Source organism: Legionella stuttgartensis, assembly GCF_977063405.2.
This window is the reverse complement of sequence record NZ_CDRUHA020000044.1, coordinates 57672-173014: the sequence shown is the minus strand read 5'-3', so window position 1 is coordinate 173014 and position 115343 is coordinate 57672. Positions and strand designations below refer to the sequence as shown.

The following is a 115343-nucleotide window of genomic DNA, read 5'->3' as shown; positions in this document are numbered from 1 at the left end:
GGTTCAATTCCTGCACTGATGACAATTACTGTGAGTAAAACCCACCATTTATGAGGAATGGTTGTAAATAAATAAATCCACATGGCAACCATAAACATGATTGCCAGTTGCGTAAACCGCGCATAATCAAGTTTTCTTTTCAGTTTTGCCGCAGAAAGCATAATTTATTCCAATGGATAAACGCTTGTTGTAAACAACGTGCAATATGATGCTGTAATTTCGTTTGAGGTTCTATAGGAAGCGAAGGTGTTCCACAGGATGTATATGTTTTCATATTTTGTCTAAGCCAAAAGAGATTATTCTTTACACCGTACCAAAATACCTCGTTCTTTGTTTCATAATATAAATTGTCTAATGCATGTTGAATATTTCGTATGTTTATTGAAACACGATAACTTTGCATTAAATATTTTTTAGGAAGCATTCGTCGGTAATTCCGCACCATCCCCAAATGCAGAATTTCTTCACCTATAGGACTTTTTTGATTCTGGTTTAGAGCTGCATCAATATCTTTCTCGAGGTATTGAATGAATTTCTGCAAGCCTTTGTTCCATACAATCAAATACATATTAGGGAAGCATCTTAAACTGATCAGTGCAAAAGTCATTGATAATAGCGTTGATGAAATAAAACCATAAGCGACCTCAAGGTTGGCTGATGGTTCAACGCTTAGAACAACGGCACCAGTAGCTATAAGCAGCATGGTTAAATTTTTTAAAGCATAGAAATATTTTAAAACGTAAAAATAGGTTACTGCTAAGACAAATACCGAGAAAAAGAAAAAAACACCACGAAATGGATAGACAAGATAATAGGATACACTGATGAGAATGACTGCAACAGTGATAAATATCAACAAGTTTTCTTTCTCTTTAAAAGTAGAGAGAACAGGGGCCTCATAAAGAGCGACCAAGAAAAAAGGCGAGAAAAAAGCAAGGAAACTAACCGGCTGAAACAACCAATAAACATACACTTCTATAGTCGCAACAAAGAGACATTTATAAAGAGTAATACGTTGTAACGCATAGGGATCTACTTCATCAAGCCATTGCTTAAACTTTGATATAGACATAAGCACTTGTTCCGAGTCGGAGTGGGTAATGAGGGTCAGGATCGGTGATGCGAATAATGACAGGGAGTCTTTGAGGTAATAAGATCCATTGATTTTCATTGATTACGTTTTGTAACTGAGTCCGATTGTCCACTAATTGCCGATTAGCCGCCCAATAATCTGAATCAATTACTCCATGAAACATTTTTCTTCCCAGATACATTCTGGGGAATATCAATACTTCTGCGCCTTTACGTACTTGCCCCAAATCTGTTTCATTAAAGTTTGCTTGAATGTAGGTATTTTCAGCATCCACTAAGGAAAACAGGGGTTGATTAATATTCACAGGAGTTCCAACACTAAAAAATAAATTTTGGATGATTCCATCAGTTTGAGCATAAACCTCTGTTTGCTCCAAATTTACCTGAGCATTTTTTAATCGTGCGTGCAGGGATTTAATTTCATTTTCTTGGGCTTTTATTTGATGTTGATCGATTTCCAATTGTTTTAACGAGGCGTCCCATTTATCTTTTGCTGCTTTTGTTTCTTGTTGTGAATTTTGCAAAGTGATGAGAGAGACAGATTTTAATAAATAACCTTTACTGTATTTTTGATTATCCTGCTTAAATCTAATGTAATTTTTTTGCTCAGTTTCACTGAGTTTGAGATCGCGTTCGTAAGTAGTTTTCAAGGCGGCTAATTTGGCCTTGGCACTGCCTAAATCGGCTTGAAGTTGTTCCACTGCATAGATATAGGGTTTTTGAAACACAGTAAAAAGCTTTTGCCCTTTTTTGACCACATCGCCATTATGTACATAAAGATTTGTAATATAGCCATTGGCAAGTGCTGCAACAGGACGTACGTTATTGACGACAAATGCGTTATCAGTAAAAGGGAATAAAAAAGAAAAAATATAAATAATGGTGGTGAGAATGCCAATAAAAATGATGACATTCGCCATGGTGATCCAACGTTTTAGTCGGACAAATCCATTTCTCATACGTTCACGATATCTGACTAAATTTATCATAAAATCCAAGTTACCATTAAAATTAGATATATAGCCTGAAGGTGGCACCAGCAACCATGGATCGATATCCACCTTGGGTGTTGCCATGCGGGCTACATGAGTTCCTATAGCTATTTATTGTAAGCATATCCGCCTGCTAAGTCTTGATACAAAATCACCAATGACATCGCAAGTTCCAACTTGACTTGATTTGTTGAAAGCGCCAAGTTATCTAAATAGATTTTGCTTTGTAATAATTCTTTATAAGAAATTAATCCTGTTTTGAGCAATCCTTGTTGTAATTTGTATTTACGACGGTAATCCTTTTCTGCGTGTAAATACGCTATGAATTTTTCATTCATACGTTTATTGGCAGAAAAATCGCTATCAACTTCCTTTAAAATACGTCGGACTGTTTTATTAAATTCAGCAATTTTTGCATTGTAGGCCCCTTTACGTGCTGCAATTTTGCCTAGAGAACTTGGCGTCAGTGTCCAGTTGACATAGGCATCCGTTGTTTCAGCAAAATTACTGCTAGGCAAATCCACTTCGCCTAGAAAGGCATCCAACTGCAATCCCGGGAAAAAATCACTGTAGGCGACATTAATGGCTGCTCGCGAAGCGTTTAACGCATATTGAGCCATTTTTAAATCGGGACGATTGTTTAATACTGTAGCGGGTAAGCTACCCGGCTTAAAATGTGAAAAGTCTATTTTGGCAAAATTATTTTTATTTTTTATACTACCGGGATTTTCATTGATCAAATAACGAAGTGCATTCTCGCTGTACACAATATTATGCAAAATAGGTTTAATTTGAGCCGCAATCAATTGCTCATCAGATTCTAATTGAGCCAAAATAATTTCATTATCCAAACCAATTTTGATGTCTCCTTTGCCCAATTTAATTAGGGATTTTAAGTCCTGGTCTAATTGCTTCAATAATCTTAATTGTTCTAATTGAGCGATTAAAGTGAAATAAGCCGACGCTACTTGACCAATTAATGCCAGACGCATTCCTTCAATGGCTGCGAGACGATATTGAACATTATAGGTGGCCTCTTTTTGTTGAGTATAAAGTTTCATAATGTTCAGGAAATAGTAAGGCCACACCCCATAAAATGCACCGGGTGCTCCAAGTGCGGGGTTCGTGGAGTAGCCTGCAAACATTTGTACGAGAGGGATCCAACTGAGCTTGATTTGCTGCAATTCGCCTTGTGCTTGTTTTAAGTTTCCTATGGCAATATGGATGTCCATGTTATTGTTCAAGCCAGCCTCAATCAATTGATTCAATTCTACATCATGAAATTGTTGCCACCAAGCAATGTAAGGTAAATTATCTACAGGTTTATAATCCTTTGTGCTGGACGGAAATTTTTTAGGTGGTACAGAGATTTGCCGTTCAATATTTTTATTGCAGCTTAACAATCCTACTACTAATACCATCAAGAACAGTATTTTCTTTAACATGAATCGGTCATCGTATGGGCTGGGAGAATTTTTATCATTGTAATTTAATTGCTATTTTTATCATTAGATATTAATACCTTATATTCCTTGAAATGATGCGTGTTCGTCAACCATTGTGAGCTTGTCTTTTATTGACATGCAAAAAGGTTTTCCTTATATTCTTTTTTATCCACGCAAGTTGATGATTACATCTATTCTCGATTCCTCCCGATTTGTAATGTTTTATTCAACTTGTAGGGCGAGGGATACTTTAATTACTTTTGTTAAGGTATCTCTATGCTCAATGACTCTCAAATTTTAAGACATCAACCTATTTCAATTAATCTGGATAGTTTTCCCGGAGGAGTAGCGGTGTGGGGCGCTTTACCTGCTGTGTTTGATTGTCATAATAATAAATTCGATCGTGGTGTGCATATTCATGCAAGAATGACTCATTCTGGTAAAAAAATAATTGACCAATCGTACCCCGAAGTTGAACTGATTTGGCAAGAAAAAAGGATAATAATCACCGAAGCGAGTGCTTTAAGTTTCACCATGAGCTCGATTTTTGATTTTGATATCGTTAGTTTGGATTGCAGTCATTGTGGGAAGGTGCTGCTTGATAAGAACTTGGCTTCCGTTCGTCCTTCTTTTGAACATTATTGTAGTTTTTGTGGTAATTTAACCTGGACCAATACACGTTGTGTTGTGAATCCGGTTATTCGATTCAAAGAGATGCTCGATGATCAATTAGTAAAAAGACCATCAATAATGCCGCAACGAAAAATAAATTTAGATAAGACAAAATATCCAGGTGGATTCCAGATCTGGGGCTCAAATCCCTCGATTATTTGGACGGCAAAACGTTTGGAAGAAAGTGCAATTCATGTTCATGCATACAACAGTGAAAATAAGCGAGTAATTGATAACACCTATAGTGAGGTTTGGATAAATGGGGTTCTTCTGGATATTGAAATGGTGCGCGTATTGCAAATACAAAAAGCAATTCATGAACTTCGATTCCATTTAACCAGCATCAATTGTCCTCGTTGTTCCCATCCTCATTTTGATAAAGAGCTACTCGCCGTAGTTCCTCACCAACAACACCAATGTGAACAATGCGATGCCGTATTTAATTCGCCTAAGAGTATTATTAGTAATCCATCTACAACCATTTTAAATCAATTAACGTGTTTTACAGACGGGATATTAGAAAATGAATCAATTAGTGAAAACAATCTTTAAAGCAGGTGCATTAATTTTTGATGCGCAGCATCGAGTATTGGCAGTACATAAACGCGGAAAACCACGCGATGAATATATCGTACCCGGAGGTAAGATTGAGCCTGGAGAAACTGATGAGGAGGCACTAAGGAGGGAATTATTAGAAGAGTTAAATGTCACCGTTCTGTCGGTTAGACCTTATGAGGAATTCCTAGCAAAGGCCGTGTATGAAGATGCATTGTTAGTGATGCGCACTTATTTTGTCAGTATCGAAAGGACTCCTATTCCAGGGAGTGAGATTGATTATTTCGTGTGGTTAGATGCTCACTACAAGACGAGCGGATACCAATTTGCTTCCATTTTAGGGCAACAGATTTTACCGCGATTGTTGGCTGAGGGACATTTGGGTTGTGTTTATGCTCATGATTCATCCCAAGTTGAATCACTTAAATGCTCATCCATTGCCTTGTCTGGAGCGCATTCTTTAGAGAAATAACCATCATTGCGATTAAGGTAAAAATTTTTATAATAATCAAGAGCATTTTTTTTCGCGATATTATCGGGTACTCCAAGTAGTTTTGCAGTGCGATAATTTCTTTGAACGGCCTCACATTCAGTTTTTGCCTCATTGTATTCACCGCGCGCATGCATGCTTTCATGAGTTAAGATATCCAGGCTGATCAGTTCATCCAGGGTTGCACGTTGAGGATGCTTCACATAACTCATCAATAAGGAGCATTTTGGGTATTGGATGACGATGTATCCGGTTTTAGGATCAGCATGGCCGTAAACTCTTGGTTCTTCATCAAAAAGCGTATCAAATAAGGTATTACAATGGACTTTTGCAGGATGTCCCTCAGCTAGTTGATTGGCTACTTTAGTTAAAAAACGCTCGAAGTGCCAGTGATGAAAGGGGGGCCATGCAAATAACAAAGCCAAGATCAGCGACACGGTGAGATAACCTTTGGATATAGGTAAGTGACCGGTGAGTTCGCGGAATACCATCCAGAAAAAAAATAGAGAAATCAGAGCCCAGAGCATGATGATCCTTATTTTTTGCGCTTTGCTAATGCCTCTTTTTTTAATATATTTTTCATAGCCTTATAACCATTTTTCTTGTGCTGCTCTATGGTTTCCCTTGAAAAATCAGAATCCCATGCACACGGATCATTTTTGCCTACTTCTCGTATTATTCTGGTGATGGATTGTATTCCTGGATCACCCATTGTTTGAATATAAGTGGGGAATTGTCGTATCTCTTCAGCTATATTAGGCTCACAATAGTTCAAAATTTGTTCGATTAGTTTTTTGTAGTTATTGATAAGATCCGTTGTGTGGATGTCTTTTCTTATTTTTTCTGAGAATAAAATCTCATCTTTTCTTGAAAGAACCTCGATCATATTTTTAGGAAGCGAGCGATTTCGTGAATAAAGTTCGACAATATAGATTTTCTTGTTGGATTGGCCACAGACTTCAAGCGTTGAATCAATTGGGGTATTGGTAATAATCCCACCATCCCAGTAGTGTTTATTATTAATAGTTGTCCACGGGAATCCAGGAGGCAAGCTTCCGCTAGCAAGAATATGATCGGGGGTAATGTCATCTGTATAACTATCAAAGGTTTCAAATTCAGATGTTTCAACGTTAACTGCCATTACCAGCAAGCGAACAGGGCTGTCTTTTAATTTTTCAAAATCGACGTATTTACGTAAAAGATCCTTAACGTATGAGGTCTCGTAAAAACTTGTCCAGTGAATTGGTAATTGATCGACGCTGAAAATCGGCATAGACCATCTTGGAAGGAAGAAGTTGGGCGATCCCCAAATGATCGTATGCCAGGAAGAGAGAATACGTCGTGCTTGTTCATCAGAAACACTGAACATATCCTGAGCGAGATCATTCCAAAAGCCTTCCAAGGCTTCGGTTGCATGTTTGGGGTTTCCGGCGATAATTGCAGAATTAAATGCACCAATAGAAATTCCAGAAACAATATCTGGGTAAATTCCATGTTCCTCCATAGCTTTAACCACGCCGCATTCAAAAGCACCAAGAGCACCGCCACCTTGTAGGGTAAGAATGGTTTGAATTGCAATTTGTTCCAAGGAGAAGTTAATATCAAAAAGCTTTTTCTTATGAGGCTCTATATTAACTCGATTGATAATCAGTGATTCTGCTGCTTTAATTTCTTCTATAGGGCGTCCGGAAAAAAAGGCCCCTTGCAATAATCCATCTTTTAGATAAAACAAAGCACAGTTTTTTTCTTTAATTGAACCTCTTACTATTCGTTCGGTAGCATCAACCGTATCACCAATTATCACAATGTAATTATCAAATGCGTGGAGATTGAAATAAGAGGCACTATTGTAACTTTTTCTCATTCCCATCATATTTAATGCGGCAATTTTTCCCTGCTTGATTGCGTTATCTACCCCTCCATTTCGGTGACATCTTCTAAATACAGGATCAAAGAAATTAGCAACATCACCGGCAGCGTAGATTCCATCTTTATTAGTTTGCAGGTATTGATCCACAACAATGCCATCCTCGATCTCAATACCACTTCCTTGAAGAAAATCGACAACAGGAACGTATTTATCGGTAATAAGTACAAAGTCACATGCTAAAATTTTCCCGGAATTGGTTTCTATTGACTGTACATGTTTTTTACCATTAAATTGTTTGATCGCTTCATGAAGAAGTACTTCAACGCCATTGTTGGTTATAAAAGCAGCAATTTCAGCAGAAGAACTGACATTAAATAAATGGAACTCTTCTGCGATGATGGTTACTTCTACATTTTTTTTAACCAATAAAGATGCGATCTCAAGGCCAATAAAGCTTCCTCCCACAATAACGACTTTTTTGGCATGTTTTATTTCATGGATAAGTGGCTGGGCATCATGGAGGGTTTTAAGATAATAGATTTTATCGAGTGTGCTTCCTGGTAAGTCAACTCTTTTAGGATTGCAACCTGTGGCAATAAGCAATTTCCTAAAATTAAAAGTTCCAGCATGGTCTGTTCTCACCGTTTTGTTTTTGGGATCAACAAACAAAGCTTTTGTATTGAGCAATACATCAATATCATTTTTTATATAGTAGCTTTCATTGAATATAATAAATTGTTCTTTTTTTCGAGTTCCAGTCAAAAAACCTCTGGCAAGCTGAGGACGAAGATAGGGAAGAAAAGGCTCTTCCGATAGAATGGTGATGCTACCTGTAGCCCCTTCTTTTCTCAATGTGTCGGCAGTAAATGCAGAGGAAAGACCGCCGCCAAGAAGTAAATAGTCGACTGTTTTTGTCATCTTTGCTTCCTTTTAATGACAAGTATACGGTTTATAACAGCGAAAATGCCTGCTACCTGCAATTTTTATAAATATACTTAGTGAGGCTTAATTAAGTATTACCTCAAATTATATACCTTGGGAATATGAGGAAGGGGAATTCTGAGAAAATTTTTATTTTCAATCGGTTAAGGAATAAATTCAATCACATTATTAAGAGAAGAAAATAAATACTGTCTTTATCTGGGCATTAGCGCCTGTCTCAAAGACAGTATTTATGATCCTTTTATGCGTGTACCGTAAGACTTAAAAACAATCCTTGGAACGAAAAATTATTAGTTTCATTACCCGCAATACGTTGGGGCCCTAAATTTGCTACACCAGTAGGACCTGCAGTGATACCAGTAAACCCTCTAAGGGTATCCATTGCGCTTAAATACTCATTAATTTGATATCCGATTGCAGCAGTCCAAGTTGCTGTATTCGTCAATACGTGGGTATAGTCTAAGCCAATCTTTCCGGTAATGTTGTTCACAACACGATTACGTTTAGGCCAGTTGAAACTAAAGTTGGTACCTAGAAAAACTTCTGAGAACGACTGCATGGAACCTGCCATTAAGGCGTAGTCAAAATAACCAAGCAAACCAAACCCATAACCCAGGTCGTAATGACCGTCAAGACTGAATAAAGGACCAGCACCGCTGAATTTGCTCGTTACATGACCTGGAGCAGCAAAAGATAAGTTATGTCTTATTTGTGCATACCGAACCCCAAGAGAGGGACGTATTTTAAATACACCAGAGGTATCGCTGTATTTTCTTCCAGCACGAACATCTGCTTGATCTACCCTGTAAGTTAAATAAGCATCACTCACTAAATCAGGAAGAAAATCTCTAGGAATAAAAGCATCAGGGAATAAAATACTTCCAAATAAAGTGGAACCATTAGCAAAAGTATTTACAGCATGTGTTTTATTTTTTAAATAAAGGTAGTTTACTTCAATATTATTTGCCGACATTGGAATATCATAACCAACCGCTACACTGCCCGCCCATTGATAATCAGGATCAAATGGTTTGCTTTCAGCTTGAGTTCCTCCAGGAACATTAAATAACCAGCTATCAGTGACTAAGCCTATACCTGTTTCGCTTGGTTGTACGTAATAACCTGTACCGCTTACATACAGCCCACCAGGATTTTTAAATGCACAAAGCATACTGGTACAAACTGGTCCATCTTTATCAATGTATTTGGGAGGAGGGGCTGAAGAGACAGTATTTACTAGACAACATCCAGCTAAAACAAAAGGTAAAAACTTCAATGTCATAATGTACTCCTATTAATTGACGCAATACCTTACTTTTTTTATTGTTTAAATTCAATAAGTAAATCAATAGAAAGTCATTTGCCAGAATAAAGGATATACATCTCTAATCCAGGTGATCTAAGGGAAGTGTAGTCGTTTCACAAATGGTTCTTAATATAAAGCTTGATTGTACGCTAGTCACCCCATTGATACGCGTCAGTTTATCTAATAGGAACGATTGGTAAGCATTTAGATCGGGCACGATTACTTTTAAGACGTAATCTGCAGATTGACCGGTAATTAAATAACACTGAACGACCTCAGGGAGAAAACGAACAGCCTCTTCAAATTGACTCATTGCTGCGGGCTGATGACTATTTAATCCAACCAAAACAATCACGGATAACTTTAAACCTAGTTTTTCGGGTTCAAGTAGAGCAACCTTTTTCTTAATATAACCATTATCCTCCAACAATTTGACCCGACGAAGGCAGGGAGAAGGGGATAACGCGACCATATCTGCAAGTTCTTGATTGTTAATTTGACAATTTGACTGAAGGATATCTAATATTTTTTTGTCTGTACGATCCATAATTCTTAAAAAATAACATGAATATTTTAAATATTAGCATTTTTATCTAATAAATGATAATTAATTAAAATTAATATCTAAATAATCGAAATATACGCTTATATTTGCAATAAAATTTCACAACAAATGGATTAAAATATTTTCTAATGCATAGGTAATAACCAATGTGCGTGTATTAGCTGCTTGTTTTTTTGAGGATTTTTATGTCTACATCTCGAGTTGTTGCCTGGTTTGTATGGTTTATTGCGTCAATATTTTACGCATATCAATATGTTCTTAGAGTGATGCCCAATATTATGATGGATGATATTACTTCGCAATTTCATATTGATGCGACAGTATTTGGGCAATTTTCTGGTGTTTATTATCTTGGTTACTCGTTAATGCATTTGCCTATTGGGATCATGTTGGATCGTTTTGGCCCAAGAAAAGTAATGACTTTATGCATTTTACTTCCTGTTCTTGGCTTGTTGCCACTGATTTTTGCTGATCATTGGATGTACCCGCTTATAGGAAGAGCGCTTATTGGTATTGGATCCTCAGCTGCAATTTTGGGAACATTTAAAATAATACGCATGACATTTAAAGAGCAACACTTTTCGCGAATGCTTAGTTTTTCAGTGATGATAGGACTTATTGGTGCTGTTTATGGTGGCGGTCCTGTAAGTTATATGTGTCATGCCGTGGGTTATAAAATAGTCGTCGAAGTATTTATTGCTATTGGCCTCGTGCTTGCTTGTGTGACTTATTTTATTGTCCCCGATGAGAAACCCACTTATCACACATCAGTCCTTGCCAATATCAAAACGGTTTTTACCAATAAAAAAGTCATTTTGATGTGTTGTTTTGCGGGGCTTATGCTAGGCCCTCTTGAAGGCTTTTCTGATGTCTGGGGGTCTGGCTTTTTAAAACAGGTATATGGTTTGGATACATCAACAGCAAACTATTTACCTTCAATGATTTTTATTGGCATGTGTTTTGGCTCTCCAATTTTAAGTTTGATAGCCGAAAAATCAGGATATTACCTGGGAACAATCATTGCAGCAGGAATAACTATGTGTGTGGTGTTTGCTGCACTTGTTGCGGGTATGTTAACCGTATCTAGTATTACAATGTCTTTCATATTGGTCGGAATGTGTTGTGCTTATCAGATCCTGGCTATTTATAAAGTTTCTACTTATGTGCCCGAGCATCTTGCTGGCCTCACTACAGCAATTGCCAATATGATTATCATGATTTTTGGTTATGCATTCCATACTATTATAGGTTTTGTAGTCAATATAAACGGGGGAATTCGAGAAGCAGGGGCTTTTGTTTATGGAGTAGGGGTTATCCCTGTGACTCTGGCAATGGGGGTTATCGGTTTTCTAATTCTCGCATACCGTGAAAAATATACGGTCCGGACATTCTATCCTGTAGAGTCTCCGAGTTAAGGCTTTATGAACCAGGTCCCGCGATGTGTTCGCGGGAGCCACTAAGGTTACACTATACAAATCAGATAAGACTTTGATATTCGTAATAATTTGTCGAGTAGTTGGAAATTTTATCGATATCAGCTAATATTTTAACAGTTAACAAGATATGAATGTTAACTGCATCCTTTACAAATCCTTTTAAAGTGGGCCGTTAGCTCAGCTGGTAGAGCAGGAGACTCTTAATCTCTTGGTCATAGGTTCGAACCCTATACGGCCTATCAATTTCAACTAAATTATCAATAAATTCATCTCGTAATTACCATGCATCCTAGAAATTTGTCCTATAGTATTAACCAAAGGATTCAAAAAACATGAGTATAAGAGGACTATGTTTACTAAAAACTTAATTCACTCTAAAAACAAAAATATTCCACATAAACCAGCACTTATATTTGAGGATAAGAGTGTCACTTATGAGGACCTGGAGAGGACTGCAAATCGTTTCGCCAACTTTTTATTTCAAGAAGGATTAAAAGGTGAGCGTATTGCATTTATGCTTCCAAATAGCGTTGAAATAATTTCCATTTATCTAGGCTGCTTTAAGACGGGCTGTATTGCAATGCCTATAAATCGCCGTTATGCGTCGCCTGAGTTGGAGCGAGTGCTTCAAGACGCCGAACCCTATTATTTGATTATTGAGGAGGAAAAACTATCGCTTTTAGAGTCTATTGATTTAACTGCAACAAATATTAGGAAGGTATTTGTTGTTGGAGAAGGGTTGTCAAACGGATATCCTTCGTTTTCCAACATCATGAATAACCCGATTGAGTTTACGGTATCAAATCTTTCTTACAGCAGTCCTGCAGTAATTTTTTATACTTCAGGCTCCACTGGACAGCCCAAAGGGGTAGTTCATACGCTTGGCTCGATTGAGGCAATATTGGATTCAACTTCGGAGGCTTTAGGTACAATTACTGCTCAAGATAAAATAATTGTTTGTGAACCCCAATGCCATATCAGTGGTTTTATGGAAACCTTTTCTACTTTATCACGAGGAGGTTCTGTTCTCGTCTATGATGGTTTTCACCTGCAAAATTATTTAGATGGATTATTGAAACACCGACCTACTTTAGCTGTTCCGCACATTGATACACTTATGAAAATTTTAGATTCAGGTCGTTGTACTTCAGATACGTTTGCTTCGCTACGTGGTGTTTATACAGGGGGCGATGTATTGCCTGAAGCGGTTCAAAAACGATTTACGGCTTGCGCTGGAAAGCCAATTCATGTGGGTTATGGTATGACTGAGGCTATTTGGTTAACAGTCAATCGCGATGAAAATCCCCCAAAAGGTTGCATTGGTAAAGCCGTTCATGGAGTAACACTCCGTTTAGTGGATCAATCAGGAAAAGAGGTTCCACAAGGGGAGGAGGGAGAAATCCTGATAAAGGGAAATATGGTGATGCTGAATTATTGGAATAATCCAAGCGAGTCGAGAAAAGCATTTATAGATGGATGGTTTAAAACGGGTGATAGTGCGAAACAAGACAGCAAAGGAAATTATTATTTTACTGGGCGGGTTAAGGATATAATTATTCGGAATACTTCAAACATAATGCCTGGTGAAGTTGAAGCTGCGATTTATCAACATCCTGCCATTAAAACGGCTGCAGTAATTGGAATCCCAGATTCCCATGAAGGCGCGGTTCCTATAGCATTTGTAGTACTCAAAGACGGGAAACAGTTGACGGAATCGGAACTTAAAAACTTTCTAACTCAATATATTGCACAATATAAGATTCCAGTAAAAGTATATTTCATTAACGCGATTCCATTAACCAATAGTGGAAAAATAAACCATAAAAAACTCTATGATTATCTACCCTAATTAAATCGTTTTTTGAAATTACAATACTGTTTTACATAATGTAACTACTTATTTTATCTGTTACTTGGTTATTTTCATCCAGCCAACCCATTGATTGCATGATTTCCTTACTGCGTTTGCCGTTACCATGTTTTGAACGTCCTTGAGCATGCTCTACTAATTCATCCAAGCTCAAATCCTTATTGACATAACTTTTAGCAAAAAAAGAATAAATACCACACCAAGCGCTTTTGTCCTGGAACAATTTTTGTTCGTAGTGTTGCAAAAAATCGTTCTTTAATAATTCAGACTCCTTGTGGCGTTTTTCAGCTTCTTTCACTTTTGCTGCTTCTCGATCGGGTTTTTCTTGGGCAAGAAGAATATTTCTTTCGGCCTCTCTATTGGCTTTTTCTTGAACAAGATGAATATGCAGATAGTCAATGATAGGTTGAACCTTATATATTTGAGCGATAGAGATAATGTTGTCGACATCTTCTTGTGGCATATCAGCCGGATTTTCCAATACTTGAAACGCCCGTAAGAATAAATCAAATTCGCCTATTGAAATAACAGAGTGCATTAATATAACAAAGGCCTCATTATCTATTTTATTATGTTCAGCTTCGTTTAATAGGTTAGTAATGAATTTCGAGGCTAATTTTCTCGCATGGGCTAGAGCTTCATTGAGAATATCATCTTCGTTTAGAGCGGCGAGCAGATCTGCTGCTAAAGAATCCACACTGATGGTTTCCATTTTTGGGGGGCACATTTCAAGCAAGGGAGAAGCAATCTGATAAGTAAGGTCGATTAATCCTTGAAGAGGGTTTTTAGAAAAGGTACATGGCTTTTCTCCCATTGAGCCCTGCTTTAACTCTTTTAATGTGGGGACTATGGGAATATCAGCTCCATAAAAATCTGATACGACATCCCAAAAAATATACCGGGCTACAGGAGGTTCTGTAGCGTCCTTGGGTAATTCAAAACAGAAATGCTCACTGTCATCAACAGGGTGTAGGATACTTATGGGTAATGAAAATGTGAACGCAACTGCATATTCGGTTATAATTTTTTTAAGCATTTTTTGAGCAAACTGTTTCTCTTTGAATTGCTCTTTCATCGTAATGAACTGAGGAGGACTACCAATGACTTTTTGTTCTCCTTTTCTGTTATAAATCACAATAGACTCTTCTTTGCATAGGCTATTAAAATCTTTTGTAACCAGAACATTAAGGGAATAAGTAGCCTTTCCTGGATCTTCAATTTTTAGGGGTAAGATTTCAAAACGTTGAGTTTTTAAGCCTAATGCACTGATTTGATCGAGTAAAGATTGCTCCTTTTGAATTTTACTGTTCCAAAAATCTTCACTGGATATTATTTTTCCTTCATAAATGATCTCTTTATCAAATTTATTAGGAATAAAAAAGCATTGATTTGTTCCTTTAATTTGGTACACATTTTTTTCAGAGCCACCACCCAGCCATTGACAATCTGATTTTCTAAAGGTTTTGCCATTTAAGGTGAGGAGGATTCCGTCCTTTTGGGCAAAAAAAAGTTTTAGCCAGTCTTTCATAGAAACAGCCCGAATGAAGAGGTGGGGGGTGTTATATTATCACTATGGCTAAAATTACTCCATTAAAATAACAAGAAGATGATTTAATTCGTTTTCTGCTATCCAGGTGATAGAACATGTTTTTTTTCTTTGTCTTTCATCTTTTCATTATTTGGTTGTTGATGATCCGACTCTATGTTCCTCCTGTGTGTTAATAGTTCATGATGTGCTTTTTCCTGTCTTCTCAGATTGAAATCAATCCGCTTTTGCTTGGCTTCTACCAAAGAATTAAAAATTGTTAGCTTTTTTATATTCATTTTCTCATCTGAATCAAGCCACTTTTTTTTATGTAAGGTCTCACGTACTTTCGAACTGCTATACCATAGACCACGATAAAAAGAATATTTTTTATTATTTTGTGAAGGACCAAAAAGTGTGCCGGTATAATAATTAATGTACGCATCAAACAACACCAAGTTTTTGTGGAATTGTTGTGCTATAGCCTGCTGATTTCCCTGATTATTACAAAAATAAAGCTTTATATTTTTGACTTTAGAATGTACGAAAACAAAATCAGAGTTAAAACGCTCTGCTATTTTATCAATACTAAGGAAGTTCGTTTGGCTGGTAATAGGATAAGTGCTGGTCAAGTGATAATGTTCTAATAAATGATTCACCCCATGTGCGAGTATATAGATGGTGAGATGTTCCATTTTCATTAATTTATAATCAATTGGAGTACCATATTGTAAGATGAGTATATTTTGATTTTTAAGCGTTTCTTTCCAATGGATTGCCTTGGCAATGAGATCATTATGTTCATGGAATGGGATATATAGGATTATCATGTTTTTCTCATCTTGGAAAAGAATTATGAGCAGTAACTATTGGTCATTCAAAGTTTCTAAGAAATGGTGATTGCAGCATTTTGAGAATGAATTGTTCACAACGATGTAATTGTTCAAGCGCAACGAATTCATTAGCCCGATGTGCGTGCTCAATACTACCTGGACCACAAACAATAGTAGGTATTTCTGCTTGTTGGAATAACCCCGCCTCCGTGGCATAAGCGACTTTTAATTGTTCTTGATTCTGACAAATTGCTTGGGCAGCACGCACAATGGGTTCTGATAATGGTGTATCTAATCCTGGTGCTTTAGCGAGTGTTTCCAAGACCACGTTCGTATTCAATTGTTCTTTGCGCAGAGATGGAATTAGTTGGGCGTTGAGGTAATCCATGATTTGTTGATGGAGTTGTACTGGATTATCTGCCACTAAGTTTCTAATTTCAAAAACAAACTCACATAAACTGGGAATTGTATTATAAGCGTTTCCGCCCTGAATGAGGTTGGTGGAAATTGTAGTATAGGGTACATCGTAAGAGGTATCATGATGTCCTTGTGATTTAAATTGTTGCGCCATATCGCGAAGATAAGTAATAAATGATGCGGCATGTTCTATCGCATTACACCCTTGAGGGGTTAGTGATGAGTGCGCAGCTACCCCGTGAATTTTACAGCGATAGCATTGTATTCCTTTATGCCCGATCACCGGCTGCATTGAGGTTGGTTCACCTACAATACATGCTTTGGGTTTATAATTTAAGTGAGTCATTTTCTCAATAAGGCTTGGTGCACCAAGGCAACCAATTTCTTCATCGTAAGAAAAAGCAAAATGTATTGGGAAATTGAGATTAAGTGCTTTCAATTGTGGGATTAGGCTCATAACTACAGCAATGAAGCCTTTCATATCACAAGCTCCTCTACCATATATTTTCTCGTCTTTAACCGTTGCTTGAAATGGATTGCTGTCCCATGCTTGTCCATCAACGGGCACTACATCCGTATGACCCGACAAGATAAGCCCACCATTGAATTGACCATGACGATCAGGGAGGGATGCAAGTAAATTTGCTTTTAAGCCTTTATTGTCATGGATTAAAATGGGATTAATATGAAAATCATTTAATGCATTAGCTAGTGTTTCTATTAGTGATAGATTGGAATTGCGCGAGGTGGTATCAAAAGCGATAAGTTTTGTTAGCCAATCCAGAGTATTCATGATAATCCTGTAATCTAAGTTAAGCTGTTGTGATCAAAGAATTATAATCGTTCTCAATGTTTAAAAACACCCAAAATCTTCGCCCTAGTTTTCTTCACATGCTGAAAATAATCACCCTGAGTATGATTAGGAAACTTATTCACCGTGAAATTCTGCATGGATTGTCTACAATCAGGATAGTGAGGTTTTTAAATAGCTGATTTTAGATTATGCATAATCTCCATCTATTGTTGACTTACATAAGGATATGAGCAATGAAAACGATGAAGGCAGTACAAGTGAATCAATCAGGAGAATGGGAAACTGTTGAAAAAGACTTAGTGATGCCGGGGGCAAATCAAGTACGTATTAAAGTTGAAGCCTGCGGCGTATGTCATTCCGATGTATTTGTGAAAGAAAATTTATGGCCCAATCTTCAATTTCCAAGAATTCCAGGTCATGAAATAGCTGGAATAATCGATGAGGTTGGGGCCAATAGTACTAAATGGAAACAAGGTCAACGTGTTGGAGTTGGTTGGGCAGGAGTTCGTTGCGGACAATGTCTTCCTTGTCGACATGGTGATTTTATTTTATGTGAAAACCATCAAATTACAGGATTACATTTTGATGGAGGATATGCACAATATATGATAGCACCAGTTGAAGCACTTGCTGCGATTCCTGATGAACTTTCTTTTGCGGAAGCGGCACCACTAATGTGTGCGGGTATAACAACTTTTAATGCACTACGACATAGCGCGGCCCGTGCGGGTGATTTAGTGGCAATACAGGGGGTAGGAGGGCTGGGGCATCTTGCAATTCAATTTGCTAATAAAATGGGCTTTAAAACGGTTGCACTTTCTTCAGGATCTGATAAAGAATCACTTGCTAAACAGTTAGGTGCCCATATTTACTTAAACTCTGATGACCACGATGTCGTTCTTGAATTACAAAAATTAGGTGGTGCCCGAGTTATTCTGGCAACAGCACCTAGTGGAAAATCAATTACTCCTTTAATTAATGCTTTAGGAAATAAAGGCGAACTTCTTATTGTGGGGGCCTCTAATGATCCAATTGAAGTTGTCTCCACTCAGCTTATTGGGGGTAATCGATCAATAAAAGGTTGGCCGTCTGGAAGTGCAATTGATATAGAGGAAACATTACAGTTTTGTGCATTGACAGGTATTCGTCCTATGATTCAACAGTATCCACTTGCCCAAGCGGAAAAAGCCTTTGAAGATATGATGTCCAACAAAGCGCGATTTCGCTCGGTGCTCGTAATGCAATGAAATTAAGTGAATATTGTTGTTCTATAATTAATTAGAGTCGATAAAATTATTTCAAGGAGTGAAATTATTATGAAAAAATTATTATTAATTATTTTTTCGTTTACGATGATCAATGCAGCTTCCTATGCTAGCAAAATTGTAATTACTGGAACTCCTATTATTTTGGAAAAGCAAGGTGATGTTTATTATGTGCCTAGTGATTATAAATCGACTAAATCGTATTATTATGTAAATTTAAATGGAGCCCGTCAGGTATGTTATATGGACAAGCAACCTGAGTTATCTGCTCTGAATACTACAACACTTGAAGTGAATTATAACGGCTCGAGTTTGACTTGGATTTGTTATCCATTAGATACCAATTATTTTGAAACTCGATAAACATCCTGGCCTGAATTTTGTTATATTCTCTGCCCTTAGGTTACGATATCTTGTTTATCTTTCACAGATTGTCTGATCTCGCAGGCAAGCTCTGAGAGAATGAACGTTCTACGTCCGCGCTTTATGTGCGGTACGTAGGTTTAAATTTCGTAGGTAAGAGCCATTAACTTAGACTAGTGACCTGAAGTTAAACTCATGACTCCAATATCAAGCTAACCCGAGTTTCGCTGCGCATCACCCAGGCTACAATGGAAGATTCAACCAAAATTATTTTTCTTGTTTTGAAGATTCTAAATTGAGTCCATTCACTATTTCTTGGAGCATTTTTAAATGAATGGGTTTGGTTAATATTTTATTCATTTCTGCACGCAAAGGATTATCTCCTGTTTCACCTGAGGTATTGGTAGTTAGGCCAATAATCGGTAAAGGAGTTTTATGACGTCGTTGTTCCATATCGCGGATACACTGAACGAGGTTTTTATCTGAAATACCAGATATACCTACATCAGTAATGATTAAGTCAAAATCATTAGTTTCTAACAATTCTAAGGCATGTTCACCATCGATCGCCGAATAAAATTCATACCCTGCTTGTTCTACAACATTTTCAATCATATGCAGAGAGATGATGTTATCTTCTACGAGAAGCATAAGCGGCCCATGAGATACTGCTTCTTTCTTCGGTGCTTTTGTTTCATTATAGGTAAGTGTGTTGTTCTCGTTATACCCAATTTTCATTGTGAGGGTAAAATAAAAAGATGAGCCTTTTCCTACTTCACTTTCTAAATTTATTTCTCCACCGAGTAGGCTTAAGTATTTTTGTGCAACATGAAGGCCTACACCATAACCACCGTGCTGGCTTTTATAAGAAGGCGTAGCCCGGAAGAAGCGGTCAAAGATTTTATCTTTTAATTCTGGGGGTATGCCAATTCCTGTATCAATCACACTGAATCGGAGTTGAGCATAGCTATTTTCATGAGAAAGTGTTTCCACTTTAATTGTAACAATGCCCGTATCAGTGAATCTAATTGCATTTCCTACTAAATTTAATAAAACTCGATGTAGTTTTGTACCATCAGTAATAAAACTATTTGGTGCCGTATCATCAATTTCGATATTAAGCTGAATTTTTTTCATTTCCAGAGTAGGTTGAACAAGATGTGCGATATCTTTAATGTTTTTGCGTAGTTCGAATAATTCTTCGTGGACATCTCGTTCTTTGAGATTATCTGCGGCAACGATTTCCATTACACCATTTAATAAATCCAATAATTGTTCACCACTTTCATGAATCCAGCGTGCATATTGTTTTCTTTCAGGATCTTCTGCTTTTGCTTCTAGAAGTCGTGACATTCCAACAATACCGCTTAATGGGGTATGAATATCATGACTCATGTTTTCAATAAATTCAGTTTTTGCCTGGTTTGCAACCTCAGCATTTTCTTTGGCACGACGCAGAGCAACTTCCATTTTTTTGCGTTCGGTGATGTCTAGAGAAATACCCAAAACACCAATCGTCTCATTCTTTTGATTGCGTAAGGGAACTTTTTGGGAATAATAAATGCCCATTCCATTCGCCATGACTGCATATTCTTCTGCAGTATGTGGTATGCCGGTTTCCATAACCAATTTATTGAGTTTATTCAATTCTTCTGCCTGATCTTTCCATGGCATATCGTAATTGGTTTTCCCAACAATCTCTTTCCTTGACTGTAAGCGAGCACTTTTTGCTTGTAGATCGTTGCAACCTAAAAAAACATTATTCTTATCAAGCCAGTAAACATGTCCTGGCATTAAAGCAATTATATTTTCATAATAATCATGAACTGCTTGTAATTCATTTTTAAATTTTAGTTTTTCTTCTTCTAGAGATTGAGTTAATTGCTGAATCTCTTCGTTCTTTTGATTAATAATTTCGTGTAATTCTTTTATTTTTTCAGAATCCATTTTCCACCATATAAAATGACTTAGATAACCGAGGTATGTGCATTAATTAAGTAAAAATATTGTTGATTGACAGTATGTTAATGAACTCACTCGTAAAAAGTATAGTAAATCAGCTAAAATAATCTGTCTCTAATAAATAAATAGTGAGGATATTATAAACTATTTATAAAAAAATTGGTTATTTTTTTTTCAAAATGAATTATACTATGTCTATATTTTTCAATTGAAAATTGAATGTGGTTTGGTTCTCCAAACCAAAAGATATTAATTTAAGTACGTAACACCATGATTTAAAGGGTTTTTAGGTAGTAGAGTGAATTGCTAGCGTACAGAAGTAATAGAAATAACGCTAAGGAAATATTAGATGCCAAAAATTAAAGGTCCAAGAGACGGCAAAATTATTACCGCAAGTTTTGATTCAAAAGACAACAGTAAAAGTCGGTTCCCTTCTTTGAAAACTACAAAAGATCTAGTTCTTTTAAGCATTAAAGGAAATGAGTATTGTGCCGGTGAATTTTTGGGAGCCATTGTGCAACAAGCGGTTGCAATGCATCAAACTGGTTCTGAATATACTGGCATTCATGGCAAAGCAACATTTTTGATTGCTGATGAAATTTATTGGCATAATCTGGAAGCTTCCTTCTCTGGTGATGATGTAGATGCTCTTAAAAGGAAGGCCATAGAGTTAGGTGACTTATATTTAAAAGCTAATCTTGCTGCGTTCTTAGCACCTTTAGGGCTAAATCCAGAAAGTTTTAATAATAGTTATCCTTGCCTGACAATGGATGAAAAAATTCAGATTATCAATAAATTAGCAGCAGAGAAAGGAAAAAATTTTGAAATAGTGCGTTGGCGTGATTGGGTGAGCCAAAATAATTTCAATGAAAAATTAGAACAAATAATGCCACTTTATAGCACTGTAGAAGGTCTTAAGACAACGATTGACAAAACAAGTGCTGAGTTTGTGAGCCGTCATACCCTCGAAGCAGATGATCCCAAAATATGGCTTCATCGTTCTCAGGATTACCTTACCGAAGAAAGTCCTTCCATTATGTTGTTAGGAGCCGATTTAGGTTATAATTTTATCATCTATCCAGGGAGTATCTTACTTCCGTTTCAAGCAACAAAAGAATACTTTGTGGTTGAAAAGCATGTTGCTCGCATTGAGAAAGGTGTGAATATTAAAACAGAATGTAATCATGATAAATTTTGTATTCATGTGGAGGATCCATCTCGGTATGTCAACTGGTTAGAAGTTAACTTTAAAAAAAGTCATGAAAACCTACCTAAAAACGAAGCAATAGCTGCTAGTAAGATTACTTTTTTTAGTCCTACAAAAATACGTACACCAAAACTACCACTTAGACTATTATCTTCTACTGCAAAAGAGGAAGAGGACTCTACGGAGCTTGTGGCTCAAAAAGAAGTTGATTCTTACTCAATAATGAAGGGAATTCATCAGGCTCTTGAGAAAGAACTCCTTTCTAAGCAGAAATTAAACTCAAATCAATCGTCAACTCCATTGGCTCAAATATTTGAAGGTATAACCCAAGGACTTTTAACAGCAGATATGCCTATGTCAGAAAAGATGGGTATGTTAGCCGAGCTTATAGATAACTATATTAACCGTCCTAGTCCAGGATATACCAGCTGTCAAAAGCTCTCTATTGCGTAAAAATAGTTAGCCCCATATCGACTTGATAGGGGGCTTTTTAAAGTAATCCGTCCGAAATTATTTCAACATATCGGGATTAAATGGCTGACCATTAACAATCAGCTTTTGATTTTCTAATTTAAACGTCAATACATAATCGTTACCCTCAATCTTTAAAAAGCCTTTGCTGACAAGATCTTGTAATATTTTGTCGGCTTTGTTTGCTGCGTCATTATCAGTATTAGATAAGATTTGTGTTGGGGTAGTCGATCCAGGTGAGGTTACTTGGGTCTCTGGAGTGGTTTGAGTATTGTTAGAACTGTTGGTGTTATTAGCTAGATCACTTTTAATAGATGCGGTCATCAGTTCTTTTACTGTTGTTCTAGGTGCCTTAAAGTAACCTTCACCTTGCATTTTTTGCATTACTTGAGAGAGGTCATTTCCTTCGCCTTTGGGTACTGATAGTTTAAAGTTCCCTATAATTTCTCCACCAGGTAGGTTCAGCTTCATTTCAGAAATCTCTAATATCGCCCCTTTGGCAACGAGTTTGGGTAATTCCGTTGCGAATGCCAGTGTAACGAAGTTAGGGTCGCTATTATTTTGAATCATATTGAATTCTTGTTGATTGATTTTGGCTACAATGGCTGGATCCAGATTTCTAAAATTCAAGTGTAAAATACCTGGCCCATAATTCTGATTATTAGTAAATAAGTTTTGTAATGACAGTTTAAAGTCGATGTTCAGTGCATCATCATTAACATCAGAGCTAGCCGAGAAATCGAATCCAGTAAGCTCGAAATTTTTTGCACCAGCTAGATTGACTGCAACAGAAGGAATTTTAAAGCGTGTTTGTCCAAGCCATAACCATTCTTGGTGTCTTTTAAATTTATAATCATAGGCGACTTCGCCAACTTTGAAGACCACATTACTTTGAGTATTCGCAGGATTGTTGGCTTTTCCGTTTAATCCTAATAATCTTAAATTACCATCGATATAATCAAGATTAGAAGAAACACAGAGCAAAGAAGTTAAACCTTGCCAATCGAACTGAAAATCGCCTTCATTTTGTCCAATCTTACCTTCCATGGAAAAAGAAGGAAGCGTGTATCTGAAAACAGTTTTATTCAGATAATTTATAAAGGCTTCGTAATGAGTTGCAGGTTGTGTAGTAATGAGACCTAATCCAAAACGGATGCCATTGGGTGTCGTTAAAAAAGGTCCATGTTTGATGAGAATAGGTATATCCATATTCAAATCAACCGGCGGTTCTGTTTTAGTGACTCCATCTTTATCAGTTGTGCTTTGAGCGGGAATATACATCTTTAGTGTTAATACCGCTTTAGATGAAAACCAACCACGGTGGTATTTATCAAGATGAACACTAAATGCGGAAGTTTTAGGTATTGAGTCTATATTTTTATTTAGAGTGCTTTTGATTGTTAAACCAATGAAATAGTAGGCTATGAGGATAAGCACTACCAAAGATATGAGAAATCCAGACCATTTTTTCATAAGTACCCAAATTAAAATCCCTTTGTTTATATTATTTAGACTAAAAATTTTATTTTGTAAATTAAATAGATATTGTTCTGGGTTAGAACTGGAGTTGCATAAACCTATTTAAGGATTTCTCTTCAATAATACTCTGTGGCCTAAAGACCAGAATGCTCTGGTCTCTATGATTTTTAATGATTAAAGCTTAATAAATTACTAATGGTCTCAGGAATTGATTTAGGAATTGGTGCAAAAAATGACTGATACATTGTCTTACGAATATAATTCTGATAACCAATTGATTCGGAGATATTTTTTTGAAAATCTTTCAAATTCATCAGTTTTAACTGATAACCTTCTTCCAACATATTATTGAATTGGACATCATCTGTGCTGGAATAAAATCCCCCCAGTTCTCCCCATACTTTTTGAGTAACCTCTGTTTTTATTGATTGCCAGATGGGTAATAAATTGTTTTCAAGAAGTGAAAATAACTGCATTAACTTCCTATAGTCTTGTGCTGTCTGAGGATTGGTGAAGGGTTCTAGATATTTCATTGCTACTTGTTCAATAATTTTATCCCTACGTGTGGAGATAGCAAAGCTCAATGCTTTTTCAAGTGGAACAAATTCATCAATGCTCGATTCATAAACAAGAACCTCACCTGTTTCGAATTCATAGAACCAACCATGAAGAGTGAGTTCTTTACGTTTCAATTTTTCAGCAATTAATGGATATGATTTTAAATGCTCCATCTGAGCTAAAATGTTTAATTTAGTAGCCTGAAGTACTTTTAAATTGAAATCATCGGGAAGAGATTCTTTAGAGTCATTCATTTGTTTTAAGACAGAATGTGAATGAGTAAGCCATGAGGCTACTTCAGGTAGACGCTCCTTGAGGTTGGGAGTTAATAAACCTTTCATAGCACCGCAGTGTGAATGGCCACAAATAATAATATCTTTAATGCTATGAAGCTCGCTTAAAGCAAACATAAGGCCAGCAGCTTCACTTGATGGAACATGAGAAGGTGGAATGATATTGCCTACATTACGAATGACAAATATATCACCAGGTTTTGCTTGTATTAAAAGATTTGATAAACGTGAATCAGAACATGTAATGAATAAAATTTCAGGGCTTTGACCTACACTTAATTGTTTGAACAGGTCTTCCATTTGTTTAAAAGATCCATCTTGAAACTGACGAACCCCAAGCATCAATTTAATTAACATAGGTGCTCCTTTTTTAGTAGAGAATCGGTTGATATATGCGCAGGAAGAGTGGATATCCCTTTTTTAAATATTCAAGGTAAGACATTATTTCATAATCGTCAATTTATATAACAAAATTGTAAAGTTGTCTTTAGGGTATTCTGGATATTCCATAAATAAATACTATTATTTTAATAGCTGCAGAAATCTTAAGAAGGATTTTTAATGGACTTTCCCGGTGTTACGAGCGCTCAAATAGAAAATAAGCTTATAACCGAGTCATATAAAAAATTTTATGTTCTAGTGATTGCGGATTTTTTTGCAACCATCATTTATGCCTTAATCATATGGCCCCAAGTAAATGACAAACATTTAGTAGTATCTTGGGTACTGTTGATGTTTGTTTTCAATCAATTATTAAGAGGACTATTCTTATTTCGGTATCATCAGCAAAAAAAGCAAGAGGTCTTATTTCGCGCTTCTTTTTGGAAAAAATATTTTATAATAAATAACTTACAATCAGGTATTTTATGGGCTTTAGGTGGATTGCTGTTTCTTTATATAGACAATCCGCTTGCTCGGATGGCCATTTTTGTCTATCTGATTGGACTGCTTGGAGCTCCTGCAGCTAAATTGCTAACCATTCACAGTGCTTTTGTAGCATTCATGACTCCAATATGGTTACTCCTGATTTTTTTATCAGTATCAATTACGCCTTCATTATCGTTAATATTATTTATGGCCACGGTGCTTTATACGCTTATTGTGCTTTATGGTACCACAACAGTTAATCAATTTTTAATGAAGTCAATTTATCTGGAAATATATAGTTCGAATCTTTTATCCGATTTAAGACGCAGTGAAGAGAGTTTTCGTAATACTATTGAAAATGCACCTATTGGGATGGCCATTGTTACACCTGAAGGAAAATTCATCCATACGAATCGGACATTGCAAGAAATTTTAGGGTATAGCAGTGAGGAATTACATAGTAAAAATATGCTGGATATCACTTATGTCGATGATGTGCCTATGACTCAAGATGCCTTGAATAAACTTCTGAAGAGCGAGTTACGTATCTCCCATATGGAAAAACGTTATATTCGAAAAGATGGCAGCATTATCTGGGCGATGGTTAGTGCAACACTCATTCGTGATGAACAGGGAGAACCGATTAATTTTATTATGCAAATGAAAGATGTCAGTGATCGTATTCAAAATGAAGAAAAAATGCGAGAACTAAATGAAAAAACGATGGAAACTTTAAATGAATTGAAGTTGTTGGAGCATGATGAAAGCTTATTAAATAAATTAAATCGTTCATTGCAAATTTGTATTACAACCGAAGAGGCTTATCCACGAATCAATTTAATTGCTCAAGATTTATTTCCTGATTTAAGCGGTGGCTTATCCATTTACAATAAAGGGGTAAATCAAATGGAAACTGTAGTTCAATGGGGAAAAGAACAACTACTCCCAAAGACTTTCTTTCCCATGGATTGTTTTTCCATTCGTGAAGCGACTACCAATGTGATTGATGATCCGAATAAATCAGTTCCTTGTGCCCATTATAAGACTCCTCCTCAAGGAGGATATATGGCATTACCGCTCATGGTTCAAAATGAATTAATAGGTGTTATCCATCTACTTGCTCCAAAAGGTAAAAAGTTAACTCAACACCAACAAGACATGGCAAATTCATTTGGTAATATTGTGAAGCTTGCCATTGCTAATATTAATCTGCGCGTATCATTGAGTGAGTTATCATTACATGATCCATTAACTAATCTTTATAATCGCCGGTATTTAAATGATATTTTATCGCGGGAATTAATTCGAATTGCTCGGGAGAAAAATACATTGTGTGTGGCGATGCTGGATATCGATAATTTCAAGAAATTTAATGATACCTACAGTCATTTAGCGGGGGATGAGGTACTTAAATTGATTGGGAAATTATTGAAGGAAAGTTTCCGTGAAAGTGATATTTCTTTCCGCTTCGGAGGCGAAGAATTTGTCGTTATGTTGTTAAATGCCTCATTGGATAATGCGGTGGGTAAAATGGAGCGACTTCGCGAAAAGATACGCACAGCACCCATATTTTTTAAAGGTAATCCTTTGAATAATATTACCATCTCCATTGGCGTAGCAGAAGCACCAAAACACGGTGCTACTATTGACGAGATAATAAAGGCTGCTGACCATGCTCTTTACGCAGCGAAACAATCAGGTAAAGATAAAGTAAAAGCCTATCATTCATAATACATTCATATTTTGAAGCAAAACTCCAAAATATGAACGTGGCAGAAAGCCGCTAAAAATTTACTACCGATTTTGAGCGTGCTAAATTCTTAAGCTCTTCCTCAAAAGTGTTCTTCAATGTTTCTCCGATTTCAGGGCTTGGACTAACGGTAATGGCGCCTTTAGAGAGTTGGTCGCTAATAAAACAGGCTAATTCATCTATTGTTATCCGAACTTTAGCAGGCTGATTCATTAATAGGCTTTCTAACTGCACTGTTAACTCTTCGAGTGCCTTGTTAAAATAATCTTTTGCTTCTGAAATGCTAACAGTTATAGTGGGTATGGGACTCTGAGGGCCATTACTAAATAATCGATACGAGCCAATCAATTTTGTGTGTTGATTGTCTATGTTTTTCAATTTTTCACTGGCTCTGTGATGCTTGGGATCTATTTTAGATATTAATCGATATAGATCATGAGACAACACAATTGCATTTTGTTTTTGAATGTAACGCGCTTTATTTGTATCGAAGAAGTCTGCTATTAGACAGAGTAAATTAGCTAAAAATCTTGGATTCGCTGAGTGCGTAGTTATTCTTTCCAAAGCCAGTTGAAACGCTCTACAGTGGGGGAGATCATCTTCTGATGGCACTTGAGACGAGGGGCTAAAAAATGCTTGTTTTGGCATTTGATCAAAACCATTGGAACTAAATGACGGACTCACTAAAGGGCTTTGTGACATGAGCTGAATCGGAGACATGTTATTGGTTGAAGATGAGGGCAATGTACTAACCTCACTGTTTTCACCGTCAAAACGGTGAAGGTCCCACAACATATCGACAGGACAAGCTCTTGTATCGAGCTCATGCAATGGAATGGATTGGAGCGCTTCCGGAATATCTTCTAGTAAGTCCGAGGACAAGATATCCTCCATAATTTCTGGCGCATCATTTTCTATTTCTCCCTGCTCTTCTTTCTCGTCCTCCTGAGGTGCTAGTTTAAGTAAATTTTGAAGGTCTTCAAGGATAGGGTTGTCTCGCTCATCTTCCGGGACTAAATCATAAAGCGCTTTACATTCAGCAGTAAGTTCATGAATATCTTGCTCATTAAAAAGTGCCACTCTTGCGACATAGCTTAGTAGCTCTAGTTTACGCAAAGGTGATTTAATGTTCTTTTCTAAAAGCTTATGTGTGCTAAGGTACTCAGACATTACTCGAAGATGAGTTCCATCTTGGGTGGTTTTATACGTGCGCTCAAGTAAATTTAAATATCCTAGACTGCTCGAAAGCTTAGGAGTTCCTTCTGTTTTTATTTGAAAGTCAATGGCTCGCTTCATCCACTCAATGGATTGTGCCAGTAATTCGAGATTCCCTTCTTCATCCTCTTCAAATTGATCCACTAACTCGTCGCTCACCTCTTCGCAAACTGTTGCGAATAATTTACTGACTCGTGTAATTACATTTTCTTTATTGCTAAAAGCGTTTCTGGATTTTTCAAGATGGGTTTTGTGAGTTAGCATCATCTCATGTAACAAACCGGGAATATCTCGCCAATAGTTTATAACGGTAGCAAAATTTGAATTCAGAGCTTCCCGTTCAATTATTAACAGTTTAGTACTTATGATCTCAGAGAGTACATAAACTAAAGCATCATAAAAATCAGCATGTCGGGTCATTTGAGTAGCAGCATGAAGTTGCAATGTTTTTAGTGCTTCTGAATAATGTACAAGTGCATCCTCATAGCGTTTCTCATTGTATGCTTTATCGCCATCTAGTTGTCTGTATGTATTAAAGTAAAATCCCATGATTATTATCCAGAAAAAATTGATATTGTAGCTAAGCAATTTTTTTAATCAATAAGGAAATATATAATTTCAATTGTTCATAATTGGAAAGAAAAATTATATATAACTAAGAGGCGATTTTGGCTAGTAGTTACAACTATCTGCGAGTATTCTCTTTGTAATGGATAAAAATCATTATATTTATAGTCAAGGAAAATCGGGATGTTTTTTACCAATATACTTAATAAAGAAAATGATTTAAATGTACAGGGACGAATCTATTACCGATCGGATAAGCGCCCACCCGAATTGATTTTTAAAGAAGGATTTTCCCCGAGAATTACAGAGTTTGAGGCAGCTTGGTGGAAAGAAGCAATCAAATATAGAGGATATATTAATGACCGAGGAATTGATGATCGGGCTGTGGATGCTGATCCCGCGGTCTGTGTGTGTATGAGTACCAAATTTGAGAGTGCTGCGTATTTTCCTCTCAATGATGAAGATACTTATATTTATGCTATTGCACTTCCTGATTTTACACAAATTGAATACATCAACTCAACGGGAGAAGTCAGGTTATCACGAACAAAGAATTGTCCCGCTGACAATAAAGAAATTGTTGTTGATTTAAATGGATTGCAAACAGTTCAGACAAGAAATATTAATGAGTTTTTTAACGCTTCAATGTCTCTTAGTGCAGGTTGGCCTTTATATGCTTATGAAGCACTGTCATATCGTGTATGGCCTCGCTCTGTTATCTGTGCCATTAAATGCACTAGAAAAGATGTAGAGGAAGAACAAAATCAAAATAATACAGAACATGGAAAAATGTCTTTAGATAAAAAAATTACCCTTACCGGGCCGATAATGAACAATTTAAATTTTTGTGAGGCACACTTAATGCGAATTGGTTCAGCGGATCAAATATCGCTTGCAGTGATGGACTATGGTCCGCAAAAAATTCAGGCAATCCAACACATGTCGGAAATGAAACAGAAAAATGATTTGCGAACACCTAATATTTATTACGGATTAGGAGGGAAAACCTTTTAATACCTATAAAGGAAGTAATGCTCAAATTTATGAAGTACTTACGGGGAACTAAGTCATTAAATTTTTTACTATCGCCCCCACTTGCTAATTTGTTCAAATATAAATCATAGCGATAAAAAAGTTGACTTTTCCGTAATAATTGCATTAAAATATGCTCACATTGATTAAATAAGTATCATTTTAGGAGCGAATTTATTATGCAGTCCAAAAGTTCCGCATTTTTTAAGAAAGAAAGTATGCCAAAAACCAGTCAAGAAGCTTTTGATATTTTAGATTCTTCTGCGGATCTAGATGATATAAAAAGAATCGTATTTCATTTTAAACAGCTAGTTAATACTAAACGAAGCATTTTAAATTCTCATGCGCTTCTTAACGGAAGAATAAGTGATAATAAAGAATTCATTTATGGCCTAGAAGAGCGTTTAAATAAATTACAACAAGCTGTAGATAATAATGCACCTTATCCGTCTTTATATGGTGATGTTTGTCGACTTAAAGGGGATCTACAGGTAATTCTTGGATATTATCAAGCTCAGATAAAAAGAAATCAGCCCATTGTGAGAGATTATTTAAAAGCGACTCAACATCCAGAAAGCAATCTTGCGATCTTAGCATCTTCTATTGCAGCTCACGATACTACATCACTTGATAAACAAGCTTCAAAAGCATTCATTAAGTATACAATTAATTATTGTGCACCTTCTATTATGAAAGAAGATATAGAAAAGATTGGTGAAATTGTTCAAAAGCCATTTTTGGCTGATCATCACGATGAGCCAGGGTTTTCCTACATATAATCGATCGGTATTTCTTACAACGCTTGTCTACTAAGAGTCCTTTATATACTAAATCCCGCGGGCAAGCCGCGGGAGCCAGGGAGTGAGCGGAATTTAACTTTTAAAAAGGATTAGATAGTTGGCAACCTAATCCAAAGCATCCCATACTACTCGGAGGCGGATTTTTACAAGCTACTGCTCCAAATGTAATCGAAGCGGGTGACGCAGTAACATCTACAGCTGTAATGGTACAGGATTGAGTACTGGTCGTCGAAGAAACAGTAATTTTAGCCCCTTTATAAATTAAAAATTGTGGCCATGGTGTCACTGCGCTGATCTCAGGAGCTGAACCCGAATTAGCAGGTATCGTCACGTTAATCATTGGATGTTGATTTGATGGATAAGTAATTTGCACTTTAAATGATGCCTGGGTTGGTGGGGTAGTACCAAATATCGTTAATAATGTGCCGCTGGTATATCCTTGGCATCCTTTTGCGGACACTATCGCATTGTTAGGAACAAATCCAGCTCCTTTTTGAACACAATTTGAATTAAAAAGACCGTAATTTTGTTCTGCTGTAGGACCACCTTTTGCTGGTTCATCATACGCTTCGAATGCAAGAACTCCTATATTGTATCCAGAGGTTTTTACAAAATTACTTGTATTCAATTGATAAAGGGTTTTTAAGTACGCAGTCGCATTTGCTACTGATGGTTCACATGGCCCTGGAGAGTTACATGCATATCCTGTGGTGGTTCCCGCTGTTGCCCAACCTGTTTCTGCTGCCATTAAGACTCGCCCAGGTGTATAAAATGGTTTTGGGCTCGCTTTGGGTAATGCAGGAGGTGTTGTCGAACCTACAACCTGGATGTAATCCCATGCGAGTGAATTAGTATGCTGAACCTTTGAACTTAATGGAGGCGTCCATACTGCTGTAGTTGCGGGTAATACTCCAAATTGAAAAGGATAGGGATCAAAAGCTAAGGGGGCGGTAGGCGAGTAGGAGTCAATTAGTGTTTTCATATCTGCAGAAATTGCAGGACTTGGAGTGACAAAATTTCCACTGACGACCGCTGAACCTACCGGAGTGGTTAAACTATGGGTCGCTAATGTTGTTTTCAGAGCAGAAACAGCACTTGTTAAATAATTAATATTTGAGGTTCCGGTACACGGAGGAACTCTATCTCCTGCATTACAATAATTTTCGTGTCCTGCAAAAACAAGAATGACGGTTTTATTAAATACTGCAGGGGTAACGGCATCAATCACCGAATTTAATGTGTCTTGTGCACATGGAATATAATCTTGAGCGCCAAATGGACAGGTTGGGTAAATGGTGTCACTTGGCAGTTGAGGAATATCAGCTTCATAAATAACTTTCATTCCTAAAATGTTGGCTTGTTTAATAATATCTATCCAACTATACGGTTCGGTTTGATAAGAGCGAACGGTTGTAAATCCTGCATTTTGCAATTGTTGGAGTTCTGCATAGACATTGGTAGCTGTCGCGTTATTGGGTGTTCCTGTATAAAAAACATCGTGAAAATTGAAGGGATAGTTATTGGTATAATGATTCGGATTATAATCAACACCAATAAGCTTATTGAATGAAAAGGTTTGTACTGTGGTAGAGGTAGTAAGTTTATTAGAACTCAGATGACCAATTAACTCAGCAGCTAGAGTAAACGTACCATTCGCAGGTGAGGTGAATGTACCTGCAATATTGCATTGTTCGCCGCTTGCTAATGTTCCGGTTGTTCCCGATGGGACACAGCTGTTGCTCGTGATTGAGAAATTCGGATGAAGTGGATTATTATTTTGAGTGATGTTTTGGGTAAAACTGGCTGTTGAAGCATCATGGTTTGTGAACGTAAACGTAACTGTGTAATTGGAATTTGTAAATGCTTGGCTCGGTAAGGGGTGCGCTAAAGGAAAATCCACGGTACCAAGAAGACCTGCTGGAGTATTGGTCGCAATTGTTGTTAACGCGGGTTGAACATGAACGACGTTATTATCATATCCATTGTAAGCCACCAAAATAGTTTTTCGACCAATGCTATTAGGGGTTAGGGTAATGCTATAGCTGCAGCTTTCTTTAGGTTGTAGTTTTTTACCAGAACATCGATCGTTGTATTTAAACTCTTCTTCGGTAGCAGTGCATGCTTGATTAGGGGTTGGGCACAATATTGGTATTACTCGGAATGGTTTTTTAAAAGCAAAGGGAAGATTATTGGTAAAAATATATGTAGAAGTAACACTTCCTCCTAATGTGGTGCTCTTTTTTGGAAATGGTTGATCTAAAGAATGAAGGACAGGATTACTTGCAAAGACCGGACTCATCATTAAAAACAAAGTGCTTGCTAATTGGAATTGATTCATTTTCACTCTAATGTTCCCTTTTAGTAGTAATAACTCAACAATAAGAAATGCCATTCAGAAAATAGGTTGAGTTGCTTAATTGCTACGGCAATTATGCAACAGCTTCCATTCTATTTCATGCAATGGGTTCCTAATTTATTTTAATTTAAAGCAGGACACCATACTAAATAATGCAATACAAATTTGCTACATCTAATTATTTAAATCCTTAATAGAATGCAAATTTCACTTCGAATATTTATGGCAAAGAAAATGACTCTGAACTAATCGGGTCTCACATAAAAAAAACTTAGTGATTTTAAAATGAGCGATATGTTAGTATTTGCCATTTTTATTAAGGGGTGGTGTATCTATGGGACAGGAAAAGAAAGAGAAAAAAACACTTTGGGATGCTTATGCTTTTAGTGTGACTTATACTGGAATTACAACTTTTGTAGGGCAACCAGCAGAACGACTTAAGGTTGCAATTCAAACCAATCTTGTACAAAGTTCTTATTCTGTTACCAAACAATTTATCGGGGCAAATTTACAGCATTTTTCTACTGGATTTTTGTCGTGCTTTTTACGTCAACAAGGTAAAGTTGCATACAGACCCTTATTGATTACTCATATGCCGAAAGAAGTTGATAAATTAGAGCTTCCTCTGATCATTGGCGGACCATTCAAAGCAGCGATCTCCGCTACTTTTGATACTTTAGTGCTCAGTCCCCTTGAGAACATTAAAACAGTACAAATGAGAGCTATAGCAAGCCAGACTAAGCCTATAAAACCTATTCAGGCCATGCAAACGATTTATCAGCAAAAAGGAGTGCCAGGTTTTTTTGCTGGGAGTAATGCAACTCTTGGAAAATCATTTCCTAGTTGGCTCTATTTGTACACAACTTATCATGCAATTAAAACGAAACGAGAAAAGCAAAGTTTCTTATCTACAATTCTATGGGCAACCACAGCCTCAATCCCTATCACTTTAACGACAACCCCACTTGATGTAATAAAGAGTCAACAACAGGCGTGTTTGGATGCATCCAAGCCCACAATAAAAGACATTGCATCAGAAATTTATAAAAACCATGGCATCAGTGCATTTTTTAAAGGATTTAATTGCCGATTAATGCATAAATCATTATCTACAGCAGGTGCTTATGTGATTTTAGATATTGGAAGTAAAATGTAATTTCGTAGTATACGATAAAGTTGAGGACAGATTGGTCTGTCCTCAGAATGTTTCTTGCACGAAATTTTATTTTCAGACATCATTAAAATTAAAAGATAGAAATCAATCTTATCTTTTATTATTTCTTAATAAATAAATCTAAAAAAGTCGATAAATTATGAATAAAATGACACATAATGAAAAAGATGCGTATCACATTGTGGAGCAATTTAATCATTTAAATGCTTCACGAGCACCTATATCAGATTTTTTACCTATCGTTGATCCAGAAAATTTAATTATTACCCTACGTGGTAGCGATATTGTATTTAAGGGAATCGCTGGTTTTGCGGATCATCAAATAGGTAAATTAATATATTTCGATCAAAAGTTTGACTGTGAATTGGTTAAGAGCGAAACGCAAGACGATCAAATTACGCTGAGTACCAAAGGGGCATGGTATGCACGAATGTGGCAATCTCCCGCAGCTTACAGTCAACAACTGATTGCCGATTTAAGTCATACTTGGATTTTAAAAAAAACCAAACAATCAAAATATATTATTGTCATTCATATTTGTGAACATTTTAAATATAGAGAGGGATTTTCTCCTGGTGATATGGTTGAAGACTTTCATCTTACTTTAAAATAATTTGAGTGCTTCTTCAGGACAAAGCTACGTTGCATTACTAGGAGAGTAAAATGAGTTTTGCAGCGATTAGAGTGGTTTATTGATCTTAAGAAACTTTTATGTTTAGATGCTTTCCAACAATCACTGCAACTCAGGGAAGTCTGAAAATAGATGCGTGTCAGCTGAGCGGTTAAGAAAAATAATTAACGGATTAATCATGAGCCGCTCTTCAAGTAACTCACCGATTATTCATAATTTCGACTACATAACTTTGATATTCGATAACTTTTTTGCAAGGAGCATTAATTGAAAAGATATCCTCTATTTTTCATTTTATTCTCAAGTTTTCTAAACCACAATGTTTTCGCAGACTCTCACTTTAGTACGGCACCAGCCCCTAATCCTTTATGGACCTTTATCCCCGATGTAAAATTTCCACCTAAGGTAACTGTGAGTCCCACAGGAACTGCTACTGTAAAATATATCGTAACCAATCAATCAAAAAAACCAAAGATTTTGATTATGAGCCCTATTATCGGAATCAATCAAGTGACTTCCGGGACGGGCAACTGTAGCAATCCTTTTTCATTAGGATATAAACAATCCTGTACTTTAACCTTAGAAGTGATTGGCTCTGAATTAGTAAGGAACATATCAGGTGGCCCTGTGGTTTGCAATCAAGGCAATCGCTTGCAATGTTATCAACCTGGCTCTACCAACAGCTTGAATATTACTAAAGGTGATGCGACGATATTTTATGTCAATGGCAGTAAGCCTGTAAACGGTAATGGAAGTAGTTGGACCAATGCATTTAATAATTTACAGTCCGCACTGGAAGCTGCAGATGTTGATCCTGGTTCGGTTGAAATCTGGGTAGCTCAAGGAGTTTATAAACCCACTCGAGTCTATGCGCCACAAGGAGTGGTTGGAGGAGCATATGGAGTTAACACCCCTAAATTAAGAACGTTTAATCTACCGAGTGATACAGCGATATATGGTGGATTTTCCGGGAAAGAAACGAGTCGTGGGCAAAGAAATGGACAGCGTTATCCCACTATTTTATGTGGTGACATGACCTCAACTTGTCTTAGTCCCTATGTAGTACATAGTAGCAACAATAGGGTATGGCATGTGCTTATGGCTGGAAGCGATGTTCCCCCAGGAGAAGGTGTTAAAAATGTTAAGCTCGATAGCCTCATTGTCAGAGGAGGTTATGCGGTAGGCCCAGATAGTGGGGTTTTAGGAGCCGCACGGGTACTTGTGAGTTTGGATTATGAACATGCTGCCGGCGGAGGTCTCTTGGCTCGCTATGGTTCAACGATTGAACTAAGTAATATGCTTTTTGAGCAAAATATAAGTGATGGTTCCAATGCCACAGTGACGGAAATTCTCAACGGAGAGTTCCTCGCATTAGCTTCAGGTGGGGGAGCTATTGCAGCAATAGATACTGATACTTCAATTACTATAAAACAGTCCAAATTTATTAATAATCTAGCTGTTTTTCCAGGTGGTAGTGGTGGTGCTTTAGAAAATTTGATTGATGCTGCGTATACGGTTACTTCAAGTCAATTTGAACAAAATATTGCTTTTCGTAATGGGGGAGCGATTCGTGGTAAAGATGGTGGAGATATCACCATTGCGTCAAGTAATTTCAAGGGCAATGCTTTAAAGGGCCCAGTCCCAGATGCAAGTGGTGGTGCTGTTGGAGTGATTAATACGAATTTATCAGTATCCAATTCAACGTTTACGCAAAATCAAACGACGCGTACCGGTTTTGGTGGTGGTGCGATTTTTTTCCACATACCTTTTAATGATGGCACTCCTCATTTTTTAACTGTTGTAAACTCTAAATTTACAGATAATGTTGCAGCCGCATTTGGAGGCGGTGGTGTTAATGTTTTTGGAATACTTCCCAATCCAGGTTCGCGAGCCAAGATCATGAATTCTGAATTTACTAACAACTCTGGTGGTGTTGGTGGGGCAATTTACATAGATTCAATAGTGACAACAGTAACACAATCTATGTTCTCGAAGAATAAAGCAGAATTGGAAGGGGGGGGGATTTTTGCTTCTAACTATGGGAATGCTCTACTTGCATCTCCTTTAAAACCATTGGCACAAATCTCAAATAATAAGTTTTTATATAATACAATCGAGGGAGTGCCTTCTGGGGTTCTTTCACCGCTAATTTTCTTTAATGGTATAGCCAATTTCTTTAGTGGAGGTAGTTCTTCAGTAACTACTATGGCACCAGGAGGCGGTGCCATAGCTGTTGAGTTTTCTGGAAATGCCAGGATTATTGATAATATTTTTGAAAAAAATACCGCACTGAAAAAACCATTGGAAGAGGATAATAGAGGAGGCGCAATACTAGTAGGAGGCTCATCAGGAACTCCATTAGCCATGAATTTGGCGCATGCGTGTGTCTCTTCGAATAAATTTTTCGGCAACCAAGCGAATATAGATAATAATATCGCGCTATATAATCCAGGAAACATCCCTGGAGGTGTAACAATTGATGCATGCGTTCTCCCGATAAAAAAATAGTAGGAGTTCTATAACTCGGATGAGACTCAGTTCTAATCCGGGTTTATAAATTTGATAGGGTTATACCTATAGTTCAATTCATTTTTATAAGATTTTTGAGTTCATTCTATGAATAAATTAGGATGGTTTGTTTGTTAACTTGTCTCATGTAAGGAGTTTTGATGAGGAAACACTGCTATTTAGTATTACTGATGAACATTTTAAGTGGTAGCGCAATGGCTGGTACCATGGGGGACTCTGTCTCACCTTTTAATTATGTTGCGGCATTAAGCATTGGTCCTGTATGGGAAAGTGGGGGTGCTGCTCAAACCTTTTTTTTGGCTCCTGGGATTGAAAAAACTTATACGGCGGATAAATCGACACATACACTTGCGGATTTTGAAGTGTTTTTGGGCCTGCAAAAAGCATTAACTCCAACATTCTGGGGGCAGTTAGGGGTGGCGGTAGCTGCAACGACCAATGCCAGTCTTTCTGGAGACATTTGGGATGATGCAGATCCTGAATTTGATAATTTTACCTACAGCTACAAAATTCAGCACACTCATGTTGCCGCAAAAGGGAAATTATTGGCTGATATGGGACTTATAGTGATGCCTTGGGTGAGTGGAAGCATTGGTGTAGGTTTTAATGAGGCACGTTCTTTTAGAAATACCCCGAAGATTTTTGAAGCGATACCTAATCCGAATTTTGCCTCCCATACTCAAACGGCCTTTACCTATACGGTGGGCGCAGGAATACAGAAGGCATTGAGTCAGAATTGGCAAGTTGGGGTAGGTTATGAATTTGCCGATTGGGGTAAAAGTCAACTTGGTCGCGCCTCAGGCCAAACAATAGGAGAAGGTTTGGAATTGAATCACTTCTATACAAATGGGGTTTTATTCAACATTACTTATGTTGCCTAAACACACCGGTACTTAAGGAACATTAAATCACGAGTTTCCTAAATAGTGTGAGCAAAATGATGCATCAAGCTCATCCTGGTGGGATGAGCTTGATTTGCAGGTTAAGGTTTAAAAGTTCTTTTTGATAAGACGTCCAAACTGTGGAGATCTTTTGTTTTGGTAGCGTTCGCCGCTGCAAAATCGGCACCAATACCAAACTCATCTCGTGACAGGATTTTTTGTTGGCTGGTATCAAAAGCAGGTAATACCCAAAATGGGTCATCAAAAGCTCGAATTTTGGCCCCAAGTAATTTCGCCAATTTTTTACCAAAGGCATTGCTGACAACATCCGAACAAGAATATAACCAGATTTCAGCGTTTGGAGCCCATGCTTTCTTGAGTTTAGCTTGTAATGCTTTAGTCGCAGCTTTTTTACTAATGGCGGTTATCAACGCTGAATCCAAGCCCGCTGATTTAATATCATTGCCCAATACGGCATCCCATTTTCCCGTAGTGCTTAAGGTACCTTTAAATCCTACATCTGCACTTTCTGCATATAAGAAAAGATTAAGTCGTACCACTGTAGATGGGTGAGTTGTTCCAAAGCCAGGTACCTTTGGTGCAAAATAGATTACTGTATTAATTAAATCTTCTACAGAAGTCATCACTTGACCAAAAGGTTTAGTACCTTGATTATTGGCGCTCGTTGCAGCAGGACTAATGCTGTCAAAATCCTCTTCGGAGGGCAGCCATTTATCATTCGCTAAACCTTGAACTTCGTCGGCTTCGGTGGCCCATGGTTTGGGAAAACTTGCATAGAAAGCCAGTTCAAATTGAATCACTGAAGATGTAGTAGTACCGGAGCCACCACCACCTCCTTTGTCGGAGTAACTGGCAGGGATAATAGAGGCACCTGATTGTCCTAAACTTCCCCAGTTCATTTTGGAAAGTACTTCATCTGCTCGACTATTACCTCCAAATAGACTTCTAACTTCATTGGGTACTCCAGGCATAGTGGGTTCACTTGTTCCTCCTGAGCCTCCTCCTGAAGAACCGTCACCTCCTGAATCTGTTGAAGAAGGAGCAGTCCTTGGAGAGCGCTTATCCATTTCTGTGGCCGTATTCAATAAAGCACCACCTTCAGAAATATTTTTACTGGCGCCTGCATTTGCTGAAGGTAATCCCATTGCAGCCATGGCCAGTTGCGCAGCAATTCTTTTTTCTTCAATGTCTTTTTGAGCGGCAACTGCTAAATTGGCCGCGGCTTGTTTGCCTGCCTCAATACCTGCGCTGGTTGAATTACTTCCTAACGCTTGAGCTAATGCAGCAGTGGATGCAAGTCCTGCCATATCGCGGAACATGCTACCGTTTTGCACTGCATTTAATATCGCTCCGATACCAGTTGGATCAGGAAGTGATGTAGGATTCATAATATTTAAAATTGGGGCTCCCAATTGACCAGGGGTAACATCAATTGACTGAGCTCGAGATTCCATTTGAATCGCTGCAATTTCAGGAGGTTGTAAAGGTATTGGTGAATCTTGCCAATTCCAAAAGCGCGTGGCATCGAGACGTTCGGCACAATTAGAGCGACCCAATACTGCTTCAGCAAAAACCCCTCCAGTTGGAATGGGAATAAGTTGTTCGGCCGCTGCATTAGCACCTAATATCAACCCTCGATCTTTTAGCCAACCACGCCAGCTTTTATGAGCTGCATCCTCCGTATTGGATTCAGTATCTTCAATGCCCACTGCTTTGATAAAGCTTGGCATGCGAAATACTAAATAATTGCTTGCTACCATAACTGGATTGGGATCAATCAAATCACCTATGGGTTTACCTTCAAAGGTAAATGCTGATAAAAGCAAAGCAATTTGTGACGGATCCAGGGCTCGCCAAACGACTTGACTGTAATACAGTCGATTTTGCTCAAGGTGCATTTTTAATTCAGCTTCATCGCTTTGGTTGACTGAAAAACGGCAAAGTTGTAATTCTACTGCATTAGGACTCACTTCAACGGGTAAACTAATAGGGAATTTTGCACTGTTGTAAGTGAGCTGCAGAGTTAATCTTCCAGTTAAGTAACTCGTATTCGCTGAGGTAATTCTAATTGCCGCTAACTCTTGAATTGGAATTGATTCAGTAGTAATCCAGGTAATGGGACTGATGCTATTTAATTTAACTATATTACCAGATTGCAAGTCTACGTTTACTGAGGTAATGGAGAAGGATGAACGATTTTGAGCAGTCAAATCAAGTGAAATTCCGCAAAATTCTGTTTCACCTGGTAAAGAGACATTGGTTGTACCGGGCTTTGTTATGCTTGCTAAAGTAATACGAGATGCTCTTATTAATTCATCATTGAGCCAATATGGTCCGCTTGGTGTTGGGGTTGGCGTTGGATTTGTAGGTTCTGCTGCTGGCGGGGGTGTATTTGCTCCATCCTCCGAGGTGTTCGTGGTGTTTGTAGCGGCTCGCATCGAAACATTGAGTGGGATCCGATCAATCGCCGCTACATGATCAAATACGGAGCGTGTTGGGCGAAGAGGGAGGGTAGGTTGAATAATTACGGAACCAAATTCCCGGCTTAATAGCTCCTTGGCACGCTGACTTATCGCCGCATTGGCGAGTATTCCTTGATAGCGTTTAATCGTTGCATGCTCAAATTGAATTAATTTCATCGGCACAAAAAGACAGCGCTCCACTTGTTGTAATTGTACATTGACCCTATAAATTTCAATGACCTCATAATATTGTATCGTTAAGGCATGCATATGGTTGTAGTTGGCGATGATTCGAGTCGATACGGATTGATGCTCTTCTTCTGAAACCTCTTTAACAATTGAGGCACGGCGATTTCGCACTGAGGAGGCAGCTTGTTGTGTCGCATCTGAAACCCGTTGATTCATCGTTGCAGAAAGATTGCGGGTTCCAGATGAAGTTGAGAAGCTTTCTGCATTGGAACTTGATGTCGCGGAGGATCCGCTTCCTCCTAATGTTAAGGGGCCTAAACTTAAACCCAAACCGCCGCCGCCTGCTGAAGTTGTTGAACTGCCACTCGTTTTTGAAAAGCCAGTTTGTACTTCTGAGGCAACCGCATCTTGTACTTCACTTATCGCGCGATTATGAGTGGAGGTATTGGTTAGATTTTCTGATTCAGCAATGGTTTCTTGCCCTGATGCTTTGACTTGTCGGGACCAGTCCATGACAGCAATACGCGTACTTTCCCCGGGTGCAAGGGCGACACTATGGAGTAAATTACCTAAAGTTACTCCTTGAGCAAACCAAGATTGGGCAAAAGTAAGCATTGCCCCGACTGCTGGTTTTTTAAAGCCAAAATCAGATGAAACTGTGGGGGAGATATCAATTGGACCTGCGTTATTTAAATCCGTTGTTTCCTGAGGTGAGACCTGATCAATCACAACGGAACGATAATAATGCCGCTCAGTGGGATATTCTCCTAGTTTAGGAACTAATTCACTACCTTTTTCTTCTTCCTCTTGGTTTAAATCTGGAATTCCAACATCCAATATGACTTGGGCGGCACAAAATGGCGGCCATCTACCTAAATCACCGATGGTTTCAACTTGCAAGTTATTCTTTATTTCGTTAGCAAGGCTTGTACTAATGTCTCTAAAGACATCAATTCCCACCCCTACTAAAGCGTCAGGAGTTTGTGGGGCATCTGAATCAAGAAAACTCGATGAAATTTTTCCGGAGCGTGCAACAATGGAATTACCTTCTCCATTTGCTGCAGCAGCAATATCCTGAGCAACTTGGAATAAAGCACAGGTCGCTAAATCATATACCGTTTTAATTCCCAGTTTATTTAAGGTTTGTTCGGTTTGATTTGAGATTCCCAACAACGAAGAAACGGGTTGACTCAACGCGTGTAAAGCATCCATTTTGGTAAATTGGAATTTTAATCCGTCGCGGTATCCCATTTTGAACTCCATTTCAAATACGGTGTTAAAATTATACACTAAGTACAAAAATATACCAGTTTATTGTGTGTTATCTTTATGTGCTATTGTGAAAAAAAACATCATGATTGACCGGGATAAAATGTGTTGATACCTGGGTTTGGTCTGAGATTCCGCATGGATTTTATAGGGTTTAAAACTTTAGAGCTACTCTAGTTATTCATAGGATGAAGGTTTTTTTCTTAATACCTTTATCTCACTTTGTCTGGATTTTTCATCTAAAATCTTTTGTTTTGCTCGCCTGGAACGTCTTTTCTTTTGGCGTTTTAATTGTTCAATTTTTTGTTGTTCTTTTGTTTTTTCATCACTTACTATCGAATGTAATTTGCCACAAAGTCGTATTCGTGCAAAATAGCGATTGTCTTCGCGGCTTCTGGACTCTTGGCATTTTATTTCCAAACCGGAAGGTATATGTTTCAAATAAACCGTGGAAGCTGTTTTATGCAGCTTCTGGCCTCCTTTGCCACTCCCTACGATAAATTTCTCAATGAGATCGGCTTCACTTATATGAAGTTGAATCATTAAATCGTTTAATTTATCCCATTTCTCTTTATTAATCATGATTATCTATTTTCTTGTGAACATTTATGCGCATCGTCAGTCGTTGTGAAGATTTCTAACTTACACGTAAAATTGATTACTTTGATATTAAGTTGAAAAACATTATGGAATCCAGAATAAAATCATCCTTTACGTTAAAATGCCATAATTAATACTTTTTGATTTGATAATGATTTAAAAGCATTGCGTATATCATTTTGATCGTATAGATTGCAAGTTAGGCGAAATAAAAACTAAAGGATTAATGTTATGTCAAACTGTTTCGTTCCAACCAGAAAAAAAGATAATTTGCCAAATCCAAATACTAATTTGTACATAGTTCAGTCATTTATCAATAAAAAAGAGAGCTTTTAGGTTTACTGCTTCTCGTTCATTTAACGATACGTACATTTTTATTCATTTACCCAATCATAAAAAATCTTATGAAGGTGTAGTTCTCGCTGCCATATAAGTTTTTTATAAGAGAACGTGAAGGAAAATAAAAATAAAAAAGGAGTCGATATGTTTCTTGTAGAAAATAGTGGTAAAGGCAACTGTATGTACTTCGCTTATAGCATTTCTTTAATGTACTATTTACGGGCTAAGAACGCTCCGGATAGTACTGAAGATATTTTCAATAAGTTAAAACTTAAAGAAGATGATAAAATTCAATTGCGTAAATTATTATCTAAGAGTTCAAATTATCAATTTACATCACGTGAGATCAAAACCATTATAGAACCTATTCTCGGCAGGGCAACCAGGAACTTAGCAGCAGAACATACAAAACGAGAATTTAAATCATCTCCACATGATAGTCCCTTGTTTACTTCGGCGAAATACGGATTAGAATTTTGTTTCAAACAATCATTGCGGGCAAATAATTCAGAATTATCCGTATTAATAGATCATGAATTTACAGACCCGGATTTTATTGAGGCTGAAATTTACAAAGTAAGCTGTACCGATATCGCAATGACGGAATATTCACTCTTAAGAATAGCGCATGTTATAGAGGAATTTAATCGTCTATGGTTAATTGAAGAAGATAAATTAAAAAAAGAAGAGAAACCGCCCACAGAACGCGAGATTCAAATTCTGAAAGAGAAACTCTTGGATAATATACTGAGAGATGAAACAGTGAATTTATTTTTATTAGACGATGAGAAATACCTAAACCTTTACATAGACCATCTGCAAAAAGAATGTGTATGGGGTTCAGAAGAAACTCTTTTGGTTTTACATCGTGCGATACAGGGGGAGCGCATAGTACGTAATCCAAAGGGAACTTTTGATACGTTTTATGATACTGAAATAGTGATGCATCTCCATACAGAGGGACAGACTCCTTTTTATCAGTCTAGTAATCCGGAGATTATTTTGAATAATCAAAAGAATTTTCATTGGACCTCGATAATTCCTGAGTCAATATTTACAACGAAATTAACCGACAAAGAGCAAATGCTTTTTGAACTCCTTGATGAAATGCGCACGATGACTCCTAAGATACCTATTTTATTCGCAGAGGATAGAGTCGAGCATGATTGGCTATCCATTTTAACGAATCAGATGGATATTATTTCTACCAATCCTGCTTATGGAATTAAAGAAAAAGCAATAGAATCCGTCTTTCAGCTTATAGGTAAAGTGATGCCCAGATTGGGATTAGAATCTTCGTGGAGGCCATTACTGAGCAATTTTCTTTTAGCATTGGTCGATTGTACGCCAATATTTTTAGCGAATAAGTCAGACCCAACGATTGCCCAAACTGAAGAAAGCAAAGAATTAACTGGTCCTAAACGAGCTCAGACAGGAGAACCAAGTAAATTTTCGCAACATACTTTGTTTAAATCGGGAGCGATCCAAAAATCATATCCTCAAGAAATTGCTCATTATATTTCTGAAGGCAAACAGTCGGGTCCAAGAGTGGCAAAAGCTCTTAGACAAATGCATCAAAAGGGGGCTTATTCTCCAGAACAATGTAGAGACGTAGCGCTTCAATATATGAGTTATGTAAAATATAAAAAGCGTCATTTTGTTCTGACAGATGTGAATCACTTTATAAAAGAAATGAATGAAATGATAAAAACCAACCATGAGCGGGATTTGGCGTTTTTAGAGGTCAGTGATAAAAGCACAGTTCGGGATGTTTTAACAATATAAAGAATTTAGCATAAGGTTCAATGGTTGGGGAATTCCCCAACCATTGAGGAGTGTTATTGAGCAGGTTGATCTGCTATATAATCATCATCAGAATCGTCTGAGTCATCTGGGCTTGCTAAAAACTTATCTTCATAATCAATCACAAAGCCGGCAAAAATACGAATGATGCGATCATCAATCTTTTCAGGATAGTGTACAGAGACACTCCAGGTTTTGTCGCTTATGTTGCGGTTTAATTCAGCGATTGGGTGAGGATTGTTGGTTGATGTTAAAATAACAAATCGGTCAAAGCTTGGATTAGCGTAAGCAAAGCCAATTTCAGTTGATTTTCCTGACTCATCATAATCATAAATAGTGAACTTTGCTGATTCGAGTGTTGCTAAATTTCCATCAATAAAACCAATTTGCACCCCACGGGTATCATAAATATCAATTTCTTTAGCCCATGCATAAAGAGAACCTAAAGAAATGATTCGTGTAATTCCTGTTGCTTGCCATCCATCTTTATCGGATAAATCATAGTTTGTACGGATACGGAATGCGCTCTTTTTTATTGAGCCAGGATATGTTTCTTTTAGAGGTGATTTAATCTGATAAATTTCAGAAAATTTATAAATATCTTTTGTAACTACAAAATCATAAGGATGGTCTTCATGAACACCATAACTATTAGCAAGAGTTGCATAGGATATTGTAATCAGGAAAAACAAATACGACACCAATGATTTACGCATATATGGACCCCTTAGATTATAAATAATTTGAAAATACCAAGTTGCAACAAAGAAAAATAAATAAAAAATATAAATAATTCAATGTATTCATTACCTCGTGAGAGGTTGGGGTATAGTAAAGCAAATTGATTAAGGAATAAATTGTTTCTAGTGGTTCGATGCTTTTTTTAACATAAACTGAACAAATAAATGATTATATGGTTAAATAATGCCTATCTCTTGAGGTTTAAACTATAATTAAACTAAGTCTCATTCTATAAAAAGGAATTTTACAATGAACTTACTTCTATTAATTGTCTTAATTATTCTTTTATTAGCAGTACTTCCTAGATGGCCTTATAGCAGCGGTTGGGGATATTATCCCAGTGGTGGAGTAGGTTTAATTCTTATTATTGTGATACTGGTATTATTGTTACGTTGAGGTCCTTCGTGACATAGGACCCCAAAAGCCTGGGTGCTGTGCTGCACTTAGGCTTTTTTTATTGAACTTCTACAGTACTAAAGCCTACTTTGGGCCATCAAGGTTTGTGGATTGCACTGTTTGATCCTCCACTATTTCTTGCTTTTCTACTGCAGAATTTGAAAATAAAAAAGTAGGGGCTGCAATCTTGTCTTTATCACAATCAAAAATGCTAAATTGGGTAAGATTCGAATTACCAGATTTCTTTCCAAGAGGATTTTTTGCCAACTTTACTCCATTTTCTGAAAGAGATATTAGATTGATTTCTTCCTGTATTCTTCGATGTCCAAGATTCACCATAGATATTTGAGAATTTAATTCAGCAATCTTGGGAGCGAGCGCATTTAACTCTTCTTTTAATTGCTTTTGTTGCTGACTTAATTCTTTCTTCTCTTTGCGCTTCATTGAAGAGTCTTGCTTTTGTTGCTCGATAACCTCTATCTTGTGCTTTAGTATGGATGCTTGCAACATCAAACTTCTCATAGGAATGGTTACTGATTTTTTGGAAGATTCTTTCATATGTTCCAGTTGTTCCCGTATAGAATGCCTTGTGTTTTCTAAATGCTCCAATTTATCAGCATGGCGTTCTTTGAACTCATCATCCCATTTTTTATCTGTGATGTAATTTTCTAATATAGGGGTTAATCGACTTATAAATCCACTTAAACCCAAAAAGTCTGTTGCTGGGAATAGATCTAAATCTTGGGTCAAACGCGGAGCCATAATAATCGCAAGATTCGTGTATGTCATGCGATTGGTCTCTTGAAATCTACCGACTTGGTGCATTAAGTAGCAGTAATGATCAAGAATCTCTCCGGCGCGTTGATGATCTACTCTCTTCGAAAGAAGGAGATCACAAATAAAATCATCGAATAATTGAGCTGCCATACCAAGATTTTTTTCAGGTTGTGAGTCTAATAGAGCGCTTAATTTTTTAGAGAAGGTGATTAGTAATTTGTCACCTGAATCTAATAACTGGGTCTCTTTAAAAAGGGTGGGAATCATTCCTAAAATGTTATGGAGATGCTCACTATTTACTTTATCTTTTTCCATTACATAGTGACTTAAAATTTTCACGTTAAATTGTTCACGGATAAGCCACTCAAGTAATTTTTCGGTCTCCTCTTTAGAGCCAGCAACTCGAAAAGCCCCAGAGATTTTTAATAACTCGGGATTTTGGGATACTAGTTGAACAATGCTTCGAAATACATTCACTATTACATGGGTATTGTAGGGGCCAGGCATTTAAATTCTCCAGATAAGAATACAATAAACGACAAGGTTTCGATTTTTAATAGGTCAAAAACAGATAAGGCACAATAACTTTAATGTTATTGAATTTAGATTAGACATCAACAACCATATTAAACCCCCCATAAATCAATCGCTTGCCATCAAAAGGCATTGGATTGTTATCGGGTTTTAATCGGGGATCGTCCATGGCTTTTTTCATTCCTTCATCACGAACTTGCTTGGATGGCCAAAGAATCCACGAAAAAACAACGATTTCATCTTCTTTGCACTTCACAGCCATAGGAAAAGACGTAATTTTTCCCTCAGGTACATCATCTCCCCAACATTCGATTAGTCTTAAGGCACCATGTTCTTTAAATACTCTGCCTGCCTTAGTTGCTTGTGCAATATATTGTTCTTTATTTGCTTTTGGCACGGCAACAACAAATCCATCTACATAATTCATAAACAATCTCCCTTTAATTTATGAAATATAACCGATTATTAATATGGCACATTTAATTCGATTATTCCAAGTATCGCATGATGATTTCTTTTTTCCTAGAAAAACAATAACTTGTACATACGGAGAAAAATAAATCTCCTAAAATCATGTAACATTCTATAATTAAGATAAGGAAGAACAAATTAGAGAAAAAACTATGTTTAAAAGAATTGTTTTATTTCTTGCTACGAACTTAGCCATACTCTTAGTCATTTCTTTTATACTAAGTTTATTCAATATTAGCCCATACCTGACGCAATATGGTTTAAATTATAAAGTTCTATTAATCTATGCTGCGATTGTGGGCTTCACAGGATCATTGATTTCACTTTTTATTTCTAAATGGATGGCGATTCGTGCGTTTAATGTCCAATTAATTGAGAGACCAAAGACTGAAGCAGAATCTTGGCTAATAAATCAAGTACAAGAGTTAGCCAAAAAAAGAAACATTGGGATGCCAGATGTCGGAATCTACGATAGCCCCGAACCGAATGCGTTTGCAACCGGATGGAATAAAAACAATGCTCTTGTTGCTGTTTCAACAGGATTACTCAATGCGATGCAGGAAGATGAAGTACAAGCCGTATTAGGGCATGAAATGTCTCATGTTGCGAATGGTGATATGGTAACGCTCTCTTTGATTCAAGGTGTAGTCAACACTTTTGTAATCTTTTTTGCCCGTATTGCTGCATTTTTCGTGATGCAGTTTTTTAGAAGAGACAGTGATGAAGAGGTACAAGGTGGTTTTGTTTATTATGGAGTAGCTCTTATTTTTGAATTACTGTTTGGAATTTTAGCCTCCATGATCGTCATGTGGTTCTCTCGCTATCGCGAATTTCGAGCTGATAGAGGTTCAGCGCAATATGTTGGTAGAGACAAGATGATTAAGGCGTTACAACGTTTGCAACAACTCATGAATCAAACACCAACCGATGATCGTGCACCAGCTTTTAATGCGATGAAAATATCGAGCCGCGGAAGTTGGCTTGCTCTTTTCTCAAGCCATCCTCCGCTTGAAAAACGAATTGAAGCATTGCAAAAATATAGATAATTGTTTATTAAGAGACAGACTAAACTTTATAACCATTTTTTCTTTTTAAAATACCTAAAGGGTAACCATGCAGAAATTATCATCATGAGTATCGCAATAGGGTAGCCTATATGCCAACGTAACTCAGGCATATCATGAAAATTCATTCCATAGACGCTTGCTATGAGGGTTGGTGGAAGGAAAATAACAGCGGCAACTGAGAAAATTTTAATTGTATTATTCTGCTCTATATTAATCATGCCTAAAGTAGCATCAAGTAAAAAGCTGAATTTGGTAGACAGGAAGCTTGCATGTTCTCGAAGCGCATTAATATCTTTTTGGATTATGACGAGATGGGTCATTATCTCTTTGGCGATATCAGAGCTATATACTTGTTCCAAGTATGAGATTAAGCGAGTAAATGATATTAAACTTTCACTGGCTTTAGTGCTTAAGTCACCGTTTGCACCTATATATTGCAATATATGTTTATAATTAGTTTCAGGTGTCTGATTATTTTGTTTGGGATGAAAAATAATTTTTGATATTTCATCAAACTTATCGCTAATTTTTTCTAAAATATCAGCAAGCCTATCTACTGCAGCATCTAATAATCCTATTAGTAGAGCATGTGTATCGTACTCTTTAGTTTTAGAGCGTAATAATTTTTTAATAAATAATTTAAATGGATGCAACTCGACATAACGCAAGGTAATTAAGCATTTTTCAGTAAGTATAAAAGTGACCACATCCGTCTTAACTTCAGGTAAATCGGATAAAGCGACCATTGTTGCTGTCATATATAAGACATTATTTTCACTATACAATCTACTGGAGGGTTCGATTTCTTCAACTTCTTCTTTAGTCGGTATTTCAATGTTCAATTGTGCTTCGACTATTTGTTCTTCTTCTTTTGTCGGACACAGTAAATCAATCCAAAGTGCCTCTTGGAGTAGATCTTTAGACTCATCATTAAGAATTTTAGACTGTATGCGAGAATCAGTTTGGTAATAAATGACTACCATGTGATTTATCCTTTTCAGTGTAAAAAGGTTGTAGCCTTGTTTTTATCCTATCTTATCTTGTTTTAGGGGAAATAAGTAGCGTCATTCTTAGGTTGTTTCATAAATAATTTCGACCTCTAAATAAACAGCAAGGCATAGATTTTTTTCGTTTTTTTATTACTGTGTTTGACAACTTAACTCAATGCTTAATATTTAGTTAAGTTGTATTGTGTAAAATATAAATATCCAGGATATACATTACTTTAAATAGTGAGTTTAATGATGTTGTCTAAACTAGCCCCTAGTGCAACTAAATATTTTAAATCAAAAGCCAAGAAAACTATAAATTTAGGTGGCAACACACATGTTGTTCGTTATTATTCTCAACACAATTGGAAGAAATATAATGAAGGATCTTGTGATATTGAGGGGGTGCTCCAATCAGGTAAAGAAGCATTTCCTGATATTTTCAAAGATAAAACAGTTGAATTTACTGCAGTAAAAAATTCGATACAAAAGGCAGAAGAATTAAAGTTAATGCTAAGAAGTTTTGGACACTACAAAGGGCATAGTGGTACATCCATGGGCGATTTAATTCTGTATGAAAGCGAGCGACGCTCATTACAAATAACAGGAGCTTTAATTCCTTTATTAGTCAAAACACCACCTCAAAATTTGGAGTTTGGTCGGTTTGTCCGTGATTTCCACTCAAAACATATTGTTCCTGTGATTCCTCAAATAAACATGGCCTCTGAGCGAGTGAAATATCTTGATTGGGTATATAAGATGTTACATGATGCAGGTACGGAGCAACAACATCCGCAGATTCATAAGCATTATCGTAACTTGAAAGCAGAACTCATAAAACGAAGAAAAGAGGGAATTATTGATGCATCGGATCTTGGGATTAGTGAATTGGCGATAATTCGAGTAGCAGATGAATTACTTAAAAAGGAAGTTGATGAACAAATATATACTGTTTCAGAGTCCGTAATTGAGTTACTTCTTAAACAATGCAAATATGAGGCTTTACCTTTAGTCTCAGCAATACAGGCAAATACATTTATTGGTGTTCCAGAAAAAGCACCTACACATTATCCTGACCGGTTCACCGTTTTGATGGCTGGAGGACCTGGTAGCGGTAAATCAATTACAACAGAGGGTTTTGCTGTACAATTGCAACAGCAAACAGGATATGCATTAGATGAACTTGCTCTACTTACTGTTGATAGAAAACGAACCATTTTTTATGCAGATGAATGTGTCCAAGCTGCTCACAAAAAGTATATTGGTGCATTGACGCATACAGAAGCCGTTGTGACTTATAATATGAGCGGTGAATTTCTAACGCGTCGTATGGATAAAAATAAGAAAGTACCAAATGTATTCAAAGAAATGTGTAATATCTGGCCTAAGTGGCTTGATATAGGCTTAAAAAAAGATGGAACTTATTTGATAACCGTTTCGACAAGAAAGCCAGAGAATGCAGTGGATGGTGTAATTCAAAGAGGTATGGCGAATAATGATTTTATTACTCCTCCTGAATATGTATTAAATTCTTATCGTAGTGTCAGTGAACGTTTTCCATTAGTAGTTCAAGAAAATCAGTCTAAAAAAGTAATTATTAGTGTTGTAAATAATGAAATGGCAATTGAGAAAAAATTCAATCGCAAGCAAGATCAAGAGTCTGATTCAGAAGATAACAAGCCAGCTGTGGTCGTCGATTGTGAGACAAACACAATCTATGTAATAAATCTTCCACAATATATGGATTTTATCAATCAAAGTCAGCTTAATTGTAAAGCAACATCCGCACAAGAACTTTATGAAAATGCAGATATTTCAATTGCTGCTGGCATAGCAAGAGTAATCGATCCAACTAAATTTGGATCGGCTAAAATTGCATTTGTGCGTCAGGACATTGGTTCAACTTCGATTAATAACCTTGAAAAAAATATAGTTGCAACTGTTCAAGATGGTGTACTCAGTGTTCCAGATGAAGAGGAGTTTGCTGCGTTAAAATCTAGTGCTCCAGAGCATTTTGAAGAGTTAGAGAGTTTAATCTATCAATGCCCACTGATAATAAAATAAATTGGATTAAAGAAAAATTAGTGAAGCCAGGGAGGATTATTCCACCCTGGACTTGAGAGTCTAATTTAGCTTGTGAACACCTGGTTCTATTCGTCGGCTTACTTTATCTTTGGAACGGGCCCTTGAGCATCAATGGACGAGGAGTTTTCTATCTCATCCACAATTACCTTAGTAGATTCATTTAATTTTGTCTTAGTTCCTTTTTCCTTAAGTACGGTCCAATTTATTTCTTTAAAAAAACTGCTGGGAGCAGCGCTGTTCTTTAGTGCTTTCTGAGGAGCAGAAGTAGCAAATCTTTTAAAAAACATCATCATCTATAAAATCCTTTTTTAATAAAACATGCTTTAACTATGATAGATTTTTATAAAAAATATGCAAGTTTTATTTTTTTTACCAAATAACACGAGGTAAGTTATTGTTTTTTTGTTGGATTTAGCTCATTTTTATCTGGCAATGGATTCTTATCTAACTCTTGGGCAATCGTTCGGGTATTTTTATTCAGGGAATTTATTTGTTTTTTATCCGAAGTAACAGTCCAGTCAATCGATTTTCCAAAATTTTTTGGAATTTTTTTAGACATTCTGGCTCTCTCCTAAATTATCAATCTACTTTATGTATATATTAGCAAAATTTCCTACACTAATCAGTTTAAATGTAGACACATTCTGTTTGTGCTTTATAGTTGGCATGAATCCAACAATTTTTTACAATGTGTTACTAATCATAGCGATGATTTTTGCCATTATCTATTTAGTTATCAGAGATAGAAATACATCATTATGATGTGCTCAAAAGAGTGGTTGTTCAATTTGAATATACACAGAACTAAAGGAAGAGACATGTTTTCAAAAATTGATCAAATAAGAGAAAAAAATAAGAAAAAAGTGATAAAAGCAATATCTGAACTCGATGATGTAACTTATGAAACCGTTTCAATCTCTTTACCTAAACAACTTGCAGAGGGCTCATTAGCATTAGAACATAGCGTTTATGTGCCTTTTGATCCCAGCACAGCGAAGCCAAATGGTGTTGGGCGCTATCTTATTTATGATCATTCCGATGAAAAAAATCCTTTTTCCATTTGGGCATTTGCATTTGCGAAAAGACAGCAAACCACAATTCATGACCATAAATATAAGGGCACTGTAACGGTTCTGGAAGGGCCAATATCTGAGAAATACTATCGACCCACAAGTGAACTGACCGCGGCTTTAGAGGATCGTATTGACCGTTATCAGTTCCACTGCAACCGTGATGATTTAACTGGAGTTTTTGTTCATCAGCTCAAGCGAAGAAAAGGTTTGGGAGAAGGGATTAGTGTGACGTTACATATATATAACATGCCGGCTTATTTGGTAAGTTTAGAAGGGGGGAAAGTAGAGCGAAGAAACTTGGAAACAATCTATTCTAAAGATAAAACGATTGATCAAGAGAATATCCCGGCTTATACAGAAGTGCACCCCACGTTAAAGTTTGGCTAAACAAATAATTTAATCTCTATCAAAGAATTTTGAGACAGCCAATTCCATTTTTTGTCTAGAACATAAGTCGATGAGCCAGCGTATCACCTGGCTCACATATATATTATTTTATAAATTTAAAAATAGAAGTAGGGCTTTTTGTACGTGCATCCTGTTTTCACTTTGAGTGAAAATTATCGAAGCAGGGCTGTCTGGCAAAGTCTCGGATACTTCTTTTCCTCGTTCCATGGGCATACAATGCATAAATACTGCCTCAGGCTTCGCAAAAGACATTAAGGATTCATTTACTTGAAATCCTTGAAAGGCTTGATCATTTTCTTGACCCTCAAACCCCATACTGGTCCAAACGTCTGTATAAACTGCATCGGCATTTTTTACCGCTTCTTCCGGCTTAGAAAAAGCATGAATCATTCCTTTCCTAATGTTTTGTGCTTGTTTGACAATGGAATCATTCGGTTGGTGCGTTTTAGGACAGCAGTAATTAATTGTTATTCCTAATTGAGGTGCAAGGAGCATTAAACTATGGAGAATGTTATTCCCATCACCAATATAAGCTACCGTTAGTCCATCAAAGGAGCCGAATTGCTCCCATAGGCTTAATAAATCGGCAAGAATCTGGCAGGGGTGATGCAATGCCGAAAGACCATTAATTACAGGTACTTTTGCATAGGTAGCCATTTCTTGTAACTGTTCATCCGCATGAGTTCTTACCATAATAAAATCAGCGTAACCGTTTAGAACTCTTGCCATATCTGCAGGAGTTTCTTGTTTTCTGGTATTACCCACGCTTTCAATGGCTATTCCCCCCATACTTTGAATTGCCATTGCAAAACTTAATCGGGTTCGAAAAGAAGGCTTCTCAAAAATCATAGCAAGGCTTTTACTGGCTAGAGCCTGATGGTAAAAGGAGGGGGATTGTTTAAGCGCTTTAGCGTTCTCCAAAATCTGCATTAATTCCTTTGTACTTAATTCAGTTCCTGTCAGCAGATGCTTGGGTTTTTTAGAGGCAGTTGAATTGGTTAAGTCTGCTGATTCAGATGTTGGATAGTTACTTGACTCAAGATCAAATATTGCTTGTTGTAGATTAATAACAAACGTATTCGTTGTTACTTCACTAATCGACTGAGAAGAGTTTTCTGCACTCTGATTGTGATTTTCTGGGATAGTAAGGGACATGTTAGCCTCCATTAATTCATTCATAATGAGTCCTTTAACCATATATTTTCCAGCTTTTGAATTTCTCCATTTTCTTTAAGCTTTTGTAATGCTTTGTTAATTTTTATCGTTAAAGGTGAGCCCTTTTTGACGACTAATGCATATCCATGATCTGCTTTGGCAATGACAGAATGAGAGAGAGCCGTATGTTTTTTACAGTAGATCTTGCCCTGGGTTCCATCCATTAAAACGACATCAACTAGACCTGAAATTAATGCTTCAACAGCTTGGTTGTTATTATCAAGGACAGTTAGTTCGGCTTGAGGATAATTTTCACGCATCCAAATCTCCATAACACTTCCGAGTTGTACTGCTACTTTCTTTCCTTTGAGTTGGTTGGGTATTGTAACGGGCTGGTTGGAATGATACACCGCAGCCATACCTTCAAAGTAGTACGGTTCAGAGAAATCAAAATTGATTTTTCTAGGTTCAGTAATTGAGATTGTAGCTATGGCAATATCATCTTGCCCAGAGCTTATAGCTGGGAGAACCGCGCTGAATTGCATATTGTCAAAAACAGCGTTTTTGCCAAGTTCCTTAGCGATTAGTTTTGCTAAATCAATATCAAATCCTTTTATATTACCGTGATCGCTATATTCAAATGGTGGATACTCTGCTGTGGTGGCGAAATGAAGGGAACTCTCTTTTTCTTTTGTATTACATGAAGATAAGAGAATGGTTATTACGAGTATTACGAGCTTTAAAAATTGACCCATATGAATCTGAATCCGATATTTATTCATTAAATGAATATATAGATCATTTATTTTATTGTCAACAAGAAATGAATATAATTTCAATTTATAGAATATGCGTTCAATTAAAATAACCTTGGCAAGCCAATTACAAGTATTGGTTATTTTTTATAAATGCATTTGTTGCATATCAAGTAAAATCTAATTGCCGCCACGCTTCATATAAAATGACCGAAACCGCATTTGAAAGATTTAAACTTCGATTATTCTCGCGCATCGGAATAGAGAGGGAGGTGTATTGCTGTAAAACTTCTTTAGGTAAGCCATTGGATTCTGGTCCGAATAAAAACATATCTTCTGGGGTATATTGTATTTTCGAGTAACACTTCTGAGCTCGAGCACTGAAGGTATAAATTGTTCTTTGCTGATGTTGTTGAATAAACTCTTCCCAATTTTCATATTGGGCAATGGAAGCCCATTCGTGATAGTCAAGTCCCGCACGTCTTAATGCTTTTTCTTGTAATGAAAACCCAAGAGGGTGAATTAAATGCAATTTAGCTCCAGTATTTGCACACAGGCGAATGATGTTTCCTGTATTTGGAGGAATTTCAGGTTGGTATAAGGCAATATGAAACATAAGTTTTATAGAATAATAAATGTAATAGTTATTAAGGTGTATAACAATCCATCTTCACTTGGGTGTAGCGGATAATGAATTGTTCATACAGATTAGAAGATAGTAAATGCTTGTAAAATATAGTCAACCTCAAACTCGCTTTAGTTAGGGTTTGTTTATAATTTCAAGAGAGCGAACTCATTTTGTAATGCTTCATTATTTTGTTTATCGACCTTTTGAATATATTTAAAAAATGAAAACATACTCCTATCTTGCCATACGATGAGCGCAGTACTTTGAGTTTGAATTTGGGGTAGAACTTCTTCAGCATCATAGTCAACATCTGTTTCTTCATCTGGGAAAACAACGAATGGAGTTATTTGTGCCACACTCTGCTCTGTATCCTCAGAATCAAAAATTTCTGTAATATTTACAGTACCCGCAGCTATTATTTCTTTAAAGGTGGGTAATGCTCGAGCTTTTGATTGTAGGGAATCACTAGCATTTGAGGAGCCTTGCTGCATCAAGGCATCGCTAATTTTTAGAGCATGCTTATGCTCATGAGCATAACCAATTTTACTCACTGTGTTCTGGTAGAATTGCGCCATTTTTTTTGTTTCGTAGTCAACTCCATTTAATGATATTAAAGCAGGTATATAGACTACTGCTGAGTAATAGTTAATGGTTGTGCCTTTATAATGCTCACCTAAGCCTTGCGCAAAATAAACGGCTAATTGTTTATTGGTATTATTCTCATCGCAAATAAATAAATTAATTGCTTCTACATTCTGAGCTAATTTAGATGTAAGGCCGCATTGTTTTAAGCGCCAGGCTACTGAATGGATGGATAATTCATAAGGTTCTTGCGAAAGATATTGATAATAGGCTTGATTGATATTAACCACATGCTCAGGATCCCCAGTACCATCAGCAAGAATATAAATTTTTGCTTGATCTCCCAAATTTTCCTTAGTAAAAGTAAATTGCGCTTGATCAAAATATTCGTAATCTTCTTTTTTTTCATCGTGATGTCGATACATCACAATACCGGGAATTTTATCACTTTTTCCATCTGAATTTCTTAAACTATATCTCCAGTCCAAGGCTCTCATATATAGAGAAAAATTATTTTCACTCGCAGTAAAGGGAATAAATAGGAGATTATTTTGTTTAGATAAGTTCGAGTCAAGTTTTTTTAACATGGGAAAACTTCAGAAGGTAATGAATTTAGCGAATTATATAGATCTCAAATTAAGAGATTATTAAATAGGACATTTATTTTTTATAGGAGGGTCGTCTCATAAGGAATTGTGTTTGTAATTATCTATACGTAAAGAATAAAGCGTTTCTACATGCGGTTGGGTAGATAAAAACTGAATACTCCACAATGAAAGTTTCCCCTCGTAATCTAAAAACCGACCATCTGTGAGTACGAGCGGTTTAGTATTGACTATAATTAAAAAATTATCAGTAAACCATTTGAAAATAGTAAAATCCCTAAATAAAGAAGAGGAATTTTTGACATAATCGGGCAACTTTTGCGATAAGAAAAAAGGGTAACTTTTTACAAAGGGAGCCTTTGACTCTTTAAATAGTGGGGTTTCCGCATTAATAATATATAAGCGATTTGAAGTTAGAGCAATTCCTCTCCATGAAGTTGAACTCATTAATTGAGGAAATACCCGTACTTTCTGTGTATTTATCCGCATCTTGGCAAGTTCATCCTGAACTGCTGTCATTGCTCGATAATGTTGAAATCCATTAAATAACATAAATATGCTTACAAATATTAAAGCAAAAATGACAGGCTTTCTTTTATTAAAAACAACAGTACAAACAACCCCTAAACATAAGGGGATCGTTACAAAGGGATCTATAATGGAAACAATATCCCAACTTACTCGGGTTGTAGAAAAAGGCCAAAATAAGACGGTTCCATAATTGGTACATGCATCGAGCAAACCATGGGTTGCATAACCAATCAATGCAGCTAAAAAAGTAAGTTTCCAATTGGTTCGGAAGCGTTTAAAAACTAACAACGCTAAGGTAACAATCAAAGCACCTAGGGGAATAAAAAGCAAAGAGTGTGAGAAGTGACGATGATAAAGAAAAAAGAGCATAGGGTTGTCTGATTGCTGAATTAATACGTCTAAATCAGGTGCCATTGCTGCCAGACCACCAACAATCCAGGCATTATTTTTGTCTTTCTTGTATAAAATTGACTGAGAACAGGCAGCTCCCAAAACCGCGTGCGTGACTGGATCCATTTTTTATCCCGGTGATATTTTGTTGCTCATATTTTAATCCAGTTTACAGTGAATCAAAGAGAGCATCATAGATTGTATAATAATCCTTAAAATAAAGAGAGCTCTCTTTGTTATTTTTTTTGAAACTGCCCCTCCTAAAAAGTGGGCGGGGTTGTGCGAAATTTAATATTCAACGCTCCTCTTTAAATTTTGGGGCACATGCCAACTCAGTGAAAGAATGGAGGTATTGAAGTATTCATGATTGTTCCATGAGATGACTCATATTGAGTCATAAGAAGTTCTTTGATTTTCTCGGGTGTCGGTCTATTCTCAGGACTTGGCGATATCATAGGTAAAAGATGATGAGTGATGGTATCTTTTTCTACTTCATCAAGAAAAATAAGATCGTTATCAAATGTACCTTTCTGATTTAAATGGTATATTTCTTTTAATCCCCATCTCGGGGGAGGTGTGATTCTTTGTCCTCCAAAAAGTTCTCCAAGAATATGTCCCAAAGCAAATACATCACTTGCTGTGCTGGTGCCTTCTCCTACAAATCGTTCCGGAGCCATATATAAAGGAGTACCTCTTATATTTGGACCTGCATCATTTTTATATATTTTCTTAGCAAATGCATAATCAATAAATGTGACAATTGGTTTCTTGGGGTTAGAAACATCAATCATTATATTTTTAAGTGAAATATCATTATGTACCAATTCCCTGTTTTCCACTTGTTCTATATAAGCGTCAAGAATGGCAATAGAGATTGTTTTACGAGTTGCGTTATCGAGTTCTATTTTAGAGTTGCCATATAAAATATCATGTAGTGTGGTGCCCGGAGCTTTTCTAATGAATATATAGGCACAAAGTTTTTCCGAGTTGTCTCTAAAAAACACAGGTTTTCTTACATTTAAATGTCCTGCTTGCTTTGTTCGTTTGTATTCTTTTTCAATACTCTCACGCCATTGTGCTTCTTCTTTATCTTGTTTAAAGAACATGAATTTCCTCACCCGCTCTTTGTGAGGTTTTATATGGGCAGGTACAAACTCAAGTGCTTCACTAAAAGAAATTAACTTTCCTTCGATGTTGTCTACTGTAGCGTATTTTCCGATACCTGCGCGGCTATTTTTCATCACCTCAAAACAATCACTGATATCATCTTTCCCTAGACGCCAATTCAACTCATGCGTTAATTTAAAATGCACTTCTTTATGTATATAAATATTATCCGGTAAAAATACTTCGGGTTGATTATCCCCCTCTAAGAATTCTTTTAGGAATATGCTCTGTTCTTTAGTTAAGGCTGTCGGGTTAATAAGTGTAATTGATTCGTTAGCATCGTCTGTCGAAATTTTAGTCATTGAAAATATTTAAAATAGTAAAATGAACACAATTGTACATTTTAATTATTAACGGAACATTATATAGAAAAATTGGAAAGACAAGCGGTTTTGATCGGATGCTTTTCTTGGACGAGAGTTAAGGTAAAAGAACATTTCCAGAATCAGAAGATGTTTATAATATTTTAAATGACCAAGAAATGCCCTATAATGTCAAATTAAGATCTCATAGAGGTAATTTATGACACTTGAGAATACTGTTGATTCACAAATTGATCAATCAATTAAGGTTGATACAGAAAGTGAATTTTTTATAGCTATTGCGAAACACGATGTTCATAGCTTTATAATGTTAGGTGTCGTGGTGGATGGCAAACCTAAGCTCTTAGCGAAGGTAGGCAAGGGAAATATTATTGATAAAAGCTTTGGAACTAGCTGTGTTCAGCATTGCACCTTGTTTGGAAAAATGCTTGGAAGTCATTCAGATGCTGTATTACTTGATGAGGGGCTTGAGAGTACTATCTATTTTTCAGAAATTAGTTATCAAGCTTATGCGATTTCCTTTAATCAATATTTGGAATTTTTAGAGATAACACGAGATATTCATAAGGAGCAATTGGAATTCTATAAACATAGAGCAGATCCAGTTGGGGATTATAAAAATCTGTCCTTTCCAGAACGGGGAGTGTACAAACTCAGAAAGGGGATACATTGTTATATTCCTGAGGAAGAAAAGGCTCCTGGAGCAATCACATTCAATTATCAAGAGATTGGGACTTATAAAAAGGAAAGTACTCACGATGATAAGCGAGTTCGCCAAAATATAATTGATGAGTCAAAGGAAATTCATAGCTCTAATACCTGTCGTACAACAGCACGTTCTCTCCTTAATTATACCTTGCATTATCCTGCCAATGTTTCTAGATTATTTACCATTGGATTGGATTACAAAACAATACTATTAAATGGAAACACCTTAAGCCCAAATACATTTTATATTTTGCCCAAGCCACCAAATTGTTTTCAGGTCAATTCTACTCAAACGAAAGTACTAGATGAATTATATAAAAAGCTTGAAGATCTACCTAAAAAAGAGCCTGAATCAGACGTAACACGCCGAAAATTTAAGAAATTGAAAAAATTATATCTAGAGGTAAGCGGTGGGCCTGAATTATCTTTGAACCAACTCTTAGGGAAAATTATGGTTCATCGTGCAAAAAATACAAAATTATTCGATACGCGCAGAGGTCAAAGTATGTTTAGCAGTTTGGCTGAAATGCTTGGGTTTAAATTTAAAACAGGAACTCAGCAAGCCTATGACCGAATGGAGCAGACCCTAAATAAAGAAATCGAACGAGCAAAAAAGATTGAGGCTGAAGGTGAAGAAGTTGAAGATGATCAAGTCTGCCGACTGAGTACAAATTATCCTGGATCTTGATAGTTCGTATAATTAATCTTTAAGTCCATTTCCATTTGTAAAAGCTCAATACACGGGGTTAGAAAACCCCGCTGATCTTTGTCTTACCTGGGAGGTGCAGCAATCCCTATGAATACCACCATCCCATCACCACCAGGATTAAAGTAATTATTACTATAAGGAAGAGGTTTCCAATTATTTGCAGCCCAAATGTTTCCTGCTTGATCTGAAATTGCATGGGTAAGACGCATTAAAGGATTAAAACTGGGAGGTCCGCCCGCGCCATTAAGCGGGGTCCCGTCTGCCAGCAATACTTGGCTCCCGGCACTAGGTAAGGTATATCCAGTAGAGGGAGATATTGCGTCCCCTGTATTTAGACCCACCGGACACTTGGCTGTGTTAACACCGCAAAGCTTAGAAATTGAATATTTTGGAGGTAAGCCATTGCCCTCAAAATTAGCGACCCAAATATTATTATCACCATCAACAGTAACTCCCCATGGGCCAGATATACCTCCTCGATTATTATAGGCAACAACATTTTTATTCGGAGCAATTTTATAGATTGTGGAGTCTCCTGTAGAGGCCACCCATGCATTACCGTGTGAGTCCAGAGAAATTTCTCGTGTCGAGCTACCAGCCGGTAACTCAACTTCCAATGTTTTGATGAGTTTTGTTCCAGAAATCACATATTTATTAATTATGGAACCTGTATGGCCAGTTGTGGTTTTACTGTTACTCACCCACGCAGATCCATCTTTAGCAATGGCTATATCAAAAGGTCCACTATTTGCAGGTTCTTGATAATAAATTGCAGAATTTGGATCTCCGTTTAAGTAAACGACAATCCTATCATTGCCATAACTGGCCATCCAAATATTGTTATCTGGATCGGAAATGGTACCTTGAGTCCTATATAAAGATGAAATGTAGCCAAGAGGACCTGAAATCGGAATTCCCGTTGGCGAAAACTGAGAAACACTACCTTCACCTCCTGGAGGCAAACATGTATCGCAACTTCCCCATCCAAAATTTCCTGTCCATATCGATCCTCTAGTATCAATAGTAATCCCAAAAGCATTACCTAAAAGACCGCCGCCAAATAGGGGAGATGTTGGGGTGCCATTCGCTCCATCCGCAGGTTGACCATTCGGCTTTAAAACGATAAGCCAATTCGATGAGTTGGGAGTACCTTGAATCACATTATTAGTGATCCAAGCATAACCGTTCTTATCAAAAACGGTTTTAGCGGGTCCACCAAAAAGAGCGGTTAAACTGCCTGAATTATTAAACTTTACAGCTAAAGTCCAAGCATCGGGTTTATTTTTTAGAGAAGGCTGATAAAGCGAAAATTTATTCGATTGGATGTAAATACCTAAGACATTATTCGCTGGATTATGCGCGATATTTAACAACGCATCCAAGGTATTAGTGGGTGCAAAACCATTGATTGTTGTTAATGTAAAAAGAGAAGTACAAGCACCTTGGGAATTGCGTACACAAGAGGCAATTAAATTAGATAAATTATTAAGGGACCGCATTGTATTCGTTTGATTCGCATTTGGTGATGTTGTAATCACATTTGATAAGGTACCTTGAACTGGTGAAACTAAATTATCATTCATGCCTGAAGCAATTTTTAAACCTAATGACGTACCCTTAATTTGTCCATTGTAAAAAAACTGCGCCATCGAAAAAGCTGCACCTACGGTCGTCAATTCGTTAATCGTAATCACTGGAAGAAGCCGTTCGCCTATTATTGTCACAAGTTTTGTATTGTTTCCCTGGCGCGCGACTGCATAAAATGAGGCTGCTTTAGGTATTTGTTCAGGAGGAATGTACATATAAAATTGTCCAGAATTATTGGTTGTTGCGTTACCAATAGGTATGGAGGAGGTCGAGTTAGCTCTGTATATTGTAACACTTGCATTCACGAGGGGCGTTGCAGAAACATTGCCAGATTGCACTACACCTTTTACTGTAGGTTTTAATGCCTTTACATTCAAGGGTTCATTTGTTCCCGCACAGGCTGGAACATTTGGACTACAAACAAAAAGATGATGATGAGGATCCGGATCCTGTGGATTAACAGCCCCAGAAACAGTAAGTTCTAATGTGCAGCTAGCACCGGGTAATAAAGTAAATTTTGCGCCACATAAATCAGGATAATTTGCATCCGCTGGTACTTGGCTCACGTTAGGTGGCAAATATTTAACAAATCCAGCGGGAAGAGTACGGCGAGTATTATTAGTTACTGTGTACAATGCTGTTGCTGTAGTTCCTAAAACCAGTTGAGTAGGTAATATAGTACCCGCTTTGGGTACGACATTATAGGCAACTCCATAGCTCATAGTGCTTAACGAAGTGGCACTAATAAATAGAAATAAAGAGGACATCCATTTGTTTTTTTTCATGTTCCTAGTTCCTAAATTAAATAGCTTATTTGTACTATACCCTCTTGCATATAAAGATGGGGTAGCGTTAAAGTCTGAGTGAACGTCATCCCATCAAGTATTCCATCACCCAAGTTCGCTTCACCTAAGCCGACATAACGATACCCCAGTCCTAAGCGCCAGTTTTTACATAGGTCTAAATCGATGCCTAGGCCAAGACTATAAGCAAAGTTCGTTGTTTTATGATCCTCAAATTCTGGGGTGAAGGTTAAAAAAGGTGGGACACTTGTTTGATAATTTGAAGTCTTATTGAAAGCCGCTCCAAGGCCTAGAGATACATAGGGATGAAAAATATTTTTAACAGAGCGCAGTAACTTCCCTTCAAAAAAAAGTTGACTGCTTTTTATTTTATAATGATATGTGAACTCATCAGCTGATTGCTCATCAACACCTTGTATTAAGATACCGCTGCCTGAAAAATTATTAGGTCTATAAAAGCTTATACCAAGCTGCAAAGCCCATTGTGGATCAACAAGAACCTCACTTCCAATTGTTCCCCCCCATAACATCCTATTTGAATGTGAATGTCTAGACGTATATTGGTATGTTGTGAAATCACCGTCCCTATTTATGGTTTGAGAATGTCCTGTCTTGGCTTCGGCTACGCCACCTGAGAGGGTTAAAAAGGGATGAAACCCATTTGAGTATTGTTGCTTCGCTTGGTGACTTATTGCAGCAGATTCTGTATGGCCTGCATTCGAAGTTATCATCACTGAACTAAAAATTATAAAAAAAGAACGTATGGAAAAAAATGGTGAAAAAAAATCCGTAATTTTTTGTTTAAGCATAAATATTCCCTCCTCGCTCCCCATAAATGGGGTATTGAAATCCTTTGCAAATGAGTCAACTAAGTTATCACTTTCAAATTTAGGTTTCTGTGTGACAGTAGATTCATTTCTATTATTTGTTCACCAAGATAGCTGATTCTGTTTTTTTTCACAATGAACATCGAATGCTTATGAATCTATTGGAAATTTTAAATGAAGATAAGCCATAAGAAACTGATCTAGTGTTGCAGACAAAAAAGGTCAGAAGCTCCTGAAATGAAAAAAATTAAAAATTATCTCGTCAAGACTGTTTTTAAATTATTTTTTTAGATATGATAGTCGACCATCTTTCTAGATGTATCTCAATGTTTCCCTTGTGGATATCTTTCAACCTACTCACTTTATACGCTACCTATAGCAGGTGTAATTTTTGAATGATCCTTATCTAATAAGACTTCTAGGGTTTATATTGTTTCATTGCTCAATAACTTATCCCCATTTTCTGTGGATAAGTCTGTGCATACCCACTGGAATTCATTAAAATCCAGCAGTAGCTAAGGTAATTGTTTCGAGTGGGCATTCAACGTAAGTTTTTTAATCATCGTAGGCTTCGGAGCTCTGTCATGACTATTATTCCGGATCCTGAAGGGGATTGTTAAGCGGATATTTTGGCCAAGTAAAATAAAACGTTGTCCCTTTTCCAAGGGTTGATTGCACCACAATCGTTCCTCTTTGTGATTCCACAATTTTTTTTACGATACTCAAACCAATTCCGGACGATTCTAATTCATTGTTTGATTTTAACGTTTGAAACATCTGAAAAATTTTATCAAAATAAATGGACTCTATACCAGGGCCATCATCTGCAACGTAAAATTTATAAAAATGAAGTTCAGTTTCTTGCACACCTATTTCTATATTTCCTGTCGCCTGATTATGATGTTTTATGCTGTTACTAATTAAATTGGATAAAACCTGGCTTAGAGAAAGACGGGGAGTATAAAAAGTAGGGAAATCGCCATTTAAAATGATTTTAAATTGATTATCTGGCTGAAGACTATCGAGGATTTCTTCCAATAAAATTTTAGTATCAACTAAACTGGTAGATAGGTCGGTGTGACCCGTTCGTGAATAGAGCAATATGCCATCAATTAGATTTTTCATACGTGCAATACGTTTTCGCAATAAAGCAAAATTTAGTTTTGACTGGGCATCGAATTTACGATTATTGTCTTCCTCAATCCAAATTGAAAGTTTTTCAATCGCTCGTAATGGTGCTTTTAAGTCATGAGAAGCAATGTAGGCAAAGGATTCCAGTTCCTGATTTTTTTTTTTAACTCATCTTCCCTACGTTCCAATTGACGAATGCGAGCACTCAGTTGTTTATTGATTTTTTTCTGTGAGGCTAATGCTTCCCGCAAGCTCTGATAGTTATTGTCCATTTCCCATATTTAAAGATCCTATTTCTTTAATTATAGACGTAAATAAACGGGTTTTCTTTCTCAACCCGGAAAAGTTCATTTTTTTGTAAAAAAAACATTTTGTTACTATATTTATCATATTATCTCTTAAATGGAATTAAGAATGTCGCGGCAAAAAGAAAGGCAAGAAGTTGAGATGAATGAACGACCGTTCGATCTTCCCAAAAGTAAGACCTTAATGGAGAGTCGATTGCGCGATATTCTCGAGGCGATTGAGTCTGTGAGACGAGGTGATTTGTCCAAGCGACTAAAAAAAGATCAATATGATATTTTTGGGGAAATAGCTGATTCTTATAATAGTATGATGGAAGGATTAAGTAGCTTTACTTCAGAAGTGACTCGTGTTGCCCGTGAAGTCGGTACCGAGGGCAAATTAGGTGGTCAAGCGCAGGTTCCTGGTGTTACAGGTACCTGGAAAGAATTAACCGATAACGTCAATGCGATGGCTGCAAATTTAACCAGCCAAGTGCGTAATATCGCACAAGTAACTACTGCGGTTGCCAGCGGGGACCTCAATCAAAAGATCACGGTTGAAGTAAAAGGCGAAGTGTTGGAGTTGAAAAATACGATCAACAAAATGGTCGATAATTTGAGATCATTCTCTGGTGAAGTAACTCGGGTTGCGAAAGAGGTGGGTACTGAAGGTAAATTAGGTGGTCAAGCACAGGTTCCTGGTCTTACAGGCACCTGGAAAGAGTTAACCGATAATGTCAACGCGATGGCTGCTAATTTAACGAACCAAGTGCGCAATATTGCCCAGGTTGCGACTGCTGTTGCGAAAGGTGATCTTAATCAAAAGATAACGGTGGAAGTTCAAGGAGAAATGCTGCAGCTTAAAGAAACACTTAATAAAATGGTGGATAGTCTAACCATCTTTGCTTCAGAAGTAACACGGGTGGCGAAGGAAGTGGGTACGGAAGGAAAACTTGGTGGTCAAGCACAAGTGCCAGGTGTTACAGGTACCTGGAAAGAATTAACGGATAACGTTAATGCGATGGCGGCTAATTTAACAAGTCAAGTACGTAATATTGCCCAAGTTGCTACAGCAGTTGCAAAAGGTGATTTGAATCAGAAGATTACTGTAGAAGTCCAAGGAGAGGTATTGCAGCTCAAAGAAACCATTAACAAGATGGTCGATAGCTTAACGATATTTGCCTCAGAAGTAACCCGTGTTGCAAAAGAAGTAGGTACCGAAGGAAAATTAGGTGGTCAGGCGCAAGTGCCTAATGTGACAGGTACATGGAAAGAATTAACCGATAATGTGAATGCAATGGCTGCAAATTTAACGAGCCAAGTGCGCAATATTGCCCAAGTTACGACAGCTGTAGCAAGCGGCAATCTTAATCAAAAAATTACCGTTGAAGTAAAAGGTGAAGTATCAGAGTTAAAAAATACCATTAACGACATGGTGGATAACTTACGATCCTTTTCAGGCGAGGTGACACGAGTCGCGAAAGAAGTGGGTACTGAAGGTAAATTAGGTGGACAGGCACAGGTTCCGGGGGTGACTGGAACATGGAAAGAATTAACCGATAACGTGAATGCAATGGCAGCAAATTTAACAAGCCAAGTGCGTAATATTGCTCAAGTCGCAACGGCAGTTGCTGATGGAGATCTTAATCAAAAAATCACTGTTGAGGTAAGCGGCGAAATTCTTCAGCTTAAAGAAACACTGAACAAGATGGTTGATAACTTAAATCTTTTTGCCGCTGAAGTAACCCGAGTTGCTAAAGAAGTGGGTACCGAAGGAAAATTAGGTGGTCAGGCATCAGTTCCAGAAGTAGGGGGAACGTGGAAAGAGTTAACCGCGAACGTTAATGCGATGGCATCTAACCTAACTGATCAAGTGCGTAATATTTCAAAAGTTGCTATTGCAATTAGCGCAGGGGATTTGACGCAAAAAATTACTGTTGAAGCCAAAGGGGAAGTATTACTTCTAAAAGAAACCATTAATAAAATGGTGGATGACCTCAATCGCTTAGCAAGCGAAGTATCTCGTGTTGCTCAAGTAGCGGGTAAAGAAGGCCGATTAAATGAGCGCGCGAATGTTGAGGGTGTGGGAGGCAGTTGGAAAGATATCGTAGATAAATTAAATAACCTTCTTAATTCAATTGCTACACCGGTGCAAGAGGTTATTCGTCTTGCGGTGGCACTTTCCATGGGAGATGTGTCGCAACGAGTCAGTATTGAAACTCAAGGTGATATTAGAACCTTATCCGATGCACTGAATAAGTCTTTTGATGATTTAGGTGCGTTGATTCGTTTTGCTATGGACAGCTCTACCAAAGTTTCAAGCGCGTCAGTACAGTTAGCGGATATTTCCAAGCAAGTCAGTACGACTTTACAACAAGCGGCGAGCACCACACAACAAATAGCTGTTGGGGCGAAAGAACAGGCGAAAAAACTAGAATCGAGTACGCGAATCGTAACGGAACTTTCTAAATCCATTCAACAAGGGGCTACCAATTCACGTACTGCAGCGGAAGTAACCCAAGAAGCAGCAAAACTTGCAAGCAGGGGAACCGATGCAGGAAAACAGGCGGCTACAAGGCTGAAGTCCATTGATGATATTGTGAAATCGAATACCGATACGGTAAAAGATCTAGATAAACGTGCCAAAGAAATTGGGGTTATCGTCGGTACGACAAAAGGTATTGCCGATCAAACGAACCTTCTCGCATTAAATGCGGCAATAGAAGCGGCGCGTGCAGGGGAAGCGGGTCGAGGATTTGCTGTTGTGGCTGATGAAATTAGAAAACTTGCGGAAGGTACTAAAAAAGCTGCGGTCCAAATTGAGGGAATGGTTAATACCATTCTTGAATCAACGACACAGGTGGTTGAAGGCATGACCACTGGTACACAAAAAGTTACGGAATCAATCGATATCGTCAATGAAGCATTAAGGATTCTTAGCCAAATCAGTTCAGGTACTCAAGAAATCACAGTTAAAGCGCAAGAAATTTCTACGGCTACATCAGAACAGGCCAAGGCAGCCCTAGCGGTTGCAAAAACAACAGAAGAAATATCGGCAACTTCAGAACAAGCTGCAGTTGGTGCAGAGCAGATGTCCTCGTCAATTCAGCAACAAACAGCCAGTATGCAACAAATGTCTGTGTCCGCTTCGAATTTATCAGTTCTTTCTGATGAGTTAAGAACAGCTTTGAAACGATTCAAAGTAGCATATATGGCTTCTGAAGCACTACTCAGGAGTGAATAATGCCGAATAAATCACCATTAATACTTCAATCAAAAGAACAGCAGGTAGTGCAACTTATAGTATTCCGAGCCGGGAATGAAGAATTTTGTATACCAATCAGTGACGCACAAGAAATTATTAAGGTGGTCCCTATCACTCCTCTTCCTGACTCTCCTTATTTTATGCGCGGTTTGATCAATGTACGTGGTGATATTGTCGCTATTATTGATATTAAAACACTTTTTTCTCTTCCCAGTCTCAATAACGAAAATCCGAAGCATATTATTATAACAAAACAAAAAAGTGGAATTTTTGGTCTCATTGTTGATGAAGTGGTAGAGGTTTTGCGGGTAAATAGTGCAGATATTAATCAAAATCCATCCAGTATTGTAAATATTCATGAAAAATATGTGGGTGGAATTGTTGTTTATGAAAATCGTTTAATCATTTTATTAAATTTATCTGGCATTTTAGCTCAAGAGGAACTTGTAAAGTTATCAGTCATAGAACGTGGTTAAAAGAATGGTTTCCCGGAAACTAAGAACGAGATGGGTAGATCTCTGTTGAGGAGAAAATAATGGGGAAGATGGTGATGATTGTAGATGATTCCAATTTCATGCGAATAATTTTAAAAGATATTTTAAATGGTAATTTCACTGACCTCGAAATCATAGAGGCTGATGGCAAACAAGCCGCTTTACTTCATCTCAAACAAAAATCCCCCGACCTCGTGTTATTAGACATAGTTATGAATGCAAGTGAAATAGAAGGAATAAAACTCTTAGAAAGTATCCATCATAAATATCCCCATTTGAACGTATTAATGATTACATCAGTTGGTCACGCATCGATTAAGGAGCAGTGTAAAACCTTAGGAGCAAAAGGATATATTCAAAAACCTTTTGAGATTGAACAAATTAAAAATGAACTTAAGAAATATTTATAACTCTCTATAGGTGTTGTAAATGAATGAAGACATAAATAAATATATGGAAGCTTTTCTTAGTGAAGCAAATGCTCATATTAAAAATATGAATTTGGCTCTTATTAATTGGGAAAAACATCCAGACAATAAGAAAAATCTACAAGATATTTTTCGCAATGCTCATACATTCAAAAGTATTTCTGCCACAATGGGATTTCAAAAAATAGCAAATTTAAATCATGCTATTGAAGATTTGTTAGATGCGATTCGCACGAAAAAAATTCCACTTAAAAAGTGTATTAATCTTTTATTTAATTGCTTTGATTTTTTAAAAGAAAACCTGAAAGAAATCTCTGGGGGACAGCCAGAGCTTGATACAGAAACAATAATTAAAAAAATTAGTTTGGTATTAACGAATAATGAGAAGCAAGCAGCGGATCTCTCTGCGATCGAATCATTTAGTAGTATGGAATCAATCACCAGCATCGAAGTGAACGTTGACCGTCTCGATAAATTGCTCAATTTAACGAAAGAATTACTTATTAACAAAATGAGGTTGGAAAGTTTAAGCGAAACCATTCAATCCTCTGAATTAACTGCCACCGTGGGTATTCTGAATCAAACACTCAATGAGTTACAGTATTACGTCATGCAAATACGACTAGTCCCTATAGGATTTGTTTTCGATCGATTTTCTCGTATGGTCAGAGATCTCGCTAAACAACAAAAAAAACAGGTGGCGTTTCACACGGAAGGCAGAGAAATCGAGGTGGACCGTTCATTAATCGACGGGATAAGTGAATCTCTTGCCCACTTAATCAAAAATGCGATTGATCATGGCTTAGAAGCTACCGATATTAGAAAGACGAAAAAAAAATCGGAAGAGGGAATTATCACGTTAAGAGCTAAACGCCAGAAAGAATCAGTAGTAATTGAAGTAAGTGATGATGGGGCTGGACTTGATCTGGAAGCGATTAAAAATATTGCTGTCCGCCACAATTTATTATCCACAACAGCTGCAAAAGCAGAAGTCACCAATGCAATCTTTTATGGGATTTCCACTGCGGAAAAAGTGACAGATATTTCAGGTAGAGGGCTAGGCTTATCTATTGTTAAGCAGACAATCGAATCCATTAATGGGTCGATAGAAGTTGCGACCGAAAAGGGAAAGGGGACTCAATTTTCGATAAAAATTCCTTTAACCTTAACAGTTATTCTTGTTTTATTGGTACGGCAAGGCAATCAGACTTATGCACTCCCCTTAAATGGTATAGAACGTTTAATAACGATACCATTTCATGAGACAGCACGTCTTTTGCACCAAGAAGCTTTTGTGTATGATGAAATGAATATTCCTCTTTTACGTTTGTCTGTTCTTTTTAAGGAAAAAAGAGCAGTAGAAGAAGAACGGCAATTTATAATTGTTTTAAGAAAAGAAGAAGAACTATTGGGTTTAATTGTAGATACACTGCTGACCACGGAAGAAATTATTACCCAACCCATCAATCCAAGTATTCGAGGTAGTAAATTATTTTCTGGCACAGCATTATTAGGCTCAGGTGAGACGATTTTAATTATAGATGTCGACGAACTTTTTCTAAGTTTAAAATCTAAACATGCGGGATGAACTATTATGAAGATAGGGAAACGATTTAATGAATTAATGAGCTTTGCAGCCTCAGAAGCAACCTTTGCACTTTCAGGGTTATTAGATCAACAGATGACGCTAGCTCATGTGGATGTGAGCGTTAAAGTATGTGAGGTGCAGAGCAGTATAAAAGATAATATCAAAGAAGAGGTAGCTCAAATTAATCCTAAAATGGGAGGCGCGATTATTATGACTACTCCCTTGATCGGTACTTTAGAGGGCATTGGTTCATTTATTTTACCAGTAACATCCGCTTTAAGATTATGTGATGTTCTTTTGCGGAGGAAGCTTGGATCGACAACGCAACTGGGAAGTCTTGAAGAATCTGCATTATTAGAGTCGGGAAACATAATTGTCAGCTGTTTTTTAAATGCATTAGGTTATATATCAGTACTTGATAACATTTTGCATAAAAAAATGACCCTTGTGGTTAGCACTAATAGTATGACTCCTGATTTAAGTTATATCGGTTCTCGTGGTGAATATATAGTTCGTACTAGTTTTTATATGAAACATATTGTTCAGGATGAGGATCAGCGTATAGATATTGATGGAATTTGTGTTTTCTTCTTTGAAAGTGCAAAAGTTACTGCATTGCTAAATATGCCCCATAATCCCGAAAAAAGCTGTTGAAAAGGTAGTAGTTTCAATAGTTTTTTCGAGATTTCGAGTTTCGTTAATTGATTAATCAACACCAACAATGCCTCATCTATTGTTCTTGTAAAATATTCGCTATCTTTTCTGCGATCAAATATGCCGTCGCCATAGTAGTACCATCTATTGGAACAGGAACAATTGAATTATCCGCTACAATAAGATTTTGTACTCCGTACACATGCCCGGTACCGTCAACAACACCTCCTTGGTTTAAGGGGGCCATTCGGCAATGACTTTGGAAAACCATGTTACTTCCCAATCCTTGCTTTATAAAATCTGTTAATTGAGGAACATCGTCAAGCACCGAGGGGTCGGGGTAAATCATTTGATAGGTAGGATCAATAATTTGTAATTGTGTATTGATATTTTTAATGTAATTTTGAAATGCATTAATATAAAGAGTGAGATCCGATTGTGCTTGAAACTCGCCTAAGTCCATGCTGGGCTCTACAAAAGGATTACTGCTGTTAATCACAATTGAACCGCGGCTTGCTGGTTGCACCAGATCCAATAAGACCACTGTGATGCCTGGAATCGGATTTATTGAGGCAAATCGTATAGAACGTACTCCAGGATTAGTTCCATTCGGATTCGGCAACATTGCAATTTGCGAAAATACACCATTGGGTGCATTTACCCGAGAGCCAATATATTTAATAAATTGTTGTCCAATAGGTGTATTTGCTAAAGCAGACATAATGTTGCCCGCAATCTGAAGCACTAGTGATGAAGGGGTGTCATTAGGATTAGAAGTATAGATCAGTATGACATGAGGTTGATCCGCCAATCCTTTTCCTACGTTGGGGTTATCATAGACTACAGGAATCTTAAGCGACCGTAATACAGCGGCTGGTCCTACTCCAGAGCGCATTAAAAACGAGCTGCTCTTAATTCCAGCACTTACAATAACTCCTTTTGCGGCATATAGTTTTTTGGGTGTGCCATTATGATAATAAGTCACTCCTACAGCCTTGTTGCCACTCCAAATCACATTATTTGCAGTAGCATGAAATAATACACGCAATTGACGTCCATTAACGCCATTGCCATCCTTATCCATTACCGTATTGTTTAAAAAAACCCGCGAACTACTGGCTCGTAACGCGCCATCTGTCCCCATTTGTGTGTATTGAAATTGAGATGAAGCTCCAATAGGGGTCATGGGATCATTATAATCAAGAACAAAACCTACATGAGTAGCATTCATGATTGCTTTCGTAAATTTAGTAGATACTAAAGTAGGGGTTTTTTCTTGTCTAATTGGGAGTGGACCGTTAAATCCTCGGCTGGCAGGATTTGTAGTTTTGCCCATGTATTTTTCTAATTCAACATAGGTATTCTGAATATTTGCCAAAGACCAGTTCGGTCCTGCTACTGCTTCCCATTGAGCGTAAACTTGATTTGTACCGCGACACCAAGCCCCCACATTTATCGATGATGCTCCACCCAGAGGTACTGCATAGACCCAGTTTAACATTCGATTTGCATCTAATTGTTGTGGAATCGTATTAGTGAGCACATATAACGGAGGACCAACTAATCCTGATAATAACGTAATCAGGGCATTTTTTGAGAGACTGATCAGGGGATCGTGATCCAAATTCGATCCGTTATGCAAGGCAATAACTGAAGTATTAAAGTCGTCGCTTAATTTTTTAGCGAGAAGAGCACCTGCGGTACCTGCACCAATAATAATGTAATCAGGAACTTTAATTTGAATAATGGCAGGTGAGGAGTTACTCACTGAAAACATACAAAATCCATTGCTTAAGGGAGTGCAACCTGCTGCTATTGAATAATAAGGAGAGTTAATCTTGATTCCAGCGAAGGGATAGGTATGGTTTGGCACAGTAGTTAGTAAGCTTAAATTGACAGTGGAAACATTATAATCTTGACAGCTCGCAGGTCCTTTTGCATTGGGACATAAGGTAACGTTAATATCCACAGGAGCTCCGTTACCTGTAATTTTAAAAATACGTCCAGGGGCTGCCCAAACCGCTTGATGGATGACAACAAGAAAAACAACGCCCCATATCTTTTTCGTCATTAGGCTTTTAATCATATAGAGTCCTGATTGAGTCAATTAGTTATATAGTTACCGCGCACACAAGTGCATTAGCATAGGTGTCACCAGTAGTTAAGTTATCAATGTATTGATCATTTACCCTATTTAAATGCCCTTTTCCTAAATAGAAGAAACGATAGCCACATTCAAATGGTATTGGGGCAATAATATTGTTTAAACGGATTCCTGCCCCGACCGTCGCAGTAAAAGTTGTTGTGGAAGTTCCTTTAAATGCATTATCAGGTATAGCAAAGTCAACTAATGGCATTTCATGATAGCCAGAGGTCCTCATAAAATTAGGACCTATTCCTGCATCGACAGTAATATTGTAAATGGGGTTATTTGTGTATATAAGCGCTTTAGCTGCCGCATAGAGGGGTACATTTTGAATGCTGTATTTATATGAAAGATTGGTGAATATATCCTCCTGAATAATGTCTCCTTGCACTTTAGTTTGACCTAAATAAAAGACATCAACCCCATAGGACAGCTGAAACCAATTATAAGAAGGACCGTTAAAATATAAGCCCGCACCAACAAGCCCACTAATTTGGGAATTGTTGTCCACGGTATATTGGTTACCTATTAAACTCTCAATATCAACATGCTGACTTTTACCTTGAGAGGCTCCAAAAAAGCCTCCTTGAATCGGGACAGACCAGATCTTAGAAGGATTTACATTACCCATCGTTCCTGCGGAACAAACAAGCGGTAATATAAGACCAGTAAAGAGTATTTTAGGTGAGCGCATAATTATCCTTAACTGTCCAATCGATTACATCATGTAACAAGCATACGCTATTATAAATCAATACAAACGTCAATTAATCCAAACCCTGCTTGGGATCACGGCGCTTTCCAGTAAAAGGAGTACTATTTAATAAATATCCAACTGTTTTATGAAAAGGCGGCTATCTCGTCTGAGACGGCCGCTATTTTTTACGAAGAATTATGCTACAAATTTAGGCTCAATTTAAATAATTAAAACTTTAGTCCCGGGGTTGGCTTTTACCCAATTAGCCACATACTCGATATAGTTATTTTTGCCAACTGCAATGCATCCACGGGTTGAACCAGGTAAGTTGCTGAACCAACTAAGCCGAGTAGATGACTGAGTTGGTCCATGGATTCCGACATCTCTCCCTGTATATCCTGCTGCTGCTTGCTTTGAAGTGGGATAGAGAATTGGGATAAAGACTTTAAATTGACTGGATTTTCTTGGATGTGCTAACCCATACAAACCAATTGGAGTTTTATTATCTCCTGCGTGTTTTTTACCCACGCCTTTATATCCAAGAGCTACTTTAAAGGTCTTAATTACAGTGCCGTGTTTACAAATATTTAAAGTTCGCTTTTTGGTATGAACATTGATCCCATTTGCTAAAGGACAAGTCCCAGTACTCGCGAATAAAGCGACAGGAAAAAAGATAGACGCCATTAAAATAAGTGCTTTTAATTTCATATAAGTATACTAATATTGTTGAGGTTGGCCAATAATTATTCCATAGTATTTCATTTATTCATAGGGGGGGCAGGTTAAATCGTTTACCTACTTTCATAGTGAGAATCTCTAATTGGAGCTAACTTTTTGATTTAAAAAGGCTCTCTAAGGAGCTCGTTTTACTTGATACCTCAGCTTGAAGACAGTGATATTTAGAGATATGCCAAAGTAAAGTCCTATAGGAGATGTTGTGCCATTAACTGAATTCATAATTTCTTTATCTGAACCTACCCCGGAGGAAATTGTTCGAACAGAAAACCCCACATTTAACAGGACGAGATGGGCTTCACCCCCGTAAGTGTGGGTGCCTTGGCTTGACCTAAAATGCGGTTGCCTCATCGCTTTCGATCTGTTTATAAATTACACATGCTATAATTATCAATGAGACATATACGCACGATATATTCTTACTAATTTTTCTTGTTAATAGAGTGCCGACCCATGACTCATATGTTGTTAATGAGCTTTGATGATAGTAATTTCATAACCCTAAATCGTACCCTCAATCGATTTATGGAGTATGCGTTCGGTTTAATTAAAAAGTCGGATATTCATTTTTGTTATATTGGCACTGCTGGTAACGATAGATTGATCGAACGCGTTTTCTTTTCTCGATTTGTACGTGCAAAATTTGGAAAAAGTGTCATTACCTCAGAATTAGTCCTAACAAAATCCCAGTCAACAAAGGAACAGCTTGAAAACTATCTTACGCAACAAGATATACTTTTTATTGGTGGTGGCAATACAGAAAAAATGTTGGAAATATGGGAAAAATCGGGATTTAGTTTTGTCTTAAATAAATTGAAATCCGAAAATCGATTACCGCTTTTAGCAGGTGTCAGTGCTGGTGGAATGTATCCCTTTCATTCAGGATTAAGTGATTCTATACCAGGACAATATAATGCAATGTCCTGCTTAGGTTGGTTTAAAGAAAGTTTTTGCCCTCATGCTAATTCGAAAAGAAAGTCCCTTTGTGTTTATAGTAATAATCAATATTTGGAGCGTATGGATGCTTACATCAACGCAGTGAGACAGGGATTATTACCATCGGGTTTTGCTGTGCCAGATGATTGTATGCTCCATTTCGAGAATTTCAATTTAGTGCATGTTATTTCATCATTAAAAGAGAATAAATGTTACTATGTCACTCATGCAACAGTTACTGATTTAGAAACAGTTTGCACAGTGAATGCGAGTGATCCAAATATTCGTCTAGAATGTTGGAGTACGTTATTCAAGTATATCGATTATTTCAAACAATACGCAGCAAAATTACAAATGAAGAATCAATAATCAAAACATCATTTCTTCGCAATGTCATATTGAACATGAGGCAAGTATTTCTAATAAATTGGAACCAATAACACCGCGAAATTCAGATCGTAAATTACCCGATATTATGAGATATGATTTACCATGGGCATCTCGATCAAACCAAATATTGAGTACATTTTTTTCAACCAGCTTATCACCGTGGTACGCTTTAACTGGCTTTTGCCTAAACCCAAACAATTTTGTTTCCGAGTTATCATAAATAAAATGATTCATGATGTTGATATTAACAAAAAAACTATGTTTTTTGCGTGCCAAAAATACTCGGCCAAACATCAGTAAAATTTTATAATTTAATTTATATTTATAAAAAATACGGGCATATATTTGAGCGAAAAGTTTTATAAAAAAGTTGCTCAGTTTTTTATTTTTCCAATCTTTTTGCAAAAGAAAAGCAAGTTTTATTATAGCGGGACATGATTGATAGTAAAAACTTTCAATTCGTGAATTCTGTACTTGCTTTGCTAATTTGAGTAACGTAGACGGTTGATTTAAGTCAATTTTAATCACATCATTTCGAACAAAAAGTCCTACCGCATTATCATACGTATCACTTTCACGAATGGATTTAACAAAATTAATGACCGCTATTTTGTTTTTTTCATTTAGGTATGGAGCCAAAATACAGCCAATTGCTGCTATCAAAGTATCTCCAATACCGATTCGATGTGTTTGGCAAAAGCGATGTAAGCCGTCCAAGGTTTTATTGGGGATCTCAAAATATGTAGTACATGACGAAGTAATGCTATTTAAAATTTGATTTTGGGGAAAAACCAATAAGGGAATATTTTTTAAATAATTATCCCAGAAATCGATTTTTTTTGATAAGTTTTTACAAAGATCTCTTTGTTCATGTTGAATGTAATCGAAAAAAACTAATTCTTGTTTTTTCCTGAAGGGCTCAGGCTGAACATATGCATTAGAGAGCTCATTCAGCACAATTTCCGCAGATAATTCATCACTGATAAAATGAGATAATGCGATTTGTATTTCACAAGAATTATTTCCGAGTCGAAATAATTTAAACGTGATCAATGGTAATCTATTTTTCCATCTTTGATTTTCTAATTCATCTAACGATACATGTAATTCGTGTTCTTGTTCTTCCAATTTCAAATCGCTAAGGTCCTTTTCAATTACTTTGAGTTGACGAATATTTTTTTGTGGACATTGCAAAGGCGAGAATCTTGCGATGCTGTAGCATAATATCGGATGATTTATACATAATAATTCAAAGACAGTGTCTAATTTTTTTTTATCCAAATTTCCTGTGATTCGTTTTCTAGTCACGATATTGGATATGTTCGACTTAGGATAAAATAATCTCATCAACCAGAATAAAAATTGCAATTCATTTAATGGCATTGCTTTTAAAAGCTGAGGATGCTCATTTCCATCTTCTTCATCTTCGGAAATATAGGCAGTATTATTGATAACATCAGCAAGGTGAGCAATCGTTTCTGTATTATAAATATCCTGTAATAAAATATTTTTATGAGTGATGTGTCGAATCTTGGTGAGCAATCGCGCTGCTGATAATGAATTTCCACCTAAATCAAAAAAATTATCTTCAATACTAATGTGTTTTAAATTTAATATTTCTAACCAAATTTTTTTCAGTATGATTTCAGTTTCGTTTCGTGGTTTTATAACTTGGTTCAATTCTTTAGTTTGCGGTTCAGGCAATTTGTGGAAATCTAATTTGCCACTTGCGGACAGGGGGAGCTCATCTATAATCACAAAAAATGCGGGTACCATGTAATTGGGCAATTGATTTTTTAGATAATCGCGCAATTCATTTATATCTAATTTTACGGATTGTTTTGGAATACAATAGGCAACCAATTGTTTCTCTTCAAGTGTCCCAGGTTCTGCTCTTGCTCGAATAATAACATTTTGAATACCCGTATATGATGTTAAACATTTCTCAATTTCACCAATTTCAACTCGAAAGCCTCTAATTTTAATTTGATGATCGGTTCTTTCGACAAAATCAATAGTCCCATCTTCTAAATAACGACATAAATCTCCGGTTCGATACAATCTACCTGAACTAAAAGGATTTTTAATAAATTTCTCCTCAGTTAATTTTTTTTTATTTAAGTATCCCTTAGCAATACCATCACCACCAATATATAATTCTCCCAAAACGCCAACAGAAACGGGGTGCATATTTTTATCTAATATAAACAACTTCGTATTTAAAGCGGGTTTTCCTATTGGAATTCGATGTGTATATTGATGGATATTATTTTTATCAATGATTATCCACGATGACGCAACGGTGGCTTCCGTGGGACCATATTCACAAAAGAGTTTGTGATTTGGAAATTTTTTTAACCAATCCTTAATATCTCCTGCTAACAAAGTTTCACCACCAAAGACAATGTATTTCAAATCCAGCATTTTATTCTCGTCCAATACAATGCCATTGATTTGTCTGAAGTGACTAGGTGTGATTTTAATAATAGAAACACGGGTATCTTGCAAATGCTTTAAATATAAATAGGGATCTCTTTTATCCTTTTCAGGACAAATTGCTATTTGTATTCCTTTTAATAAGGGGAATAAAGTACATGACACTGAAAAATCGAATGAGATAGAAGATGAAAAATCAAAAATATCTGCCGATGAAACTGAAATGGCTTTACCAAACCAATGCACAAAATGATTAACGTTACGATGGGTTATCATTACGCCTTTAGGTGTTCCTGTGGAGCCGGAAGAGTAGATTATATAAGCTAGGTCATTCGTTTTGTTAATATGTTTAGGATTGGTGGTAGGATAGGTGGCTAGCTTTGATTCGATTGAGTCCCAACAGATCACTTGCGATGTTGTCATTTCTTCAAATTGATGCGCTAGTTGCGAATGAGTTATTAGAATTTTTGCACATGAATCAAATAATATAGTTTTTTGGCGTTCAGCAGGGTTATTGGGATCCAATGGAATATAAGCACCTCCCGATTTTAAAATTCCCAAGATACCGATTAATAATTCAAAACATGGCTCCATGCAAATTGCGACCAAGGTATTTTGTTTAATTCCTATTTCTCTTAAATAATGGGCCAATTGATTGGCTCGATTATTAAAATCCCTGTAAGTAAGTGTATTTGATTGATAGATCAATCCTACCTGATCGAATATCTGCTCGATTTTTCCTTCGAACAATTCGGGTATGATTTTCTCATAAGGATATTTAGAGTTAGTTTGATTCCATTCTTCTAAAATTTTATGTTGTTCCTCAAAGCTCATATCCGTTGATGATGAGGTCATGCATAAGCTCCATAGTGATAGCTAATGTCTTAATTGTTAATTTTAGCACAAGAGTATGGCTCACTTGGAATAGGGAAAACATGTACTAAAAGACGGCCGCTCTGCATATGCGTCTCGGGGTAAACTTATTAAAAATCGTTGTATTCCAATATTCCGTAACTGAAAATTCAAATATATGTGCCTTTTTGATCAAGTATTGGCCTGGATTTGCTGGAATTAGATAAAAATAATACACATCCGGCTTATTTTAAGGTATTTTTATTTCAATAAAATATTTATTATTCGGTACTAATCAATGATCATCTATTTTTTGTTTGGGAAAACTGGTTCAGGAAAAAGTTATATAGGGAAGCTGCTCGAGAAGTTAAATATCATCCATATCGATGGCGATAAACACATTACCCCGAGGATGCTAGATTGTTTAATCGAAGATGAACAAATGACTCCCGAGATGATTGATGAATATGTTAATGTTTTGATTGATGTAATCAAAACTCAAAAAGAAAAAAATCCAGAGCAGGGATTTGTTGTCTCACAAGCGATGTATCTGGACAAATACCGACTTAAGTTATTACATGCCATACCAGAGCTGAAATTTGTATTGATTGATGTGGCACCAACGGTTCGAGCGCATTTCCTAACCAGAAGATTTCAAAATAAAGAAAGCAAAGTAAGTCCGAGGTACGCCAATGAGATGGATAAGTTTTTTGAGAATCCTTCTCATCAAATAATACCATTTGAAAATAATCAAGCAGCAGATGACGTTCTTATTGAGCAAATTCATGAAAAAATGCCAGCTCTTTTCAACATGGTAGCAAAAGAGGAAGAGTTTAACACCATTGATACAAATGCAATTTATTTAAATCCAGTTTTATAAGAAGGGTTGAGTAGGGAGCATTTTATGTAATTGCCGCAAATTTCTTTATTCTCTCCTCTTGCGCCTCAAGCTCAGTTCTTTTAATAGTCGCGGGTATATATGTCTTTGGGATAGAAAAAAAACTGGGCAATTTAAATGGTTTTTCTGTAGGTCGATTCCAGTTAAATATTTTTTGTTGGTCGCTATCATAATTAATATTATTAAATATTATGGTTGCCATTTTATTCAATGCGCTTCTAGCACACCAACTGGGGGTCATATAACCAATAATAGTAAACATAAGCTCGGGAGGTAACGCTAATAAACTCGCCTCCTGACCTCTTCCCTGAGCCAAAACACTCAAGGTTAGTGCTAGTTTGCTAATTTTCGCTTTATAATTTGCAGCTGTTTTTTGATCAAGACGTTTACGTGTAATGAACGTAAAAGCATTGCCTTGTACGTTTATAGCATCCAAGTCGTTATTTTCAATAAAGGCTTTTATTCCATTATCAGAAATATGATTGTGGCTTACATTTAATTCACTGACCCGAAGCGCTTTTGCCAGCAAGTAAGCTCCTTCATCGCCGAATAAATTATTTGCGAGATTTAATCGTACTAAATGGGTATTAGAAACCAGAGCCTCTAATAACATTTTTATATCAGCCCCAGTGAGTTGCTGATTACTCAGGTCTAAGGTGCTTAAGTTGCTCGCATTGCGAGTCAGATTTTGCAATATTTCATGATTAATGGGCATGCCAATCCTTTTTTCAAAATAGTAATAAACGGGTCAGATTATACAATATTTGCTCATAAGTTCTATAATTATCTATTATGTATTAAATGTGAAAATAATATGTTTAAGAAGCTATTCCAAAAGCCACCCCAAAAGGTCTCCCCAAAAAATACCAATCAGGATGTAGTGATTAAGCCTACTCTTATACAACAAAAAGAACTAATGGGTCAAAACTTACCCTTACTTAATGACATTCAAATCCAGATGATTATAAAAAATATAAAACAATGTTCCAGTCCACCACCCTTTTGCTTAAAAAGTACAGACGATGTGCCATTCAGAACATTATATGATGGTGCCAATATATATGTTTTATCGGAAATTGTTTTGGGTGAGGGCGGGGAAGGAGTCATGATGGCTGGGTTACAGATTGACGAAAAAGGTATGTCCAATTGGCTTGCCATTAAAGAATGTTTTCCTGGCCGCGATCTGCGGGACATGATTATACTATTTGTCACTGACGATGATAAGTTTTTGGAAAATTATGAACATATGATGCGTATTATGTATCTTGAAAAATATCCGGACGCAGATTACGACGAACTAAATCAAGATGAATTAGTTGAGTTTTTTAAAAAACGATTAGCAACAGAGATAATTCCTCAAACCAAAGAGCGCTCCTTACAAGATGCTTTGAAGAACCAAGCCATACTTGAACATTTGGGCATTCCGGCAACAGCTTTTGCTACGGATTTGTTAGTTTATTCCACTATGCCATTGCTGCGTGGTTCGGATTTAGTGATGCTCACTGGGGCAAAAGAGTCAAATCCAACTGCAATTTTTGAAGAAATTAAGAATTCGGTTGAGACAAATCCGGATGCTCCTCTCCAATGGGGATCTTTTGTAGCGGGTTATGCGCAGGTCATCGATAACATCATGGAGCAAGTAGCAGAACTCCATAGGAAAAATTATCTCCACCGCGACATTAAGCCACAAAATTTTATGCTTACGGATACTGCGAAGGTACAATTAATAGACTTTGGTTCGGCAGTTAAGATGCATGAAGGCGTCTACACTGCTAATGATGCAAAGTTTGGTACACCCGGCTATATTTCTCCTCAACAAGCAGAGGTTGTAGAATTCCATCCTACCGATGATTATAATTTTACTCGAGCAGATGATATTTACAGTCTAGGGGTCACCCTCCACGAATTGCATGCCCAACATCTGGTTGAAGCGATTTCGAACTTGTATCCAGATCTAAAGGAAAGGGTGGTTGGTATACAACACGCTCTAGCAGACTTAAAGGCACATGAACCTGAAACTCGCCTGCATGCAATGAGCTATTTAAATGAGCACTTCAAGCATCTTGTACAAGCCCTCGAAGTGAAACAAGGGTTGGTATTACAACATGATGATAATTATGAACGGTTAGTAGCGCACATTGACCGTTACCGGATCGCTTGTTATGAAAGTAACTGTCCAACGGATGATGTAAGTCTAATTATTGATGGTATAGAATTTTCGTCTAAGTTTGCCTATGATTTGTTAAGCGAGGATGTTAGCAGTGAAGATATTGCAAGTAATTTATTAACTATAAAACAAGAATGCCAAGCGAAGCCTGAAATTACGGTCACTGATGTTATCGCATCCATTACTCATCATAACCTAACCACATGATTTTAAAAGAACTATATTGAGCGAAGAGGTTTTCCCAATACCTTGGGTCGGAGCACAATTAGTCTAATTTAATACAATGATCATCATCCCAGAATACCTAGCCCAAACCCATTTGAGTAAGTGTTATAAATCTAATGTCTTTTAAACGTCAAACTCTGAAATTTAGTTTTGACTTAAGAGAAACTCAAAGAGGAAATACTTTCTGAACCATCTGATGATGAACAACGTAAAGAGTTTAATAAATCTATATAAAACGACATTAAAGTGTTCAGATCCGATTTAAAAAATTAAAAAAAGTTCATTTTCTTATTGTTAAATTATTCTTATTGTGCAATACTTCAACAAATTGTTCTCAAAAATGTTTTTTCTACATGAGTATTTTATTTTTTCAGGCTTTAAATCCAGCTTTTAACAACTTAGGAGTTAGTAGTGCTAATTCTGAGTTAGTTATTAGTAAAAAGCCACAAATTAAAACTCCAAATAGAAAAAATTATGAGCAGAACATAGATAACAGCATTATTCTTTCTTCTCGAGTAAGTCATTTATTTCAATTTCCATCTTCGGATGTTATTGATATTGTTAGAATAGCTACAACTCCTCCCGACCCACACACCTTCAAGTCTTTTCTCTAGTCTGAGATTAGTTGTTCTCAACTGGAATATATTCTGTTGAGAGTAACGTACATCACCTAAGACAGCATAGCTAGTGATCATTTTAAAGAGGTCGCTGTTTCTGCAAAGTCTCCGGCGTGTAACGTTCTCTCATATTGAAGATAAAAATAACAACTGTATCCATATCGTAGTAACAAGATTTAAATATACAGTAAGTTAGGTTGATAAGATGAAGATGCAATGTAATGTAAAAGGCGAACGATACCGTTATATGGGTCTCAATATTTTTTTAATATTCGATTAGTAATTCTTATTTATGCACCAAGCAATCAGAATTTTAACAAGTTCATTTGTTTGTAAACAGATTATTAACGGGTATTCATATGAAAGATAAAGAACAGAGAAATAAATTATTAAAGAAATGTATTGAGATTAAAAATTCAATTAATCAAAAAATTCCTTTGGCAGCGAATCGATATGAAGAGTTTGAACAGATTGATCGCAGCAAAATAAAAGCCTATGAACAGGACATAAGGGCAAGAACTCCTGAGGATCAGCAATTAGAATCATGTATGTACGAAATGGAATATCTTGAGGCTCATGATAAGAAGTACGAAGCGTATGAACGCTATGTAGAACAAAAGGAAATTGAGTGCCATATTTTTGAATTTATTAATGCGCGCTTCAGGGAGTTTTGTCTCGATGAGCAGGTAAAATCGCCGCACAATCTAAATAATAGTCAGAAGCAAAGTTTAAAACAAATTATCCTCAAACAATCTACGATTTTGTGTGAAAAAATTGCACGATCCCAAAAACTGCTTGGAAGAGGAAGCAGCACTGTTAACGTCACAGAAATGGATGACTACCTTGAACAACATGCTGATCAGTTCATCGAGATTTTATGCCAGGGCGAAGAATTAACGATTACCGATAAAGAATTAGCTTATCGGTTTAAAAAAATTGATGAACTTGTTGAACATCGAGATGCCTTTCAAAAGCAATTTAGACGGGAAAATGCTGTGCTTTTGCAAAAGGGGGGGGATAAAAAGGTAAGAGAAACAATTCAAAAATCAAAAATATTTGCAGAGGGTCAATATTTCGATAAACCGGGAATCAGTACGGGGTTTTGTGATGAACATACTTGCATTGCCCTTAAAAGATTATATGATGAATATTTAATTGATAGCGATACCATCGTTGAGAAAATTTCTATTTATTACTTTGATGATGATGGTAACCCTGCCGATGGCCACACGTTTTTGGTCATTGACCGAAATCCCGATAGTTCTCTCAATGACATCAGCCAATGGGGGGGGATCCTTTTAGACCCATGGAATGGACTAGCCTGTCTTACAGAGGATTATTCTTCCTTACCTTATTTTTATATTTCTTACCCAGAAGGGGCTACATGGGAGTCTATCCCTTTTACGGTTGAAGATTATCATCTGAGCTCTACGATCCATGATGCGAACAAATATTATCAGATGACAGGGAACGAAGACCTAGAAAAACGTAAACCACTGATGATGGAAGAACATCAATTGCATTCGTTGGATGAAGTTGGATTCGAAGAAACCAAAGCATTTCTTACTGAACTGATTAATAAATTACGTCCCCAGAATTTCGAAGATCCACTTGAAATTTTTATTACAACAACAGGCGATAAATTGGTAAATTCGCTGGCCGGATTTACTAAGCCCGCGATTGTCATTCACAGCGATTTTCTTAAGCAAATGCAAGATGGCGTTTATACTGTTGAAGAATTAGAGTTCGCTTTAGCCAACGAGTTACTTTACATTAAACATGAAGGTGTTGGAGTTTATTATGAGATTTCAGCCGATGAACAATTCAAACTCGATAAATTAACGATTGACCAATGCCATAATGTACAAGCAGCTATTAGTTACTTAAGAAAAAGCATTAACTTTCAGGAACAACATAAATGGGATGTGAGTGATGTCACACCTTTCTATTTGATTCATGATTATCGAGAAGTGGTATTAGCGGATTATCATCAACGTATTAAAAATTTGTTAACTTGGTTGGCTATCAAAGAAAATGAGCGCGATGAAAAAAAACAAACGTCTTTACCAGCTACCCTTTTAAATGCTGTTGCTCCGATTAGCCGAGATATTTTTTATAAAAAAGAATGTGATGCATGTGAAGATACCGTAGCAAAACTCAAATTTTTAAAGTCAAAATTAGCAGAGCTAACGGTTGAATTATTACCTTATGAGCTAACGTCTAAAATTGGAATTAAGGTCAGGGATTTCTGTTCGATTCTGTATGCGATGAATATTAATTTGAACGATGCAGAAGTGGAGAAAGCAGCGAACGAATTAATTGAACGGGCTTTTGAATTGCGAATCCCATCCTTTGAACGTGTTTATCTGGCTCTTGTTCATCAACATTTTACGAGTCGAACTTATTTAGCTGAGCACGTCCGGGTACCTCCATTTGGACTTTTTAAGGCCATAAACAATGCAATTGATGCGTTTGTCAAAGCAAAAAGTTTTAAAGAAGCAAAAGAGACGGCCGAGACCTTAAAAGCGTTACAAGAAAAATACATAGGTCATTTTAACCTGTCGCGTGGCCGGGCAAGAGCTCATACCTATCAATTTGAGCAAGTGCATCAGCGCATGCCTGTCGGAAATGAGCGATTTTTTGGTTCAATTATCGGCGAGCACATTAACTGGAATACTTTTGCACCACAGGATGATGTAACTGAGGTACCTTGGTCGAGTCATCTTGAATGGGCACAAAAAGATGAAAGCTCTATTATTGCTGAGACATTATGGCGCCTTGGTGTGACTAGCGATCAAAACTTATGGTCTTTATTACCTGAAAAAAAACTATTGTCTTTCGTCATTAATTATTCTGATTACAAACCAATGACTAAATTACCTCTACAGTATGCTGCATATGGTAGTAATGATTATTTTGAAACTGTATTGGAGTTTTTATCTGAGAATGTAATCCAGAAATTTAACGTCAACTTCGAAATGTTTTTTAGTGAAGAGTCTTTTGAAAATAAATTTAAGCAGTATTATGATTTGAATTGGCCTGTATTAATCAAACCTTCAGAATATCAGGCTCGCAATATTGACAACCTAGCCATTCAATTTTTGCTTTCTGAGTTTACCAATATAGCCATGACTGGGACACCAGAAGAGAAAGCCGTTGTGAAAAGCTTTTTCCTAGGACGAGAAGATAAGCGAGATCTGGAGCACCTACAACTGATTTCAAATGAAGTAAAATCAACGTTACATTATAACACTCCCTATGTTCAATTTTTTATTAATCAGCAATTTCAGGACAAAAAATTTGATTTATTTGCCACAGAAGAACAACTGAAATTACTGGATACCATCTCAATGTATCTTTATGAAATTCCGCCTCAGGCGTATATTCATATTTTTCGCTTGCCTTTTGATACACTTAGTCTTGATTGTTTGGAACAGCTACTCACTTTAGTTAAAGATCAAGAACGGCTCCTGTCCCATTCTATTGCAGTCGGCTTTTTTAAGGAACATCTAAAGCAATACGGAAATTATGAGGTGTTGACCAAAGAGACAATAACCTTACTAAAACTTGCTGGCCAGTTTATGCATAATCCTGTGGACCGTGCCGACCTATTTAAATCATTTCTCTGGAGTTTACCTCAAGAAGCCAGTGGAACAAGCCATTTAACACCTAATGATTTAATCCTTATCTATCGTACGTTTGATTCACAACTGATATTTCCCTCCCCCGAAGTACAAGAACATTTTTCTCGGCTGGTTATCGAGCGGATCAAAGGAATTTCAGAACGCGATGAGCGTATCCAAGCATTGGAAGAGCTTCTCTTCGTGGAGAATTCAATCAGTCTTCCGATTAGTGATATTACTTTGCGTAATGAAGCCATTGCACAGTTAGTTCAAGATCTAAGAGATAAATATGGACAGGATGACCAATCTCAGGAATATAAAGAAAAGATACTAGCCGTGATTAATCGTCTGTATAAAAATATGGCAAAACGAGATGTCACATTAATGCTTTCGAGATTGGCTAATGCCATTGAATCACAGTGGGAAGTGACTGAGCATTTAGGGATTTTGTTAGAGCCAGATAAATATTTATCGACGAATCAACAGGAAAAAATCGACTTTTCTATTAGTAGCCTGGCCGCAGCCTCTCGGAAACTAAGTGAAGACAAGAACGACATAAGGGAATTTTTGGAATTTATTTCTTCTCCGATTAGTCGTCAAACAACCGATAAATTTTCCAGTTATTTATTAACCCATCATAAAATAAACGGTCTGGCAAAACGGTTAGGCTACAGTGACAATTTAGCAGAAATTGAGAAGGACAAGCCAGGAACTATTGCGTTAATGTTAAGAACTCTTTACGCGCAGTTCTGGGATGTAAGTCTGGAAGAGCGAGCGGTTATTGTGGATCACTTGCTTATTCCTGCCAATAAAGTAAAAACTGCAGATGAGATGGAAGACGCATACGAAGAAGCCTTTTCCTACGTTGTTCATAAATTGTTCCCGCATGCCGAAACAGATAAAGAGGAAAATTTTGCTTACGCTTTGCTGAAAGCTTACCTAGAGACGGCGGATAAATACATTCGCAGCCATTTATTAGCAGGCATGTTAGTAGCCACCAACCAGTCGACTGGGACTGGGCAATCATCTAGCGCGGGTAAAAAGTTGGCCATGTTATGTGAACATATGGGTCCTGCCTATGTCAAACTGGCTCAGGCAGTTCATAGTCATCCGAATACCCCTGAACATATCCGCCGCGATCTGGATCACTTGAAGGGACGAGCGAATCCACCTCACCGTTGGCAATTATGGCGGCTCTTGCGCGAAGTGGTGTCTCGTGACGATCGCAAAATGATTAAACGTGTTGGAGCTCTTTTAGGCTCGGCCTCCTATAACTTAGCTCTGGAAGTAGAGCTAGAAGATGGACAGGACGTGGTGCTATTGATGTTGCGTGAGCATGCAGCAAAAAATGCGCAAGAAGGTTTTAGGCATTTGCAAAAGACCATTGAGGCTTGCTCGCACGCTGATATGAAACCTATTCGCGAGAGTATTTTATCGATCATCAGTGAGGCCCAAGAACTGTCGAAAATTGAAATGGACAGAAAGTTAAGTGAGCAGCAAAATCAAATTGCAGCCAAACTTTACGCTCGTTCCATCACTGTGAACGTTGATGATAAACCCTATACTTTTACCCTAAATCCGGCTCATTTGATTAAAAGTGGTGAAGGCTATCGATTCATTCAACGTGTTTATGGAACCGAATTTAATGAACTTCCTAACCAGACACCGGAAGACAAGGCAATTCGCCGAGCCATTGCTAAAGCAGTCATCACAGTAGAGCTCATTAACATTCTTCAGGGGGGGTGTTTTGATTCCGACCGACATGGTAATCAATTGCGCCATCAGAACCATCAGCTGGGGTTGTATGATTTTGGTGAAATGTCTTTGCAACCGCCAAGTGACGTGGAGTTAAAACAATTAGCGAACGTTCTATCGGATATTCCCAAAGCGGCTATAAAAAATAGGCTGTTTAATACCAACTTTGATCTGTTGTTAACAGAGCATATTCGAAAAGCGCTTAAAGCGGGTGAACCAACCAGTTATTTAATGCGAGTACGTAAAGGACTTTTGGCATTACGAGACTTCCAAAAAGAATTATCGTCTCAAGAACTAATGGATGTGTTAAAACAGGTTAATACCAGTGAAGCCATTCATAAAAAAATCAAATCACAGGTGGCCAATACCATTCGCATAGCTGGATACATGGAAGATATTAGTCAGACTTATCAGCATTTTGTTAACAAGGCAGTTTTTTTCAAGAGAAAGGTTGATTCAATATTTCACGGGTGTTCCTCTCATCAAGTGGCGCCTAAAGATAGAGGATCATCTGGCAATGATAATCAAAGTTTTTTTTGCCTTGGCAATTCAAAATAGAAACCGACTCCTTGAGGTGGAATGCAGAAATTCTACCTCAGCAATTCAATTCTTAAGGAGAATACCGCTGTGTATGCTACTCAAACTGTACGTGACATTTATTTAACTGCATTATCCAATAATGATACTAGCACTGTAGCTCATTGCTTAACTGTTAAGAGAGTTTCCCCTAATATCCGAGATAAAGATCTGAATACAGGCTTACATTATGCCGTAAAGGTGCAAAATAAAGATTTACTAAAATTATTATTAAAATATAACGCTGATGTTAGTCTTAAAAATAAAAAGGGCTTAACTGCTATCCAGGTAGCGGCATTTAATGAAAGTTACGAATGTTTATCCATAATTGCTGATTTTTGTTTGGTAAATAACAATCTGAAATTAGAGACCGCTGATAAGAATTTATTAGAAGCGTTCCGTTCTTCTCAAAACGAATCGGTGACACATCCATTCATCGAGGCTGTGAAGAGGGGGGAGCTTACCCAAGTAAGAAAATGTCTTGAATCAGGTACCTCTATCGACATGATCATTGATAGTGAGTCGAGCACCGCACTGCATCAGGCGGTAAAACAACAAGATAAAAAATTAATTGCGTTACTACTACAATATGGACCTAATCTAAATCTTGCTGATAAAAAGCAGAGAATACCACTTCAATTGGCAGCAGAAATAGAGGCTTGGGAGTGTTATCAACTCATTGCGGATTATGGGAGCAAGCAGGAAGTAGCTAATAACAACGTAATGGAGATAGATAAACCCGAGATCTCGAAAAAAGTATCTCCAAGAGGGGCATATCAACAGGCGGTTCAGCAGGGTAATATTGTGGAAATTGCTCAACTATTAGCGGCTAATGTATCTGTTAATACAGTCGTTGATGCCCAATTTAATACTCTCCTGCATGTTGGCGTAAAAACCCAAAATTTAGAATTAATTCTGCTTGCCCTGCAAAATGGAGCTGCTTTAAATCGTAAAAATAAGCAAGGTAAAACCCCTTTAGATTTGGCCTTGGAGAATAGAGCCTGGAGCTGTATTAAAACAATTGTCGAAAATTCTCCTGTACATAGTGCACCTCTTGATGCTGCGCTACTTGCTGCCTTACGTTTCCATCAGGTTGAGGTGGTTCAGGTTTTGGTGAATGCTGGTGCCTCAATGAGATATTTTACTACCCTTGTAGGTAAACTTTATTTTGAAAAACTTGTGGCCAACAAGCAGGATGAAATGCTCGCCGCTTTATCCGTATCTCCCGTGATTCAAGAATTAATGTACTTAGTTGCAATCAGTAATAACGACATTTTCGTTGTTGCAGGTGCTTTATCACGAAATGAATTTTCCGTGGATGCTTTATTGGGTCCCAATAAGGAGACCGGATTGCATATTGCCATTACTAAGAAAAGGGAGGATATGGTTAGATTATTTTTAGATAACCATATTCAGCTTAATACTCGAGACATTAATCAATTAACAGCCATTGAGTTAGCCTTGAAGTTACAATCCTGGGATCTTATTAAAATTATTTTGGAAAAACGACCACTTGATAAAAGTAACATGGCTCAATATCAATTAGTTCTTATGCACGCTTTAAAAACTAATCAACCAGTTATAGTGATGCTATTACTTCAACAAGGCATGGAAGTACTTCCCAGCTATTTTAATACCGATGAAGGCGTCCAAGATTACCAACGAATGGTTGTGAATCAATGGAATGACATGATTCAGGTTTTATTAATAGGGAGTAAAGAATTTCGAATGAAATATGGTGTTTTACCTAATCAGGTGAAAGACTATTTTGAAGAAATTATTATGGGTGAAGAGCTAACAAACCCCGTCATCACCCAGCAAGGAACCACCTATAACGCCCAAGATATTCAAAAGCTAGCTCATGATCCAATTACCAGAGCACCATTGCAGCAGGGTGAATTGGTTCCGAATCGAATCGTCTATGAGTTGTTGGCTTATTATAAACATCCTAATGTTAATTTAAGGGAAGTACCCCCTTGTTTAATATGCCCCGAAACCAAGGAGGTTTATAAAGAACCCGTTGTTACTGGGGATGGATTTACGTACGAAAAAGCATGGATTATTGATTATTTGCAAAAAAACAATAATAAAACTCCTGGTGGTTATCCCCAGTTTAATAGGCCTTTATATAAGAATCGCCTTGTTAAACAGTTAGTTGAGGAAAAGTATTCCCTTGAGAAAATGATGGAAGAAAAAAATAGGGAAAATTACAAAAAAGCATTTGCAGAGAGAAATTTAAAAGCAATGGAAGAATCTTTAAAGGCAAGAGTTTCTCCAAATACTCCCCTTGATGCCAATGCTAATACAGGATTACATAAAGCGGTGGAAGAGGGGAATATGGAGTTAATCCAACTTCTGCTCGATTATGGAGCCAGTTTGACGATGTTGAATAAATCGGGTTTGTCACCCATGAAATTGGCAGTTACTTGTAAAGCCTGGAACTGTATTAAGACAATTGCAGTTCTTCATCCCAATGATAAAACCATGCTTTCTCAATATGATATTCCCTTGATCCATGCATTACAGGCTGAGCAAATTGAAGTAGCTCGAGCTCTGTTAAAAGCTGGCGCGCCGATGTCTTATTTTACACTTGAAGAGGGGCAGGAGTATTTCAAAAAACTAATTGAGACGGAGCAAAAGGAAATTCTTACCCTTTTAATCACCGAAGGAAGACAGGACGTTATTAATCTTTTGCTATTTAAATGTGGTAAGTTGGCTTCTGAAGTTGAAGAACTGTTTGAAGACTCAATATCACTTACCTCCATTGAAGAGCCTATTATTGTTCCTACGGGTATTACTTACGATATACAAACAGCAACTACCTTAAAAATGGACCCTTTATCACGACTGCCATTAACAAAGGAAGATTTAATTCCCAATCTATTGGTGAAGGATTTATTAATCCATTACAAACGGCCGGGGGTGATTGTTTCTCAACTACCCCCATGTTTGATTTGTAAACAAACGAATGAACTATTTAAAAACCCTGTTGTTGCGGTGGATGGTATAACATATGAAGAGGAATGGATTAAAAAATATTTAGCTGATCATGATGGAATGACACCACCAGCAGAGGGGGCACCTATGGGGCTTAAACAAACAAAAAATCTTTACTCCAATATTTTAGTCAAAAAGTTGATTGAAGAGAATTATGAAAATGATATTCAAAAATCATCAGTAAAAAAGATGAGCTTCTCAGGAAAGTCTAATCTGGTCTTATTTGGTAATAGAGAAGAGAAAAAAGAGCCACCCCAATTAGATAATTATATGGAATATAATAATGGATTTTGATTAGTGCCCCGAAAATGGAGAAGAGCCAGAAAGTACCAGCTAATTATTTGATTTTAAAATGATAATTATGAAGCGCTCGGAGGGGGCTCCCTCTCCGAACACCTTGGTTCGAAGCCTGATGCTTCTTTTATAAATATCAATAAAATCAATATTAGTTGCATAAGACACGGGATTTCAGAAGAGCTTAAATCAACTCTATTGATGCTACTCCTAATAAGTTTGACGTAGACAATTAAATTGTTACAATTTAGTTCCGCCTGTGCTGTCTCTTAGCTGGGTTGATTAACTCATTCTAATAACTCCTTAATCAGTGCTGTATCTCTTTCTTTATTAGAGTTTTCTGATTTACAGAAAAGGGATAATACAAATGGCTCTATCCTACAAAAAAGCATTTCAATTATTTAGTGATTATTTTACCAAATCAGATCAAAAATTAGCAGCATGGCTTCTGCTTGGAGGCATTGTTTTTTCTATAATTACTCTTGTTGCATTGGCTGGCTGTATGCCCTGGGGATTTTTAGGATTTTGGACAGCACTAACAGCAAAAGAGCTCACCGGCTTACTTTTTTATAGTGGCATGATCGCTCTAGTTAGTGCAGCGATGGTTGGAGTAAACACTTTAATGGATTACTTAACCGATACATTGTCGATTAAATGGCGTTCTTGGTTAACAACAAAATATATTAATAAATACCTTTTTGGAGAAAAAAATTATTTGGACTTGTCACGTGTTTCATCTCACATTGACAGTCCTGAACAGCGTATTCAAGAAGACATTAAAAACTTTGTTGATCGTACACTTTCATTAAGCACCCAATTTCTCAGATCCACGCTAGCATTAACTCTCTTTATCGGCACCCTATGGCTCATTGGTGGCTCACTCACAGTGATAGTGTTTGGTACTAACATTATCATTCCTGGATACCTAGTATGGATCTCCTTATTTGTCGCATTCGCAAATAGTGTAATTACTCATATGCTAGGTAAATCTTTAGCAACGATTAATCAAAATGAAGAACGTTTAGAGGCTAAATTTAGAAAAGATTTAGAATTTATTCACAGCGAATCAGAAAATATTGCTCTTGAAACTGGAGAAAATTATCACCAAAAAATATTAGAAAAAGATTTAGAACAAATCTCAAAAAATGCGTTTCAGAAATTATGGGTTAAACTAAGAGTTAATATTTTTCAAATGAGTTATAACAACATTTCTGAGATACTACCTTATCTCTTTGCTGCACCGGCTTATTTCTCAGGATTAATTGATTTTAATCAAATCATGCAAATTGGGGTTGCCTTCACTGAAGTCAGTAGGGCTTTAAATTGGTTCGTTGATTCCTACACATCACTGAAAAAGTATCAAACGAGTATAGAGCGAATTATCAAATTAGAAGAGGAGCTCGATAATGAAGGTCATGAAATGAATCCAAAAGATATCCACATCTATGAATCTCAATCACAAAAATTAGCAGTTAAAAATTTAAATATTGCATATCCACGCTCTTCAAAGTCGGGTTACATGATGCGCAATTTAAATTTGGAATTTAAACCTGGAGAAAATACCTTAATCAAAGCTCCTTCAGGTTTTGGCAAAAGTACCTTTTTCAAGGCAGTTCGTAATACATGGGGGCATGGTAAAGGGGAAATTAGTATTCCCCAACATCAAAAAACTTATTTCTTACCTCAAAAACCATTAATTCCCCATGATTCATTAAAGGGCATACTTGCTTATCCCGATTCAGTCGACACCTATACTGAAAAGCAATATAAAAAGGTACTAATTGCTGTAGGTGGAAATATGGAACAATTTATTCCAGAGCTGGATAAAGAAGACACCTGGTCCAAAAGATTATCTCTTGGCCAGCAACAAAGAATTTCTTTTGCAAGAGCTCTATTAAAAAAACCGAATTGGCTCTTTTTAGATGAAGCCACCGCTTCACTGGATGAAAACAGTGAGGAGGATCTCTATACTCTTTTAAAGGATAAACTTCCTAAAACAACAGTAATCAGCATTGCACATCGCTCTACAGTAATGAAATTTCATCAGCGAGTCGTACAATTTGAAATACAGCCTAGAGAAACACAATCAGAAGAAACACAACAAAATAGCTTCGCGAGTTAAATGAATCATGCAACCTCTCTAGCCACCATAGATAAGGCTACTTGGTATAATAAGAGATGATTATCTACCTGTAAAAGTAAGTTGGGTAATTTTTACCCAACTTTGGGAAGTAAAATGCAAGTTCATGGATATAAGAGTTGTTGCGTTACAATTGCTGCAGCAGCTACAGCAGCAGCTTGCATAGTTTGACAGCTTGGAAGATGTTCATTAAAAAAATTATAATAACCACCATAATCAGCGGATAAAGTTTCTGTAACTTCATTATCATCTATCTCTAACGATTTGTCCTCATGCTGAGGAGATTCTGTGGCAAGGATAGAGTGATTTGGCGTTACAATGTTGTTCTTTTCTTGCGGTTGTAACTGTGTTTTCAACTGCTCCAATTTAAGTTGATTGAGTTGTTCTTTAGTGCGTTCAAATTCGACACTTATTTCAGTCAGTTGATTTTTTAATGTGATACGATAGACTTCAGCTGATTCACTGGGGAAAAATTCTTGATTCAGGGCCGCTTCTGCATCAATACATTGCTCTTTGGCCTGTCTTAAATTCTGGAGTTGAGGAACTGGATAAAACCAAGAAATTATCCAGTAACAGAATTGGGCAAGGACAGATGTATTGTTCCATTCGTTGTTTAGCTTAAGATAGTTTTGCGTAGCCAGATGGAACTCGGTAAGTTTTTTTGAGAAAGAATCAATCTTGTCATTTAATTGATCCTTTTGATTTTTAAATAAGTCAAATGAAAGTCCAAGCCTTTGTGTCTCATCAGTGGTCACTGACTCCTGAGGTTGTTGTGAGTCAATTACATTATTTGCTAATGGTTCTTGGTTAAAAGTTTTTGTTACTCTAGCAATGTACTCTTTAACTGATTCATCATTTGTTTTCAGTAATTGAGACTGATTAAGAGCAATATTATAACTTTGGCAATATGCTTTAATTTCCTTCAGCATTGCCTTTGATTGAAATCGTGTGGTAATTTTTTTGTCATTTACTCCACTAATCACCATATTTGAAAATGGCCAAATTATATTCCCTTCGTAAGTGACATTGTGATAATTGTGCAGATGTTGATAATAAATAATTGCGAAAATTAGACTTTCTGAGCTTGTTATCTTGGGCAAATAAAAGGTGTAGTTTTGTTTGGGGGCGTTAAATGATACCTGATATTCAAATAGCTTGGCTTTTTCATGCAATTGATTCACTACTTGTTTGATTTCGGTGGGGCCTAATTTCTCAATATCCACTCCGATTTCAATCAGTTTGTTCGCAGCAGCAAGTTGTTTTGAATACTCTTCATTTCCCGCTAATGTGGGAAGGCTATCAATACATTCTTTAAACGTTTCCCAATATTTTGTTATTGAAATCATATTAATCCCTAAAATGATTAGACTCTTTAACTGTAAATCGCTTACTTAAAAAAAGCCATCATGAGCCTCGAACGGATCAATGTGTATAATAAAAAGACGAAAGATAAGAGGACAAGTAGGTTATGTCGATATGTTATTAGACTAAATCTTTAATAATAAATGGCGCGCTCGGAGGGACTCGAACCCGACACTTTGGTTCGAAGCCAAGTTGATTGATAATTAACATTAATAAAATCAGTAAATTGCGGCCTTTTCATGCAAATTACCTTGTCTGGATTCCAGTTGAGCCGATTGCTTTTTCGAAAATGCCCTGTAGAATTCGATGGCTTACAAATGATGAAGTAAATCGATTGCTAAAACAATGCGGGCTGCTATCAGCCCAATTTTAGAATTTTATTTGTTAAATCCTGCAATATTTTAAATAATATAGGTTCAATTACGTCAGGTTTTGATTTTCGATCATGAATTTCATAATCAATATATCCTTGGATAATTTCTGGGGAAGATGCAAATTGATTCGCTTGTGAAGTTAAATTAACTAATGGACTATTTGAGGGAATCAATTGTCTGGTATTAAGGTATTCCAAGAACTGTTTATCTAACAATTTTTCATTTATAAGTGGGGTAAGGTGTTCCTGGATATCGTGTATATTTTGAATTAATAGGGAATGGGCTTGTTCTCGGGTTAACCCAAGTCGTGCATAATCGTCCACACCCTTACCATCATATAGACTCAATTTTTGAGAAGAACCAAAAAACGTTGACACTTGATTTACAACGCTAGATTGCTCCTCATTGTCAGACTCATCAGAAGGGAGAGCAAACAATTCTTGGTAAAAAGCGGACTCCAAAATATTTTTTTCTGGTCTGGTTTTTACTTTATCAAGATCTGCAAGAAGTAACTGCACCTGTTCTTCTTTTAATGGAATAATGAGTGAATCAGATGTTTCATCAGAAAAGTGGAAGGGGTTGATAATATCGGCGATTTCTGTATTAGTGAATCCTAATCGTTGTAATTTTACATCCACTTCAGCTCTCGCATTTACATCCCAGTACTTAGATTGACGCTGAATTTCTAAAGAGTTTGATGACCAATTATAGCTAAATACAATGTTACTATTGGCATTCAAATAAGGAAGAAGTTCTATGATTTTAAATTCAGGATAATAAGAGTGACTTAATGACCTGATTAGCCTTTCATGTTGTCCATGAATTGCAAGAAAATCAAACTCCTTTTGCCATTGGTTTACTACCAGCATCTTAACCAATTGTAGGTATGCATCATGATGTCGTTCATCATAAAATTTTAGTGCTTCAATTAGGCGACCTTTCTCATTATGAAGGCTAGCTTCACTCGATATATCTGTTCGCCTGGCTGGATTTTGTTTAAAAAAAGCCAGCATATAATAAGTTATGAGGTCCCTGTGAGGATCAATTAACTTAAATTCTTCTAAGGTCTTAATCAGATGTTCTACATCTTCAAAATTAGACCAATTCTTTATAGCCCAAAAAACTAATTCCTCTAATCTGTTGTGCACTTCTTTGGGAGTATCTAAACTGATATTTTTTACAAGTTTAATAAGATTTCGATAAGCATCTTCAAAATCTCGGTTATAAAATTTTAAAGATTCGATGACTCTGTCTTCTCTATTTTTGGTAGATGAGATTGTTTTGCAGATAAGGCCAGAGTCATAAATTCTCGGCTGGTTCTGGTCTTGTTTAGATGCGTTTAAAAGATAATATAATTCCGGCTCAGTAATGCGATTAATTAGATTCAAGTTCTCTAATATGTGAATTATTAATGCAAAATTAGAAGAATTCATTTCATTTACGGCTGAATTAACTAACTCATCCCTTTTTTGAGGTGATGTATTATGAAATTTTTCATTCTTTATATGTTCTAGAACCTTTGTATTATCAAATACCCAATTTCCAAACCCAAATAGATTAGATAAATGAATTAAATTGTGTAAAACAGAACCTTCGTTTTTACTGTTTAACAGTAAATTTTTAATATAAAAATCGGAAAATTTTGACGACATAAAATGACCGGATAAATCAGAAAGATCAGGTTCAAAGGTGGAGTTCAACCACCTTGATGTCCCAAGAAAATGCTCATCTATTGTATAATACAACGATTTAATGTTTTCTTCTGGAAATAGATCATAAAAGTCTTGAAGCTTTTGAATTTGATTATGCCAAAATACCAGCCTAACCTTAGGCCTCTCTTTAATAATAAATTGTATGGTGTTTATTAATTCAGGTGTTAATGTTGTAAATGAAAGATCGATAATGCTGTCATCAGCAAGGTGTTTTACTAATTGTTGATTAAGGAGCAATGCATTAGGATTGTGGTATAAGGACAAATCAAGCGTATTATATTGTTTAAGTTTTTTTAACTTTTGTTTAATAAATTCTTCCTGAGTCATTCTTTTACATGAAAATAATTCACTCGCAGTAGTTGTCGAGAGCTCCATCCGGTATCCGACTTGCTTGGCAATATGTCTGTTAATTAACGGTTCACCAACACCACAACCCACTAAATAATCAGCAAAATCACTATTTGCAAAACCCTGTAATACCTTCAGTGCTTGAAAACCATCGGTTAATACAAGGCGTGTTAGCGAGCCCGATAACACCATAAAGGTTGGAGCATTCTTATCCAACACATGGACGCATTGATCAAGAACCTCTTGGAATTTCAGCAAATCTCCTTTAATAAATGTTCCTTTATCTGGATATTTAGATTGTGCTTGCTCAATATTAGACTCGTTAAAATCAAAGCCAACTAAGTGCACATCTGTTTCGTTAAATGCACTTGCTGCCGCATTAATGTACTTCCCATTGCCACAACCACCATCGATAATATTAATCGATTTCGGTGCTGTTTCTTTTGCTAGTATTCGTCTAATTTCGTTATTAATTTTTATATGTTCGGCATCATAGAATTCATCAACTTTATCAAGACGGGAAGCGTCTGAATTGTAAACAGTATCTACATTCGATTTAATCCAATCCACAGCAGGTGAAGATTTTCTTGAGTAAATACGATCCAGGTTGCATCCCTGAGCTTTGAATAACTCTTTAAGGGATAAACAATGTGCGGAATTAAGCGGTATGGGTAATTTGGTTTTATCCTTAAAGCTCAGTACAAGATATCCTTTAACACTTGGAATATCACTATCTTCAAATTCTAGCAAACGCATTTTTAGGAGAGATTTTTTTGTTCCATCAACCAGGAGTTCACATGGTTTATCTGAATCAGCTGAACATTTAGCTTGTGGTAAAATATACATATTGAAATTCAGGTAATAGGGAAATGAATATCTCCCTTTGGAAAACGAATTAATAAGGGACTGAACTTCAAACAATAGATTAGCTGATTCTTTTGATGAAGGCTCTATAGAGCTTTTAAGTGAATGTTCTTGTCCCATAATCAGTATCTCTTGCATTCCCGTTGAAATTTTATGAACAACTGGCAGAAAGCATTTATTAATAGGACCAAATAGGGTGCATATATTCAGAGCATTTACACCAATTTAGTTTGGAGTTTCTCATTAAAAAGTATAGAACAAACTCTGAATTTAAACGTACTGAGAGAAAGTATGGCGTGTTTGAGGAGTCCAATCTCCGACCCTTGGGTCGAAGCCAAGTGTAAGCCCTATATTGGGTAGAATACCTTCACGATATATTTATGGAAAATTGAATAAGACTCTTGCTAAATCCAATTTTCATTTGCAGTAAAGGCGATGGTTAGCCAACGTCTAGGCGTATCCTCTCCAATAGCCAACGCAATTTCATTACGAATTTCATCTAGGGTTTCAATGCTTGAAATTGGAAAATTCCTGGGTAGTACTATATGTATTTCAATAAATTGAGCACGTCCTATTTTTGCAACGTAGCTTGTATAGGTTTTGAAATTATGCTGTTTGATAAGCTCATCTAAAAAATCTCTTATTTTTTCGTCAAGATCCAGGGGAGCCATGCGAAATATGTCTCGCATGGCATCACGAACCGTAGCCATAGGCACAAAAATCAAACAAGCAGTAAGGATCGCTAAAATAAGTGGGTCAATGTAGGGAGTAAAATATCCATAGACCCCATTATGCAACAAAGCAGCGATGCCAAATGCCACTAGAAGAGAAGAGGAGATTAAAGCAGACATTAACCAACTTTGTATGTCTAATCGTAAGAATTCAGACTTAATTTTGCGGTTTTTTGTAACCAAATACAAATACATGCCCGTTGATAAAAAAAATACCAAAAGAGCAAACGCAAATGCTAAATCAAAATTAAGCTCATGCCCACCTGACATTAAGCTTCCAATTGCATTTATCATCGCATAAGCACAAAGCAGTATCAGGATGCTCCCATTGAAAACAAGTACCATGGGTTCGATATGCCAGTAACCATATTGAAAACTACGATTCCCCTTACTTGTTAAAAGACGGGCAACAAACAAGGCCAAGATTGACATAATGGTATCAACCATATTAAACATACCGTCAAAGACGATAGCCAATGAACCGGACAATAGCCCAAATAAAATACCTACTACGGCCAGAAGAAAGGTAACAGCTATTGATATTTTAAGTGCTCGGAGTTCATGAAGCTCCTCTTGTATTTTCATTGTGTGATTTTCTCGTATAAATTATATGATTTATCTCTGAATTATTACTTCAATAGAGCCTAATAAAGCCATCTTATAATATTAGTCCCTTAAAATGATAAATGCTTCTTTTCAATAATTGCGATGCTTGGCTGTGGTGGATGGCAACATAGGAATACATGATGCTGATATTAATTTTACCAATAAAGTTGCGTGTTAATCCAGTATCTTTGGAGTATGTGATTCCTGTTCGCCTTCTGACGATTTATCATAAATTTTATTTTCTTTAGTGAATACTTGTAATTTATGGCGCTCACGCACTGCTTCTGGTTCAGTGTTACATAATTTTGTTTCACTTACAAAAACAGTCTTGAATAATCCGTGCAATCTTAAACAATTACTAAGTTTCGGTAATACAGCAACTTTTCTGAAAACGACATAACTTTCACGATCACTTGGAATCTGCTCGTTATCGATTTGAATAAACCTGGGATCTTTTCTTATTTTTTTATTAAGGCTTGATCTATCGGAATCTCTTTGAATAATTGAACCCTGAAACTCTAGAGGATAGGACAAGGTACTTGGGTCAATATTATGTCTATTAGTGGCTATATTTATATTCATAGCATCATATAAGTTTACGGTCTCCTCTCTTTCTACTGCTTCTAAAGGAAGTGTTTCCACTAGCCTTGAAAGTGCTACGTTAACTACATCACCCGTTAAAAAATAACATTTTTTAAGGTAGATCATATTGGCGAGATTCAAAGCAATTAGACCTCCATCAGCAACATACAATGATAATACCCACATACAATGGGCCAGGAAGTTGTGCCAATTATCATCATTAGCATATTGTTGTTCTTCGTATGAGCCATCTGCTTTTTTATTATAGAGCTCAAAATTTCGATAGGGAGGAGAAGTAATTGCTAAATTAAACGATCCAATTTTATCAGGGTCGATTACGACTTCCTCGATTTTTTTAGGAATATGCTCTGATTTAAATTGCTCTTTACCCGATAATGGTTTAAATAATTGAGTCATTCGTTCATAAGGCTCAATCAAAGCTGGATTAGGATCAATACTTAAGTAGGAGTCAATTGATGGATGTGCTAAAGCCGCTATTTTACGTGCTCCCCATCCTCCACAGAGATCAAGAAATTGAATTCGTTCTGCTTTAAATTGATAATGTGTTTTTAACACTTCAATTACCTGCATTAAAACAGTTGGTGAATATTGAGAGCTTACAAATTGCCGAGTAAGTACTTGGTTAATTTCTTTAACTCCAATTGATCCAGCTTTAGAAACAGGTACCTTAGTGATATCAACTTTACCACAACGTTTACGAAATACTTCGCGTAATTTATAGGTCACCGGGGAAGAATTGGTCTCCCATACGCTATAAGCGGATTCTTTTTTACCACCGTATGTCGCTTTGTAACGTTCTATTTGGGTAAAATAATCAACTGCAAGTTTACCTGCTTTGTCATGTATTGAGCGTTGTACTGTAGAGTAAAGAGGGTAAGGACTATCATCAATATATCCTCTACTCACAAAATCTGCACCCTCTTGCATGAGTTGCTTGAAATCAAAAATTGCCTCTTCCTTACTAATAGGTACTTGAGGAAACCGCATCGGATTATCAGGATCAGCATAAATCTCTTTAACACATCTAAGAGCTAATATCTGGGAGTATAAATTATGAATAATTTCAGTAACATTACCAGCCGATTTAGACCCCGAATTAGCTTTTGCTTTATCTTTAGGTGAATTTATATCATTACCTTCTTGCACCTTAAAATAAGGTATTAAATCGTGATAAATTTCTTCTAACCCTTTTAGAAAAAAAGAGTAATTAATATTAAGCATCTCATCGCGTACAAATTGAGAATGGTCTGCTTCGAAGATATAATAATGAGCATGTCTGGATATTATATCTTTCACCTTAGCTTTATTTATTTCTACATTTATAACTAATTCCCAGGTGTTGCCAAGGTTTTTTATTTTTGCATCATAATATTCAAGGGCAGGTATTTCCTTGAGTAAACTAATGACATTTTCATTTAAAAATGACTCCAATGAAAGGCCAGGCCGGTTGTCCTGTTTGGGGCGCTTTTTAGCAGGAGTCAATGCTCGGCTACCAGGGGTGTGATTAGCTTGTAGTGGTTTTTGTCGCTTTCGAGCGCTACTCGTAGTTGTGGTATGAGCCGTACTGATTCCTGGTAATTGTGTATTGGTCAATGCCGGAAGAGTGAGCTCTTGTCTTTTACGCTTTCTGGTGGCTGAAGAATATGCTAAAGGGGGAAGAGCATCACTAATAGAGTCTCTTTCTTTTCTACTGTTTTGCGACTGGTAAGAGTTAGTTTGAAATATCTCTCCCTTTTGGAGGGGACGAATAGGACTGATTTCATTATCTGGAGGGCTTTGAACAGTATCCTCATTTTCTCCAGGATAAATCTTATCTCGCTCATCAAATTGCACGGTATAATGATCATCATCTTCAAATCGTTCTTCTTCCGATTCATCTATAATTAACATCCCCAAAGTATCTTCCTCTTCCTCTTCCTCCTGGTTCGTATGGTAGGATGAACTATTAATTATGGAGCCTGTTGACGATGGAATATATGCTGTCGCTCTTTTTTCCTCATCGAGCAATGGTTCAATTATTGGCAAATCGAAGGTGGGATGATAAGGAACGGTTTTTGGAACATATGGTTCTATTCTTGGTAAATAAGGTGCGGGTGGTTGTACTGAATGAGTATGAGAAACTAATCTTGTTGAGGCAGCATTTTGTTTTTCTAATTGGTTCAGGAGGTGTTTTTTAAAACATAAACCTCTCCAATAATTAAGAATAATTAAATTATGTATTCCATCAAATGTGTTCTCTGCAAACGGATATCTATAACGCGAGTTGCTATCAGATAATGGTTCCAATTGATGCTTTTGCTCAAAACTCAATCGTTCTATAACAGCTTTATTTCTAACAAAAAAATTATCTAAAGCACTCACAGCTCCAGCGTAATAATCACTATTTATTTCTTTACATTGAAATTTAATTGTATAAGGATCATTTTTTATTCTTGTTTTCTTAAAATGAGGCAGAAGTTGATAAGCCATTGCATCTCGTCCCTTCTTTAAGGCAAGTTCTCTCTCTTTTTTTTCGTTCATAATTTGATTCTTACGTTACTATTTTAAAACCTAATAAGTAATTAATTTTTATAAATATTAGTTTTTTTTTACTTTATTTGCGTTCATTTTATTCATAGTGCTCGTTTTGGAGAATCACTAATTTTGGAAATATTTTATTTCCAAAAAATAAACACACACTTTACGTTGTGTTCATATCTGCATCAATTAAAGCGGAGATCATTACAGAATGGTTATGATTAATAAATTATGACTCATCGATAGAAGCCTTCAATTCTATTTTTTAATATTTATTTATCAATAGATTGCGATGAATCAAAATTGCTAAAACGGTCATTCACTGCCACCGTTATGCCACATTGTATGTCAAAGATTTTAACAGATAGTATGCTTTCAGGATCGGAAGTTTTCTCGGGTTTCATCTTGTTCTACAAAAGATTTAAATAACCCGTGTATTGCATTAATGGACTATGAAACGAATGACTACTGCACTTAAAGAGCAGTTGAGAATGCTGGGTACCAATTTTGGTACCCTATTTAAAATGTAATCTTTGTAATCGCTTTATTCTATGAATTAGTTACTCACTACTTCTATTTACCCCCGGCTAAAAACTGCTTTAACCGGACAGTTTTGTCGTTTCTTGTTGATGTTGTTGTTCTTCTTGTTTTTTCTTTCTTATTTGTTTAAATAGATTGGTCTTATCTACAAATACTGGTACCACTTCTGTTTTCATCTTTGAGGCAACCCTAGTCGATTCTTGCTCCGGTGCTGCGAAAAATGTAATCCCTTTTTTAATGAACTCTTCACATCTAGTTGAGAACAGATTAAGAAAATTCTGGTTTTTTTCTCGTGTTGCTATCTGTCGGGCATTATTTCCATCATTATCGACAGTCTCAGTTTGGACCTGACGTCCTTTGAGTAATTTCATTATTTCCAGTGCTGCCGGGTCGCTTCGTTGGGCCAGTAAATGTAATGTTGTTTCTCCCTTAGTATTTTTAGCATTAATATCTGCACCTTTTTCAATTAGAAACTTAGCCATGTGTAAACTTGTCTCTTGCTCTTCTTGAGAATCGCTAGATTTTGCGTAGAGTATCGCTAAATGTAAAGGGGGATAACCGCCACTCATTTTATTAATATTTTCCGCTAACGCTTCTGCGTTACGTCTTTGACTCCAGATATCAATTTCGCCTCGTTTAATGTCTTGATGTAAAGGGGTGTCCTGTTCACTGGAGTGCCATTGGTATTTCTCAGCATCTCTGCGGGATTTTAATTGAACTTCCATAGACGCTATATCTTCCTTTAATATCTCAATTAATCCCATCATCTCTAGTTGTAGTTTAACTACTTCCTGAGATGTTAGGGGGCGTATAATCCTATTCTCCGTTTTGTGTTTAGTCTCCTGCATCTCATTAAAAACTTTATCGGCGTTTTCTCGAACTCTTTTGTTGATCAGCTCCAGTTTACCTATCTCTACTTTTTTTATTTTAAGCGCTAATATTAGAGACTTATGTTTTGGTAATAATTGTTGTATTACTAAGCGCATTTCAAACATTATTTTCAGTGACTTGAGTTGGACTGAATCTTGTTTACGTGCTTTTTCTTCTACGGCTTTATAAATTTTTGCCTCTTTAACGTCGTCATTTCTTTTACCTGCCAGACTCCCTAAAACCCCCATAAGAGAACCATTTTCTTCTTGAAAAGACTCTGTGGCTAATGTGAGTGCAGATTTATTGCTTCTGTCTTTAATATAGACATCTGCATATTGACAAACCTCTTTAACTGCTTTTTCTTCCTTATTATTAATTAAAACATGTAAAAGATTATTCCCATTTTTATCTTTGGCATTGGCTAAGCGCGATTTAACCTGTAATGGGGCTGATTTTATTTCTCCTATCAATGCATCTCTTACTCTTTTATCATTAAAATCCATTGAACCAATATCTTTTATTTTGTTTTGAACGCTTACTTCCCTTTCTCTTGCTAACCTTTCCTTTTCTAATCTTTCTTTTGCTAATATTTCTTGCGTGTTAGGTTCATCATTATCTTCTGCCAACTCCGCATTGCCATCTACTGTCGAAGTTTTCTCTGCCAATTCTGATGAGCCTAGCGCCTTCTGGGTTGGAGAGGTTATTAATCCCTCTTTGACGAATATGGGATATATTTCCTTATTCTCTATAGACGATATTTCCGCCAGAAACTGTTTTCCTTTTTCTGTTGCAAAAGTTTGTTTGTCAACATTGGCTCCAGAAAGAATCAGTAATCGAACTGCATGAAGATGATCATTCTCTAATGCTAATTGCAGTGGTGTCTTACCCTCGGCATTTTCCTTATTAATCGGGTTACTTACAAAAAAATCAATTGGATTACTCACAAATTGGCTCAATAAGCTTTTATCCTGGTTGGTTAATTCTTTAATTCGATGAATATCTCCATTCTTCGCAGCCAGGTGAAAAATATTATTTCCAGCATGATCCTGTTTACTTAAATCAAATCGAGCTCCTTCTTCCTTTAACCTTTGAATAATGAGTTCAAAACTGTTTCTTTTCTCTCTTTTATTAGGTTCTTCAGCCTCGGAGTATTTTTTATAGGCGATGAACAACAGATTATTAAATTGAACAGTAGCTTGAGTGTGAGCATTTCTACGTATTAAATCATCTATTAATAAATTCACAACCATTACTTTTCCCTGGAAAACGGCTGAGTCTAAAGGGGTATACCCGGAAGTGTTAGGAAGATTCCACTCCAAATTTTTAGTTTTTAAATCACTGAGTAATAGGTCAACTATCCCAAGATTTCCTTTTGAAACAGCTATATGTAAAGGGGTATTCCCTTTATGATTTTTAAAATTACTATTCTGATCCTTAAGATTATCCAACAACAACTTAACTATTTCAGGTTTGTTCCCTAAAGCGGCAAAATGTAAGGGGGTATTACCGTCTTTATTTTTAGAGTGCCATAGCTCGTTGTTGCTTAACAACAATTTTGCAGTTCCAACTTCCCCTTTATGAGCGGCAAAATGTAGCGCATTATTACCGTTAGAGTTGGGGGCATTAAGATGAGTACAGTGTTCTATAATTAGTTTAATTTGGTCTAGATTACCTGTTTCAGCACTTGATTGGAGGTGTAGAAGAAATTTCTTGTTTCCCATTTGAGTAAGATCAATACCTTCTTTTTCCTTCCCATGTGCTTCAATGAGCAGCTCTGTGAATGTTCTTACTTTGTCACTTTCTAACAAGACTATTTTTTTCTGAGTTTCACTTACTCTCCTGGTAAAATCTTCTACAACGGTTTCTGTTCTTTCTAACTCATCTCCAAGTGTTTCCCTTTCCTTTGTATGCTCAGATATTTGCTCAAGAACTTTCACATATTGAGTTTCTTCTATAAAAATAAGATCAGGAATATACTGGCGCAATGAATCATTTTGCTGCTGCAAATTTTTCAACCCACTATATGCACCTTGCAGAGAAATAAAATCTGTGATTGGAGCTTCACTAGAGGCAATTTCTTTTGCTTCTTTTTTTATTGCTTGCAAACTAGATTCTAGATTGCCTAGTTTTTTATTTGTATCTAAAAGAGTTTCTCTTTCCGTTTGACAGGCTTTTAACCGATCACCAAAAAACCAGCGGATAATGGGTAATCCATACCAAAAGATAGAAGTACCCAGACTATCTATCTTCTCCCTATTACTCTTGGAAACTAACTGGATAGTGCTCGCTTTACTGTCTATTGCAGAGATTTGATTTTGTAGAGATGATTTTAAATCCTTCCAATTTTCATCTTGCTTCGTTGATAAACGCTTTATCTCTTCCTCACAAGTTTCCACTTTTTTTTCTATTTCTTGTTGTTCACTTTTTGCAGATTCGCTCTCTTTAAGTAAACTAGCCTGAGCTACTTTGGTTTTCTCAATGCTTGAATTGACTTGTTGACTCAAATTCTCCAAATGTTTTCTTAAATGCAGTAAAGTATCTTGCATCTGGAATCTCTGAGAGAGCTTAAGCAGTTCCTCTGAAAGCTTTGCTATTTTTTCCCTTTTTTCAGCTAGGTCCTTTGATGGGTCAAAAGAACGTAATACTTCTTTAAATTTACGCGCAGCTTCTTCAAAAGCTGCATTGACACCGTCTAACTCATCAAATATTTTTATAGCATCGTCTAAATCTTGCGAATTATCGAGTAAATTATTTTCTTTTAAAAAGTTAAGTCTTTCCTTGTGTTGTGCTTTTACAATTTCTAATTGGGCTAAGGCGTTTTCCTGAGCAGAATAAAATTCTCTATAATTTTGTTCAATTTCTTCATGTTTTTTATTTACTACCTTATTTTCGTTCTCTGCCTGCGAACTCAGGTGTGCAACTCGTTGAGAAAATTCTACAATGCGGCTATTTATCTGTTGATATCTTGACTGACTTAATTTCACCGCCTCTAAACTCTTATCGAGCAAGATTTCGCCTAATTTTTTAAAATTACTTAAGTCCTCTCCAGAATATATCTTCTCTGCTTCCTCAAAATATTTAAGGTGGACTTGCTCTTTTTGTTTTTCCTCTAATAAAAGTTTTTCAATATTTTTTAATTCTGCTTCAAGTTCCTGCACCTCTTTACCGTATTTTTTAAGGTTCTCTAAATTTATTCTGATATCCGCCGGTATTTCTATGTTTCTTATTTCCTTTTCAATTGCACTTATATTTTTATTATTACTTTCAACTTGTTCCTGGACTATATCTCCAATTTGCATCAACACTACGGGACGAGCTAATTTTTCCAAGCTGGAAAGATGATTGGCTGAATTTGCTTTTTTTAATTCCTTGATTAAAATCAGATAATTTTGTCGTAGAACAAGGGTTTTTTTTAAATCTATAGGTGAGACATTTTTTAATTTTTCAATCATTAAATCAAGGTAGTCGCCTTTTAAAGATTTATTTTTTGCCAGCAAACCCCGAGTAATGAGCGCACACGCACTCAGACTCATATTTATCAAAAGCGTAGATTTGAATTCCGATGTATCCCTTAGTTTTATTTGTTGGGACAAATTCCTCCTCATCTGTTGCAGTTGCTCAGTGTAAGCGGGACTATTACCAACATTCGATTGATAACCTTTCAATATCGTGTTTAATTTTTGGCAATATTCTCTGGAGGGATTGTTAAAGATTAAATAGCTACTCAAGAGCTCACCCATGAGTTTTACAATTGCATTTTTTTTATCCTCTCCCATCATTCCATTTAGATAAGCCAGGAGGAATTGAAGTTCCTCTTCTGGTGTTTCAAGTTTAGAGGAGTCTGCAATAACAGCATTAAACTCTTCTCGATTAGAATCATTTAAGACGCTTTGAAGTCGTTGTTCTACTATTTTACTAAACATAAATATAATCTCTAAATTGAGTCAATGAGGATAATTATTGTTCTAATTAAGGTGTAATTATACATTCAGTTTATTAAGTTAACATTAATAGGAAGTTTTTCTGATTTAAGGAGTGTGTCGGAAGTTTCTTGTTACCTAATGAAAGTACTTTCCTTTTTTTCGTTCATACATAGTTATGATTAATAATTTATGACTTATTCGTAGAAGCCTTCAGTTCTTATTGTCCAGTTCTGACTCGGTGCAGCGTTGATTCATATGGGTGGAATTTTGAAAATTACAGAGTTCGTGTTGAGGTCCTCTGCGGCTGATTATAGCTTCCTCCTTAAATGGAAATGAGCTAAATAGTCAGTGTCCCCGTAATTGGGAAAGAGCCATTAAATGGCGCGCTCGGAGGGACTCGAACCCTCGACACCTTGGTTCAGTTTTAAATTTGTTATAGAGCAATATCTTGTGATGCGTCAAATTCACAAATTACTTTACAGCGTAGTCTAGTCACAATTGAGATACGTTTGATTAAGCAGTTCTGAGTTGGTCGAATGGGTTCTAAAATCAAAAGTAATTCATTGATAATATTATTAAACATAGCAAACATTACACCAATGAATGTTAAAAAATTATCATTATTTCGAGCGTTGACTGTGCTTCTAATGCGTTGCAAAATATTTTCGAAATAAAAAAATGCCCATTCATTTAAAAGAGCTAAGATAAATATCTTCGAAATCCTCAGGGATTTCTTTTTTTGATTTTTTTTCTTTGTCTTTTCAATGCGGGTTTGCTAGAGCGCTAAGTCTTAATCTAATTGGTGGAGATATATCGATGGCAAAACAACGGTTTATATATTTTATTTTACACTTTATTTTGGTCTTCCCAGGATATAGTTTAAATCTAGACTCTCTTCTCCCTGATGAACAAAATACAGTACAAGTTTTTCATGATGCATCACCTAAAGTAGTTTATGTTCACAGATGGGCGACGGTAACTAACCCTTCACTTGAAAAAATGGAAGTTAAAGATGGAGCCGGTTCTGGAATTATTTGGGATAACAACGGGTATATTGTTACGAATTATCACGTTATTAAGGGAGCGGATAAGCTAGCAATTACGCTGGGAAAAATGACAGTCCCTGCAAAAGTGGTTGGAGCAGAGCCTCGTAAAGACATTGCTGTTTTAAAGATTGACTCACCGCAAGCCCTGGTTTTATTAAAGCAATTTACGCCATTTCAAATAGTGCATCTTAATGATCTCATTGTGGGCCAAAAAGCGATTGCAATTGGTAATCCTTATGGCTTGGATCATAGCTTATCTAAAGGAGTTATTTCTGCTTTGGGTAGGAAAGTTCCTGGGATCGGTGGGGTTACGATTCGGAACATGATTCAAACAGATACTCCAATTAATCCTGGTAACTCTGGCGGCCCGTTATTGAACAGTGCTGGGCAGTTAGTTGGCATGAACACAATGATTTACTCTACATCGGGTTCATCTGCTGGTATTGGTTTTGCTGTGCCAGCTGATGATATTGAACGTATCGTAACGCAAATTATTAAAAACGGGCGAGTGGTATTGTCTGGCATAGGTATTCAAAGTGCTCCATCTACGATTGCACGTCAATTGGGTATAAATAAAGGGATTTTGATTGCAGATGTTTTACCTAATACCCCTGCTGCTGAGGCACATTTAAGAGGTACTTATCGAGATGATTGGGGACGAATCGTAGTAGGTGATATTATCGTAGCACTTAATGGTCACCCAGTTCGTAACTATGATGCGTTATATAATATGCTTACGGAAATAAAAGTAGGGGATCAAGTCACTGTATCCATTGTGCGTGGTACTAAGCAAATGGACGTACAAATGAATACTATAGATATAGCGGGAGTTTAGGTGCTATAAAGTATCCATTTTTTACAGCTTGTTCACTCTCTTTTTCGTGTTATGCAGGGTATGATCGTTGGTGGGAAGCAAGAAAACTATGGGGCGAGGTTGGTTTCCCATACATGCTCTCTGTTATTAGCTGCTTATCGAATCTTTACGGGAATAACAGTTTTGTGCCAATTCAAAATTTAAGCAAGCCTTGATGCAACTTAGCGTAAATCAAGGCTCCGCTTGCTAATCTTAAGTCCAAAAATTACTTTGGATTAAGTCAAAATGACTCGGAGGACAGCTCATCCCTATTGCTCCCGAACTTGAAGGGTTAAAACTAGATAGAAATGAGAACAAACTCGATCGATTTTGAGCATTTGAAACTGGTTCACCCATTGCTTTATAGGGAGCAGGGTCAGGGTGGTACTCATCAATGTGCTGATAGAGCTCTTTTTTATCGTCAACATTAAAGATGTCTTGTAATTGTGATGGTCTAGGAAAAGCCCATAGTTTTTTCGGATAAGCCTGGTATTGTTCTTTAATCATTCGCGTCAGCTCATTTACACTATAGGACGAAATTAAGCCGTCCGCACGGAGTCCTTTCATTAACTCACGCATCATATGAAGCTCATGTCCCATAAATGGAGACCAATGATGTTGTCTTGGAATGAATATCAATTCAGGTTGTAAATCTTTATGAAACTTGGGAACCATTTGTGAGAAAAAGCCTGCATGCATTTTTTTCTGAATAAAATTTAATCCTTCATCTAATTGAGGAGCATAGGCAGCCAATATAATCGTCGCAGATTCAATATTTATTGCCTTGACACAATTAGAAGCATGCGCAACAACCGAACTTGGCAAAAGATTGGTATAATTTCCAGGAACTGGCTGCTCAGCAACAATTCGCACAGGAACTACTATGCCTGAAGACTGTTGCAATTTGTTTAATTCATTGCCAATTTCAAAGGTAGTAACTGCACCGCGGCTGTATCCAACCAAAGATATTTTATCAATTGGTTTCGTTGCGGATTCCTGAGTATTCCATTTAATCCCTACCTTAAGCTGCGTCAGATCTTTGGCACTTAAGAATAATTGCCCATTCTCGGTGCGAAAGACTGTTTTAGTAAATCGCGCAGCAAATTTGGAAAGATCAGGATCAGCTGTACTGTTGCAGACTTCAGGATGATCGCAACCATTTACAAAAACGGTTGTGACTTTATCGCTAACCTCTCTTAAGTAAGGAGCCGCGAGGTTTTCAAAGGAGGTTCCAGGGTTCCCTGTTCCGCAAAAATAGATTACGAGATGGGTAGTATCCGAACGAGTAGTATTATCAAAACGTGTTTGCATAAAATTGTCTCCAAATTATTAATTTGCATGAATAAGTTTGAAGGATAGACATGAAGGATAAATTAAAATCATTGTAAAAAAAGGAAATCACTCTATTCTTAGATGGAATAAGTCATATCTAAATAAGAAGAATTAAACTTACAAATTATAAGTCGATATTCCTTTTTTTATGATTTAAGTCAATTTAGGGTGTTGTATTAGGTTAAATAACTTAAATAATTTGTAACTTTATCGCTCATTTTTGTAGAACTGTTTTTTATTGATGCTAATATAATAAATTATTATATGCATCTATAGATGTTTTCTTAAGATGTTAGTTACACTAATAGCTTGAGCTCATATGAATAGCAACGAATTAAAATCTTTTTTAATGGTTTATGAGTATCGCTCTTTTTCACTTGCAGCAAAGCGTTTGTATGTTACTCAATCAGCGGTAAGCAAACGCATCAGTAATTTGGAGAATGAGTTCAAAGTCAAATTATTTGAAACGAGAGGGGGAATGATTTTTCCCACCATGGAAGGACAGTTACTCATACCGTATGCTCGGTTGCTTCTGCATACCATGTACAATGCTGCTGATAATTTAAGAAATCCCGAGCTTGAAGAAATACCGATATTTCTTGGTACTTCAACTTTTCCATCTTTAAAATTTTTGCCACTATTTATCGATTATTTGATTACAAATCAAATCAATTTCCCCAATTTGCACATTAAACAGATGACGAAGCAAGAGCTTATTCCGGGGTTACAAAATGGGTTGATTGATCTGGCTCTAACCACTGAAGATCTAATGGTTGATAGTGCAATTATAAGCAATCAACTTGATGAAGAGGATATTATCATTGTTGTATCACCTAAACATGAATTAGCAAATGAAAAAAACATTGATTTAAAGAAGCTTGCTCAATATCCGTGTATCTTGACTGAACGAGGGTTTTCCATTCGTGATAATTTAGAACGAATTTTTTCCAAGCATGAATTACCACTTCTAGTAGGTCATGAGCTATTTTCTTTAGATGCAATACAAAAATTGGTAAAAACAAGTTTAGGTTGGAGCGCATTGCCAAAGCAATATTGTGATGAGGGGTTGATAAATTTAGAAATAAACGATTACTCTGAAAAAATAAAATTGTGTTGGTACTGTCACAAGAATCGTGCCGACTCTAGAATAATACAGTATGTAGGAGAATTGTTGAAACAATCACTTCATTACATCCATTCTCAATAGGTCAGTTTATATTTTGCTTATTTGTTTGGTAATTTAGTCAAGTGCATGATGGCTTACATGATATAATATATGTTAGTAAAAAATAATAATAAATAACATTACTTACAAGTAAACTATTTTTGCACTAAAAACATCCGCTCATTTTTAAGGAGCCACTGTATATTGATTTAGACAAGACAATATTTGGCAAATATATTTTCCACTCAGTGTATTACACCTTTGCCTGCAGACGCTAATGCGAATCATTACAGGATGAATTTTAATGAAAATTATTAATCTTATTTTGCTTTGCTTTGTACTTGTATTTCGAGTACCACAAGCTTGTGGAACAACCGTACAGGAAGCAGCAAATATTACCCCACAGATACAGAATATTAAGGAAGGTAATTATATTATTCCTCAATACTTATTTAAAAATGGTCAAAGTTTAAAAAACCTTAAAATTCACTATGTTACTATGGGAACAGCAAAAAAGAATCGGCTAGGGGAGATTGAAAATGCAGTGTTATTCTTACATTGGACGGGGGGAAGTGGCAGCGAAATGTTTAAACGTTTCGAGAAAACACTTTTGGCTCCCGGACAGCCCTTTGATGCACAGAACTATTTTCTAATTTTTCCTGATAATATTGGCCAAGGACAATCAAGCAAACCAAGTGACGGCCTGCGCATGAAATTCCCGAATTATAGTTATCAAGACATGGTCGAATTACAACACCGATTAATCACGCAACATTTAAAAATATCACATCTAAAAATGATAGTTGGAACCTCAATGGGAGGTATGCACAGTTGGATGTGGAGTGAATTATATCCGCAATTAATGGATGGGATTATGGCGATAGTCTGTCTTCCTAAAGCAGTTGATGGACGAAATTTACTGTGGCGACAAATAGTGGTGGAAAGTATAAA

The 115343-nt window shown here is 36.7% G+C and carries 81 protein-coding genes and 1 tRNA gene (2 of these 82 cut by a window edge); 36 read left to right on the top strand and 46 right to left on the bottom strand.

Annotated elements, in window-relative coordinates; genetic code table 11:
- The 4 genes from ACWTEW_RS11645 to ACWTEW_RS11630 form a co-directional block, all read right to left on the bottom strand.
- Positions 1–161, bottom strand: the 5' end (the start) of a protein-coding gene (locus tag ACWTEW_RS11645; RefSeq protein ID WP_454781798.1) for an FUSC family protein. 727 nt of this gene lie to the left of the window's left edge; only the first 161 of its 888 coding nucleotides appear in the window; its start codon is at positions 159–161; the stop codon falls past the left edge of the window.
- Positions 140–1072, bottom strand: coding sequence for a hypothetical protein (locus ACWTEW_RS11640; protein ID WP_454781797.1), 933 nt, complete (start codon positions 1070–1072; stop codon positions 140–142). The genes ACWTEW_RS11645 and ACWTEW_RS11640 overlap by 22 nt, the downstream gene beginning before the upstream one ends.
- On the bottom strand, positions 1053–2081 hold the full coding sequence (locus ACWTEW_RS11635) for an HlyD family secretion protein (RefSeq protein ID WP_454782061.1): 1029 nt from the start codon (positions 2079–2081) through the stop codon (positions 1053–1055). Before ACWTEW_RS11635 ends, ACWTEW_RS11640 begins: the two co-directional genes overlap by 20 nt.
- 110 nt (positions 2082–2191) lie before the next feature.
- Entirely contained in the window at positions 2192–3529 is a 1338-nt protein-coding gene (locus ACWTEW_RS11630; protein ID WP_454781796.1) for a TolC family protein, read from the bottom strand.
- A 276-nt stretch (positions 3530–3805) separates the two neighbouring features.
- Between ACWTEW_RS11630 and ACWTEW_RS11625 the strand changes: the two genes are divergently transcribed.
- Both ACWTEW_RS11625 and ACWTEW_RS11620 read left to right on the top strand, forming a co-directional pair.
- Positions 3806–4753, top strand: coding sequence for a hypothetical protein (locus ACWTEW_RS11625; RefSeq protein WP_454781795.1), 948 nt, complete (start codon positions 3806–3808; stop codon positions 4751–4753).
- A complete protein-coding gene (locus ACWTEW_RS11620; protein ID WP_454781794.1) occupies positions 4725–5228 on the top strand; it encodes an NUDIX hydrolase in 504 nt (167 codons plus the stop codon). The genes ACWTEW_RS11625 and ACWTEW_RS11620 overlap by 29 nt, the downstream gene beginning before the upstream one ends.
- On the opposite strand, the gene ACWTEW_RS11615 is transcribed toward ACWTEW_RS11620, so the two are convergent.
- The 4 genes from ACWTEW_RS11615 to ACWTEW_RS11600 form a co-directional block, all read right to left on the bottom strand.
- Positions 5153–5773, bottom strand: coding sequence for a hypothetical protein (locus tag ACWTEW_RS11615; protein WP_454781793.1), 621 nt, complete (start codon positions 5771–5773; stop codon positions 5153–5155). The genes ACWTEW_RS11620 and ACWTEW_RS11615 overlap by 76 nt on opposite strands.
- 8 nt (positions 5774–5781) lie before the next feature.
- Positions 5782–8034, bottom strand: a complete 2253-nt coding sequence (locus tag ACWTEW_RS11610; protein WP_454781792.1) for an FAD-dependent oxidoreductase — start codon at positions 8032–8034, stop codon at positions 5782–5784.
- 265 nt (positions 8035–8299) lie between these two features.
- Complete coding sequence (locus ACWTEW_RS11605; RefSeq protein WP_454781791.1) at positions 8300–9340, bottom strand: Lpg1974 family pore-forming outer membrane protein; 1041 nt, start codon at positions 9338–9340, stop codon at positions 8300–8302.
- Between the two features lie 103 nt (positions 9341–9443).
- Entirely contained in the window at positions 9444–9911 is a 468-nt protein-coding gene (locus tag ACWTEW_RS11600; RefSeq protein WP_454781790.1) for an Lrp/AsnC family transcriptional regulator, read from the bottom strand.
- A 203-nt stretch (positions 9912–10114) separates the two neighbouring features.
- Here ACWTEW_RS11600 and ACWTEW_RS11595 point away from each other — a divergent pair, with 203 nt between their 5' ends.
- From ACWTEW_RS11595 to ACWTEW_RS11585, 3 genes are all read left to right on the top strand, one after another.
- The gene (locus ACWTEW_RS11595; protein WP_454781789.1) at positions 10115–11344 is read left to right on the top strand and encodes an MFS transporter; all 1230 of its coding nucleotides are present in this window, start codon (positions 10115–10117) and stop codon (positions 11342–11344) included.
- A gap of 187 nt (positions 11345–11531) precedes the next feature.
- Positions 11532–11604: transfer RNA gene (locus ACWTEW_RS11590), tRNA-Lys, on the top strand.
- A 110-nt stretch (positions 11605–11714) separates the two neighbouring features.
- A complete protein-coding gene (locus tag ACWTEW_RS11585) occupies positions 11715–13214 on the top strand; it encodes a class I adenylate-forming enzyme family protein (protein WP_454781788.1) in 1500 nt (499 codons plus the stop codon).
- Between the two features lie 31 nt (positions 13215–13245).
- Here the strand turns inward: ACWTEW_RS11585 and ACWTEW_RS11580 are convergent, their stop codons facing one another.
- From ACWTEW_RS11580 to argE, 3 genes are all read right to left on the bottom strand, one after another.
- The gene (locus ACWTEW_RS11580) at positions 13246–14763 is read right to left on the bottom strand and encodes a hypothetical protein (protein WP_454781787.1); all 1518 of its coding nucleotides are present in this window, start codon (positions 14761–14763) and stop codon (positions 13246–13248) included.
- Between the two features lie 98 nt (positions 14764–14861).
- Positions 14862–15590 (bottom strand): hypothetical protein, encoded by a 729-nt coding sequence (locus tag ACWTEW_RS11575; protein WP_454781786.1) that lies wholly within the window; start codon positions 15588–15590, stop codon positions 14862–14864.
- 43 nt (positions 15591–15633) lie between these two features.
- Positions 15634–16803 (bottom strand): acetylornithine deacetylase, encoded by a 1170-nt coding sequence (gene argE / locus ACWTEW_RS11570; RefSeq protein WP_454781785.1) that lies wholly within the window; start codon positions 16801–16803, stop codon positions 15634–15636.
- Positions 16804–17057: 254 nt separating this feature from the next.
- Here argE and ACWTEW_RS11565 point away from each other — a divergent pair, with 254 nt between their 5' ends.
- On the top strand, positions 17058–18071 hold the full coding sequence (locus ACWTEW_RS11565; RefSeq protein ID WP_454781784.1) for an alcohol dehydrogenase: 1014 nt from the start codon (positions 17058–17060) through the stop codon (positions 18069–18071).
- A 69-nt stretch (positions 18072–18140) separates the two neighbouring features.
- The gene (locus tag ACWTEW_RS11560; protein WP_454781783.1) at positions 18141–18452 is read left to right on the top strand and encodes a hypothetical protein; all 312 of its coding nucleotides are present in this window, start codon (positions 18141–18143) and stop codon (positions 18450–18452) included.
- Between the two features lie 267 nt (positions 18453–18719).
- Here ACWTEW_RS11560 and ACWTEW_RS11555 read toward each other — a convergent pair whose 3' ends face one another.
- Positions 18720–20399, bottom strand: coding sequence for an ATP-binding protein (locus ACWTEW_RS11555; protein WP_454781782.1), 1680 nt, complete (start codon positions 20397–20399; stop codon positions 18720–18722).
- A gap of 364 nt (positions 20400–20763) precedes the next feature.
- Here ACWTEW_RS11555 and ACWTEW_RS11550 point away from each other — a divergent pair, with 364 nt between their 5' ends.
- Positions 20764–22074, top strand: coding sequence for a hypothetical protein (locus ACWTEW_RS11550; RefSeq protein ID WP_454781781.1), 1311 nt, complete (start codon positions 20764–20766; stop codon positions 22072–22074).
- Positions 22075–22131: 57 nt separating this feature from the next.
- Here ACWTEW_RS11550 and ACWTEW_RS11545 read toward each other — a convergent pair whose 3' ends face one another.
- Together ACWTEW_RS11545 and ACWTEW_RS11540 are read right to left on the bottom strand one after the other, a co-directional pair.
- Positions 22132–23565 (bottom strand): YdgA family protein, encoded by a 1434-nt coding sequence (locus tag ACWTEW_RS11545; RefSeq protein WP_454781780.1) that lies wholly within the window; start codon positions 23563–23565, stop codon positions 22132–22134.
- Positions 23566–23738: 173 nt separating this feature from the next.
- The gene (locus ACWTEW_RS11540; RefSeq protein ID WP_454781779.1) at positions 23739–24779 is read right to left on the bottom strand and encodes a carbonic anhydrase; all 1041 of its coding nucleotides are present in this window, start codon (positions 24777–24779) and stop codon (positions 23739–23741) included.
- A gap of 204 nt (positions 24780–24983) precedes the next feature.
- Here ACWTEW_RS11540 and ACWTEW_RS11535 point away from each other — a divergent pair, with 204 nt between their 5' ends.
- Positions 24984–27020 (top strand): GGDEF domain-containing protein, encoded by a 2037-nt coding sequence (locus ACWTEW_RS11535; protein ID WP_454781778.1) that lies wholly within the window; start codon positions 24984–24986, stop codon positions 27018–27020.
- A 52-nt stretch (positions 27021–27072) separates the two neighbouring features.
- Here the strand turns inward: ACWTEW_RS11535 and ACWTEW_RS11530 are convergent, their stop codons facing one another.
- The gene (locus ACWTEW_RS11530) at positions 27073–28803 is read right to left on the bottom strand and encodes a hypothetical protein (protein ID WP_454781777.1); all 1731 of its coding nucleotides are present in this window, start codon (positions 28801–28803) and stop codon (positions 27073–27075) included.
- Between the two features lie 201 nt (positions 28804–29004).
- On the opposite strand from ACWTEW_RS11530, the gene ACWTEW_RS11525 reads away from it, so the two are divergent.
- Both ACWTEW_RS11525 and ACWTEW_RS11520 read left to right on the top strand, forming a co-directional pair.
- The gene (locus ACWTEW_RS11525; RefSeq protein ID WP_454781776.1) at positions 29005–29835 is read left to right on the top strand and encodes a hypothetical protein; all 831 of its coding nucleotides are present in this window, start codon (positions 29005–29007) and stop codon (positions 29833–29835) included.
- A gap of 197 nt (positions 29836–30032) precedes the next feature.
- A complete protein-coding gene (locus ACWTEW_RS11520; protein WP_454781775.1) occupies positions 30033–30632 on the top strand; it encodes a hypothetical protein in 600 nt (199 codons plus the stop codon).
- Positions 30633–30732: 100 nt separating this feature from the next.
- On the opposite strand, the gene ACWTEW_RS11515 is transcribed toward ACWTEW_RS11520, so the two are convergent.
- Positions 30733–32991 (bottom strand): hypothetical protein, encoded by a 2259-nt coding sequence (locus tag ACWTEW_RS11515; protein ID WP_454782060.1) that lies wholly within the window; start codon positions 32989–32991, stop codon positions 30733–30735.
- Between the two features lie 352 nt (positions 32992–33343).
- Between ACWTEW_RS11515 and ACWTEW_RS11510 the strand changes: the two genes are divergently transcribed.
- From ACWTEW_RS11510 to ACWTEW_RS11495, 4 genes are all read left to right on the top strand, one after another.
- Positions 33344–34165, top strand: coding sequence for an MC/SLC25 family protein (locus ACWTEW_RS11510; protein WP_454781774.1), 822 nt, complete (start codon positions 33344–33346; stop codon positions 34163–34165).
- A 157-nt stretch (positions 34166–34322) separates the two neighbouring features.
- Positions 34323–34796, top strand: coding sequence for a hypothetical protein (locus tag ACWTEW_RS11505; RefSeq protein ID WP_454781773.1), 474 nt, complete (start codon positions 34323–34325; stop codon positions 34794–34796).
- A 285-nt stretch (positions 34797–35081) separates the two neighbouring features.
- Positions 35082–37322, top strand: a complete 2241-nt coding sequence (locus ACWTEW_RS11500) for a hypothetical protein (protein WP_454781772.1) — start codon at positions 35082–35084, stop codon at positions 37320–37322.
- Between the two features lie 161 nt (positions 37323–37483).
- The gene (locus tag ACWTEW_RS11495; RefSeq protein WP_454781771.1) at positions 37484–38224 is read left to right on the top strand and encodes an outer membrane protein; all 741 of its coding nucleotides are present in this window, start codon (positions 37484–37486) and stop codon (positions 38222–38224) included.
- A gap of 101 nt (positions 38225–38325) precedes the next feature.
- Here ACWTEW_RS11495 and ACWTEW_RS11490 read toward each other — a convergent pair whose 3' ends face one another.
- Positions 38326–42147 carry a hypothetical protein gene (locus ACWTEW_RS11490; protein ID WP_454781770.1) on the bottom strand — a complete coding sequence of 1274 codons (3822 nt, stop codon included), beginning with the start codon at positions 42145–42147 and terminating at the stop codon, positions 38326–38328.
- Between the two features lie 195 nt (positions 42148–42342).
- A complete protein-coding gene (locus tag ACWTEW_RS11485; protein WP_454781769.1) occupies positions 42343–42747 on the bottom strand; it encodes a peptide chain release factor family protein in 405 nt (134 codons plus the stop codon).
- A gap of 501 nt (positions 42748–43248) precedes the next feature.
- On the opposite strand from ACWTEW_RS11485, the gene ACWTEW_RS11480 reads away from it, so the two are divergent.
- Entirely contained in the window at positions 43249–44889 is a 1641-nt protein-coding gene (locus tag ACWTEW_RS11480; RefSeq protein WP_454781768.1) for a hypothetical protein, read from the top strand.
- Between the two features lie 53 nt (positions 44890–44942).
- Here the strand turns inward: ACWTEW_RS11480 and ACWTEW_RS11475 are convergent, their stop codons facing one another.
- Positions 44943–45623: a hypothetical protein gene (locus ACWTEW_RS11475; protein ID WP_454781767.1), complete on the bottom strand. Its 681-nt coding sequence runs from the start codon at positions 45621–45623 to the stop codon at positions 44943–44945.
- Between the two features lie 274 nt (positions 45624–45897).
- On the opposite strand from ACWTEW_RS11475, the gene ACWTEW_RS11470 reads away from it, so the two are divergent.
- Positions 45898–46044, top strand: a complete 147-nt coding sequence (locus tag ACWTEW_RS11470; RefSeq protein ID WP_454781766.1) for a DUF3309 family protein — start codon at positions 45898–45900, stop codon at positions 46042–46044.
- An 84-nt stretch (positions 46045–46128) separates the two neighbouring features.
- On the opposite strand, the gene ACWTEW_RS11465 is transcribed toward ACWTEW_RS11470, so the two are convergent.
- Together ACWTEW_RS11465 and ACWTEW_RS11460 are read right to left on the bottom strand one after the other, a co-directional pair.
- Complete coding sequence (locus ACWTEW_RS11465; RefSeq protein WP_454781765.1) at positions 46129–47328, bottom strand: GTPase; 1200 nt, start codon at positions 47326–47328, stop codon at positions 46129–46131.
- A gap of 100 nt (positions 47329–47428) precedes the next feature.
- Positions 47429–47782, bottom strand: coding sequence for a DUF1428 domain-containing protein (locus ACWTEW_RS11460; RefSeq protein ID WP_454781764.1), 354 nt, complete (start codon positions 47780–47782; stop codon positions 47429–47431).
- 196 nt (positions 47783–47978) lie between these two features.
- Between ACWTEW_RS11460 and htpX the strand changes: the two genes are divergently transcribed.
- Complete coding sequence (gene htpX / locus ACWTEW_RS11455) at positions 47979–48872, top strand: protease HtpX (RefSeq protein WP_454781763.1); 894 nt, start codon at positions 47979–47981, stop codon at positions 48870–48872.
- Positions 48873–48898: 26 nt separating this feature from the next.
- Here the strand turns inward: htpX and ACWTEW_RS11450 are convergent, their stop codons facing one another.
- Positions 48899–49876, bottom strand: coding sequence for a magnesium transporter CorA family protein (locus ACWTEW_RS11450; protein WP_454781762.1), 978 nt, complete (start codon positions 49874–49876; stop codon positions 48899–48901).
- Between the two features lie 258 nt (positions 49877–50134).
- Between ACWTEW_RS11450 and ACWTEW_RS11445 the strand changes: the two genes are divergently transcribed.
- Positions 50135–51946, top strand: a complete 1812-nt coding sequence (locus ACWTEW_RS11445; protein ID WP_454781761.1) for a hypothetical protein — start codon at positions 50135–50137, stop codon at positions 51944–51946.
- Between the two features lie 98 nt (positions 51947–52044).
- Here the strand turns inward: ACWTEW_RS11445 and ACWTEW_RS11440 are convergent, their stop codons facing one another.
- Together ACWTEW_RS11440 and ACWTEW_RS11435 are read right to left on the bottom strand one after the other, a co-directional pair.
- Positions 52045–52260, bottom strand: a complete 216-nt coding sequence (locus tag ACWTEW_RS11440) for a hypothetical protein (protein WP_454781760.1) — start codon at positions 52258–52260, stop codon at positions 52045–52047.
- Positions 52261–52358: 98 nt separating this feature from the next.
- Positions 52359–52526 carry a hypothetical protein gene (locus ACWTEW_RS11435; protein WP_454781759.1) on the bottom strand — a complete coding sequence of 56 codons (168 nt, stop codon included), beginning with the start codon at positions 52524–52526 and terminating at the stop codon, positions 52359–52361.
- 259 nt (positions 52527–52785) lie between these two features.
- Between ACWTEW_RS11435 and ACWTEW_RS11430 the strand changes: the two genes are divergently transcribed.
- Positions 52786–53427 carry a cupin domain-containing protein gene (locus ACWTEW_RS11430; protein WP_454781758.1) on the top strand — a complete coding sequence of 214 codons (642 nt, stop codon included), beginning with the start codon at positions 52786–52788 and terminating at the stop codon, positions 53425–53427.
- A 108-nt stretch (positions 53428–53535) separates the two neighbouring features.
- Here ACWTEW_RS11430 and argF read toward each other — a convergent pair whose 3' ends face one another.
- The 6 genes from argF to ACWTEW_RS11400 all read right to left on the bottom strand — a co-directional run bounded on the left by argF (position 53536) and on the right by ACWTEW_RS11400 (position 59563).
- Entirely contained in the window at positions 53536–54603 is a 1068-nt protein-coding gene (gene argF / locus ACWTEW_RS11425; RefSeq protein ID WP_454782059.1) for an ornithine carbamoyltransferase, read from the bottom strand.
- A gap of 20 nt (positions 54604–54623) precedes the next feature.
- Positions 54624–55358, bottom strand: a complete 735-nt coding sequence (locus ACWTEW_RS11420; RefSeq protein WP_454781757.1) for an ABC transporter substrate-binding protein — start codon at positions 55356–55358, stop codon at positions 54624–54626.
- Between the two features lie 169 nt (positions 55359–55527).
- Positions 55528–55974, bottom strand: a complete 447-nt coding sequence (locus ACWTEW_RS11415; protein WP_454781756.1) for a tRNA (cytidine(34)-2'-O)-methyltransferase — start codon at positions 55972–55974, stop codon at positions 55528–55530.
- A 155-nt stretch (positions 55975–56129) separates the two neighbouring features.
- Positions 56130–57155 (bottom strand): hypothetical protein, encoded by a 1026-nt coding sequence (locus ACWTEW_RS11410; RefSeq protein ID WP_454781755.1) that lies wholly within the window; start codon positions 57153–57155, stop codon positions 56130–56132.
- A 96-nt stretch (positions 57156–57251) separates the two neighbouring features.
- Positions 57252–58220 carry a metal-dependent hydrolase gene (locus ACWTEW_RS11405; RefSeq protein WP_454781754.1) on the bottom strand — a complete coding sequence of 323 codons (969 nt, stop codon included), beginning with the start codon at positions 58218–58220 and terminating at the stop codon, positions 57252–57254.
- A gap of 206 nt (positions 58221–58426) precedes the next feature.
- Complete coding sequence (locus ACWTEW_RS11400) at positions 58427–59563, bottom strand: protein kinase domain-containing protein (RefSeq protein WP_454781753.1); 1137 nt, start codon at positions 59561–59563, stop codon at positions 58427–58429.
- A 220-nt stretch (positions 59564–59783) separates the two neighbouring features.
- Between ACWTEW_RS11400 and ACWTEW_RS11395 the strand changes: the two genes are divergently transcribed.
- Complete coding sequence (locus tag ACWTEW_RS11395; RefSeq protein WP_454781752.1) at positions 59784–60980, top strand: hypothetical protein; 1197 nt, start codon at positions 59784–59786, stop codon at positions 60978–60980.
- A gap of 83 nt (positions 60981–61063) precedes the next feature.
- On the opposite strand, the gene ACWTEW_RS11390 is transcribed toward ACWTEW_RS11395, so the two are convergent.
- The 4 genes from ACWTEW_RS11390 to ACWTEW_RS11375 form a co-directional block, all read right to left on the bottom strand.
- On the bottom strand, positions 61064–63373 hold the full coding sequence (locus ACWTEW_RS11390) for a Vgb family protein (protein WP_454781751.1): 2310 nt from the start codon (positions 63371–63373) through the stop codon (positions 61064–61066).
- Between the two features lie 11 nt (positions 63374–63384).
- Complete coding sequence (locus ACWTEW_RS11385; protein ID WP_454781750.1) at positions 63385–64200, bottom strand: outer membrane protein; 816 nt, start codon at positions 64198–64200, stop codon at positions 63385–63387.
- Between the two features lie 609 nt (positions 64201–64809).
- A complete protein-coding gene (locus ACWTEW_RS11380; RefSeq protein ID WP_454781749.1) occupies positions 64810–65343 on the bottom strand; it encodes a sensor histidine kinase in 534 nt (177 codons plus the stop codon).
- A gap of 116 nt (positions 65344–65459) precedes the next feature.
- The gene (locus tag ACWTEW_RS11375) at positions 65460–65621 is read right to left on the bottom strand and encodes a hypothetical protein (protein WP_454781748.1); all 162 of its coding nucleotides are present in this window, start codon (positions 65619–65621) and stop codon (positions 65460–65462) included.
- Between the two features lie 142 nt (positions 65622–65763).
- Between ACWTEW_RS11375 and ACWTEW_RS11370 the strand changes: the two genes are divergently transcribed.
- The 5 genes from ACWTEW_RS11370 to ACWTEW_RS11350 all read left to right on the top strand — a co-directional run bounded on the left by ACWTEW_RS11370 (position 65764) and on the right by ACWTEW_RS11350 (position 72062).
- On the top strand, positions 65764–68877 hold the full coding sequence (locus tag ACWTEW_RS11370; protein WP_454781747.1) for a HAMP domain-containing protein: 3114 nt from the start codon (positions 65764–65766) through the stop codon (positions 68875–68877).
- Complete coding sequence (locus ACWTEW_RS11365) at positions 68877–69374, top strand: chemotaxis protein CheW (protein ID WP_454781746.1); 498 nt, start codon at positions 68877–68879, stop codon at positions 69372–69374. The genes ACWTEW_RS11370 and ACWTEW_RS11365 overlap by 1 nt, the downstream gene beginning before the upstream one ends.
- Before the next feature lie 74 nt (positions 69375–69448).
- Positions 69449–69802, top strand: coding sequence for a response regulator (locus tag ACWTEW_RS11360; protein WP_454781745.1), 354 nt, complete (start codon positions 69449–69451; stop codon positions 69800–69802).
- Positions 69803–69821: 19 nt separating this feature from the next.
- A complete protein-coding gene (locus ACWTEW_RS11355) occupies positions 69822–71408 on the top strand; it encodes a chemotaxis protein CheA (protein WP_454781744.1) in 1587 nt (528 codons plus the stop codon).
- 6 nt (positions 71409–71414) lie between these two features.
- Entirely contained in the window at positions 71415–72062 is a 648-nt protein-coding gene (locus tag ACWTEW_RS11350) for a hypothetical protein (RefSeq protein WP_454781743.1), read from the top strand.
- A 76-nt stretch (positions 72063–72138) separates the two neighbouring features.
- On the opposite strand, the gene ACWTEW_RS11345 is transcribed toward ACWTEW_RS11350, so the two are convergent.
- From ACWTEW_RS11345 to ACWTEW_RS11335, 3 genes are all read right to left on the bottom strand, one after another.
- Positions 72139–74148: a GMC family oxidoreductase gene (locus ACWTEW_RS11345; RefSeq protein WP_454781742.1), complete on the bottom strand. Its 2010-nt coding sequence runs from the start codon at positions 74146–74148 to the stop codon at positions 72139–72141.
- 25 nt (positions 74149–74173) lie between these two features.
- Positions 74174–74902, bottom strand: coding sequence for a hypothetical protein (locus ACWTEW_RS11340; RefSeq protein WP_454781741.1), 729 nt, complete (start codon positions 74900–74902; stop codon positions 74174–74176).
- A gap of 222 nt (positions 74903–75124) precedes the next feature.
- Positions 75125–75613: a L,D-transpeptidase family protein gene (locus tag ACWTEW_RS11335; RefSeq protein ID WP_454781740.1), complete on the bottom strand. Its 489-nt coding sequence runs from the start codon at positions 75611–75613 to the stop codon at positions 75125–75127.
- A gap of 480 nt (positions 75614–76093) precedes the next feature.
- On the opposite strand from ACWTEW_RS11335, the gene ACWTEW_RS11330 reads away from it, so the two are divergent.
- Complete coding sequence (locus tag ACWTEW_RS11330; RefSeq protein WP_454781739.1) at positions 76094–76945, top strand: Type 1 glutamine amidotransferase-like domain-containing protein; 852 nt, start codon at positions 76094–76096, stop codon at positions 76943–76945.
- A gap of 24 nt (positions 76946–76969) precedes the next feature.
- Here ACWTEW_RS11330 and ACWTEW_RS11325 read toward each other — a convergent pair whose 3' ends face one another.
- Positions 76970–80257 carry an amino acid adenylation domain-containing protein gene (locus ACWTEW_RS11325; RefSeq protein WP_454781738.1) on the bottom strand — a complete coding sequence of 1096 codons (3288 nt, stop codon included), beginning with the start codon at positions 80255–80257 and terminating at the stop codon, positions 76970–76972.
- A gap of 295 nt (positions 80258–80552) precedes the next feature.
- On the opposite strand from ACWTEW_RS11325, the gene ACWTEW_RS11320 reads away from it, so the two are divergent.
- Positions 80553–81134, top strand: a complete 582-nt coding sequence (locus ACWTEW_RS11320; RefSeq protein WP_454781737.1) for a hypothetical protein — start codon at positions 80553–80555, stop codon at positions 81132–81134.
- 22 nt (positions 81135–81156) lie between these two features.
- Here ACWTEW_RS11320 and ACWTEW_RS11315 read toward each other — a convergent pair whose 3' ends face one another.
- The gene (locus ACWTEW_RS11315; protein ID WP_454781736.1) at positions 81157–81867 is read right to left on the bottom strand and encodes a leucine-rich repeat domain-containing protein; all 711 of its coding nucleotides are present in this window, start codon (positions 81865–81867) and stop codon (positions 81157–81159) included.
- 99 nt (positions 81868–81966) lie between these two features.
- Here ACWTEW_RS11315 and ACWTEW_RS11310 point away from each other — a divergent pair, with 99 nt between their 5' ends.
- From ACWTEW_RS11310 to ACWTEW_RS11290, 5 genes are all read left to right on the top strand, one after another.
- Complete coding sequence (locus ACWTEW_RS11310; protein ID WP_454781735.1) at positions 81967–83526, top strand: protein kinase domain-containing protein; 1560 nt, start codon at positions 81967–81969, stop codon at positions 83524–83526.
- Between the two features lie 371 nt (positions 83527–83897).
- A complete protein-coding gene (locus tag ACWTEW_RS11305) occupies positions 83898–84158 on the top strand; it encodes a hypothetical protein (protein ID WP_454781734.1) in 261 nt (86 codons plus the stop codon).
- Between the two features lie 362 nt (positions 84159–84520).
- Positions 84521–90097, top strand: a complete 5577-nt coding sequence (locus ACWTEW_RS11300) for an ABC transporter (RefSeq protein ID WP_454781733.1) — start codon at positions 84521–84523, stop codon at positions 90095–90097.
- A 69-nt stretch (positions 90098–90166) separates the two neighbouring features.
- Positions 90167–93406 (top strand): ankyrin repeat domain-containing protein, encoded by a 3240-nt coding sequence (locus ACWTEW_RS11295; protein ID WP_454781732.1) that lies wholly within the window; start codon positions 90167–90169, stop codon positions 93404–93406.
- Positions 93407–93773: 367 nt separating this feature from the next.
- Complete coding sequence (locus ACWTEW_RS11290) at positions 93774–95528, top strand: ABC transporter ATP-binding protein/permease (RefSeq protein WP_454781731.1); 1755 nt, start codon at positions 93774–93776, stop codon at positions 95526–95528.
- Positions 95529–95650: 122 nt separating this feature from the next.
- Here the strand turns inward: ACWTEW_RS11290 and ACWTEW_RS11285 are convergent, their stop codons facing one another.
- The 6 genes from ACWTEW_RS11285 to ACWTEW_RS11260 form a co-directional block, all read right to left on the bottom strand.
- Positions 95651–96892: a Dot/Icm T4SS effector Lem19 gene (locus tag ACWTEW_RS11285; RefSeq protein WP_454781730.1), complete on the bottom strand. Its 1242-nt coding sequence runs from the start codon at positions 96890–96892 to the stop codon at positions 95651–95653.
- A gap of 374 nt (positions 96893–97266) precedes the next feature.
- Positions 97267–100326: a methyltransferase domain-containing protein gene (locus ACWTEW_RS11280; RefSeq protein WP_454781729.1), complete on the bottom strand. Its 3060-nt coding sequence runs from the start codon at positions 100324–100326 to the stop codon at positions 97267–97269.
- Positions 100327–100610: 284 nt separating this feature from the next.
- On the bottom strand, positions 100611–101522 hold the full coding sequence (locus ACWTEW_RS11275; protein ID WP_454781728.1) for a cation diffusion facilitator family transporter: 912 nt from the start codon (positions 101520–101522) through the stop codon (positions 100611–100613).
- Positions 101523–101595: 73 nt separating this feature from the next.
- Positions 101596–101685: a hypothetical protein gene (locus tag ACWTEW_RS11270; protein ID WP_454782058.1), complete on the bottom strand. Its 90-nt coding sequence runs from the start codon at positions 101683–101685 to the stop codon at positions 101596–101598.
- A 32-nt stretch (positions 101686–101717) separates the two neighbouring features.
- Positions 101718–104666, bottom strand: a complete 2949-nt coding sequence (locus ACWTEW_RS11265; RefSeq protein WP_454781727.1) for a hypothetical protein — start codon at positions 104664–104666, stop codon at positions 101718–101720.
- Between the two features lie 596 nt (positions 104667–105262).
- Positions 105263–109996, bottom strand: coding sequence for an ankyrin repeat domain-containing protein (locus tag ACWTEW_RS11260; RefSeq protein WP_454781726.1), 4734 nt, complete (start codon positions 109994–109996; stop codon positions 105263–105265).
- An 816-nt stretch (positions 109997–110812) separates the two neighbouring features.
- Between ACWTEW_RS11260 and ACWTEW_RS11255 the strand changes: the two genes are divergently transcribed.
- Entirely contained in the window at positions 110813–111877 is a 1065-nt protein-coding gene (locus tag ACWTEW_RS11255; RefSeq protein ID WP_454781725.1) for a S1C family serine protease, read from the top strand.
- A gap of 231 nt (positions 111878–112108) precedes the next feature.
- On the opposite strand, the gene ACWTEW_RS11250 is transcribed toward ACWTEW_RS11255, so the two are convergent.
- Entirely contained in the window at positions 112109–113206 is a 1098-nt protein-coding gene (locus ACWTEW_RS11250; RefSeq protein WP_454781724.1) for a hypothetical protein, read from the bottom strand.
- Between the two features lie 340 nt (positions 113207–113546).
- On the opposite strand from ACWTEW_RS11250, the gene ACWTEW_RS11245 reads away from it, so the two are divergent.
- Positions 113547–114434, top strand: coding sequence for a LysR family transcriptional regulator (locus ACWTEW_RS11245; protein ID WP_454781723.1), 888 nt, complete (start codon positions 113547–113549; stop codon positions 114432–114434).
- A gap of 262 nt (positions 114435–114696) precedes the next feature.
- Positions 114697–115343, top strand: partial view of an alpha/beta fold hydrolase gene (locus tag ACWTEW_RS11240; RefSeq protein ID WP_454781722.1) — the 5' portion only. 478 nt of this gene lie beyond the right edge of the window; the window shows 647 of its 1125 coding nt (coding positions 1–647); its start codon is at positions 114697–114699; its stop codon lies off the right edge, out of view.

Excerpts from the sequence above, each read along its gene's own strand:
- ACWTEW_RS11475 (WP_454781767.1), bottom strand. The coding sequence starts at position 45,623 with ATGCGTAAATCATTGGTGTCGTATTTGTTTTTCCTGATTACAATATCC.
- ACWTEW_RS11375 (WP_454781748.1), bottom strand. The coding sequence starts at position 65,621 with ATGGACAATAACTATCAGAGCTTGCGGGAAGCATTAGCCTCACAGAAA.
- ACWTEW_RS11615 (WP_454781793.1), bottom strand. The coding sequence starts at position 5,773 with ATGCTCTGGGCTCTGATTTCTCTATTTTTTTTCTGGATGGTATTCCGC.
- ACWTEW_RS11300 (WP_454781733.1), top strand. The coding sequence starts at position 84,521 with ATGAAAGATAAAGAACAGAGAAATAAATTATTAAAGAAATGTATTGAG.
- ACWTEW_RS11540 (WP_454781779.1), bottom strand. The coding sequence starts at position 24,779 with ATGTTAATTAAATTGATGCTTGGGGTTCGTCAGTTTCAAGATGGATCT.
- ACWTEW_RS11620 (WP_454781794.1), top strand. The coding sequence starts at position 4,725 with ATGAATCAATTAGTGAAAACAATCTTTAAAGCAGGTGCATTAATTTTT.
- ACWTEW_RS11580 (WP_454781787.1), bottom strand. The coding sequence starts at position 14,763 with ATGAAAGACTGGCTAAAACTTTTTTTTGCCCAAAAGGACGGAATCCTC.
- ACWTEW_RS11535 (WP_454781778.1), top strand. The coding sequence starts at position 24,984 with ATGGACTTTCCCGGTGTTACGAGCGCTCAAATAGAAAATAAGCTTATA.
- ACWTEW_RS11460 (WP_454781764.1), bottom strand. The coding sequence starts at position 47,782 with ATGAATTATGTAGATGGATTTGTTGTTGCCGTGCCAAAAGCAAATAAA.
- ACWTEW_RS11345 (WP_454781742.1), bottom strand. The coding sequence starts at position 74,148 with ATGATTAAAAGCCTAATGACGAAAAAGATATGGGGCGTTGTTTTTCTT.
- ACWTEW_RS11365 (WP_454781746.1), top strand. The coding sequence starts at position 68,877 with ATGCCGAATAAATCACCATTAATACTTCAATCAAAAGAACAGCAGGTA.
- ACWTEW_RS11430 (WP_454781758.1), top strand. The coding sequence starts at position 52,786 with ATGTTTTCAAAAATTGATCAAATAAGAGAAAAAAATAAGAAAAAAGTG.
- ACWTEW_RS11435 (WP_454781759.1), bottom strand. The coding sequence starts at position 52,526 with ATGTCTAAAAAAATTCCAAAAAATTTTGGAAAATCGATTGACTGGACT.
- ACWTEW_RS11480 (WP_454781768.1), top strand. The coding sequence starts at position 43,249 with ATGTTTCTTGTAGAAAATAGTGGTAAAGGCAACTGTATGTACTTCGCT.
- ACWTEW_RS11465 (WP_454781765.1), bottom strand. The coding sequence starts at position 47,328 with ATGCCTGGCCCCTACAATACCCATGTAATAGTGAATGTATTTCGAAGC.
- ACWTEW_RS11280 (WP_454781729.1), bottom strand. The coding sequence starts at position 100,326 with ATGGGACAAGAACATTCACTTAAAAGCTCTATAGAGCCTTCATCAAAA.
- ACWTEW_RS11625 (WP_454781795.1), top strand. The coding sequence starts at position 3,806 with ATGCTCAATGACTCTCAAATTTTAAGACATCAACCTATTTCAATTAAT.
- ACWTEW_RS11245 (WP_454781723.1), top strand. The coding sequence starts at position 113,547 with ATGAATAGCAACGAATTAAAATCTTTTTTAATGGTTTATGAGTATCGC.
- ACWTEW_RS11520 (WP_454781775.1), top strand. The coding sequence starts at position 30,033 with ATGCAGTCCAAAAGTTCCGCATTTTTTAAGAAAGAAAGTATGCCAAAA.
- ACWTEW_RS11510 (WP_454781774.1), top strand. The coding sequence starts at position 33,344 with ATGGGACAGGAAAAGAAAGAGAAAAAAACACTTTGGGATGCTTATGCT.
- ACWTEW_RS11470 (WP_454781766.1), top strand. The coding sequence starts at position 45,898 with ATGAACTTACTTCTATTAATTGTCTTAATTATTCTTTTATTAGCAGTA.
- ACWTEW_RS11350 (WP_454781743.1), top strand. The coding sequence starts at position 71,415 with ATGAAGATAGGGAAACGATTTAATGAATTAATGAGCTTTGCAGCCTCA.
- ACWTEW_RS11290 (WP_454781731.1), top strand. The coding sequence starts at position 93,774 with ATGGCTCTATCCTACAAAAAAGCATTTCAATTATTTAGTGATTATTTT.
- ACWTEW_RS11360 (WP_454781745.1), top strand. The coding sequence starts at position 69,449 with ATGATTGTAGATGATTCCAATTTCATGCGAATAATTTTAAAAGATATT.
- ACWTEW_RS11525 (WP_454781776.1), top strand. The coding sequence starts at position 29,005 with ATGTTTTTTACCAATATACTTAATAAAGAAAATGATTTAAATGTACAG.
- ACWTEW_RS11560 (WP_454781783.1), top strand. The coding sequence starts at position 18,141 with ATGAAAAAATTATTATTAATTATTTTTTCGTTTACGATGATCAATGCA.
- ACWTEW_RS11635 (WP_454782061.1), bottom strand. The coding sequence starts at position 2,081 with ATGATAAATTTAGTCAGATATCGTGAACGTATGAGAAATGGATTTGTC.
- ACWTEW_RS11490 (WP_454781770.1), bottom strand. The coding sequence starts at position 42,147 with ATGGGATACCGCGACGGATTAAAATTCCAATTTACCAAAATGGATGCT.
- ACWTEW_RS11380 (WP_454781749.1), bottom strand. The coding sequence starts at position 65,343 with ATGAAAAATCTAATTGATGGCATATTGCTCTATTCACGAACGGGTCAC.
- ACWTEW_RS11505 (WP_454781773.1), top strand. The coding sequence starts at position 34,323 with ATGAATAAAATGACACATAATGAAAAAGATGCGTATCACATTGTGGAG.
- ACWTEW_RS11255 (WP_454781725.1), top strand. The coding sequence starts at position 110,813 with ATGGCAAAACAACGGTTTATATATTTTATTTTACACTTTATTTTGGTC.
- ACWTEW_RS11405 (WP_454781754.1), bottom strand. The coding sequence starts at position 58,220 with ATGGATCCAGTCACGCACGCGGTTTTGGGAGCTGCCTGTTCTCAGTCA.
- ACWTEW_RS11355 (WP_454781744.1), top strand. The coding sequence starts at position 69,822 with ATGAATGAAGACATAAATAAATATATGGAAGCTTTTCTTAGTGAAGCA.
- ACWTEW_RS11575 (WP_454781786.1), bottom strand. The coding sequence starts at position 15,590 with ATGATAATCCTATATATCCCATTCCATGAACATAATGATCTCATTGCC.
- ACWTEW_RS11585 (WP_454781788.1), top strand. The coding sequence starts at position 11,715 with ATGTTTACTAAAAACTTAATTCACTCTAAAAACAAAAATATTCCACAT.
- ACWTEW_RS11600 (WP_454781790.1), bottom strand. The coding sequence starts at position 9,911 with ATGGATCGTACAGACAAAAAAATATTAGATATCCTTCAGTCAAATTGT.
- ACWTEW_RS11440 (WP_454781760.1), bottom strand. The coding sequence starts at position 52,260 with ATGATGATGTTTTTTAAAAGATTTGCTACTTCTGCTCCTCAGAAAGCA.
- ACWTEW_RS11275 (WP_454781728.1), bottom strand. The coding sequence starts at position 101,522 with ATGAAAATACAAGAGGAGCTTCATGAACTCCGAGCACTTAAAATATCA.
- ACWTEW_RS11605 (WP_454781791.1), bottom strand. The coding sequence starts at position 9,340 with ATGACATTGAAGTTTTTACCTTTTGTTTTAGCTGGATGTTGTCTAGTA.
- argF (WP_454782059.1), bottom strand. The coding sequence starts at position 54,603 with ATGTCCCTTACTATCCCAGAAAATCACAATCAGAGTGCAGAAAACTCT.
- ACWTEW_RS11320 (WP_454781737.1), top strand. The coding sequence starts at position 80,553 with ATGATCATCTATTTTTTGTTTGGGAAAACTGGTTCAGGAAAAAGTTAT.
- ACWTEW_RS11550 (WP_454781781.1), top strand. The coding sequence starts at position 20,764 with ATGCCAAAAATTAAAGGTCCAAGAGACGGCAAAATTATTACCGCAAGT.
- ACWTEW_RS11555 (WP_454781782.1), bottom strand. The coding sequence starts at position 20,399 with ATGGATTCTGAAAAAATAAAAGAATTACACGAAATTATTAATCAAAAG.
- ACWTEW_RS11450 (WP_454781762.1), bottom strand. The coding sequence starts at position 49,876 with ATGGTAGTCATTTATTACCAAACTGATTCTCGCATACAGTCTAAAATT.
- ACWTEW_RS11400 (WP_454781753.1), bottom strand. The coding sequence starts at position 59,563 with ATGACTAAAATTTCGACAGACGATGCTAACGAATCAATTACACTTATT.
- ACWTEW_RS11250 (WP_454781724.1), bottom strand. The coding sequence starts at position 113,206 with ATGCAAACACGTTTTGATAATACTACTCGTTCGGATACTACCCATCTC.
- ACWTEW_RS11630 (WP_454781796.1), bottom strand. The coding sequence starts at position 3,529 with ATGTTAAAGAAAATACTGTTCTTGATGGTATTAGTAGTAGGATTGTTA.
- ACWTEW_RS11565 (WP_454781784.1), top strand. The coding sequence starts at position 17,058 with ATGAAAACGATGAAGGCAGTACAAGTGAATCAATCAGGAGAATGGGAA.
- ACWTEW_RS11420 (WP_454781757.1), bottom strand. The coding sequence starts at position 55,358 with ATGGGTCAATTTTTAAAGCTCGTAATACTCGTAATAACCATTCTCTTA.
- ACWTEW_RS11260 (WP_454781726.1), bottom strand. The coding sequence starts at position 109,996 with ATGTTTAGTAAAATAGTAGAACAACGACTTCAAAGCGTCTTAAATGAT.
- argE (WP_454781785.1), bottom strand. The coding sequence starts at position 16,803 with ATGAATACTCTGGATTGGCTAACAAAACTTATCGCTTTTGATACCACC.
- ACWTEW_RS11335 (WP_454781740.1), bottom strand. The coding sequence starts at position 75,613 with ATGAAATTAAAAGCACTTATTTTAATGGCGTCTATCTTTTTTCCTGTC.
- ACWTEW_RS11340 (WP_454781741.1), bottom strand. The coding sequence starts at position 74,902 with ATGCGCTCACCTAAAATACTCTTTACTGGTCTTATATTACCGCTTGTT.
- ACWTEW_RS11495 (WP_454781771.1), top strand. The coding sequence starts at position 37,484 with ATGAGGAAACACTGCTATTTAGTATTACTGATGAACATTTTAAGTGGT.
- ACWTEW_RS11515 (WP_454782060.1), bottom strand. The coding sequence starts at position 32,991 with ATGAATCAATTCCAATTAGCAAGCACTTTGTTTTTAATGATGAGTCCG.
- ACWTEW_RS11370 (WP_454781747.1), top strand. The coding sequence starts at position 65,764 with ATGTCGCGGCAAAAAGAAAGGCAAGAAGTTGAGATGAATGAACGACCG.
- ACWTEW_RS11415 (WP_454781756.1), bottom strand. The coding sequence starts at position 55,974 with ATGTTTCATATTGCCTTATACCAACCTGAAATTCCTCCAAATACAGGA.
- ACWTEW_RS11325 (WP_454781738.1), bottom strand. The coding sequence starts at position 80,257 with ATGACCTCATCATCAACGGATATGAGCTTTGAGGAACAACATAAAATT.
- ACWTEW_RS11410 (WP_454781755.1), bottom strand. The coding sequence starts at position 57,155 with ATGTTAAAAAAACTTGACTCGAACTTATCTAAACAAAATAATCTCCTA.
- ACWTEW_RS11640 (WP_454781797.1), bottom strand. The coding sequence starts at position 1,072 with ATGTCTATATCAAAGTTTAAGCAATGGCTTGATGAAGTAGATCCCTAT.
- ACWTEW_RS11385 (WP_454781750.1), bottom strand. The coding sequence starts at position 64,200 with ATGCTTAAACAAAAAATTACGGATTTTTTTTCACCATTTTTTTCCATA.
- ACWTEW_RS11445 (WP_454781761.1), top strand. The coding sequence starts at position 50,135 with ATGATGTTGTCTAAACTAGCCCCTAGTGCAACTAAATATTTTAAATCA.
- ACWTEW_RS11305 (WP_454781734.1), top strand. The coding sequence starts at position 83,898 with ATGAGTATTTTATTTTTTCAGGCTTTAAATCCAGCTTTTAACAACTTA.
- ACWTEW_RS11310 (WP_454781735.1), top strand. The coding sequence starts at position 81,967 with ATGTTTAAGAAGCTATTCCAAAAGCCACCCCAAAAGGTCTCCCCAAAA.
- ACWTEW_RS11265 (WP_454781727.1), bottom strand. The coding sequence starts at position 104,666 with ATGAACGAAAAAAAAGAGAGAGAACTTGCCTTAAAGAAGGGACGAGAT.
- ACWTEW_RS11285 (WP_454781730.1), bottom strand. The coding sequence starts at position 96,892 with ATGATTTCAATAACAAAATATTGGGAAACGTTTAAAGAATGTATTGAT.
- ACWTEW_RS11595 (WP_454781789.1), top strand. The coding sequence starts at position 10,115 with ATGTCTACATCTCGAGTTGTTGCCTGGTTTGTATGGTTTATTGCGTCA.
- ACWTEW_RS11390 (WP_454781751.1), bottom strand. The coding sequence starts at position 63,373 with ATGAAAAAAAACAAATGGATGTCCTCTTTATTTCTATTTATTAGTGCC.
- ACWTEW_RS11395 (WP_454781752.1), top strand. The coding sequence starts at position 59,784 with ATGACACTTGAGAATACTGTTGATTCACAAATTGATCAATCAATTAAG.
- ACWTEW_RS11530 (WP_454781777.1), bottom strand. The coding sequence starts at position 28,803 with ATGGGATTTTACTTTAATACATACAGACAACTAGATGGCGATAAAGCA.
- ACWTEW_RS11315 (WP_454781736.1), bottom strand. The coding sequence starts at position 81,867 with ATGCCCATTAATCATGAAATATTGCAAAATCTGACTCGCAATGCGAGC.
- ACWTEW_RS11485 (WP_454781769.1), bottom strand. The coding sequence starts at position 42,747 with ATGATTAATAAAGAGAAATGGGATAAATTAAACGATTTAATGATTCAA.
- ACWTEW_RS11545 (WP_454781780.1), bottom strand. The coding sequence starts at position 23,565 with ATGAAAAAATGGTCTGGATTTCTCATATCTTTGGTAGTGCTTATCCTC.
- htpX (WP_454781763.1), top strand. The coding sequence starts at position 47,979 with ATGTTTAAAAGAATTGTTTTATTTCTTGCTACGAACTTAGCCATACTC.
- ACWTEW_RS11610 (WP_454781792.1), bottom strand. The coding sequence starts at position 8,034 with ATGACAAAAACAGTCGACTATTTACTTCTTGGCGGCGGTCTTTCCTCT.
- ACWTEW_RS11330 (WP_454781739.1), top strand. The coding sequence starts at position 76,094 with ATGACTCATATGTTGTTAATGAGCTTTGATGATAGTAATTTCATAACC.